Below are 115,343 nucleotides of genomic sequence, written 5' to 3' on the forward strand. Positions count from 1 at the left end.
TTAATGCTAGTGCTCAGTGTTAGTGCTTAATGCTAGTGCTCAGTGTTAGTGCTTAATGCTAGTGCTCAGTGTTAGTGCTTAATGCTAGTGCTCAGTGTTAGTGTTAGTGCTTAATGCTAGTGCTCAGTGTTAGTGCTTAATGCTAGTGATCAGTGTTAGTGATCAGTGCTATGGCTCAACGTTATTACTTCGCTCAACTTTTGCACTCTATCGCTCAATGAAGATTGTGCTGTAATCAAATGAATGATTGCCCTTGTCAAAGCTCACACCACTTAATCTTCTGGCTCTCTGGTTGTTACTCTAATTCCGCCATGGGGCAAACTAATGAGTTTCACTCCATCATCGCTTTCTAACACTGTCACAGCGCTCGCCTGACGACTCATATCGTTATTCTTAACAAGCTCAGTGTTTAGCGCCCTGTTAACGTCTTGCTGTATTGCAAGCGGCTTATCACTTGTCTCTGCTTTATGTTTTAACGTCTTATTTACTGAACGAGTCTCATCAAGATGACTTGTTGGCTGAGCTGGTGTCTCTGGCTTAACTCTTGTTGCTTGCGTAAGTTGCTTAACTTGTGTTGCTTGCGTAACTCCTGGCCCTATGGGTAAAACCGTTGACTCACCTTGCAGTGCCTTATCGACAAAAGACTGTACAAAATGTGGATTTTCAGCCATCCAGTTAGCCATCACTTCAGCCTGTTCATTGGGGACCATCAATAAGATTTGGCTGCTTTGCAGCTTCTGTACTTCATTGGTTAACAGTTTGTTTTTATGCTGAGATTCAAAGTAGAGTGAACCAAACGTAAAAGAGGCAATACTTAGCAAAAACATCAATAGCAATGACAGCGTATTCACTTCGCCCCGTTGCGCTATGATGCTTTTTCTTACGGCACTTTTTCTTTCGGCACTTTTTCTTACGGCACGTTGCCTCAAAGCCGCTTTAGCCATTAATGGTCTCTTTAATAATCGATTCAGCTATATGCTCTAACGCAATAGACTTAGTGGCGATGCCTGCCGCAGTTACTGCTTGCGGCATACCATAAACCACACAGCTAGCCTCATCCTGAGCCCACACTGTAGCGCCAATACCTTTAAGCATTCTGGCCCCTTCGCGACCATCTGCACCCATACCGGTTAAGACAACAGCAAGCACATCGCCGCCAATTACTTTAGACGCTGATGCGAAGGTAATATCGACACAAGGCTTATAATTCATATCGGCTTTACCCGCTATCACCTTAATTCTGCCGTAAGCCCCACCACGCTCTAGCATCATTTGCATGCCGCCAGGCGCTAAGTATGCGCAGCCAGGCTTTAGCTGATCGCCACTTTCAGCTTCTTTAACTTCAATCTTACACAAGCTATTAAGTCTGGTTGCGAACGTTGGCGTAAAAGCCGCTGGCATATGCTGAATAAGCAAAATGGGGTGCGGATAATTCGCAGGTAATTGAGTTAACACCTTTTGCAGTGCAACTGGCCCCCCTGTAGAGGTACCGATAAGTAATGCTTTATATTTTTTGCCACTACCACGAGTGATAACACTTGCTCGACTGGCGGGCCTTTCAAGTGTGCTTGCAGCGGTTGTAGTTGTAACGGCTGAGCGAGAAAGGCTCGATGAACTACGGTTCCTATCCGCGGCTCTCTCATTACTAATACTACTAGTAGCACTAACACCGCTAGGCTGAACTCTGTCATTGCCAGACAATGGACGAGCAATCGGCCTAAATAAACGTCGACGACCTAACGCACGAATTCGTTGCTGCAATAACGCTATCGCGTCATCTTTATTACTGGCGATATCTTCAAAGCGTTTTGGTAAAAAGTCTAAAGCACCCGCGTCTAATGCTTCCAATGTGGCTTTAGCGCCATCATGGGTCAGTGATGAAAACATTAAGATAGGAATTGGCTTGCTCGCCATGATCTGCTTTACCGCAGTGATCCCATCCATAACAGGCATTTCGATGTCCATGGTGATCACATTCGGATTCAACTCTGCAGCCATCTTCACGGCCTCAGCACCATTACACGCGGTACCCACCACCTCAAGCTCAGAGTCTTGACTCACTATTTCGCTAACACGTCGTCTGAAAAAACTCGAATCATCAACGACTAAAACTTTAATGCCCATTTAAATCCCTATACCGCACCACTGGCTCGCTCAATGCTGTATGTAAAAAAGGGAATAACAAGGCAATGCCTGTTATTCCCTATGCTAACCCGTGTTAGCTCCTGTTACGTGCGTAATGCTTTAGTAGGCCCGGTACATCTAAGATCAGCGCTATACCACCATCAGAGGTAATGGTCGCACCAGCCATGCCCGGCGTACCATGCAGCAATGTGCCTAGTGGCTTTATCACCACTTCTTCTTGGCCAATGAGTGAATCAACCACAAAACCAATTTGCATCGTACCTAGTTGGACAATAACCACATGGCCATGCTGTTTGTCACCGTGCCTAAAGCTCAATGCCTTGCGAGATAACCATTGCTCAAGGTAAAACAGCGGTACAGCTTTATCACGAACAATCACCGTCAACTGACCGTCAACCACATTGGTCTTAGTCAAATCTAAGTGGAATATTTCATTCACGCTCGACAAAGGTAAAGCAAAGACTTGCTTGGCGACTTCAACCATCAGGGTCGGCATAATCGCTAACGTCAATGGCACCTTGATTTCAAGACGTGTGCCTTTACCCAGTTGTGAACCAATATAAATCGAACCGTTCAGCTGGGTAATACGGGTCTTAACCACGTCCATTCCCACGCCACGACCCGAAATATCAGAGATCTCAACTTTAGTTGAAAATCCTGGGGCAAAAATAAGGTTATAAGCTTCTTCATCGCTCATGCGTGCAGCGGTATCTTCATCGAGTACGCCGCGGCTAATAGCAATGCCTTTGAGCTTTTCTGGATCCATACCTGCACCATCATCCTCAATTTTAAGCAGGATGTGATCGCCTTCTTGGCTAGCAGATAATGTAATTGTACCTGTGCGTGCCTTGCCATTCGCCTCACGAGCATCAGGCATTTCAATACCATGATCGACCGAGTTTCTGACTAAATGGACTAAGGGGTCGGCTAACGCTTCAACAAGGTTTTTATCCAGATCGGTATCTTCACCGATCATAACAAGATCAATCTCTTTATTTAGGCTTCGAGCTAAGTCACGAACCACTCGAGGAAAACGCCCAAAGACTTTCTTAATCGGCTGCATGCGAGTTTTCATCACCGCGCCTTGTAGATCGGCAGTGACCAGGTCAAGGTTAGCTAAGGCCTTTGACATCTCTTCATCTTCACGTGCCACGCCAAGGCTCAATAATCGATTACGGACTAATACCAGCTCTCCGACCATATTCATGATCTGATCAAGCCTTGAGGTATCAACTCGTACTGTTGTTTCGGCTTGGGGCGCATTATTGCCAGCTGGCTTTGGGGCGACTTTAGCTGCAGGTTTAGGCTCTTGTTTAAGCTCTTGTTTAAGCTCTTGTCTAGCTTCGGGCTTAACAGCTGATACCTGCTGCGAGGTCGTTATTGCCTGTACAACTGGCTCAGATTGACTCGCTTTATGCTGCTGTGACGCGCCATGGCCAATTTCAGCAACACTATTTTTAACAACACTATTTTCAGCAATATTGGTCCCTTTACCTGGACCTGTACCAGAGCCATGCAGCTCATCAAGTAAGCGTTCAAATTCGTCATCAGTAATTTCATCTGAATCGACATTAGAGCCGCTTGTCTCAATAACCGCAGGCGCTGCCGACTGAACTTTAAACTGACCAGAGCCATGTAACTCATCAAGTAAAGATTCAAATTCATCATCAGAAATGTCATCAGATGATGATAAGGATGGTGCAGCAGTAGATTCAGCTGACTGACCAGGACCGTTACCCGAACCATGGAGTGCATCAAGCAAGGCTTCAAATTCGATATCATCAATATCATCGATACTGCCGCCTGTTGCCGACACTTGTGCAATCGTTTCAGATCCTGGAGCTTGTGCAACGAAATCTACACCTTCAACCACAGAAACTGAGTCTGCAACAGCGGTGATAGTAGGCTCTAGGGCTGCTGAGGCTTGAGCCGCTGTCTCGGCCATTTCAGATGCTAGCAATTCACCCGCGCTTAACGTTTTAAGCTGAGCTAATAGCGCTGGTTCTGCTGGGGATTGAGTTTGCCCTGCTTGAGTTTCAGCAAACATTGAGTTGATTGAGTCTACAGCCTGTAAAATGACATCCATCAAATTAGCAGAGACTTCACGTTTTCCTGTGCGCAGTAAATCGAAGGTATTTTCTGCTTCGTGGCAGACATCGACCATAGGTGCTAAACCTAGGAACCCTGCGCCACCTTTCACCGTATGAAAACCGCGGAAAATAGCATTCAATAAATCGGTATCATCAGGATTATTTTCTAACGCAACTAATTGCTCTTGTAGAAGCTCTAATATTTCACCAGCTTCGATCAAAAAGTCCTGCAGTATCTCTTCATCAACATCAAAGGACATTCTCTGACTCCCTTAAAAACCTAAACTCGAAAGCAGATCGTCAACTTCATCTTGACCTGTCACCACGTCCTGGCGGTGCTCTGCATTCATAATAGGACCTTCAGCTTCAACATTTAGCTTTGGCTTGTCGTCAACCGCGTTTGCAGGTTGCTCACCAAATACTGTCAACATCGACACTAAGCTATTCTCAACTTCTCTAACGAGTTCAATCACTCGACGGATCATCTGTCCGGTTAAGTCTTGAAAATCTTGTGCCAATAAAATTTGATTAAGAAGTTCTTTTACTCGGCTTGCATCCGACTCGCTTCTTTCTACAAATTGTTGGATATCGTGGCAGAGTGTTTTAAATTCATTTAGCGGCAACTCGCGACGCATTAGCTTGTCCCAAGCGGGCTTAACAGCTTGAATATTTTCACTTAATGCACTTGCAAGAGGTAAGCACTCTTCCACAGCATCCATGGTTTTATTTGCCGCTTGCTCTGTCATATCGATGACATAAGTCAAACGCTCTTTTGCATCTGGGATCTCAGTATTGGCTAATTCAATTAAACGACTATCAAATTGAAAGTCAGAAATAGCACTGTGAAGTTGACGGGTTAAGCGCCCGACTTCATCAAAAAGATCTTTTTGAATGGGCGCAGAAATTTCTCTAACCAATTCATCCGCTTTTTCCTGCTCTCCCTGACTAAGAAGTGCAACTAGACTCTCTGCTTGTTCAAGAGTAATCAGCCCTGACAATTGTTGCTGCATTGCTCATCCCTGCTTAGCCGAGGCGTTCAAAAATTTTATCGAGCTTTTCTTTTAGTGTGGCTGCGGTAAATGGCTTAACGACATAGCCGTTAACGCCTGCTTGAGCGGCAGCAATAATCTGCTCACGCTTAGCTTCAGCGGTCACCATTAATACAGGAAGGTGTTTCAAATTATCATCGGCACGAATGGCCTTTAATAGGTCAATACCTTGCATGCCAGGCATGTTCCAGTCAGTTACAACGAAATCAAAATCGCCTTTTTGTAACATAGGTAAAGCTGTAGAACCGTCATCTGCTTCTTGAGTATTGTTAAATCCCAAGTCACGTAACAAGTTCTTAATGATACGTCTCATTGTTGAAAAATCATCAACAACAAGAATCTTCATATTCTTGTCCAAAGTTTCCTCCGCGGAGCGCGCCTAAAATGCGCAAGTAATGTGGTATCAATTATTATGATTTTATTCTTGTGTCCAATGCTTGAGTTTACCCTTGAGCCTGAGCATCGCCTGACTATGGATCTGGCTAACTCTAGACTCACTGACCTCAAGAATGGCCCCAATCTCTTTTAAATTCAATGCTTCATCGTAATATAGCGACAACACCAGCGCATCTCTTTCTGGTAGTAATTTAATCGCTGCAACGAGCGCAGAATGAAACTGTATTTCCGCGAGCGACTCGTAAGCATCATCTTCGTGGTCGTCAGCTTGATTCAAACCTTCAACGGCCACGCCTAAATCTTCTATACCAACAACTTTGCCCACTGATACGTCGTTTAAAATGCTGTAATACTCATCGAGTGGCATCTCTAACCGCTCGGCGATTTCGCTATCTTGAGCATCACGTCCTAACTCTTGTTCAAGTTCATCAATCACTTGAGCCACGCGGCGCTGATTGCGGTGTACCGAACGTGGTACCCAATCGCCGCGTCTAATTTCATCTAACATTGAGCCACGAATTCGAATTCCGGCAAAGGTTTCGAACTTGGCGCCTTTACTACCATCAAAGTTTGATGACGCTTCGAGTAGCCCCATCATGCCGGCCTGCAACAGATCATCTAGCTGAACTGATGCTGGCAAACGAGCCAAAAGATGATGGGCTATTCTTTTTACAAGCGGTGCATACTGTTCAACGATAGACGTCTTATTATCAAAACGAGTATACGCAGCCGCTTTATTCACCCGATTTATCCTCTTGATAATCAGGACGTTGAACTAAACGCTCAACGAAAAACTCTAAGTGACCACCAGGTTGAGACGGTACTGGCCAGCTCATAATTTTATTTGCCAGCCCTTGATAAGCAATGGCTGCTGGTGACTTAGGAAAAGCCTCAACAATCAATTTTTGCTTACGTACCGACTTACGTAAATTTTCATCAAACGGTACCGTGGCGACCAGCTCTAACGCGACATCAAGGAACCTGTCGGTTACCTTGCTTAGCTTGGCGAAAAGCTCCATGCCTTCTCGTAAGCTACGCACCATATTCGCTACAATCTTAAAGCGGAACACACCGTGCTCACGACTTAAGATTTTGATCAGCGCATAGGCATCGGTAATTGAGGTCGGTTCATCACAAACCACAATTAATACGTCTTGTGACGCTCGAGAAAAGCTCAATACCATATCTGAAATACCGGCAGCGGTATCAACAATCAAGATATCAAACTGAGTTCTCATTTCGCTAAAAGCGCGAATAAGGCCAGCATGCTGTGCTTGAGTCAGTTCCACCATTGCCTGAGTACCTGAGGTGGCTGGAATAATTCCAATCCCTTTCGGTCCTCGAAGGATCACATCATCTAATTCGGCCTCTCCCGACAAAACATGAGATAAATTTCGCTCAGCACGCAAACCTAACATCACATCGACGTTCGCTAGACCTAAATCCGCGTCCAATACCAGTACACGTTTGCCCTTTTCGGCTAACGCAACCGCGGTGTTAATAGAGACGCTGGTTTTGCCCACGCCACCTTTACCACCTGATACGGCGATTACTTTTACTTTTTCATTATTTGGCTGATTCATCATACGTAAACCGCTTGCTTGATCCGGAGTCATGGCTTCACTCAAATGCATAGGTCATTTCTTGCGACCCTTCAATATTATGTAATGGTTCTATAGGTTTGTTATCTAATGCAGCTAATGCGCGATTGGCTAACGATAATGTATCAGCCACCTGCATATCTTCAGGAACTCTTTGTCCGTCCGTTACATAACTTAAAGGCAACCCACTTTGAATCAAGACGCTTAACGCAGGCGCTAACGATATTGATTCATCTAATTTTGTTAGTACTGCACCCGAAAGTGGAATACGTGTAAACTGTTTTACTGCATCTTCTAATACTCGACGCTGTCCCGTGGCAGACATTACCAGATAACTGCGTATTGGTAATCTGCTATTTGCGGCTAAACTGTCGAGTTGCTGGAATAAACGCTGATCTCTTTGTCCCATCCCCGCTGTATCAATCAAAACGAGCTTACGATTTCTAAATTGATAGAGTATTTGTTCTAACTCATTAAAATCATGAGCCTGTTTTACAGGGCACCCCATTATTTTGCCATAAGTTGCCAATTGCTCAAAGGCTCCAATGCGATAATGGTCAGTAGTAATGAGCGCAACTTGATCTGAGCCGTGATAAGCCGCAAAACGCGCCGCTAATTTAGCCACTGTCGTTGTCTTACCCACACCCGTTGGGCCAACAAATGCAACCACGCCACCTTGGCGTACAATATCATCGCCTTGGTTATCGAGTAAGTTGGCTAAGCTACGCGGCAAAGAGGCCACTAACTCTGCTGGAGAGTAATGTTCACTAAGGCTCGATAGCTTCTTTGCTATCGCGGGAGAGAACTCAGCCTCTAGCAGCTTGCTCTCAAGCATTGCTCCTACAGGATCGACCCGCTTTTTCTGTTCGACCATCAAGCTACTCACTTGATGCGTCAATAAATTACGAATTGACGCTAACTCTTCTTTCATCGCGTCAAATTCGGCACTGTTGTTCTGTTTGCTGCCATTAAAACTGTCTGGCGCTCGATGAGGCGTAAACTCTGCTTTCGCAGGTTCAGACGGCTTCACTTGTGCTTGCAGTCCTTTAGCCCATTCAGGCATATCAAGATTGTCACTGCGCGTTGACGGCGTTTGTTGGCTAATACGACTTTGCTGACGCTCTAATAATGCCTGCAAAGAATCTGGCGCTGGCGTTGATTGAGCGCGACTTTCAGCTTTTACGTTGGCCGCTCTCATATTCGGCTGCGCGCCACCTAAGGTCACCCTCTCTTCCGCAAGATCGGTAAACATAGCAGCAGAAGGTTTAGCCTCTGCAATTTTTGGCTTAGGCTCGTCATAATCGACTGCCGCAACAATCTCAATGCCACCGGTCACTTTCTTGTTTGACATGATGACAGCATCTGACCCCAAGGTTTCTTTAACTTGGGCTAGGGCCGAGCGCATATCTTTTGCTAAAAACCTTTTAATCTTCAATTATTCGACCTCTACTGACCCACTGCCGAGACGATGCGTATTTGCTTCTCGTCGGGGACTTCTTGATATGAAATCACCCGTAAATTAGGGATCGTATGCTTAACAAATCGCGATAACGTTGAACGTAGCATGCCTGACGTCAATAAAATTGCAGGCTGACCAACCATTTCTTGACGCTGCGTGGCGTCCACTAACGACTTCTGCATACGCTCTGCAAGGCTTGGCTCGATATTCGGACCATCGCCTCCCGTTGCCTGCATAGACTGATGCAACATTTGTTCCAACTCTGGCGCCAAAGTAATGACAGGGATTTCAAGCTCAGGTCCGCTGATCTCTTGCACTATCATACGTTTTAGGGCTATTCGAACCGCAGCAGTTAATACTTCGGTGTCGCTGCTCTTTGGTCCATATTCAAGTAACGTCTGTACGATGGTCTTCATGTCACGAATAGACACACCTTCATTGAGCAAGTTCTGCATCACTTTAACGACGCTGCCCAGTGGCATCACATCTGGAATAAAGCCATCAACCAACTTAGGCGAATGCTTACCAAGCATTTCAAGTAGTTGCTGAACTTCTTCATAGCCAAGCAGTTTGGCGGCGTTATTCGATAATAGTTGGCTGATGTGAGTGGCCACTACCGTTGAGGCGTCGACTACCGTGTAACCTAAGGTTTGTGCGTGCTCACGCATTTCGGGAGCGATCCACACCGCATCCAGACCAAAAGCGGGGTCTTTCGTTTCGATACCATCTAGCTTGCCATATACTTGCCCAGGATTAATCGCTAGCTCACAGTCATGACGAATTTCAGCTTCACCCGATGCCACGCCCATTAATGAGATCCGGTAAGCATTGGGGGATAAATCGAGGTTATCGCGAATGTGAACGGCTGGCACCAGGAAGCCTAGCTCTTGTGAGAGCTTCTTACGCACGCCTTTAATGCGTCCAAGCAGCTCGCCGCCCTGACCTTTATCCACTAATGGAATTAAGCGGTAACCCACTTCTAGGCCAATGGTGTCAACATGCTGTACATCATCCCAACTCAGCTCTTTTGGCTGCGAGTCGCGAGGCTCAACAGGACCTGTTTTTGCCAGCTCCAGTGCGCGCTCTCGGTCTGTTTGTTGTTTTTTCTTAATGAAGTAAGCGCCCGCGCCAGCTGCCGCTGCACATGATAAGAACACCAAATGTGGCATACCTGGCACAATGCCCATCACGAACATCACGCCTGAAGCGATGGCTAGCGCCTTGGGACTGTCAAACATCTGCCCCATAACCATTTCGCCCATATCACCGGATTCATTTTGACGCGTTACCATCAAAGCCGCGGCAATAGATAAGAGTAGACCGGGGATCTGCGCCACTAGGCCATCACCAATCGTTAATAGGGTATAAATTTCAACTGCCGCAGAGAAAGATAAATCATGCTGAGCGATACCAATAATAAAACCGCCCACAATGTTAATCACAAGAATTAATATACCGGCGACCGCATCACCTTTTACAAATTTTGACGCACCGTCCATGGCACCGTAAAAGTCGGCTTCACGGGTCACTTCAGCGCGGCGAGAACGCGCTTCTTCTTGCGTTAATAAGCCAGCGTTTAAGTCGGCATCAATCGCCATCTGCTTACCTGGCATGGCGTCTAGGGTAAAGCGAGCACTTACCTCAGATATTCGCCCCGCGCCTTTTGTCACAACGGCAAAGTTGATAATAATAAGGATTAAAAACACGACTAGACCAACGGCATAGTTGCCACCAATCACCACAGAGCCAAAGGCCTCAATCACCTTACCTGCCGCGTCACCACCATTATGGCCTTCAAGCAGGACCACACGCGTTGAGGCAACGTTCAGTGCAAGCCTGAGTAGGGTTGCCACCAGCAAAACGGTAGGGAATGCAGCAAAATCTAGCGGTCTGTCGCTGTAAATGGCAACGAGGAGTACCACGAGTGCCAGTGCGATATTGAAGGTAAAAAGGATATCGAGCAGGAACGCGGGCATAGGTAAAATGATCATAGCCAGAGCGGCTAAAACCAATAACGGCGTACCAATACCTTTTAAATGCGCAGGCTTTATCTGTTTTAATTGGCCTAGACTTGCTTTAAGTTCCATTCACCCTGAGTCCGATCTTTGACGTCTAACGCCAATACAGCAAATACTGTACCAATTATTTTTATAAGAATTGTCGCGACTATAACCTGAAAGCGACTAGCAAAGAATATCTGACGTTGCGAGTGGTTGATTTTTGGGCATAAAAAGGACTTTAATGTTTTAATTCATCTGGGATCGGCTGTTTAATTGGAACAGGATTAGGACGCCTGCCCTTGCCCTTTTGGTATTGTCGTAATTGGAATACATAAGCAAGCACCTGAGCCACTGCAGTGAATAACCCTTCAGGGATCTCTTGGTCAATTTTAGTAGTATGAAAAATAGCACGTGCCAGTGGCGGAGCTGAGACTATTGCCACGTCGTGCTCTCTAGCAATTTCTCTGATTTTAAACGCCACTTCATCCACGCCTTTTGCCACCACAAAGGGGGCCGTAGAACGTGTCGCATCGTATTTAACCGCCACGGCGTAATGCTCAGGGTTAACAACAATAACGTCGGCATTGGGCACTTCCCCCATCATCCGCCTTTGAGACATCTCGTGTTGTAACTGACGAATGCGTCCTTTCACCTCTGGCTTTCCTTCGGTGTCCTTGTATTCGTCTTTCACTTCTTGCTTGGTCATCTTTAACTGTTTGGCATGATTCCAAATCTGAAATGGCACATCAATAATGACGATCAGGAAAGTGGATGCGCAAAGTAAAATAAATATCCATACCACTATGTCCAGAGCATGGTAAATATTGCCTGGCAAGTGATCTTGCGACAGCATCAAAATATCATCTAAATAGAGGGTCAATAATAGATAGGCAGTAATGGCGACCACAGAGAACTTAGCAATACCTTTAGTAAGTTCAACCAAGGCTTGCACGCCAAACATCCGCTTAAACCCAGCCATAGGGCTCATTTTGCTGGCCTTGGGCATAAAAGCTTTAACCGAAAATGACATGCCACCAAGGGCGACATTACCTGCAAATGCGATTAAGGCTAAAAACGCAATAAAACCCATCAACGGGACTGCAAGTTCAGTGCCTACCATCCCCCAAACATTCATCATCTGATTGGTATCAAAAATCTCGTCACGACTCTGCGTAAATAACTTCGTCATGATGTTATGCATCGCCTGTGCGATATCGGGGCCAGTCATTAACAAGCCTACCGAAGCCGCGATCAGTACGGCAGAAGTTCCTAGATCTTTTGAGCGTGCAACCTGCCCTTTGTCTTTGGCCTGTTGCAACTTTCTGGAGGTGGCTTCCTCTGTTTTTTCTTGGCTACTATCGTTTTCAGCCATTTATAGCCGCCCTCCACCTTGTAACGTGAACACTATTGCTGATAGCCATTCGCCATAAAGCATGATTACAGCCCACCATCGGCGCGGCATTGCAGCTCAAGTACATTACAAAGTAGTAGCTGAACTTCACGCCACACTTCATCAAAATGCGTCATGATGGGTGACAAAGTTAACCAAAGAATAAACAAGCCTGCAATCATGGTGACAGGAAAGCCGATAGAGAAGATATTTAACTGTGGTGAGGCGCGCGTCATTACACCAAATGACAAGTTAATGGTGAGCAGCGCCACAATAGCGGATAGCGACATCGTCAAGGCTGCACCAAACATATAGCCCACAAATTCGGTAAATAGACGGTAACTCGCCAGACTTAACCCTTGCATAGACACCGGGATAGAATCAAAGCTGGCGATCACCATTTTTATCAATAACAGGTGACCATCTACCGCTAAGAAAATCATGGTGGTGAGCAGTAAGAAGAAGTTACTAATAACTGGGGTTTGTTGTCCCGAGCTGGGATCGACCATAGAGGCGAAACCTAGACTGGTCTGCATACCGATGATCTGACCGGTAAGGACAAAGGTCTGCATTAGCAATTGTGTGGCAAACCCCATCGCGACGCCAATAACAATTTGCTGTGCGGTGATAAAGGCTGCACTCAATGAAAATAGATCGATTGTGGGCATAGTAGGCAGTACTGGAGCGACAGCAACCGTAACGGCAACAGAGAGTAATAACCTTACTCTAGTGGGAGTCGTCGTTGCACCAAAGACGACCATCACCATAAACATGCTGGAAATTCGCGTTAAAGGCCACATGTAACCTGCGATGCCGTTCATGATGGTATCGAGCAAGATCTCCATAATTAATTCCGCGTATTCATTAAGAACTTGCTATACAGATTAATCATTACCTGTGAGCCGCTCTTTTTCACCATCGGGAAATAACAATCGATGTTCATAAGCACCTGTAAATAGTTAACCTATGACTTGGGGGATCATATCCACCATCTGGAAAAAGAAATCCATCATCATCTGAACCAGCATATGCCCCATTAACATGAGTGCTAATAACGTGGTCAGTAAACGAGGTAGAAAACTTAAGGTTTGCTCGTTAATGGACGTTGCCGCCTGAAAGACAGCCACGACTAAACCTATGATAAGACCAGGCACAATAATCATCGACACGATAATCACAATCACGGCCAGTGCTTCTCGAAAGATATCAATTAGTGACTCTGGACTCATGGCTTACCTACAATCCAAAACTGTTGGCTAAGGTGCCCATCACTAGGCTCCAACCGTCAACGAGTACGAATAACATGATCTTAAATGGCAATGATACAATCATAGGTGACAACATCATCATACCCATGGCCATTAAGATACTGGCTACCACCAAATCGAGCACCAAAAACGGCACAAACAACATGAAGCCGATCTGGAAGGCCGTCTTTAGCTCACTGGTAATAAATGCCGGAATAATGACGGTCATTGGAGCATCTTCTGGCTCAACAATGCCTTGATAACCCGAGATTTCAATAAATGTGTTTAGATCCGAGTTTCGAGTCTGGGCCAACATAAAATCTTTAAGTGGCCCTTGCCCGGTTGTAAAGGCATCTTGCAGCGGCATACCTTGCTCGATATAAGGCTTAACCGCTTGAACGTATATCTTGTCGAATACTGGCGACATAATAAAGAATGTCATGAACATACTGATGCCAATCAACACCTGATTAGACGGGGTCTGTTGTAAACCAATCGCTTGACGTAAAATCGACAGCACCACAATAATACGGGTAAACGAAGTCAACATGATGACCATCGCAGGAATGAAACTTAGCGCGGTCATTAATAGCAAAATCTGCATGGTCACAGAGTATTGCGTTGAACCATCGGCCCCCGTTGAGACCGTCACGGCTGGCAATATACCGTTTTCAGCAAGTGCAGTGGGTGCTATAAGAGTCAGCGCTAATCCGGCCAGAAGTAAAATCCACTTCATCATGATGACTTAGCTTGACGAAGTCGGCTGGCAAATGACTCGCCAGATATTTCAACAGGCTGCGCTAATTTATCAATGAGACTCACTTGCTGTTGTGTGACTCCAAGTAGATATTGTTGACCTGCAACCTCAACCAATACCAGTTTCTCTTTTTGCCCTAGAGGCGTCACAGCGATTGTTTTTAACACCCCTTGGCTACTGGGGACTAAGTTAAAACGTCTGACCAAATAAGCTAAGAAGAAAATTAATAGCAATACAAGGATCAAACCACCTACCATGCTTGAAAGCGTAGCGATGCTCGTTGGTGAAGCAGGTGTTTCAGCTTGAGCTGCCGCACTACTCACTCCGGCTAATACCAGTTGAAAGCTCATTAAACGTCCCTTTTACTTCAGCTTTTTAATTCGCTCTGTTTGGCTAATGACATCCGTTAGACGAATACCGAACTTATCGTTGACGACAACCACCTCACCATGGGCAATCAAGGTACCGTTAACCATCACATCAAGAGGCTCACCCGCGACCCTGTCGAGCTCGACGACTGAACCCTGATTTAACTGCAGTAAATTACGAATATTGATAAAACTACGACCGACTTCCATCGAAATAGTGACCGGGATATCCATAATCGCGTCGAGCTTAGATGCTTCTTCTTCACTTAACGGCGCACTATCGTTGTTAAACTCATCGAATTCAACAGCTTTAGCTTCTTCAATCGCTTGCTCAGCCATTGCTGAAGCCCAATCATCTGTATCTGTACTCATTTACCCTTCACCTTATATATCTGAACGTTCGCGCCCACGGCCTTTGTGGGTCACTAGCTGTAATTCTGTCTTAACCGTTTCTGGTCTTGGAATTTTTTCGCAAATCTTTAATGCTAAATTTTCTTTTGTTCTTCCCATCTTACAACGATAAGTCGGTAAATCTTCGACTTTCAAGATGATGTGCTCGGGCAGTTCAACCGGGATAACGTCACCCGCTTTAAACGCCAGAACTTCTCTTAGAGTGAGTTTATGCTCAACAATGGTCGCATCGATCCCCACATCAACATCCATGATTTCATCACGCAGTGCCTGTGACCAACGCATATCGGTATCTTGCGTATCACTTTGCACACCCGCATCGAGCAGTTCTCGAATAGGCTCAATCATCGAGTACGGCATTGTGATATGAAAATCACCGCCGCCACCGTCAACCTCGATATGAAATGAACTCACCACAACCACTTCAGTAGGGCTCACAATATTGGCCATTGCCGGATTGACTTCAGAGTCAAGATAATCAAACTGCACATCCATGACTGGCGCCCAGGCGTCTTTATAATCTTCAAAGATAATCTTTAGCAGCAGTTGTACGATACGACGCTCGGTAGGGGTAAATTCGCGGCCTTCAATCTTGGCATGAAAACGGCCATCACCACCAAAGAAGTTGTCTACCAGAATAAAAACGAGACGGGCTTCCATGGTGATTAACGCGGTACCTTTTAAAGGGCTAAAACGCACCATATTTAAACTGGTTGGCACGAACAGGGTATGGACATACTCACCAAACTTAAGCATTTGCACGCCGTTAATCGACACTTCTGCCGCACGACGCATCATATTAAACATGCTGATCCGCAAGTGCCGAGCAAAACGCTCATTGACGATCTCGAGCGTTGGCATACGACCACGTACAATTCTGTCTTGCGACGAGAAATCATATGAACGTGCATCGAGCTCATTGTCGTCAATAATATCGTCATCGACATCATCGACTCCGTGGAGCAGTGCATCAATTTCGTCTTGGCTTAATAAATCACTCACGATATCGCCTTTGCTTATATAAAATAATTACTTTTTTCACACAACTTATTGCATGACAAAACCGGTAAATAGGACTTTTTCTACCACTGTGCGGCCAGTTACGGGCTGCAGGGTATTTTGTACATTTCGCAGCGCTAACAGACGTAATTCATCCTTACCAGCAGGAGAGCTGAGCTTCTGGATATCAGCACCACTAAATGTGGTAAGCAGTGCATCTTCAATTAACGGAATATGCTTTTTAATCAAAGTGTCATCGTCATTACCACGAACCATTAATTGCACTTTAATTTCGACTAAGCGGGTTCGGCCATTATCTGGTAAATTGAACAAAAATGGTCTGGGCATAGCCGCATAAAACGCTTCTCCGCTTCTTGAGGCAGATTCAACAGCGGTATCGCCCGTACCTGCAACCTCTGCAACATCATCTGAGCGCAATAACATCCATGCTGTAATAGCGATAATGGTCATTAGCACCATAGCAATTGCGCCGAATAAAATGAGCTTCTTTTTACTGCGAGGCTCAGCGCTATCTTCTAGTTCTAATGTTGCTTCTTCTGCCATTTTTCTTCCCTAACTGGAGTGCAGAGCGACGTCATCACTCTTATCAATATTCTTAAGCCGCTATAGATTACCTGCTTATGCGTAATAATCTATACCTGATGCCGAACTTGTTGATAGATTTGACCTTGCGAGCAACTCTTCTGCTGAAATTTCATCCGTTTCGGCCATACCACTGTCATTTTTGCGGCCGTTTCCTTGTTCACCGTCGGTATTTCCACCGCCCCCTTGAGACACTTGGCCATCGGTTAACTGCATCCCTTGCTCTGCCAGCATCTCACGCAGCCTTGGCATTGCTTGCTCAACCAGATCACGAGTTTGATGCTGACTTACTTGAAATTGAACTTGAGTGGTATCACCTTGGACTTGAATGCGCACCATCATATGGCCAAGCTCTGGTGGATCTAGGCGAATTTCAGCATGTTGTACCCCGTTGCTAACCATGGTGATCAGCTGCTGATTCATCATCGGTGAGAAACGCTGGATCATCTGTTGCATTGGCGGTGTTTGTTCAGCACCTTGTTTCAATGACAATTGCAGCTGTGGTATTTCTTGACGCTGCGCTCCTGCTTGCTGCTGTAATGATTGCCCCTGCAAACCCGTTAACGCTTTAAGATCCTGAGCTGCGTCAGCACCGGTTAAACTTGCCTCTTGTCCCGTTTGCGATGACATCATTCGCACCGACAATTCAGCCGTTTTAAGTTGTTCGGTTGCAGCCAACTGATTAGTCATCGTTTGGCTGCTGGCATCGGCATTTTTTAGCTGCTCACCACTGGCTTTCTGTAATTGGGATTGAGACTGAGACTGTAATTGAGATAACCCGGCAAGCTCTTTACCGAAAATGTCGCGAGGCTCATTTTTCGTAATCGCGTCAGCGCTTTTTAGAGCAGAGTGAAGCGCCTCAGGGTCCGTTGCAATATTGGCAAGACCGGCTTTATCAGTCACTCCCGCTTGACCGGCTAGCCCAACCTCTTGCTGTTTTGGCTGCGAATTACCCCCCAAGTCGAGATTAACATTAGCCGTAACAGCAAACTCCGCTGTTAATTCGCCATTAGCATCTAAAATTTGGCTTTGCTGCAACAGCTTGTGTAACTCTGCGGCAGAAAGCTGAGTTAGCTCTTGCTCTGACAAGCCTGACTCTTGACTCAACGCCGTTAAGATATCGCCTGCAAGTTCGCTCGCTTCAAGCTCACTTGCTAATGTCTCTTCTGAAGTCGCTTCTGATGCCACTTGTAGCGGCAAGCTTTCGCCGTTGGCGGCAAGCTGAGCTTCACTACCAAAATTATTTGCAAGATTGATCTGGGCAAACACCTGGCTGACATCATCAGCAGCACTCTCAGCCTTGGCTTGTGCCTGAATGTTGCTTTCTGCTGTAATTTCTAAACTTGAACTCGCACTTGATGATTGCTTATCAACTGCTGAAGAAGCTGACTCTGCCTTAGTGTCAGTCTGTTTACCCGCTTTTTCCAGCGCAGCCGAAAAGCTACCAACTTCAGAATCACCTTCAGAGTTAGCCCTAGGTTTAAGAGATGGCTCCAAAGATTTATTGTTATTTTCAGTGGCCTTTTTACTATGTTCTGAGCCACTGAGTAAAATGTTGTTCATCTGCTGCATTACGTCTCCGTTAGGGTTAACTCATCAAACCGACCTACGAGGGAATATGTCAAAATATCGGCTGAATTGGGGCAGTCAACACAATAGAAAGCAATAATAGTGCCAAAAGCAAACGCAGCCTTTAATCGCTCGTTATTGCAGGGATACAGATCAATGAAGGGATAACCTAAAAGAGCCAATATTGCTCTATCAACAGTGAAATGAATGCTGTCAAAAAATGAATACTGAGCTCTCTAATTAGGAGCTCTTAATTACGAGCGCTTTAACACGAGCTCTGTATCAGGGATAAATGGGATTATTTAGGTGGGTAACTGCTGAGAATTAACGCTGCCGCTTACGGTAAAACTGCTGCGATGCAAATTCATCTACCATTTTTTGTTCGCTGCGTAATTCAGCAAGCTTGGCTTTTTCTGCTTTATTGGCGAGTAACAACTCCACCGCTTTACGCTTTTGTTGTTTCTCTTGCCAATATGCTTGGCGGTGTTGCCTTTGAGTATCGGCATCTTTCACCGTATTGACCTGCTGCACGATTGCCGCATCAATTTGACGTACGAATTGATGAAATTGGTGATAATGGCTGGCGCTAATGCTTTGCCCCTGTTGCTGCTCCATCTGTTTCATATAGTCGAGACGATAATTTTGCAGCGCTTCAAGCTGACTTTGACGTCTTTGCAGCTCAAGTTGCGCCGAGCGAAGCTGCAGTGAAGCCTGCTCTTCGGCATCTTGCGTCAGCTTAAGCACCATGTGCAGTGGATCGGGTTTAGTCATGATAGTCTACTCTGTTATTGCCTGAGCACTGATGAGCTAACGTCTGAGTGGCTAACACCTGAATGGCTAAGGTCTGAATGATTGAGGTCTGCTTAAAAGTTAAGCCTGACATTGCGCCCCCAATTGGCTCAGCATTAAGGTGCTACTATCAAACGTTATCGAGTCTTTCATGGTTTGCCTTAAAAACGCGTTCATCGCGGGTTGTAAGCGAATCGCATTATCGATGCGTGGATCGCTACCTTGGCTATAGGCACCAATGGAGATCAAATCTTTGTTTTGCTGATACAGAGAGTAAACCTGTTTAACTTTTCGCATCGCCTCTAAGTGCTCTGGACTGATAACCATAGGTGCGACACGGCTAATTGATGCTTCGATATCGATAGCCGGATAATGTCCTGAGTCGGCTAGGCTGCGTGACAATACGATATGACCATCGAGAATGGCTCTTGACGCATCGGCAATAGGATCTTGCAAATCATCGCCTTCAGTTAATACGGTATAAAACGCAGTAATTGAGCCTTGTTGACCGCCACCATTACCGGCTCGCTCAACCAATTTAGGCAGTTTGGCAAATACCGATGGCGGATAGCCTTTGGTTGCCGGCGGCTCACCCACAGCAAGGGCGATTTCACGTTGTGCTTGCGCATAGCGAGTTAAGCTATCCATTAGTAACAATACGTTATAGCCCAAATCGCGAAAATACTCGGCGATGCGAGTAGAGGTTTCACAAGCGCGAAGACGCATAAGCGGTGACGTATCGGCAGGTGCTGCCACGACAACAGATCGTGCACGTCCCTCTGGGCCTAAAATCTCTTCAATAAACTCTTTTACTTCGCGGCCACGTTCGCCCACTAACCCCACGATGATAATGTCTGCCGTTGTCCCGCGGGTCATCATTCCAAGCAGCACACTTTTACCGACCCCTGAGCCCGCAAACAAGCCCATACGCTGGCCTTTACCCACGGTCAACATGGCGTTAATGGCTCTTACGCCAACATCGAGTGGCTCACTAATGGCACGCCTTGTAAGTGGGTTAATTGCGGCAACATGGCTAGAGGCTCTTTGATCTGTTTTCAAGTTACCTAAGCCGTCGATGGGCTGACCGCTGCCATCGAGTACCCGCCCGAGAAGAGATAGGCCGACGTTTAATCCCGATTGCTCACCAAGTGGAGTCACTTTGGCTCCCGGCAGCACGCCACGCAACTCTTCGATGGGCATGAGGTACAGTAATTGATCGTCAAAACCTATGACCTCGGCAATGAGGCTACCCGCCATGGTTTCGATAGCGCATAGGCTGCCAACTGCAGCGCGGCACCCAGTGGCTTCTAAGGTTAAACCAACCACTCGCACCAGCTGGCCACTCGCTTCAACCACAAATGGATGGATTTTTTGCTGGTGTTGAGCCAGCTTATTGCGTAATTGGTGCTGACGGGTCGGCATGTTCACCTTAATTGCTTCAGTTACTTTAGTTGCTTCAGTTACTTTAGTGGCTTCCAGCAGGCACTTGCTCGCTGTGTTCTGTTATTTGGCTTTGAAGTTCTGCAGCTTGAGTCTGATTGTCTAGCACCGCGGCCTGATTATCAATCACTGCAGCCTGCTCACCTAAGGCTTGTTCCTGTGACGCATCAAGTACTTGCTCGTGAGTCGCGCGGTTAAGCTCTGACGTCATTGAGGCATGATAGTCGGCGTGTTGCTCAGCTTTATGTTGCCTTGCTTTAAGTAACGCTTCTTCTTGCTGCTCTTTCATCTGTAAAAGATCTTGTTGGTGCTTATCAAGGTCAGCAAAAACATGGCCAATACGGGTTTCTACCGTCATATCAATATGACTTCGAACACTGTCAATAATACAGTCACCAGGGCTTAGACTTGGATCGGCTTCTATTCCCCAGCGGTTTCGTTCTAACTGGGCTTGAGTGTATAACTCGCCAATTAAGGCTTCATCGCTTGGAGTGACACGAATATTGACTCTTTGCTCTTTTATCGGCAAAGAATCAACACCTTGGCGTAGTGCCGATAAAATATGCTCAGGGTAAGTCTTAAGCTCATGGCCTATTACGGCCTTGGCGAGCGTCATCGAGGTGGCGAGCAGTTCTTTTTCAATTTCAGTATCTAATAATGCTAATGGCGCTTCGAACTGACTCACTAGACTTTCAAAACGTTGCAGTTGTTCGGCTGCCGTTTTTAGCCCTTCTTCGTAGCCTTGTTGCTGGCCTTGAGAATAGCCTTCACCATGGCCCTGCTCTAATCCTTGTAAACGCCCTTTTTCAAGGCCTTCACTAAAGCCTTTATCCATCCCCTCACTAAAGCCTTCTTGCTCTGCATGAGCACGAATATCTTCAATCTCACTTAAGGTTGGCGGCAAAATAACTTCTGACTCAATGGGATCGTCAACCTGTATTTGCAAGCTGTTACGACCAAACATATTCAGCGAGGAGGGATTAATTTCTTGCCTAACTTCAGGCAGTTCCCAATGGGAAAATTCGTCAGTCGTATTCACACTGGCGCCTTGAGGCTCTTTAGGTTCTGTCATTATAGAAACTCTTCACCGCCTCCGCCGCCAAGCATGATCTCTCCGCTATCACTCAAACGACGAGCAATAGATAAGATCTCTTTCTGAGCGACTTCAACTTCACTGATCCTGATTGGGCCCATTGCTTCTAGGTCATCTCTAAGTAGCTCGGCTGCGCGTTTAGACATATTACTGAGTAGCTTATCTTTCAGCTGTTCATCTGCACCTTTAAGTGCCTTCATCAATACGTCTTGCTGTACTTCTCGTAGCAATACTTGAATGCCGATATCATCGACATCGCTTAGGTTTTCAAACACAAACATCAAGTCTTGGATCTGCTGCGCCATCTCTTCATCAGATTCGCGCATTGTTTCCATCAAGTGACTTTCAACCCCAGTATCGAGGTAATTCATGATATTGGCTGCCGCCTTCAAGCCGCCCATCTTAGCGGCTTGCGCCCCGCCTTGACCGGCAAACTGTTTCTCCATGATGTCGTTAAGCTCTTGCAGTGCAGCCGGCTGAACCTCTTCAAGGTTAGCAATACGCATCATCAAATCTAAACGGGTATTTTCTGGGAACTGGGCGAAAATCTCAGCCGCTTGATCAGGCTCAAGATAAGATAAAACAATAGTTTGAATTTGCGGGTGCTCATTTTGGATAATGGTGGCAACTTGACGCGCGTCCATCCACTTAAGTGAATCAAGACCTTTGGCACCACTGCCCATAATAATCTGTTCGATTAGGTTACCCGCTTTGTCTTCACCTAATGCTGCTGTTAGCGCCTTACGCACAAACTCTTCGCTATTAAATCCAATCGATGAATACTTTTGAATATCATCTAAAAATAGCTTGTGAACACCAATGACCTTCTCTTGACCAAAGTCTTTCATCGCTGCCATTGCCATACCGACCTTTTGCACTTGCTTTGGCTCTAGATGCTTTAAAATCGATGCCGCATCACTTTCACTCAGGCTTAGCAGTAAAATGGCGGTCTTCTCGATACCACTTAAGTCACTGGGCTTAAAGCCAGGCGCCGTTTTCGCTTCTACACTAATATCATTTGTCATCTTCAAGTAACCAGTTTTTCACAACTTGTGTCGATAGTTCAGGCTCATTAGCCACCAGTGCGCGGATCGCTTTGATCATATCATCGTCTTTGTGCAGGTTCGGGATCATAATAGAACCGTCATCAGCATAACTGTATTCCGCTTCAGGGCGCTGCAACATGCCTAAGGTATCTGCAGCGTATTGATCTTCAATTTCTGCTAATTCACCACCTACCGATGGCTCATCCGGCATGTTGACGCTATCTGGGTATACTAATTTTTTCAGCATTGGGCGCACTACAGCAAGGATCAAGACCAAAACCACTAATGCTCCCAGTACGAGCTTTATCACACGCCAAAACCAAGGTTGCTCCCACAATTGAGGCGCTGGAGCGGCCTCGATAAGCTGATCCATAAATGGCACGGTAACCACTTCAATCACATCACCGCGCTGGGTATTAAAACCGACAGCACCTTCTAGTAAGCGGCGGATATTGGCAAGTTCTTGCTCATTCCGCGGCACCCGGTTAACACTGCCATCTTCTGCCATTGGCGCATTTTTAAAATCAACAGCCACGGAAACACTGACACGACGTAGTGTGCCAATTTGCTGACGAGTATGGCTAATAGTGGTATCGAGTTCGAAATTACGTGTCGCCTCTTTGTGGCTACTACCCGATGTTTGCTTTACCGATTCTGTTGCATTAACTTCCTGAGGAATATCTGATGCCATTGGAGGTTGATTTGATAAGGCGCCAGGGATCCCGCCACTAATGCCGCCATTGGAATTGTTCTCTACAACCATCTCGCTTCTTAATGCTGGTAAGTCTGGATTATAGCGCTTGGCAGTTTGTTCAACCGCGGTAAAATCCATGCTGACATCAACTTGAGATGTGAAGTTCTCAGGACCTAAGATTGGCATCAGAATCGACTCAACTTTATTGCGATATTCTGATTCTTTCTGCTGAACAATTTCAAGCTCACGTCGAGCAATAGCTGATACGCCGTCTTGACTGCCAGAATTAAGTAAGCGGCCGTTAGCATCGGTCACGGTGACTTTATTGGGCTCAAGGTTATGCACCGCAGAAGCCACGATATCGACAATGGAGTCGACTTCTTCTTGAGCTAAACCACTGCGCCTTGTACTCACTACAACCGTTGCACTAGGTTTTGAACGGTTTCTAGCAAATACGTTTTCTTTCGGTAAGGCTAGAATCACTTTTGCGCGGGTCACGCTTTTTAATTCTTCGATGGTACGGGCAAGATTTTGTTCTTGGCTGTGCTTTAAGCGCGCTTGCTCCATACGCTGACTGACGCCAAAGCCACTATCTTTAGATAAGAAATCATCTTTATTCGCAGCACTATCTAAGCCTTCACGACTTAAGATCATCTTTACATCTTGATACTTATCCTCGGGCACTTTAACCACGTCCCCCTGGATCTCATATTTCACCTGATTTTTGTCTAAAACATCAAGTACCTGCACCATTTCAGCGGTACTCATCTGCCCTAGGGGGCGATATTCGGGTTCTTGAGCCCAGATCATCACAAAAACAGCTAAGGCTAGACAGATAGCAAGCGCCAAAATCATCGTCACTTGGCGTAACATATCGACGCCACCTAAGGACCCCATTAAGCCAGGCTTATGTTCTTCTTGAACACCTGATGTTTGCGGGTTGGTTGCTAAACCAGAACCTGTACCTACGACCATTTCTGTACTCACTATTGCACCCTGTTTCTACGTAATAACGGCCTAAACAGGCATACTCATAATTTCTTTATAAGCTTCTACGAGCTTATTGCGCACTTGCACGGTTGCTTCAAAAGCAACGCTTGATTTTTCTCTAGCGATCACGGTATCAGATAAAGTGACTGTGGTATCTCCCATATCGAGCCGAGTGGCGAGATTAGCAGCATTTGATTGAAGTTCGCTTACATTTCCAACAGCTTGCGACAGCAGCTGACCAAAATCACTACCTGAAGTATTTTGAACCTGGCGCGCAATGCCCGTTTGAATGCTTGAAGTACCAATTTGACCATTAAGTGATTGCATCTCTTGCAGTAATGAATTCGCACCAATTTGCATACTTAGCTCCCATGTCGTTTTCTTGACGAAAATGTTGATATAGCGAGATAAAGCAAATAGCTTGCCAGTTTGTAAAAAGAAGGGGAAGTGCCAAGAAGGACGCTACGCTGCGAGGACGTGACTGCGTCACTTCGAGAGCGCCACTTCGTGACTTCTAGGGAACGAGAAAAAGCCAAGACGTTAAAAACAGAGACGGGAAAACAATAGACGAACGGCCTGCGGCCTTACAGCACGTGACTATTTGATTTAATTGAATGTCACTACGGAACGCTTCGCTTACGCAAAAGCCCTAAAAGATTAAAGCGACGGCATAAATAAACCTATGCAAGCTTTTGACTCAGCTTGTGCTTTCCTAGGACCTTTCTTAGTTTTCCTAGCACCTAGGCCCTGCTTTTCCGTCAGTAAGCCTGCGCACGTTCCGTCTTCCGTGAGCGAAGCGTTCGTCTTAGCTTTTAAGCAGGTATTTGAATTCCTGAGTCGCGCATTTTTGCCATCTTATAGCGCAGCGTTCTGGCACTGATGCCAAGTTTTTCAGCAACTAACTTTCGACTGCCATTACATTGAGTCAAGGTTTCTAAAATAATCACATGTTCTTGTGCTTTAAGCTCATCACCTAAACCTTCAAGCTCTGCGGGTTTATTAACAACTAAAGGTGTGCTTTCAGGGTTAAAATCTAATTCTACTGAATCGATAATAATGTCTGCTGCCGTTATTTCTTTTGCAGTGCATAGAATCAAGGCTCTTTGAATTACGTTATCAAGCTCTCGCACATTGCCAGGCCAGCGATGAGTCAATAAACGTCGTGATGCGCATTCGCTTAATTCGGGTAACTCACTGTAATTAGCAATCAATGCATGACGTTGCAGTAGATGCCTTGCCAAGGGCAAAATATCGGCTGGACGTTGATTAAGTGAAGGCCAGGTCAGCGGGAATACGTTGATACGATAATACAGATCTTCTCTAAACTCGCCCGATGTTGCCATGGCTTTTAAATCACGATTAGAAGTAGCAAGCACCCGAACATCAAGCTTTATCGTTTTACGCCCGCCTAAACGTTCAACTTCGCGCTCTTGTAGTACACGCAACAGTTTTGCCTGCAGCCCCACCTCCATCTCAGAGATCTCATCGAGTAATAAGGTGCCACCTTGTGCTTGCTCAAACTTACCTGGACACGCTTGATAGGCGCCAGTAAACGCTCCTTTCTCGTAGCCGAACAGGGTAGCCTCGAGCATATTTTCAGGGATTGCTGCGCAGTTAATCGCCACAAATGGCTGCTCGGCGCGTTGACTATTTTGATGAATATATCGAGCCAACACCTCTTTACCACAGCCACTTGGTCCCATAATCATCACAGATGCATCAGAGGCCGCTACGCGCTGCGCCAGAGCCAATAAGGCCAAGCTCTTTTCATCAGCCACAATCGGTGTGCCTTCAGCAGCCTTTGCCGGCATATAGCGAGAAACTTGATTAACTAATACTTCGGCAGAAAACGGCTTTGATAAATAATCCACCGCACCCAACTTCATTGCATTAACAGCATTATCGATAGTTGCATAAGCCGTCATTAACAATACTGGAACTTTAGGATGGTGCTGCTGTAAGTAATTAAGCAGACCTATCCCACCGACGCCTTCCATCTGCACGTCACTAATAACCATATCAAAGCGTTGGCTTTTTAAGGTCAAAATGGCTTCTTCGGCACTGCCAACATCGACGCAATCATAATGAGCTAGCATCAAGGTATCGAGTAACGCTTCGCGCAGTGATGCGTCATCTTCTACCAGTAACAACTTACCTTCAGACATGCTGGCTCTCTCCTAGTACTTGCTCATTTTTGATGGTTGTCAGCAATGGAAACTTCAATGAAGCTGTGCAGCCATTGCCCGGGTGGCAACTAAACTGCATCTTTCCACCATGGTTACTCACTACCGACTGCACCACGGCTAAACCTAAACCTGTACCTTGAGATTTGGTAGTAAAAAAAGGTTCTAATACCTTTTGTTGCATAGCCGCATCCAGCCCCTTGCCATTGTCGATGACATCAAGGTGTAGAGCCGTATTAGTATCAAATGCATGTAACGTGATTTGGTTTGCGCCCGCTTCGATACTGTTCATCACTAGATTATTGATTGCTGAACACAAAGCGGCATCATTGGCTCTAATTTTTTGCTTTGATTCATTATTAAAAACCAACTTACAAGCCTTTTGCTCTGCGATTGGCTGGCAATTACTCAACACGTTATCAACCACTTCTTCAAAAACAATAATATTATCAAGTTCTTGCTGACGTCCTTTTGCCATTAACAGCATATCGTTGACCTGATGTTCTAACTCATTAAGTCTATCGACAAGCTTACCTTGAAAGCGCTTTCTAGCATCATCAGATATCTTGGTGCTTGCAAGATTAGAGGCATACAGCAGTGCTGCACTTAACGGCGTTCTGACTTGGTGAGCAAGAGTTGCCACCATTTTACCTAACGCTGATAACCGTTGTAGATGGGACAGATTTTTTTGCAGCAATCGCGTTTCAGTTAGATCCGTTAACACAATTAACTGCCCAGGCTCTGGTGTTAGCGGAGTAATAGCAAGCTTAACTCTACGACCGTTTCGTAAAGAAACCTCATGGCCATCATCATCTTGGGGTGAAAAAGCGCGATTTATTATTTGTAGCCAACGTAAACCTTCAAGCGGGCTACCGAGCAGTTCTATCGCGACGGGATTTGCATCGGTGACCATACCATCGCCATTTATAATCACCACGCCTGAAGGCATCGCCTGCAGAATATGATCCAAGCGATTTGACATATTCGCGGCCTGCTGCACATCAACCAGCTGTGGACGCTTTACAGCATTGACATCAACAACATGTGCTTTGCCAACGGCATCAGTCGCATTAGCTGTATCGATTTGTGGTTTTGGAATAGCGGACATGGTGGCCCCGTCAAAAAAACTGCATTTGAATGGGGTGAAGCAGGAAGTGTGCCAGTTGTTTAAAGCTAAGAAGGACGCTGCGCTGCGAGGACGTGACTATTGACTTTAATTGAATGCCACTGCGAGAGCGTCACTTCGTGACTTCTAGGTTCTAGGTTAAAGCTGAGACGGGCATGCAGAGACGAACAGCCTCAGGCCTCACGGCACGTGGCAGCTTGATTAAATTGAATGCCACTACGGAACGCTTCGCTTACGGAAAAGATTAAAACGACGGCAATAATTGATATACAAAGCCGAAAAACCGCGATGAGCCATAAAAAAGCCAGAAGACTCATCTTCTGGCTTATTCAAGAAAGTAGGTAAATATCGAAAGTTCACTTTAATTCAAACCATCTTAGCTTGAACCATCTCAGCTTAAACAGTCTTTGCTTGTGTTTTTCCTAGAAGCGAAGCGCTCTAGCAGGAGGAAGTCCGTCCTCGAAGTGAGCCTGCGAACGTTCCGTCTTCCGTGAGCGAAGCGTTCGTCTTAGCTTGAACCGGCTTTTATCAATCTTTACCCATACCGTATTTACGCATTTTCTCAACTAGCGTAGTACGACGAATACCGAGCATTTCTGCTGCGCGGGCAACCACGTTGTCTTGCTGATCTAGCGCTTGCCTGATCATATCAATTTCAAGCTCAGCCAAAAGATCTTTCAGATTAACACCTTCCGGTGGTAATTCACTTGGAAAACGGGTTTCTGGAATGTCGATTGGCTCTTCATCATTAAAAATTGACGCTAAGGCATCGCGCTCAAGCTGCTCTTCACTGATCTCAACGCAATACTCTGGCACATCAATATGACGATACTTAATCGGTAAGTCATTTACATCGACTAATCCACCGGGATAAAGGATAGTTAATCGCTCGACTAAATTAGAGAGTTCACGAACGTTACCCGACCACGCATGTTCTTTTAATGACTCGATAGCACGTTGAGTAAAACGAACTCGACCACGCCCTTCATTATAAACACGGCTAACAAGCTCTTGTAATAACAATGGGATGTCTTCTTTTCGTTCACATAAAGCAGGCATTTCAATTGGGAATACGTTAAGTCTGTAATACAGATCCTCCCTGAATTCACCTTGCTCAATCATGCTCTCAAGATCTCTATGAGTTGCAGCAACAACTCGCACATCAGCGGCAATTGACTTACTACCACCAACACGCTCAAACATACGCTCTTGCAATACACGTAATAACTTAACTTGCATCTGCAATGGCATGTCGCCAATTTCATCAAGGAATAGCGTACCTTTTTCAGCCAGTTCAAAGCGACCTTTACGGGCACTTATCGCGCCTGTAAATGAGCCTTTTTCGTGACCAAAAAGTTCACTTTCTAATAACTCGGCAGGGATAGCACCACAGTTGACCGGAATAAACGGGCCATCACGGCGATCTGAGATGTAATGGATATTGCGAGCGACAACCTCTTTCCCCGTACCAGATTGACCTAGGATTAATACCGTCGCTTCAGAGCTTGCCACTTGATTAATCAAATGACGAACGTTGGCAATGCCTTCACTGCGACCGACCAAACTTCTAAATAATTTAGTCTGATTGGCACTTGTTGGGATCTCTGGACGTTTAACTTGTCCATAGACCTGACAGAAATGAAGTAATTCAGTTAATTGCGGATAGTTTAATGGCTCCTCGATGCTTCCAAGAATATTCGACGCTTTCACGTCGCCTCTTTCACCGAGCAATAAAATAGGCTGCCATGGAAGCGCACTAGCCAAAGACTGAGTCAGTTCTTTCGATTGATTTTCAGACGGTAAAACAATCGCACGAAAACGCGTTTGCTTAGTATGCATTTCAAGTTTATCAAAATCGATCAGCTCGACTTGCTCACCTAAAAACTCAAATACACACGACAAGCGATTAATTCGCTCAGACTGGTTACCGATAAGTAGAATTCGTTGATCTGTTTGCATCATTCCGAAGGCCGTTAGGCTTAAATATTTCAGCGCATTAATTATTAGTGTTCGTTGCTTTTCTCAAGCCAATTTTTACAAGCCATTATCTGGCCGGTAGTTATCTAAAATTCATTCTCAAATATCTACCGAATAGAATAGTGTATTATCAGCCCGTTATTAGCAAGCCCCTGATGAGTTTTATGAGGAGCTTAGTAAGTTTTAGGTTAAAATCTCTACTTTACAATCAACTGTAAGACGTATTTTTGACGGGTGACAAAAAGGAGGCGATCAAACCTCCCATTTTAGTTACTTTTACATTGCACTCGCGTGTGAATCAATGTGATGTTGCTCGGAGGGAATAGCGTCCCAGCCTTCTTTAATCGTTCTAAGAATATCACTCACATCATCTAATGCTTGAACATCATTATTGATGTTAGCTTCGGTTATACGGCGCAGCATAAAGTCGTACAAATCACCCAGATTTTTGGCGATATCTCCACCAGCCTCCATGTTCAAACTATTATTTAAACCGGTAATAATGCCAATAGCTTTACCTATAAATACACCTTTGTTAGCCAAGTCATTGTTCTCAATGGCGTAGCGACTTTGAGCTAGGCGTTGCAGCGCTCCATCAAACATCATTTGAATAATACGATGCGGTGAAGCAACTGAGATTTCACTATCTAATGAAACTTTACGATACGACTGAAGAGAGCTTCTCATTAAAAACCTACCTATTAGAATCTATAGTCTTGTACATATTTAGCTGTTGCTTACTTTTGCGTCCTGCGTGCAGCAGAGACTGCCGGTGTGCCTTAATCATATTAGCTTTGGCCTCAAATGATTGGCTCAACGTAATCTGCTTTTTCAATTCAACAGCATCGGCTGCTGTTGCATCTTTAAAAGCATTAACAAGTAAACTTTGACGCTTGCCAACTAACTCCTGCAAATATGATACCAACTCATCGGTGGTTTCATCTTCAGCAGGCACAGTATTTAACTTATCTAACAGTGTGTCCAGTTCATCATTTAATTGGTGTAAAGACGTTAGATCCACTCCAAACTCCTTAGAAACCAAAGGTAAAATTATTGCGATTATGAACCGATAACGCCCGGTAACGAATTCAGTCTATCTGCTAATCCCGCACTTTGCTGATTCAACTGGCCAACGACCAAATCCATCGCATTGAACTGTTTAAATAGACGTGCTTGTAGCATTTCCATTTTTAAGCTAAATGCTTCACGTTGATCATCAAGACGCTGTTTATCATTGGTTAACGCATTATCACGACTATCAATCAATCCACCAGATTTAACGTAGCCTTCAACTAAGTTATCTAAGCTAGCGGCAATACCTGTATCTGGGGTCGCAAATAAGCCCTCAACAGAGCCCATATCTTCGGCGATGACTTTATCGAGTTTTTCATCGTTGATAGACATTTTACCGTAGCGGTCAGTCTCAATACCGATGTCGTAGAGTGCGATAGTTTCACCGTCGACATCAACGCGATTACTGATCATATTTCGCATCTGTGATTCAATTGAACGGATCATTGAGTCACCCTGCAAAGCAGCAGCCTCTTTTTTTTCGGTGTCATATTTTGACAAATTACTAATTGACTCGACAAGAGTGTTATAGGCGTCGACAAACCCCTTTACATTCTCTTTTACGGCTTCATTATCTTGCTCAATCTTTAAGGTCGAAGTTTTAGCAAGATCTGCATCAGTCAAAGACAGGGTCACACCGGCAATGGCATTTTCCACATCATTAGTTTGTGAAGTCACTTTTTGACCGTCAATATGTAACACCGCATCTTGCGCAGCTTGTAAGGTTTCTAAACTCCCCGAGCCAAACATGTCGTTTAGACCTGAGCCTGAACCAACAGCATCTGTCGCCGTTACGCTGATTTGATTCTCTGTACCGGTTTCATCAGAGCTGAATACGATGCGACTGCCGCCATCGCTTTTAATGACGGTAGCGGTGATGCCTGAGTTATCTGCTGATTCATTGACTTTTTTGGCAATGGCATCGAGTGAATCACCCGCCTCAATAGCGACGGAAAAAGCTTTACCGTTAACTTCAAGACCTAGTGAGCCCTGCCCTACCCCCGCAGTTGCATCGGCAACATTGTTACCGGCCAGCTTATGCGCAGCAGCAAGCTGATCGACTTGGATTTGATAACTGCCAGATTGAGCATTTTTATCCGCTTTAGCGGTAAAATAATCACTGTCGCCAGTGGATACTTTACGAATATTGAGTGCTGCGGGATCGTTTAATTTTTCGAGGGCTTCCTGAAACGTAGATAAGTGGCTTTTTAGGGTACCCATTGCCGACACTTTGGCTTCAATCGTCGCCTCTGTTTTATCAAAAATCGCTTCTTTTGGTACTTTTTCGGCATCAACTAACACTTTTACAATGGTGTTGATATCTAAGCCAGAACCTATACCGGTCGCTGTTAATGCCATTTTTGCCCCCTAGACAAATAAGTTATTTTTTGACGCTCAACCTATGCTTCAGTCTTAAGCAAAGATCCCGCCACTTCTGCAAGTTTTTGTGCTAATTCGAGTGCTTCTTCATTAGGGATCTGCCTAATGACATCCCCAGAGTCGACATCTAACACTCTGACAATATTTTGCCCTGATTGCTCATCGACCTTAAAAGCCAGGCCTTTACGCATCAGCGACATCATATCATTAAGCTCATTCGCGACTTCATGTATGTCTGCGACTTTCTCTTCAGTATCCTTGGTCAGCGATGTTTCTTCAACGCTGCGAGCATCGTTAACAAGAGCCACTCTATTCACTGAGTCAACTTCAGTCGGTGTAATGCTTAGTTCCTGTTTAACAGCAATAGAACTGTTAGCACTCGTGAAATTCACATCCATTGTCATACATCACCTCGGTAACTACTCAATCTAGGACGTATACCTCTATCTATTACGTCAAGGTTTATAAACAACAAAGGGAGATTCATCACGAATCTCCCTTTAAACCAAGACTTTATCGGTAAATACTCTTAGCGAGAAACCTGATTAAAGAAGAGATAATGCAACTTGTGGCAATTGGTTAGCCTGAGCAAGCATCGCAGAACCCGTCTGTTGTAATACTTGATTCTTAGTCATTGCAGACGTTTCTTTAGCAAAATCCACGTCTACAATACGGCTCTTAGCATCAGCAACGTTTGCTTGTGTGTTGGCACTGTTGCTAATGTTGTGTGATAGGCGGTTTTGTGCCGCACCTAAAGTACCTCTCTGACCATCAATCGTCGCAATTGCTGCATCAATGGCAGTAATTGCTGTAGCTCCTCCGCCAGCAGCTGTCACATCTAATGCGTCTACAGCTAAGGTTGCAGCATCCGATTGTGTTATGTCAATTGTAACATTCTCTCCGCCTTGATGGCCTACCTGAAAGTTTTTCGCTGTAAAAGTGCCATCTAGTAAATTGGTATCACCAAATGCAGTTGTATCACCGATTGCAGTTATCTCCAAAATGAGTGCATCCATCTCTGACTTTAATGCAGTTAAATCGCTAGTGCTATTCGCGCCGTTAGTAGCTTGCACTGACAAATCACGCATACGTTGAAGCATATTTGTCTGCTCTTGCATTGCGCCTTCTGCAATTTGCGCAACAGATATAGCGTCGTTGGCGTTACGCATACCCACATCTAAACCACGAATCTGTGAATCTAGACGGTTAGAAATCGCAAGACCCGCAGCATCGTCTTTCGCACTGTTAATACGAAGACCACTTGATAGACGCTCCATTGAAGTCGCCAAACCTTGGCTAGAAGCATTCAAGTTCTTTTGCGCTTTCATAGAAGTCACGTTTGTATTTACTGTAATAGCCATAATTTGTTTCCTCTTTAATACCTGGCTTTAAAACTTGCCTGTCTATTTAGCCAGGCGGGTCTATTGGGTTACAGTAACTTTAACGGCTGCGATTTTTTAATCTTTAGTACTTTTTTCAAAAAAAATATTTTGATTAAAAGAATGCAAATAAACAATATCAATATCAGAGCATTAAGTAGACATCAAAAACTGAAAAAACCATATTCACAGGGTTAACAGTCAATATGGTTTTTTAAGTTGAGGCTAGGCTAACCCATTGTAAGTAGTCTGTTAAACTAAATCGACACTATCAATTAACCAAGTAATGACAAGGCAACCTGCGGCAACTGATTAGCCTGCGCCAGCATGGAACTACCTGTTTGTTGTAGCACTTGGTTCTTGGTCATTTGAGCCGTTTCTTTGGCGAAATCTACATCCACAATACGACTTTTTGCATCAGCAACGTTCGCCTGTGTATTAGCACTGTTACTAATATTATGAGAAAGCCTATTTTGGAATGCACCTAAAGTACTTCTCTGACTGTCGATAGTCGCAATTGCTGCATCAATGGCAGTAATTGCTGTAGCTCCTCCGCCAGCAGCTGTCACATCTAATGTGTCTACAGCTAAGGTTGCAGCATCCGATTGTGTTATGTCAATTGTAACATTCTCTCCACCTTGATGACCAACTTGGAAGTTTTTTCCAGTAAAATTGCCATCTAATAAAGGAGTGTTGCCGAAAGCAGTAGTATCACCAATAGCTGTTATCTCCAAAGCGAGTTCATCCATCTCTGACTTTAATGCAGTTAAATCGCTAGCGCTATTCGCACCGTTAGTAGCTTGCACTGACAAGTCTCGCATGCGTTGTAGCATGTTGGTTTGTTCCTGCATCGCTCCTTCAGCCACTTGTGCAACTGAAATACCGTCATTGGCATTACGCATGCCCACGTCTAAACCCCGCACCTGTGAATCTAGGCGGTTAGAAATTGCCAAACCTGCAGCATCGTCTTTTGCACTGTTAATGCGAAGACCACTGGATAAGCGCTCCATTGATGTAGCTAACCCTTGGCTTGAAGCATTTAGGTTCTTTTGCGCTTTCATTGATGTAACGTTGGTATTAACGGTAATAGCCATTGTGATTTCCCTTATCTAAAGTTACCGCCAAGACTTCAGGCTTGGCTAATTTCGGTTAATTTGAATTCTAATTATTTAGGTGGAATGCCAGGCTTAAATGTAATCAAACAATGACACGCTACCGACCTTAGTAAAAACGCTTGATGCGGCATTAAGAGCTTGTTGTTGCTGCTCCAATTGCGTTATCGCCTCGGCGTAATCTAAATCTTCCAACATAGAAAGAGCCGAGTTATTAACAATCTTTTCTTCTTCATGAGTTGCGGCGTAACTGTCTAAACTTTTTAAACTATTACCAGCAGCGCCCCGAGCAACATCCAATTGATTCATACCACTATCGATATTATTCAATACCTGTGCCAACTCTGATTTACCCGCTGGAGTATTAGCCATATTTGGGTCTTCAATGAGTGCTATTGCACTATTGATGGTATCGAGCAAACTCACCTCTGGCTTGTGTTCCAGCGTAAATGAGTCCCCTGCTGCAGGCTTTCCGTCTAATTTAACTTCCATACCGTTAAACGATACCGGATTGTTTGGGTCAAACGCCGGTACCGTAGTTACCACAGTATTTGACGAATCTCTGACTTCTAAATCGTTACCGACCATGGTAAATTTGAAGGTATCTGGCGTATGTGTCGCTGGATCTGTCACTTTCGCGCTCTCGACAGTAAACTCGCCGGTTTGTGAGGCCAAATAATTGACACTGTAATCACCCAAACCATTAGGAGAGTTCATAAAAGCTTGGTCGCCGGGAATATTGGCGCCTATTGTTGTCCCCGATGCAACCACTGTTTCTCTTACGCCACTATCACCGTTGTAAACCGCATTACCACTGGCATCAAATTCAAAAGGTTGATCCGCTGTATTAAAGCCACCAAATAAATAATTACCTGACTCATCTTTACTATTAGCAATAGCCATCAATTCATCTAAGGTACCGCGCAGTTCATCGGCAACAGTTTGCCGATCAGTGTCGGTCAATGTGCCGTTTACCGCCCTAAGAACTTGCTCTCTCGCACTACTGGCTAATGTTGACGCACTCCCCAATTTACTTTCTGTAATGGATAAGCGGTTTGTCGCGTAATCAATATTCATAATAAATTGATCGACTACAGCATTTTGTTGGTTAAGGTTACCAATGCCCGCAGCTGCGACAGGATCATCACCAGCACTATTAACTCGCTTCCCTGTAGATAACTGCTCGATAATTTGGCTAGTTTGCGACTGTTTACTAGTCACACTATTAATATTTTGATGAAACATTTGCGCTGTTGAAATTCGCATGGTGTTAGTTCCTAATCCTTGCTCTAATCATTAACTTCATTAACGTAGAGAGCTAAATAGTGTGTTAAATATCTCATTAGCTGTTGTCATAATCCGTGCCGATGCCTGATAAGACTGTTGGAAACGCATTAAATTGGCTGCTTCCTCATCTAAGTTGACCCCTGACACGCTTTGATTTCGAGTATAAGCTTGGTTGTAAATAGCTTCGGCTGATCCCATCGACATCTCGGCCGATTTTGTTTTACTGCCCACATCTAACTTTGTGTTCTCAAACACATCGTTTAGAGTAGTTTTACCACCATTCATTAACTTGGCTTCGTTCAATTTAGCCATGTTGACCATATTGGTGTTGTCGCCTTCAGCAGCGACTGCGGAACCAGCTGCAGCAATGCCTTTAGGATCTGTCATCACCACTGAGATTGATGAGGCTGCGCCAGAAGTCGGTCTTATTTCAAATGTATCGCCAGATGCCATCGCACCAGTCTCAATATTGATGCTAAAGCCATCAGCGCCCTCAAGCTTGGTGCCATTTAATATTAGCGGCGTAACATTGCCGCTAGCGGCATCTTTTAGCTCGTAAGTTGATGGTGCGGTAAACTTCAATTCATAACTACTGCCGCTTAGGTCTCCAACCTCATCAATATTAACGCTTAATGCTGCGGTACCTGTATTTGTTGATAGTGCTCCTACACGGCCTATTTGCATTGATGGGTCATTGATATCGGTAAAAATGTTACCGCCGACCTGACCATTTAAATCGAAGCCCTGAGCTTGAGCTTGGTTAAAAGCATCACTAATACCCAAAGCCAATTGACCAAGCTCCATTTGCGATGGTAATAGTGTTTCGTCACGATAATTAACTAATGCACCTAGCTGGCCGCCTAGTTTACTCGCGTCAACCACCATGCTTTTATCACCGGATTGGGCAGTGATCTGAAGCTCATTGGGATAAGGATCGCCTTGAAATGTCCCCATTTGCATCGACTTTTCACCCGACACCAGCATGACCGAACCACCCAGCATAATGCTCTTAGCGCCTGAATCTAATGGCACCACATTTACAGAAGCATATTCGCTAAGTTCCAAAATTAATGCGTCTTGCTTATCCAGCAATTGCATATCTTGGCCTTGGGATTTCATCAATTCACGGTTAATGTTACCAAGTTCATTGCTGATCTCATTGATGCGGTCAGTTACCGCAGCAATCTGATCATTGGTTTGGCTCATTTGGCCGTCAAGGTGACCTTGCATTTGGTTGACGGTATTTGCTAGATTCTTAGCATTAGTTAAAAGTGAATCTCGCATACCAATATCACCCGGTACATCAGCTAACGCATTCATACTGGCAAAAAAATCATTCAGCCCTTGCGGTACCGCTTTTCCTAACTGAGAGAAAATCTGGTCGAGTTCACTCATTTTACCAAAAGTGGTTTGCGACTCACTCACCGCAGTAGAACCTATCCGCAGCTCTCGGGTCGCATAATCGTTGTACACACGTTTAACGTCAGATACATAAGTACCTGCGCCATAAAAATCATTACCTACACGCTGGGAATCTAGAGCCGATTGCGAAACTACCTGGCGGTTGTAGCCTGCAGTATTAGCGTTAGCAATGTTATTACTGGTAATAGCTAATTGTGACTGCGAAGCCAGCACGCCCGTACGAGCAATATTCATTAAATCTAAAGACATAATTACTGACTCCCTAAATCAAGAGGATGAACAACTTGTGTTTGCACTATTTAACCCCTTGTAAAACATCTTTAAAGTCACGAGTAATCGTCTGCATTACTTGAATAACTTTATCAGCGTATTTCGGATCGGTTGCATAGCCTGCATCTTGTAAAGAACGGATAAAAGCCTGTGGATTTGCAGCTTGTTTTAACGCATCTTGGTAACGCTCACCATTCCCAACAAAAGCAACAAAGTCATTAAAGCTTTGACCAATATCCTCATAGACTCTGAAGTTGGCTCGCTGCTTAACAGCAATGCCTTGTTCATATTCCAACGTGTTAACAGATGCATGTTCGCCCTGCCAACGACTATCGGCCTTTATATTGAATAAATTGTTACTTTGCTGGCCTTGTTGACCCTTAACCATTTTTTGCCCCCAACCAGTTTCGAGAGCAGACTGAGCAATCAATATTTCAGGTGTGGTACCTAGCTCTTTTGCCGCTTTTTCAGCATGAGGATACAAACGCGAAACGAACTCTTGTTGACTAGTAAAGTTTGCCTGAGACTTGTCAGCATCGACAGCCGCTGACGGCAATACTTTGCCACTTAATACTGAATCTAAGGTGTCTGTTTGTTTGATTGAAAATAACGGATGATTGGCAACCATTGCTTGATTTGAGCCAGACGCAATTAAGCTACTAGGTTGATTAACTTGTTGCGGTGTTATTTGATTAGCCCCTGCAAATGCTCCAGCTTCTGTAGCTATGCTATTCAAGCTTGGTGTCCTTGATGACGGCATTTGCATTACATCAGGTTTGTCCATGGTTAATGCTACCGCTTTGGAACTTGCATTAATATCACCGCGTAATACAGAAGCTGGTGTCATGGGGCTGTTTGCTGGGTCGAGTTGCTGCACCATAAGGTCGGCTAAACCTAACATGCCTTCACCCGATAAATTCAATGACATCTGCTGGTCATGCATCTGCTCATAAAACTGAGTATATTGGCTGTTCATTGGACTGTCTGATTCAAAGACAGCATTGGCGTCACGCATGCTTTGCATCAGCATTTGCACAAAGATCCCTTCAAATTGCTGGGCAACTTCTTTTAACGCGCTGGTTTCATCTTTTTGCGCTCTGGATCTTAATGAGTCTAGGCCTCCAAGATCCAGAAATTGCGATGCGTTCGACAACTTCTCCATGACACCTTTCCAATAAAACTGACAATATTTAGATAATTATCAGTTCACCATGCAAAGCCCCTGCCATCTTTAACGCTTCAAGAATTGCCAGCACATCTGACGGTGCAGCGCCTACTAGGTTAACCGCCCGAACTAGCTCATCTAGCGTGGTTCCAGGGTTAAACATAAACATACGACTATCTTCTTCTGCCACATCAATAGTGCTATCTGTAGTGACTGCGGTTTGACCATTTGCAAACGGATTAGGCTGAGAAACCTGAGTTGCCTCGGCAATTGTCACCGTTAGTCCACCATGGGTTACCGCTGCTGGCAATAATTTGACGTTTTGACCCACGACAATCGTACCGGTGCGAGAGTTAACAATCACCTTGGCTGATTCTGCGGCGGGCTCAACTTCAATATTCTCAAGCGTTGCCAAAAAAGATACCCGCTGTGATACATCTCGTGGTGCACTGACTTGCACTGATGCTGCGTCAAGTGGCCTTGCCATGCCAGGGCCTAACAGATCGTTAATCGCATCGGCTAAACGTTTTGCAGTTGAGAAGTCCGCACGGCGCAAGTTAAAGGTTAAATGATCGCCGGTAGAAAATGGCGTTGCTACAGTACGCTCAATAATCGCGCCATTGGGTATACGTCCAACTGTTGGTGTGTTTTGAACAACTTTAGAGCCATCCATCCCTTCGGCGCTAAAACCACTGACAACCATGCTGCCTTGAGCAATGGCATACACATTACCGTCAACCCCTCTTAAGAAGGTTTGCAGTAACATGCCACCACGTAAACTCTTTGCCTCACCTAAACTTGAAACCGTAACATCTAGGGTTTGACCCGGCTTGATAAACGGCGGCATGTCAGCACTGACGGCAACAACCGCGATGTTTTTAATCTTGGGTCTAAAGTTATCAGGCAAGTTAATGCCAAAATTCTTCAACATGGTTTTAAAGGTTTGCTCGGTATAACGGGTCTTTTCCCCCGTACCCGGTAAACCCACCACTAAACCGTAGCCGATTAACTGGTTACTACGCACACCCTGTACGTTTGCAATGTCTTTGATACGCTGGGCATGAACGGGAGCCGTCAATACCAACATGACACATAGCAATGCTAATTTTAATTTCATCATCCTAAATCCTTAGCAATAGGCGCCAATATAGAGCCTAAAACGGCCACCAGCTGCCCATAAAGAACGAGGCTAACCACCCCACTTTTTGTACTTCGGCGAACGTACCCGTTCCGCTGTACTGAATACGAGCATTAGCCACTCTTTGTGAGTCAATCGTATTGTCAGGTCGAATATCTTGCGCGCGAACAATACCGGTAATGCGAACAAACTCGTCACCGTTATTGATGCTTATCCATTTTTCACCACGAATAACCAGGTTACCGTTATTAAGCACCTGCATCACGTTAGCTGAAATACTGCCAGATAAGCTGTTGCTTTGGTCGGCGTCAGATTCGCGCTTGGTATTCATGCTGTCTTTGTAGCGTAAATCGATGGGATTGCCGCCAATGGTCACATTGCCGCCGCCAGCATAAATGGGGTCAAGCGACAGATCTGTGCCTTTAGAGATCTCGTTATTGGCGCTCTTTTTAGCCTGAGTCTGCTCCATCAATAACACGGTAATGATGTCACCCACTTTTAACGCTTTAATATCAGAGTAAAGGCTCGATGCCTGACTATCTTGATACATAGAGCCGGTTGCAGCGATTTTGGTTGGCGGCGCTTCAGGATAAACTGGCGCGTAATAAGGATCATCAGCAATTGGCTTGCCATTGGTCGAATTACAAGCCGATAAAGCCACCATAAAGAAAACAGCCCACAAACGCTTCATAGTCAAAGCCTCTTAAAATATCTTAAAGATTCTGGTTAACGTAAGACAACATCTGGTCAACCGCAGAGATCACCTTTGAGTTCATCTCATAAATACGCTGACTTTCAATCAGGTTTACCAGCTCTTCGGTCACGTTCACGTTTGAGGTTTCAAGCGCCCCCTGACGGATTGCACCCATACCATCGAGTGAAGCCGTACCTTGAATAGGTGTGCCACTTGCCCCAGTTTCTACGTACAGGTTTTGTCCCATTGGGTCGAGTCCCGACGGATTAATAAAATCGGATATGGCTAATTGACCTACCACTTGGTTTTCGGCATTACCTGGCGTCTTAACAGAGACTTCGCCTTCTGCCGAGACGGTAATGCTAGTGGCGCCTTCTGGAATGGTGATAGCAGGCTGGATCACATAACCTGAACCCGGCGTTACGATTTGGCCGGTTTCATCTAAACTAAACTGACCATTGCGGGTATAAGCTGCGGTGCCATCTGGCATCTGCACTTCAAAAAAACCTGGGCCTTCAATCATCAAGTCGAGCGAGTTATCAGTGGTCAACATGTTGCCCTGAGTAAACATCTCTTGAGTTGCGACCACTTTAGTACCGGCGCCAATACTTAAACCATTGGGCAATTTAGTATTCGATGCGCTAATGCCGCCAGCTTGACTGACGTTTTGATACAGCAAGTCTTCAAATACAGCACGGCTCTTTTTAAACCCGACGGTACTGGCGTTAGCCACGTTATTAGAAATAACTGAAATATCGGTTTGTTGAGCGTCTAAACCAGTCTTACTTATCCATAAAGCGGGATGCATAGTGTCTCTCCTAGCTTATGCGCATTAAGGAAGAGGACGCGCGATCGTTCTCTTCTGCTGTTTTCATCATTTTCACTTGCATCTCAAACTGACGCTGTAGGTCAATCATAGATACCATCTCATGGACGGCATTAACGTTACTGCCTTCCACTGCGCCGCTTAGCAGACCGACGCTTGGATCGGCCTGCGCATTCTCACCCGACATTAAACGGAACAAGCCGTCTTCACCGCGCATTAAATTTTGATTACCCGGGTTGACCAACTTGATGCGAGCAACCTCTTCAATCACCTCGGCTGTGGCACCCGACGGACGAACAGATACAATGCCATCTTGGGAGATTTCGACCTTTTCAATGGGTAGCGGCAATACAATCGGGCCATTGTCGCCCATCACTGCCGTGCCTCTATCATTACGCAGCACACCAGAGTTATCGAAACGCAAGCTGCCTGAACGGGTATACGCTTCACCGCCATTTTCAGCTTGCACAGCAATCCAGCCATCACCTTTGACGGCAATGTCTAAATCACGCCCAGTGGTTTTTATTGGACCGCAAGAAAAATTAGCTGACGGACTTTCTGTCATCGAGAACACGCGCGTAGGTAGACCTTCGCCAAAAGCCTGCATAGAGCGAGCTTGAGCAAGAGAGGCTTTAAAGCCATCTGTATTTGCGTTTGCTAAATTGTTGGCACTGACCGCCAACGAATTCATATTCTGTTTTGCGCCGCTCATCGCGACATAGAGCAATTTGTCCACTTTACACTCCGTCAAACTTCCGTCTAACGAAATTAATAGCAAACATCGTGCCAAGATATACAAAGAAGGACGCTACGCTGCTAGGACGTGACTATTGACTTTAATTGAATGCCACTGCGAGGGCGTCGCGTTGCGACTTCTAGATCCTAGGTTAAAGCTAAGATGAACAAGCAAATACGAACGGCCTGCGGCCTGACGGCACGTGACTGTTTGATTGAATTGAAGGTCACTACGGAACGCTTCGCTTACGGAAAAGACTTAACAGATTAAACTGACGGCATAAATGCCGACCTACGAAAAAAGAAGGTTCTAGGTTCTAGGTTCTAGGAAAGCATAAAGATCAAAGCAATTGCATAAATAAAACCAATGCAAGCTTTTGACTTTTATTGCGTTTTCTCTAGGACCTAGAAGCGTCCTCGAAGTGAGCCTGCGAACGCCCTAGTAACTTCTTAGCTTATACCATTCTGTGAGTGAGCCTGCGAACGTTCCGTCTTCCGTGAGCGAAGCGTTCGGCTCTTGTGCTTTTCCTCGGTCCTAAAACCAAGAAGGGACCTCGCAGTGAGCCTGCGAGCGCCCTTCTTAGCTTTTTAAAGCTTAGCGGATTTGCAGAACTGTCTGTTGTAGCGTGTTGTTCACTTCAAGCGTTCTTGAGTTGGCCTGGAAGTTACGCTGAGCAGAGATCAAATCAACGAGTTCGGTCGTCAAGTCTACGTTTGACTGTTCAAGTGCCGATGAACGAACACTACCAAAAGTACCACTGTTTGCCTCTCCGGCAAGTGCCGGGCCTGAGTCTAAACTCGCCTTCCAAGAGGTATTACCCGCTTGCGTTAGCCCTTGCTCGTTAGCAAAGCTCACTAAGGCAACACGTGCAAGTGGTACTGTTGAACCATTGCTGTAACTGGCGTTAATTAGGCCGTCAGCGCCTACTTCAACGTTAGTTAAACGCCCTACCGTAGTACCATCTTGAGTTAACTCTGTCACCTCAAATGGCGATGCATACTGAGTTGGGTTATTAAAGTTTAGCGTTAAGGTCTGGCTACCATCAGCGCCAGCGCCTAATACATCTGCACCACCAACACCTAAGGCTTCTGTTTTAATAACTGCTGGATTGCTGCCGGTATATGCGCCAGTATCGTTAAATGAAATAGCCGCGCCTTTCCAACCCCCTGCGTTTTCAGCATTAGCAGTGCCATCAGCCGTACCGTCACCGTTGGTATCAGTCTTATACTCACCCGCGGCAGGATCTAAATCGACAGGTTTGCCGTCGACTGCATAAAACGCTACCCAGTTACTCTCACCGGTGTGAGCGGCATTAGGAGGACGTACAAAGTATGAGGTTAAAATGTGTGGCTCACCCAGTGAATCATACATGGTCACTGAGGTTGAGTTATTAAATGTATCTGGGTCATCTGGATCGAACGCTGCTGGATCGAGTGTCGCCTCGCCCGCATTTAGGTTCATCTGAATGCCGACGTTATCAGTCTTAACCGGACTACCTGCGGTATCAGGGATCTGTACCGGTTTAGTGGTGGTTAAACTCACCGACGTCGAGTTACCATCTTTATCTACAGGGAAGGTCTGTAAGAAGTTACCTGCTGAGTCAACGATATAGTTATTAGAGTCAAACTTGAAAGCGCCTGCACGGGTAAATGAATGATCTTGTGATCCCGCTTCAGATGAGGTCACAAAGAAGCCACCGCCGTTAATCGCCATATCGAGCGAGTTATTAGTGAATGCCATACTGCCCTGATGGAATTGCTGAGCAACTTGACTCGTTGTGACACCACCACCCACTGCAGTTTTACTGTTGGAAAAAATAGAGTTCGCGTAAACATCGGCAAATTCTGCGCGAGACTCCTTAAAGCCAGTGGTGTTAACGTTTGCAATATTGTTTGCCGTTGTATTTAGATCTTTTTGGGCTGACGAAATACCGCTCAGTGCAATGTTAAATGACATGATTCACCTCAATCCTTGTTTAATTCGGTTTCGAAACATTGGCGCTTTATCTTAAGCCGCAACATCTCGCAAAATGAGTTTCTAGCTATTAGGTTTCAGATACAGCTAACACATCACTGATCTTAATTCCGCCAACGCCACGTAAGTTTAAGATAGCGCCTGTCGCTGCTGTGCCAAGTGAAACGCTAGTAACATGTGCGTAAGTCGATACCGGTAGCTCTTCGCTTGTGCCGTTAACTTTACCGCTGGCTTTGAAGGTATAGTTACCATCAGCTACGGGCTGGCCGTTCTTATCTAAACCATCCCAGCTGACATCGATATTGCCACCCGCACTGCCATCGACATTGTAGGTAGTGATTAGCTGACCTTTTTCATCTTCGATACGGACGATGATTGATTCGACAGGTTCCGGCGTACTGATGATGCCTTTCATGTTCGGATCTTCAGCAGAGATATGCGCTGTATCCGACGGGATAAGTACCTTTTGGCCAACAAGGCCTGAGGCCTGTAACGCCTGACTTGAGCTGGTTAACGCATTTAGATTAACAATCTCTTCGTTCAGTTTGCTGATCCCGTCTACCGTTGAGAAAGACGCCATCTGCTGGATCATCTGATCATTTTCAACAGGCTTAAAGGGATCTTGCATCGACAGCTGTTGACTCAATAGCGAGAAGAAATCCTCTTGGGTTAACTCCTGGCTATTGGGTTCAGGAATAGCGCTTTCTTCAGGCAAACGTAAGCCATCAAGAAACGGGTTCCCCGTTGATGTCTGCTCAGTGTTAGTCGCCGATGCAGCCGTACTCTGAGTCGCAGCCTGCGCTGTTTGTGGCGAAATAGCATTAGCCTGTTGTGGCTGGCTAGCAGCCGGCTGTGTTGCGGTGAGCGGATTAATAAGGCTCAAAATTTACCTCCAGCTTTCACTGAGTTTATTTGCCCATTTTTAATGTCTGCTGAAGCATCGATTTTGCTGCTTCAGTGACTTGTACGTTCATTTGATAAGAGCGAGAGGCTGAAATCATGTTAGCCATCTCCTCCATTACATTTACATTAGGCTTGTAGATAAAGCCATCGGTGTCCGCCATAGGGTGACCTGGCGAAAACTCTTTATTCAGTGGCATATCACTTTCAACAATCCCTTTAACGGCAACTGACTGCGCTGCACTTTGATGCTGCTGCGCCTTACTCATTTCAGCTTCAAAGATAGGATGACGCGCACGGTAGGTTTCACCCACACTGCTTGATACAGAATCAGCATTGGCAATATTACTCGCCGTGGTGTTAAGTCTGACCGATTGGGCCGACATACCAGAACCTGCAACGTTAAAAATATTAAATAAGCTCATGATTAACTGCCTCTAAGTGCTTTTTTCATACCAGCGAACTTACTGTCAAGAAAACCCAGTGACATTTGATATTCCAGTGCGTTTTGCATAAAAGAAGACTGCTCTTGCTGAATATCAACCGTGTTACCGTCACCCGTATCAGGCTGATTTGGCACCCGGTAGCCCACATGTTGCTGAGTTAATGCCGCCATATCGAAGTGTTTAGTATCGCTTTTAGCCATAGCTAAACCCGATTGCTGAGATTGAGCCGCCCCCATCGCTTTAGAAAAATCGATATCACGGGCTTTATAATTTGGCGTATCAGCATTTGCAATATTTGAAGACAGGATCTCTGCACGCTGGGAGCGAACGCCCAAAGTGTATTGATGAACCCCTAATGCTTTGTCAAAACTAATCGCCATAAAATTGCCTCCTCAGCTCGATAGCTAGAACAAAGCAATAGTTGTGCCAAATTAGAGAGATACTTGAAAGATTAGCTAGGAGACACATTCAACATCGAATGCTAGAGATAAAAAACGCGTCACAAAGACGCGTTAGTAGAAGCAGAGTCGAGCAAACAAAGCATTAGCCTCGTTTTTGATAGTAGATCCCAGGGTTACAACGCACCATATCAAATTCATCAGACAGACCCGCTATAGACTCGGACGCGCCTAGAAACAGTATGCCGTTAGGATTTAACGCGGCAGCAAATTGCCGTAGGATTTTCCGCTTTGCCTCTGGTGAAAAATAGATCAACACATTACGGCAAAAAATAATATCGAACTTACCTAGTAAGGTATAACTTTCTAGCAGGTTATGGGCGCGAAAATTGACTAAGCGCTTAACGTTGTCTTTAACAACCATGTTGCCTGAGGGCAAAGCATCAAAAAACTGACGTTTGCGTTCATCAGACAAACCACGACCTAAGGCAAGATTATCGTATTGCGCATTTTTACAGCGCTCAAGCATAGAGGGTGACAAATCTGTTGCCAGAATACTTGCACTGGCGGGTAAGCTGCCAGGCTTGCGCTGTTGATGCTCTAATATTGTCATCGCTAACGAATACGGCTCTTGACCTGAAGAACAGGCTGCAGACCAGATTTTTACCGGTCGGCCTAAACGACTAAATGTGGGTAAAATCGTACTCGACAATAACTCGAAAGGATAACGGTCGCGAAACCATAAGGTTTCATTTGTCGTCATAGCATCGATAACTTCAGTGCGCAATTGGCGCTCAGTCGGTTTCATCGAATGCTTAACCACGTCTGATAAGGATGGCAAATTATATTTGCCCATAAGAGGTGCTAGTCGGCTACGCACCAGATACTGCTTATTTTCTCCCAACACAATACCGCTGTGCTGTTCTAAGAATAATCTAAATTGATTGTACTCATTCTCAGCAAGAGATTTATTCGCCACTCTAATATCCTAATTCAGTAAAACAAACCACAGTGGTCAATCAACATCGACCACGGGTAAAAACGAACGCAGGTTTATACCTTAGCATCAACACAAACACAAGCAAGCTATGGTTTATGCTGATACTAAATAACGGCAACTAATGGCAACTACAGGCTTAAATGCTTGTTTACCGCTGCGGCTAACTCATCAGGGTTAAACTTAGCGATAAAATCGTTAGCCCCCACCTTTTGCACCATCGCCTGATTAAACACACCGCTTAATGAAGTGTGTAATACCACTTTAATGTTTCTTAGCTTAGGATCATCACGAATTTCTGCGGTTAAGGTATAACCATCCATCTCTGGCATTTCAATGTCAGAAATAATCAATGGGATCTCAGTTGATACGTCATCAAGCTCTGCCGATATCGCCCGCAGTTTATTCAACGCTTCTCTACCGTCTTTGGCTGTATCTATTTGTAAATCGAGCGAAGTGAGCGCGCGAATAATTTGCTTACGAGCGACCGATGAGTCATCAATCACCATAATGTGGTAATGCTTATCACGGTCAATCGTTAAGGCATCATCCAGCTCTTTACTGGTGTTAGTGTTAACGGGTGAAATTTCATCAAGAATTCTCTCAACATCTAAAATCTCAACTAATTCGTTTTCAATTTCAGTCACCGCGGTCAGATAAGAGGATTTGCCCGCCCCTTGTGGTGGCGGCATAATGGCTTCCCAGTTCATATTAATAATTCGCTCAACTGAACTGACCAAGAAGCCCTGCACACTGCGGTTATATTCTGAGATAATAATGAAGCTGTTTTCAATATTCTCGATTGGACGACCACCGGTTGCCGCACTCAAGTCAATCACCGAAATCATCATACCGCGAACATGAGCAACGCCGCGCACCTTGGAGTTCAATTTTGGTAAGTTTGTTAAAGGTGGACACTGCAACACCTCTTTGACTTTAAAAACATTAATACCAAATCGTTGACGTCCATTTAGCTTAAATAACAATAATTCTAGGCGGTTTTGTCCAACCAATTGAGTCCGTTTATTGACTGATTCGAGAATATTCGACATACATTTTTTGCCTTGTACCTACTCATGTAGGCGATATCTATTTCAATTTAATTAGTGTGTGTAAATAGTCTTTATAATTTGGCTACACTCGGTGTATTTCACACAAGGTTTGACGCCATATTTCACACAACCATCACTTTTAGGCACATTAATTGCTTACTTGGAGCTATCCAAGCGAGTACGGCCTTTTCAGTCAAACTAATGACGCCAACCAATCCAAAAGGATAAAGATGACTGCAGTTCAGCACATAACACAATATTGTCGCATATTAGCGAATCAAGCCACTGCATTCATTATGAAAATCTACTTTTGCATCATTTTAGTTGTACTTTTGACCCCAATGGCGGCAACTGCCACTACAGCTGCCAGTATTCCATCTGTATCGACCATTTCTCAATTAGCTATAGCGGCTATTGAAGAAAAAATTGAAGCGCCTGATAAGGCAAAGATTAATATCAGCCCTCAGAGCCTAGATACGCGTGTCAACTTACCCAACTGCTACTTACCCATCACCGCCGAAATCGCCAGCGATCGTGCTATCCGCCGTAACAATACAGTTAAAATTAGCTGCAACAGTCCAGATTTAAGTTATCCCTGGCAGATGTTCTTATCGGTAAGAGTGGAGATCCTGTACCCTGTTGTAGTCGCAAAATCGACCATGGGGCCGGGTGATCTGTTATCTAGAGACGATATTGCACTCGAATATATTGAGCAAACCACTTTGCGGGGCCAACAGTTTGAAAGTATCTCCGAAGTGATAGGGGCGAGATTAAAACGACGTGTCGCACCGGGGCACCCCATTTTTGCCAACCAACTCTGTATTGTGTGTAAAGGCGATAGCGTGTCGATATATGCGCGCTCTGACAATTTTGAAATTAAAACCGTTGGTGAAGCACTGCATGATGGCAACGTGGGTGATAAAGTTCGCATAAAAAATAGCCACTCCCATAAAAAACTCGATGCTCGCGTCACTGGCGTTGGCCAAGTCGAAGTAAGAATGTAAGAATGTACGAATAGAAGAATGTAAAAAGTCCTAAAGTAACCAGTGATGCTGCCGATAGCATGGGTAAGAAACTCTTTTTTAACTGTTGGATTTCAAAATGGCTATTGATATTAAACAAGTAAACCCTCACGCCAATACGCGAATTAGTACGGGTGCGAGTACCAAAGCAACATCAGCACAAACTGCGCCAACAACACCCACTCCCGCCGCACAGAAAGGCGACTCGGTGTCGATTACCGCACAGGCTCAACAGATCCAAAATGTACAAACTAAGATGGCTGACATGCCAGAAATAGACCAAAAGAAAGTAGACGAAATTAAAGCCGCAATTGCCGAAGGGCGTTACAAAATCGATCCAGATAAGCTTGCAAGTAACATCGCAAACTTTGAAAATGATCTTAAAGATTTAAAGTAAGCGCTATGTGCTAGCTTATGTGCAAAGTAGGACATAACGGGTCAAAGCAGCGAACTCAATAGAGCGAAAATTAACAAGGCCATTATGACAAATTTATCTCAACTCCTTAGCTCACAACACCAAGTGTTGACTGAGCTAAACGCGGTTATTAGCCAAGAAAAACAAGCCTTGCATGCTCAGCAAGCCGATGTTTTGTTGTCGTTAGCCAGCACTAAGGCAAACCTATTGGCTAGCCTTAAACAAAATGATGAGATGATTGCCGTTCAGCCTGATCTAGCCTTATTAAAAACCGATCCTACATTATCTACACAAGTGACCGACACCAAAGTCTTATTAGCCGAGTGCCAACAACTCAATGCTGAAAATGAGTCACTGATTGAATTAAGTTTAGCCAGCTTAAATCGATTCTCACAAGCGCTACAGGTAAGCCGAAATGCGTCGAGCCTAACTTACGATGGCAAAGGAAAAACCTCTAGTATTTCAACGCTTGGAAATAATTTAAAAGCTTAACGGTTTTAAATAAAGGACGCTTCGCTGCGAGGACGTGACTTTGTCTCAATTGAATGTCACTTCGAGAGCGTCGCGTTGCGACTTCTAGATCCTAGGTTAAAGCTAAGACAGGAAACGCGAAGACGAACGGCCTTCGGCCTTACGGCACATGACTGTTTAATTTAATTGAAGGTCACTACAGAACGCTTAGCTTATACAAAAGCAAAGAGCCTAGACATTACAGAGCCCACCGTAACAACTAACATAACGTATCATCGCAATTGTAGCTTGAGCTGTAGCTTGGGCTTTAGCCCATCAAAGCTTACGTATCACTTCAAAACTGACGGCATAAAGGCCGACCTACTTTATAAAGAAGGTACGAGGAAAGGCAGGTACTAGGTTAAAGCTAAGACGGGAAACGCGAAGACGAACGGCCTTCGGCCTTCGGCCTTACGGCACGTGACTGTTTAATTTAATTGAAGGTCACTACGGAGCGCTTCGCTTAAGGAAAAGAAAAACGACGGCATTAATGCCGACCTACGAAAAAAGAAGATTCTAGATTCTAGGTTCTAGGTTCTAGGTTCTAGGTTCTAGGTTCTAGCAAAGCATAAAGATCAAAGCAATTGCATAAATAAAACCAATTCAAGCTTTTGACTTTTCTTGCGCTTTTCCTAGGACCTAGAAGCGAAGCGTCCTCGAAGTGAGCCTGCGAACGCCCTGCCCCTTAAAAATACGTAATTTCTTTCACTCGTTGCGAGCGGTGTTGCTGCTGATATAGTGCCCATACTTGCTCAAAATCTAACTCTAGTTCCGTCACATAATGCTCACCAGCAGGATAACTTTTTACTATTTTAGCACCACGAATAACGCCCGATACAGACGCTTGAATTTCATCACTAGATAACATCCAGTCACTCATCTGGCTACTTGCACTCAATTGTTGACCATAAACCTGCTCTGCAAGTTCACGATACGCCGCAATTTTCGAGGCTTGCATTGCCATTAATACACGCTGAGAATGTTCAGCTGCAGGTTGAGTGTCCAGCGGTGCATAACCGGTTGCGCTCAACTTGGGAAAAGAGCGTGGCGCCTCTGTTTCATACTGCACATAGCGGTCTTGTGCCGAGCATGCACAAAGGGTTAACGCGGCACATAAAAGAACGGCTTTCATCTATTTATCCCCTACTATTTTCACCGATTGCAGCCCGCCTTGGTTATTGCGATAAAGTAACCCATTTTCTGACACTACCTTTTCTGAAACGCGAATATAACCAGGCATCGCAGCGGCATTAACAAAACCTTGCGCCGCCGATACCACACGGTTATTAGTCACATTGACGATTCGGCTATTAATTGCCACCCCTTGGGTCGATAAACTCATCGTCGAAACCACCACATTCTCAACCGGTAAGTCTGAGGACAATTGCTGCCAATCACGACTCATAATAAACTCACCATCAGCAGTGACCTTAAGGGCATCACTGACATTAATATCAACTAAATTGAACTGATGATCATGTAACGCCGCAATCAAACCTTGTTGATATTGCAAAGCAAGCGCATTGGTCGATGTCATATCTGATACCAATACCGGGGTTGCCACCAGCAATGGCTGATTTGGGCGCAAGCTGTCGTTTTGCCGAACCAGTTCATTGGCCATCTGTTGAGACAAATGATTTATCGCAGCGGTATGCGGCAAACCATAACCGTTAGCCATCTGCTGCTCAGCGGGATTATCGCCCTCGGTGCTTGCACAGCCGATAGTCAGCAGTAAAGATAGAAAAATAATGGGCTTATACATGTTTAAACTTCCTATCAGACGTTAATCACTACAACGAGTTGCAGTAATCGTTCCGACCTTATCCGTACGCATAAATGCTATTAAATTCATATCGGCAAAGCAGCCCAAAACTTTATCTATTTTGGCCCTAAACTTCTCAGATCTAGCTCAGTGTCCTCTTCTACACAGCTGTTAATAAAAAATCATCGAGTACTCCTGCTAAAGGATAGCCACAAATCTGCCGATACAGGCACGTTAATTGCTTAACTCATTGCTAAAAGGCAGGTTTGTCAGTTATCCGGCACAAAGCTATGCAAAAAGCTATGTCAAACAAATATGCAGAGTAACTATGCACAATAACCATGCCATCAATTTCTCGAAAACTGGACAGGTAAGATGAAACCAGCGCTATATTCAATCACAGCACTCGTGTGCTTAATGTCATCCGTTGTCACGCTGCCAGCACAAGCCAAGTGGATCACTGCCAGTGGCCAAGCAAAAATTACCGATAACAACGTCACTCAAGCAAGAGAAAACGCCATTCACCAAGCCGTAAGTTATGCCACGTTACAGTCCGGTGCACGCTTTAGTAGCCAACAAACCGTCAGTAACGGCCAATTAATCAATGACACTTTTGCCATGGCACATCAGGCGCAAAGCCAAAATGTTGAACTTATCAGTGAGCGTATTGAAAACAATGAAATCACCGTCAATGTTCGTATCGATATCATTGAACCGCTCAACGACACTTGCCAAAGTAGCCAGCTTAAAGCGGCCATTTTAATCCCCCAGGCATTAATCAAAGACAGAACCCAGCTTAGAGTCGGCAATATTGGTCTGTTCGAGCAAAACCTGTCAGAGCGTTTAGCCTTCACGCTAGAGCAACACTCTAACAGTAGCTTTCCACTGACCCATGCCAATGAGCGTTTAGACATAGACCAAGCTTTAATTGATGTGCGTGGCTATCGCTTACCTAGCTGGTTGAGTGAGATAACAGACAGCCAATATATTCTGCTGCCAGAGATCATCGATATATCAACTGAAGATTTCACCAGTACCCTTGGGCTGTGGGACAACGACCCCATGCGTAATTTTCAAATTCGAGTATCGCTCTTTCATGGTATTAGCGGCGAGAAAGTCTGGAGTCAACAATACAGCCAAGCGGCAGAATGGGAGTTTAAGCGCCAGCAAACGGTTAACTCTAATAGCACCAGTTTCTGGAGTTCTGACTACGGCCAGGTAATTGATCAAATTTTGGCTCAAGTTAGCAATGATTTAGATAACAGCTTAAATTGCCGCCCACTACTCGGTCAGGTGGTATCTAAACAGGCCGATAGGATTATCCTCAACCTAGGCAGACGCCACGGCATTCGAGTCGGTGACACGCTTCAACTAGTATTGCAGCAAAATATGCCCGATAGACTCGATAACATGCGCGCGGTGGCAGGAAAAAGTAAAGCGACCATCACCATAGATCAAGTGACAGAAGAAAGTGCTACAGCGGTATTAGATGGCATCGCCGCATCGCTCAATATTCAAATTAATGACTTGGCGATAAAGCTATAACTGGAGCAGGCTTAAGCCTGCACTAAAATGACTGGCTAACATTACTGGCGTAAATTGCAGGTTAATCACTAAATAAATGGGATTAGCCTGCAAAATGCTCAGCCGCAGAACATTTATTAAGCAACTAAATTTAAAGACTTTTCATCAGCTCTTTTCATCTAGTGTAAAACCAGTATAATCAGCATCGTCTCCCTATAGCTCAACAGGATAGAGCAGTCGCCTCCTAAGCGATCGATCGGGGTTCGAGTCCCTGTGGGGAGACCATATACACTCCTTTGTATATGCAATTCAATAAGCACTACCGTCTTAAACGTTTCAGTATCTAAAATAAAATTTCGCTAGATTAAACAAGCTTAAGCTAAGTAGGTTGTTTACGATGGGGCTTTGAGCATGCACTTTATCTATTCACGTTCTGCTTTACGCGCAGGATCATTTTTCATTTAAGTTTGCTCAAATAATACTGCGCGGCGAATATTATCGCGATGACTAGATTTTCACACAGGCAAAAATAGCGTTGCCTGAAATGCCATCCCAAGGCGTCAGCCTGTCGTAGTCATGTTCAAGGATATGCACTTCAAAGTAAGGCTGCAGTAACTGCTGCAATTGTGCAAATCCGACCGCGACCATAGGGTGTTCATCTTGCCAAGACTGGGTGATATCACCGGTTGTTTTTTGAATGCTGAGTTTAAGCGCCTGTTTTTCACCGTCACCCGAGTAATACCAACCTGAGCTAAACACAAACTGACTGTCTTCATGAGCTGCGCTATGGCTAACCACTGAGCTGTTGTCTATTCGGGTCTTTTTTACGGCGTTAAAACAAAACATACCGCCCGTTGCTAACGCGCGATGTACGCTGCTAATACACTCTTTCAGTTTTTCAATACCATCGCTGTAGTGGATGGAATACAGAAAACAGGTGATCAAGTCTAATGGCTCATCGACCGTGAAATTGGCCATGTCATGACACACAAAATCGGCTTCAGGGCAACGTAGCTTAGCAATATCGAGCATCGGCTGATTGATATCTAGGCCGCTACTTTGAAATCCATTTTCAATAAAATATTGAACATGGGGACCTGTACCACAGGCTAAGTCGAGATGGCGGACGCCTCTATTGCCGAATAATTGATGCAGACGGCGAATGCAGTCACTTTGTGCTTGATAGTTAATATCGGCACACATCAAATCATAATAACCAGACAGGTCGGTGTATAGCGCGTTAGTTTGCGTTGTCAGCAAGGGGGTTTACCGTGAATTTTTTGGGTGGCGCATACTATACTAATTGTCGATATTTGCGAAGCAGATATAAAGGCACATTGTCGACTTGGCTTACAAAATAGTTAATTTTAGCCGAAAGCTTCAGTAATATTGAGGCTTACGTATAGCCTACAACTCACTCACTTCCCCTTTCTACTTAAATATTCATAAGCTGTAATAAAAAAACATTCATGCCGCTGCTATTGCTGTCTCTTGCAAGGTATAATGCCGCCGTTCTCACCTAAAATACCGTTTCAAGAGAGGCTCTGTGGCACATACTTATATTCCATTTGAACAATACAAACGTAAATGGATTTTTAATCATAAAGACCTTCCTGTTACCGATGAAGACAAGGCGCTTATTTTGCCGCTTGATCAGAAGTCATCAATGGAAGTTTGGAATAAGTGGATAAGCAACAAAAGTAGCCGCACAGAACAGTTCACTAAAGGTGACTGGGCAGCTAAAGACACTGCTTGGGTGTTAACCGAACACTGGCAAAGTGCTTGGGATAGTGAAGATCCTGCTTTACCTGAAGGTTTTAGCGAGCATTTTGATTGGGCTGACGACGCCCCCGTATATTTCTGTTACGACAAGTACCAAGTGATTGAAACTCGCTGGGATGTATTTGTGCGTAACTGGAAGTCTTTCCTGTTCTTTGATGATGGTCCACTGCTGATCTCTGCAAAGCAAAAGCAGACAGCACTATTTCACCAAAATGGTCAGTTCCAGTTAGGTTCTCGTGGCTAATTGCCGGCCGTTACCTACTATTTCGAGGTTATTATGAAGTTCATTTCGACCCTATTATTAGCAACCAGTATGTTGGTTTCATCGTCATTGCAGGCTAAAGAGGTTTCTGGCGTTCAGTTAGATGGCTCAATCAATATCGCCAGCCAAACATTGGTGCTCAATGGCGCAGGTGTGCGCAGTAAGTTCTTTATCGACTTGTATGTTGGTAGCTTATATGTGCCAACAGCCCTCGACTCTGCCCAAGCGGTACTTGATGCGCCAAGCGCTGCCGTTCGTCTTAATATCACTTCGGGTATGATCACCGCCGATAAGATGAAAGATGCCATCACCGAAGGTTTTTCTGATGCAACTGACGGCAATACCACGCCAATAGCCGCTCAAATCGAGCAATTTATGGGGCTGTTTAGCGCTGAAATTGTTGAAGGTGACCAATTTACCTTATTAGCCGATAAAGCTACCGGCGTCACCGCGTACAAAAATGGTCAAGCTCAAGCAACCATTGCGGGTGAAGACTTTCGTCAGGCATTGCTAAAGATCTGGTTAGGTAAAGAGCCTGCCCAGAACAGCTTGAAAGAAGCCATGCTGGGCCAATAGCAGCCACTTGTAGACGATAAATAGTTAAAACTTAAATGTGACATCCAGGGCGGCTGCGCCTTGGTTGTCGATATCCTCAACACTGTTTTGCGGATTGAGCTCTAACTCACCATTAAAGAAATACCCCGCATAGGCATTAACGCTTACAGAGCGCGAGATATCCCAGCCGACTCTTGCAAAGCTTACCCACTCGTCAATTTCTGCAGTATTTTGTTTATCGGCAATTAAGAAACGATTAGTGCGTTTAGATGCCCCAAGGCCGACGTTCCAATCAGATGCCAGCTGATAGCTAAGCTCTAAGCCTGCCGGTCCACTAAAACCTGCTGAGAATGGATTTCCGAGTTTCAAGTTTTCAGTGATCTGCCAGTTAACTGCAATAAACGGTACGGTTCTAACTTCATCAATATCATTCAGATACGCGACCCCAATACCTAATACATTTCCCGAGTCAAAACGATACATACCGGATAACACGGCACCATAACTTTGTGCATTACTCGATGATGCGCTGTCGGCATATGCATATTGCAACTTTGGCGCAAGCATGAACATCCAGTTTTTGTTGGGACGATAAGAGAGAGATAAACTCGCTTTGTAACGTTCAATCTTATCCCAGGTTTGAGTGCTATCTTTTAGACGTGCCGAGCGCCAATCATAATCTAAATTATCATAACCAACAGCCGCACCTATCGACCACTGCTTACTGAGGCGCATATTAGCTTTAAAATCAAACATCCACTGGTCACGCTGTAACTCATTACCGTCATCACCAACAGATGCTGTGCCCGTTGTTATCCTTGAAGCACTTAATGTAAAAGGGCTCGGTCGATAAGATGATGGTTTCCCGTTCTCTTTAGCTAATACTGTTGGGGACACAATCAATGTTGATAAGGCAAGTACGCTCACTGCCAGAGGCTTTTTCATATTGCTAACTCCATTAGCTAATCATTATTCAGGCAACATGTAATAACACTAGTTCATTGCAACTCTACCTTACGATAAAGCTTAGCTACAGGATCATTTTGTATCTAATTAATCGTTTATAGCATTCGTTTATAGCATTAGTTCATCACGAGCACTCATCGCAATGGCTCGGTTATTACTAAAGCGGAACGACCCTAATAACAAAGAGCTAAAGCGCCTTGTTATTTATCCTTAACTGACTTTATAAGCCCTTAAGAACATCTCTACCGTCTCGTTAATGTACTGCTCACGTTCGGCAAGTAAATCACTCACGTCTAAGCCAAGATCAAGTCTCATACGTACCTCACCAAAAATCATCAAACAAAGGCGCACCGCGCAATGCTGAGGATGATTGAACTCATACACACCAAGTGTAGAAACCCGTGTTAAATAGTCTCGCAATAAACCTAAAATATGCTTAGGCCCCGCGCTATAGAATAACTGTGAGATCTCTGGGTGCGAGTCAGCTTGTGACACGCAAGCTTTAAAAACGGTGACAGCTTCGGGGCTGGTTATCACCTCGCCAAAGTGTTTGGCAAACAAAGATAAGCTGGCCTCTGGCGTTGATGGATCTGACAACAACTCTTGATTGACCCCATGTACTAGGCACTTAGACTCAATCGATGCGACAAAGAGATCGTCTTTACAGCCAAAATGAGAGTACACCGTTTGTTTCGAGACCCCCGCTAACTTAGCCACTTCATCCATGCTGGTATTGGGAAAACCCTGCTCGCAAAAGAGATCTTTTGCAGCCTGCAAGATCTGCTCACGCTTTTGCTCACTTCGACTCAATACTGGTGAATTCATAAAGGGCTTCACTCCTGCGGTAGGCCTTGTTGGTAAATCACTCGTGCTATTTAAGCATAAGATGGACTACCCAGTCCATTTAGCACACAAATGGACTGGACAGTCTAGTTTCTAATCACTAGACTAGGCAGTCTAGTTTAACCAATTTTTAACCTAATGCACGAAATTGCGTTACCAACACAGGCTGAAAGTAATGAATATCAAAAGAGTTATAACTCGTCGTAAGCTGCTACTTAGCTTAGTTGTAGTCACTCTATTGCCAGCATGCCAGGACTCATCGGTCGAGCAAGCTGCTACGCCAAGTTATCAGTCTGTTAATGCAGAGGTGTTAAATCTCAGTGAGGGCTATGAATTTGTTCAAGAATTTTCAGGTACCATTCGTGCTGGTAACACCACTGGTATAGGTTTTGAACTGGCGGGAAAAATTAATACCTTAGCCGTTGATAGTGGTGACAGAGTCAAACAAGGCCAGCTACTGGCAAAACTCGATACTCGCCTGTTAATGGCTGAAAAAAATGAGTTAGATGCAAGTCTCTCGCAAAACAAAGCTGACGTAGACTTAGCTAAGGCCACATTAGACAGAAGCCTAGGGTTGCAACAACAAGGCTATGTATCAGAGCAGCAGCTTGATGAACTCAAAGGCCAACTGAGCAGTTTACTGGCAGCCAAAAATCGCTTACATGCGTCATTACTTGCTAACCAATTAAAAATTGAAAAGTCAGACTTACTCGCCCCCTTTGATGGCGTTATTAGCAAGCGAAGCCATAACTTAGGTGAGGTCATCGGTGTCGGCAGCCCAGTTTTCACCATCATAGAGCAAAATAATGTTCAGGCGTATGTAGGGGTGCCAGTCGAAATAGCCAATAACTTGGTGGCAGGTCAAGGTGTCGACTTAAGAGTCAGGCAGCAACACTACCCTGCAAGCATTGCTGGTATTGGTGCCGAGCTAAACCCAGTGACTCGCACCGTTGAAGTGAGGCTGACTCTGCCCGCTGACGCTAATGTTATTAACGGTGAGCTAAGTTACTTAAACTACGATAAAACCATCATCAATCAAGGCTATTGGGTGCCGATAAGTGCATTAACCGATGGTGTGCGCGGATTATGGAATATTTATGTCCTGACTCAAACTGATGAACCACTGTTTAGCATCGAACGTCGGGATGTTGAGATCATCTATACCGCTAAAGATAAAGCCTTTATCAATGGCGCGGTTAGCCCTAATGAACAATACGTCTCACAAGGGTTACATAAACTGGTCGCGGGTCAATTGGTCACTCGCCAAACTCAGCTCGTGACGAGGTAACGCAGATGGTTAAGTCATTAGTTGAAAATGGACGCCTAATCAGTCTGATCATAGCCCTGCTGATTGTCGCAGGCTTTGGCGCAATATCTAGCCTGCCACGTATGGAAGATCCTGAGATCACCAACCGCTTTGCATCGGTGATCACTCATTATCCTGGCGCCTCTGCCGAGCGAGTTGAAGCATTAGTTACCGAGGAGCTTGAAAGTGAGCTGAGACGGCTTGAAGAGTTAAAGCTGGTGCAGTCCACATCAAGACCCGGGATCTCTGTCATCCAACTTGAATTAAAAGACAGTGTGGTAGAAACCGCGCCCGTATGGTCTAGAGCACGAGATCTCATCGCAGATGCCAAAGCTCAGCTGCCAGCGTCAGCACAAAATCCCACTCTTGACGACCAACTCGGTTACGCTAATACCGCTATACTCGGTATCGTTTGGCGCGGTGGCGGCGAAGTGCGTACCGATATGCTTAACCGCTACGCTAAAGAATTGCAAAGTCAGCTACGGCTACTCAGTGGCACCGATTTTGTTAACATCTATGGCCAACCAACTGAAGAGATCTTGGTCCAGCTGGACGGTAATAAAGTTAACCAGTTAGCCCTATCAGCGCAGTCTATCGCACAAATTTTACAACTTGCCGATGCTAAGGTATCTGCAGGTGAGATCAATAACGACAACTTTCGTGCGCTCATCGAAGTCTCCGGTGAACTTGACTCGATTGCACGCATCGGCCAAGTGCCGTTAAAAGTTACCGAGAATGGGCAGATAATCCGTTTAGGTGACATTGCACACATTAGTCGTCAACCCAAAGAACCCGCCAACAGCATTGCGCTAATAGAGCAACAACAAGGCGTGATGGTCGCCGCAAGAATGCTCAGTAACACCCGTGTCGACCTTTGGCTTGAACAAGTTAGGCTGTCAGTTAATGAGTTACAAAGCAGTATTCCTGCCAATATCGAGATTGAGTGGCTATTTGACCAAGAAGGTTACACCACAGATAGACTAAGCGATTTAGTGGGCAGCTTATTATTAGGCTTTGTGATTATCTTAGTGGTGTTGATGCTGACACTCGGACTGAGAAATGCCCTTATAGTCGCATTGTCATTGCCTCTCACCGCGCTTTTCACCTTAGCCTGTATGAAATATATTGGCCTACCAATCCACCAAATGTCGGTCACAGGTCTTGTGGTCGCGCTGGGTATTATGGTCGATAACGCCATTGTGATTGTTGATGCCATCTCTCAGCGCCGCCAAAAAGGCATGGATAGTCTCAGTGCAGTGAAAGAAACCTTGCAGCACCTATGGTTACCTTTAGCTGGCTCAACCATTACCACCATGCTCGCCTTTGCGCCAATTGTGTTAATGCCTGGCGCTGCCGGTGAGTTTGTTGGCGGCATTGCTATCTCGGTCATGTTTGCCTTACTCGGCTCTTTTATTATCTCGCATACGATTATTGCAGGTCTTGCCGGCCGCTTTGGCGCTGATGGCAAAGGCACTCACTGGTATCACCACGGTATTAACTTACCCTTTATGAGCAATGCCTTTAGGCAAACATTGACGCTTGCGTTATCACGCCCTTTGCTAGCAGCTGTGGTCATCGGCGTATTACCCGTGATGGGCTTTATCGCCGCAGGCAAGATGACCGAGCAATTTTTTCCGCCATCTGACAGAGATATGTTTCAAATTGAAGTCTATCTCGCTCCGCAAGCCAGTATTAGCAATACCCGAGCGCAAGTGGCAAAAATCGATGCTAACTTACGCCAAACGGATGGCATAACTCGAATTGATTGGGTCGTCGGCGGCAATGTGCCCTCTTTCTATTACAACCTATTACAGCGCCAGCAAGGGGCGAGTAATTATGCCCAGGCTATGGTAAAAGCCCGAGATTTTGCTACCGCAAATCAGTTGATCCCTCAGCTGCAAATTTCACTCGATAAACAGTATCCAGGCGCACAAATTATTGTGCGTAAGCTCGAGCAAGGTCCACCATTTAATGCCCCTGTAGAGGTGCGTATTTTTGGCCCCAATCTTGACCAGCTTAAGCTACTTGGCGAGCAAGTTCGCAAAGCGTTATCGGATACTCAAGATGTTATCCATACCCGTGCCACCCTAAGTGCTGGGGCGCCCAAAGTCTGGTTCCAGATCAATGAAGACGCCAGCTTAATCAGCGGTCTGTCATTAACCGATATCGCTAAACAGATAGAAATGGCCACCACTGGTATTAAAGGCGGCAGTATTTTGGAGCAAACTGAATCCCTGCCGGTGCGCGTTAGATTGGGTGACAGCACCCGCGAGCAACAAACCAAACTGTCGGCTATCACGCTAGTGTCGGGTCAAGGTACTGGTATCCCGTTATCGGCGATTTCAAGCAGTCAAATTGAGGTGAGCCGCGGCGCGATCCCTAGACGTGATGGCCAGCGAGTCAACGTGATTGAAGCTTACATTACAGCTGGCGTATTACCACAAACTGTAGTGGATAATGTGAATGCTAAACTCGACGCAATTGAGCTGCCTAGTGGCTACCGCCTAGAGCTCGGTGGTGAAAGTGCTAAACGTAATGAGGCGGTAGGCAACTTAATGTCTAATCTGGTCCTTGTGATCACTCTGCTGTTGGCCACGGTAGTATTGTCGTTCAACTCGTTTAGACTCACTGGGATCATTTTATTTAGCGCCATTCAGTCTGCAGGCTTAGGCCTACTCGCGGTATATACATTTGGTTATCCGTTTGGCTTTACAGTGATTATCGGTTTATTAGGTTTAATGGGGCTTGCGATTAATGCGGCTATCGTCATTTTAGCCGAGCTTGAAGAGGTGCCAGCCACGCGAAATGGCGATACCCACTTGATTGTCGAACTTGTCTCCAGCTGTGGCCGCCATATCGGTTCAACGACCATTACAACCATTGGTGGATTCCTGCCGTTAATCATTGCAGGAGGCGGTTTTTGGCCGCCCTTTGCCATTGCGATAGCTGGCGGAACCTTACTGACGACCTTACTTTCATTAGTATGGGTGCCAACAATTTATTACTTGATTATGCGGCCTAAGAAAGTTAAACAGCTAAGCCCAAATGCCCCGCTAGCAAGTGGCGAAGTCAGTCGTTACCGGTTTGTTCCTCGGTATTGAGCATCACTCCCTTACTCACATAAGTAATGGGAGTGGTTATATTAAGAAGAGTACTGCAAGAACGACTCATTCAAGGGCATTCAGACTGATGCGATGAGTATTCAAGTGAGATTAAAAAGAGATTTCAACACTATTCAAACACGATTTAACGGCTATAACATATAGCCGTGTATAAGAAGTCGCTGTGGAAGCATAGCAGTTGAACATCAAAGCTAAGTTAATCTAATACACATCAAAGCTAATCATCAAAGCTAATCATTAGAGCTAAGTGCACAATTAAGCTAATTTGGAGTGTGCGACTAATATCTGATAGATTTGATCCTTAAGTGCCACCCGCTCCGCCTTTAACGCCATAAAGTGCGCATCACTGGTCGGCACTTCATTTTCTTCAAAACCACGAATTTGATGATCGAGTTGATGATATCGTTTCGCTAACACGCAAAATGCTTTATTGCGGCTCTTAAGCTCAATAATCGCTGACAAGTATTCTGGAAACTCGTGGGTCAGCAAGTGGTTTTCACCCAACATATTTCTCTCCTTATTATGTATTCATTATTATGCAACCAGTAGACATTATCGTCGTTAGCTTAACGCTTAGCTAGCGATCGCAGTTATTTCACATCCTGCTTACTGTAAAGATATCTTTAGCCAATTTGTTATCAATGGTTAACTTATAGACCTGCATCAATTCTTTTTAAAAAGAATTCAATTACATTGACTTAACCCTCAGCAAAAATTGAAACTGTATGAACTATAAGAATTGGCCGATTGCTAAGCAAATTGGCATGCTTGCTTTATTACTCACCGTACTCATTTTTGGCTTTCTTGGCTGCGTTTCCTATTTAACCGCATCAGATGTGTTAAGAGATAAGGGCATTAGCGCGATGCAGGCTCAAACCAAAGGCACTGCAGATTTAATCGAGCTGCAATACGAGAGTCTATTATCGCTCGCCAAGCGTAATGCTGACGTGTTTCGCGCCATGTATCCTGGTAACTTCCATAAACCAGATAAAACGGTCCGAGTCATGGGAGTTGAAACGCCAGCGCTCAGGCATGAAAGGGAACAAATTAACGCCTCTAAGAGTAAAGTCGACCGCTACTCTAACCTAACTGGCGGCAACGCAACCGTATTTGTTCGCGAAGGTGATAACTTTATCCGCATCTCGACTTCGTTAAAAAAGTCTGATGGTAAACGGGCATTAGCGACCTACCTTGATAAACAGCATCCTGCTTACAATGCCATGCTAAAGGGCAATGACTATGAAGGTTATGCTCAGCTGTTTGGTAAAGACTACATGACTATCTACCGCCCAATTAAAGATAGTAGTGGCAGCGTAATCGGCATTTTATACATAGGCTTCGATATCAGTGGTTCATTAGCACAATTACGCGGTGCGATTAATAAGCTCCAGTTAGAAGAGTCTGGCCACTATTTGTTAGTACGTAAATTAGACCACACCATAGTCGCTCATCCAAAGCACTCTGCTGGTAGCAAAGTCAACACTGACATCCTTGATGGGATAACCCTAGAGCAAGCTCTAACTCACCTTGGCTCGTGGGAATATACCAATAGTAAGGGAGAAACCGCTTATGCCTATACCATCGATATCCCAGGCTGGAACTGGTCGCTGATTGGGCAAGTGGATGGCGCAGAGCTTAACGAAGAAAGTGTTACCTTACTCAACATTAATATGGGCGTGTCGTTAATCGGCATGATGGTCATTACCTTGCTGTTGTCTTTGGTTCTGGTTCGAGCTCTCAAACCACTTGGAACATTACAAAATCAGCTTGAAAAGCTGGGTTCGGGCGATCTGTCCCAATACTTTGCTGCTAGCGAGGCTAACAGCAAAAATGAGGTAGATTTAATCACTAACAGTACCGCTAAGATGGCGACGAATCTCAGGGAACTTATATTAGCTTTGCAGCAGTCGGTCACCGCACTGCAAACACATTCTAACCACACTCAAGAGACCGCTCGTTTAAATGGTGAAGAAGCACAATCCTTAATGGCACAAACAGACCAAATCGCCACAGCCATCGAAGAGATGTCAGCCTCTGTACGCGATGTTGCTAACCATGCAAATGAAGGTGCGAGCATGAGCCAGCGAGTCGATGATGCAGCCAAAGGTGGGCAAGCCCTTCTTAATGACTTAGTTAATGGCCTACAAAGCCTAAGTAATCAACTGACTGATAGCCACAATAGTGTCGAAGTGGTCAATAAAGAGAGTCAAGCAATCAGCCAAGTTACCGAAGTCATTAACAGCATTGCCGAGCAGACCAACCTGCTTGCACTAAATGCAGCCATTGAAGCGGCGAGAGCGGGTGAGCAAGGTCGAGGTTTTGCCGTCGTCGCCGATGAAGTGCGCACCCTAGCGCAGCGAACTCAAACGTCTATAGCCGAGATTGGAAAAACCATTACTCAGCTGCAGTCTCAAGTGAAACTGACTGCTGGGCAGATGAACCAAAGTAATGAGCTTGGTGATGCCTCTGCCGCTCAAGGTAATGAAGCGATTGTACAGCTTATAGAGATCAACAGCAGCATTGCAGAACTCGCCACAACAGCCAGTAGTATTGCCAGTGCGACAGAGCAACAAAGTGCTGTAGCCGAAGAGATCACTCGCAATCTACATCAAATTACCGAACTTGCTAGAGACGGCGAACAACGCGCTGGAGACAGTGTCGATTCAGCTGAAAGCTTAGCTTCTATTGCCAATGAGATTAATACTAAGATCAGCGTGTTTAAGGCGTAATGTTTCAGCCAAGAGCACAATGACTCATCAATGAAGTCACAAAGGCAGCCGAGAGAGCTGCCTTTTTCTTTGTTCAAACAAGCCGAAGACACATGCTATAGCTCTGATTTTAAATATATTTAACTGATTAACTGCTAGATTTTTTAACTAACAGCGTTCTATAATCCGGCCACATTCATGTATAACAGTGTTGTTTCACAATACTGTTATACAACACAACGACCATTCATATTGAGTACCTATATGTTACGCAACTTTTTCATCGTTTGTTTCATCTTGATTATGGCCGGCTGTGCCAGTCCGCAAATTAATTCGGTCCAGGGTAAGAAATTACTGATCATTGCCGGTGAAGGACTCAATACCACCTATGAAGATAGCCCCGCCGCAAATGGTTTTCTTTTTGAAGTAGGTAAAACCTTTGCCACAGATCTTGGTCATAAACTGGAAGAGTTTGGCTTTGAGTCTTATCTGTTTGTCAGCAAAGACTCGGCGACCTATAAGCAGGAGTACCAACGCGCGGTTAACCGTTTGATGACTGATGAGACCATCGATGGAGTGGCCGAGATTAAAGTGTTGCACACCAAAGATGGTAAGGTAAACGAAATCGCTGTTTACGCAACTTACTTTACGACAGACCTGATGACCAAAGGCTGCGATCTACGTACTTCTAAAAACTGTTACAGCGTTAAAATACTCGATAAAGTCGGCGACCGAAAACATTTGATTGTCGATCAAGCAACTGGAAACTTTAATGAGACCCCAGTGTCTGAAATGGTGATGGATACCGCGCTGTTCATCTATCGCGCTGAGCTGTAATAATTGACTCATTGACATGTTCTGCCACTAGGCTTCGGCTGAAGCCTAGTAATCCTTTACTTTCCCTTAGCCTGTACCAGCCTTTCTTAGCACCTTCTTTTGCCGTCTCAGCTTATATTGTCTTTGCTTTACCATCTCAGCTTACCCTTAAAAGATTGATGGTCTGAGGCCCAACCTACAATAAACAAGAGTTAGGCTTTACTCCTTGCCTACCCAGCTTATACCGTTTTAGCTTGCATTATCTTAGCTCGTATCATCTTAGCTTTCCGTAAGTGAGCCAGCGAACGTTCCGTCAACCGTAAGGCCGCAGGCCGCTCCGCTTTCATCGTCTTTGCTTTCACCGTCTCAGCTTTTCCTAGCTCCTAGAACCTGCTTTCCCTAGCACCTGTTTTTACCTTCTTTAAAAACAAAAAGCCCCGCATTAACGGGGCTCTTACTTAACCATTCAACTGTTTAAAGATTAATCTTCTTTTTCAGCGTCACGGTCCATATTCTCAGTCGTTTCAAGCCATAGAGCATTGATAATACCGAAAGAACAGGCTAACAATACGCCTAAAATCCAAGCAAAATACCACATAATCTAGGCTCCTATTAGTAAAGTGAGGTCTTGTTCTTTTCGATGAAGTCGCGAGATAAACGACCAAACATCTTCAAGTAAGTCCAAACCGTGTAGCTAAGTACAATCGGTACAAAGATGATTGCAGCCCATGTCATCACGGTTAGTGACATCTCACTCGCAGTCGAATCCCACATAGTCAAACTGACGTTTGGCTCTAGTGAAGATGGCATAACGAATGGGAACATTGCTGCGCCACACGTTAGAATAACCGCTGCAATACCTACTGAGCTAAAGAAGAACGCAAAACCTGAACGGTTAATGCGGCTACATAGCAATACTAAGATAGGCATAAGTAGGCCAATCACTGGGAATGCCATAGTCAGTGGATACTTATCGTAGTTCACTAACCAAGCGCCGGCTTCAACAGCAACTGTTTTAAGGGTTGGGTCAGAAACGCCATACGTGTCGATAGCTGAAGTAATCACGTAACCGTCAATACCATTCACTAACCACACACCCGCAGCGCCGAAGAATACGAATAGTGCTACAGATAGCAACTGCGACATCTTAGCAGCGCGTTCGCGTAGCTCGCCTTCTGTCTTCATTTGTAGCCAGGTTGAGCCCTGTAGCATAAACATGCTCACGCTCACTAGGCCAGCTAGAATACCAAAGCCATTTAGTAAACCGAAGAAACCGCCGTGGTATGTCGCACGCAAGTATTCGTCAAAGTTAAACGGAACACCTTGTAGCAAGTTACCAAACGCAACACCGATGATTAGTGGCGGAACAAAACCACCCACAAACAGTGCCCAGTCCCAAGACTTACGCCATCTTGGGTCTTCAATCTTTGAACGGTAGTCAAAACCTACAGGGCGTAGGAATAATGCAAACAGTGTTAACATCATTGCCACGTAGAAACCTGAGAAAGACACGCCGTAGACCATAGGCCAAGCTGCGAACAATGCACCACCCGCGGTGATCAACCAAACTTGGTTACCATCCCAATGCGGTGCAATAGAGTTAATCATGATACGGCGATCAGTGTCGTCTTTACCGATAATCGGTAATAAGGCACCCACACCCATATCGAAGCCATCTGTGACAGCGAATCCGATGAAAAGCACACCAATCAGTGCCCACCAGATAAATCTTAACATTTCATAATCAAACATAATCAGATCTCCAGTTTAGGCATCAAGCTTTTCAAAGTGATAGCGACCCGTCTTCAAACAGCTTGGGCCAATACGCGCGAACTTAATCATTAGATAAAGCTCAATCACTAGTAAGATTGAATAAAATAGCGTGATAGAAATAATACTGAACATTAAATCGCCTACAGACAAGCTAGAGGCTGACATAAATGTCGGCAGTACTTCAGAAATCGTCCAAGGTTGACGGCCGTATTCAGCCACAAACCAACCACACTCAATCGCAATCCACGGTAGTGGTAAGCTGTAAAGTGCCGCTTTAAGAACCCATTTCTTCTCTTCGATTTGATGACGCGTGCTCTGCCAAAATGCTGCAGCAAACACCAATAACATCACCATACCCGCACCAACCATGACACGGAAAGACCAGAACATAGGTGCTACGTTTGGAATCGAGTCATTAGCCGCGGCTTTGATTTGCTCTTCTGTTGCATCTGTCACTTTGTCAGTGTAACGCTTCAGTAGTAAGCCATAACCTAGGTCAACTTTAGCGTCTTCAAATGCCGCTCTAACTTCAGGCGTTTCATTACCGTTACGCAATTGCTCAAGCAGACCGTATGCAACCATACCGTTACGAATACGCACTTCATGCTCTGCAATTAAGTCCTTGATACCCGTTACTTGCTCATCAAGTGAACGAGTGGCAATGATACCCATAGCATAAGGAATTTTGATTGCGTAATCAGTGTGCTGGGTTTCCTGATTAGGGAAACCTACTGCAGTAAAGGCTGCTGGAGCAGGCTCAGTGTGCCACTCAGCTTCAATTGCTGCTAACTTAACACGTTGTACTTCACCCACCTTGTAGCCTGACTCGTCACCAAGAACGATTACAGACAAGATAGATGCCATACCGAAACTTGCAGCAATCGCAAACGAGCGACGTGCAAATGGTAAGTCACGCTTCTTCAAGATGTAGTAAGCACTGATTGCTAGAACGAACATCGCACCGGCAACATAACCTGACGCTACAGTGTGAACAAACTTCACCTGCGCAACTGGGTTAAAGAGTACTTCGCCCCAGCTGGTCATTTCCATACGCATGGTTTCGTAGTTGAATGTGCTACCCACTGGGTTTTGCATCCAGCCGTTAGCCACTAAGATCCACAATGCTGACATGTTAGAACCTAGCGCAACTAACCAGGTTACCGCCAAATGTTGGCGTTTACTGAAACGATCCCAACCGAAGAAGAACATACCGACTAAGGTAGACTCTAGGAAGAACGCCATTAGGCCTTCGATAGCAAGTGGAGCACCAAAGATGTCACCGACGTAGTGCGAATAGTATGACCAGTTAGTTCCGAACTGGAACTCCATCGCCAAACCAGTTGCAACGCCAAGTGCAAAGTTGATACCGAATAACTTACCCCAGAACTTGGTCATATCTTTATAGATTTGCTTATTGGTCATCACATAAAGTGATTCCATAATGGCTAGCAAGAATGCTAACCCCAAGGTCAAGGGAACAAATAGGAAGTGATACATGGCTGTCATCGCAAACTGAAAACGCGACAGCTCAACAACCTCTTCTAAAATCATTTGTGACTCCTTAGGTGGTGCGTCAAATCACTTTCGTTAGATCCCCATCAACGAGAGTGACTGCCTATATAGGAATATTAATGCAGTAAAATAGTTAGGTTTTATAACAAAACCCCAACTTCAACCGCGCTTCGTTGTTTAATTCATAAATTTTGTATTTTAAAGCCAAAAACACTAGCAAGCCCACGCTTGCGATCACATTTTTAATGGCCGTTGTGACTTCCTTCTCGAAAACGCAAATAAAGAATAAACAAATTAGTTAATATCAGTCACTTGCAATACGAAATAAGGTTATCCGCAGTGTTTTTATACCATTCAAAATTGATTCAAATCAATCAAAGCATTCGGTTTCAACGGGTTTTGAGGTGAAGCACACAGTTCCACCATGAAGACCGTTGACAGCATAAAACACTCATGGTAGGAGCGATTCAAAAGTGAACAAAGTTGACAGTTTTAGCTAATAAGCAGTTATTTCACACCTAACCTTGCAAAACACCATTCCTTAACAAACCCAGCAACAGTAATCATAGTGCAAATAGGTAATGCAAAAATTGAATTTCCACAGTAAAGCCATTTAAAACAACGCTTTACAAAAAAGCCTGCGGAAATTGATTTTAAGACCTACATTTTCGGATAAGTTTTAATAATGTCAAAGTGTAATTTTTCTCGTTTGATCAAAAATTAGACCTCGCCTAAAATGAGCACCAAGTTAAGGAGACAGTCTGATTAACCCGGTGATGTAGCCCGGTAAAGACTTACTCCGCTTATTATTATCAATCTTGGTGGAGATACCATTATGACAAAATTATTCGAGCGTCTAGTTGTTAGCTATCAGCGTGTTTTCGTTGAACTTTATACTTCTAGAGAGCTATAAACACTGCTTTCTAATGCAAGATTTATCTTGAAGTTTTGTTAGCGCAAAGCGGCCCTCCTTAGTAATAAGGGGGGCTTTTTTATGCTTCACTCATTATTCTCGTACCTCATCGAAAAAAGCCCACTACTTTCAAAGACTACTAATAACCTCTGCTTATCGATAAAGCTGCTCTGACTAGGCCAAAACACATTAAATTAGTATTCCATGATTGACTAAACAACCACTAATCTCTTGTTTAGTCAATCTTGTTTACTAAAACACTTACCCATCAAAAATTTCATATAAAAAAAAGCCCCTAAATATTAGAGGCTTTCTTAGTATCAAATCAGTATTACATCAGCATTGATGCATATTACCCGACTGATTTTCTCACGTTGCGGAACATTCTCATCCAAGGGCTATCTTCGCCCCAAGACTCAGGATGCCATGAGTTAGCAACGGTTCTAAATACTCGCTCGGGATGCGGCATCATAATCGTTACTCGACCGTCAGTTGAGCTCAATGCAGTAATCGCATTTGGTGAGCCATTCGGGTTCTGTGGATACTGAGTTGCAATTTGCCCATTACCATCAACATAACGTAGTGCAATCGTACCCGACGCTTCTGCAGCCGCTAACGCTTCAGGCGATGCAAACTCAGCGCGCCCCTCACCATGTGACACAGCGATAGGCATGCGAGAGCCTTCCATACCTTGGAAGAACAAAGATGGACTCTTTTGCACTTCAACTAGGCTAAAGCGGGCTTCAAAACGCTCAGAGCGGTTACGCACAAAGTGTGGCCACAATTCAGTGCCAGGAATGATGTCTTTTAAGTTAGACAGCATCTGACAACCGTTACATACACCGAGTGAGAAACTGTCATTACGTTCAAAGAACTGGCTAAACTGCTCACGAGCACGCTCGTTAAACAGAATTGACTTAGCCCAGCCTTCCCCCGCGCCCAGTACGTCACCGTAAGAGAAACCGCCACACGCCACTAAGCCCTGGAACTCCTCTAAGCTAATGCGGCCGCTTAAGATGTCACTCATGTGAACGTCTGTCGCCTCGAAACCTGCGCGATCAAATGCCGCTGCCATTTCAATATGCGAGTTAACGCCCTGCTCACGCAAAATAGCCATCTTAGGCGCTGCGCCTTTTAGGATAAATGGCGCGGCAACGTCTTCACTTGGGTCAAAACTTAAATCAACAGTTAGACCTAAATCGCTAGCGTCTTGCTTAAGCTCGAACTCTTCTTTAGCACACTCTGGGTTGTCACGTAACGCCTGCATGCGATAAGTGGTTTCAGCCCAAATAGTGCGTATTGAAGTACGGGTTTCAGTTAGTACTTCACGCATCCCATCAAAGATTGCAATGCTGTCGCTATCGTTAAGCTCTGCAACTTTGTGGCAAGGTACGCCAGCCGCAGCAAACTTTTCAGTGATAATCGCAGCGTCTTGACGACGAACTTGAATAATCGCACCTAGCTCTTCGTTAAACAGACGTTCAACGTCAGTACCTGTTAGTGCACTCAAGTCAACATTTAGACCGGTGTGGCCGGCAAATGCCATCTCAACTAAGGTCGTGTAAAGACCGCCATCACTTCTGTCGTGGTACGCAATAATTGATTTATCGGCAATCATTGGCTGAATGGTTTCGAAGAAGCCTTTTAGGGTCGCAGAGTTATCAAGATCTGGCGCGATATCGCCCAGTTCACTGTAAACCTGAGCTAAACAAGAGCCACCTAAGCGATTCTGGCCAAGACCAAGGTCAAGCAGTAACAGGTCTGTTTCGCCTTTATCGGTGCGAAGCTCTGGCGTGACAGTGTTACGCACATCTTGCACCACACCAAATGCGGTGATAACCAGCGACATAGGAGAGGTCACGGTCTTTTGAACGCCGTTATCTTCCCATGCCGTTTTCATCGACATTGAGTCTTTACCCACTGGGATAGTCAAAGACAAATCAGGGCAAAGCTCTTCACCAATGGCTTTTACTGCTTGGTAAAGACCCGCGTCTTCACCTGGATGACCCGCTGGTGACATCCAGTTTGCAGACAGTTTAATGTGCTTAAACGAGCCAATATCAGTACCAGCAATGTTTAAGATTGATTCAGCAACTGCCATACGCGCTGATGCGCCAAAGTCCAGTAGTGCAAGCGGCGTGCGCTCACCCATAGACATCGCTTCACCTGTGTATGAGTCATAGCTTGATGCAGTAACCGCACAATCAGCCACTGGTACCTGCCAGGGGCCAACCATTTGGTCACGATTAACAAGGCCTGTTACCGTTCTATCACCGATAGTGATAAGGAAGGTTTTCTCGGCAATAGTAGGTAAACGCAGTAAACGGTGCGCCGCTTCTTGAACTTCAATCGCGCTTTGGTCAAGCGCGGCAGAGTTAGCTTTAGCACTCACCACATCGCGGCTCATTTTAGGCGCTTTGCCTAATAGCACTTCTAGTGGCAAATCGATTGGGTGGTTTTCAAAGTGCTCATCGCTAAGGACAAGTTCTTTTTCTTCCGTCGCTACGCCAACAACTGCAAATGGAGCGCGCTCACGCTGACAAATTGCGCTGAACAGCTCAATGTTTTCAGGCGCAATTGACATCACGTAACGCTCTTGTGACTCGTTACACCAAATTTCTAATGGGCTCATGCCTGGCTCATCAGAGGGCACTTTACGTAGCTCAAACTTACCGCCACGTTCACCATCATTCACAAGCTCTGGGAATGCATTTGATAGGCCGCCCGCGCCCACATCGTGGATAAACTGAATTGGATTGTCATCACCCATCTGCCAGCAGCGGTCGATAACCTCTTGGCAACGGCGTTCCATCTCTGGGTTTTCACGCTGCACGGAAGCAAAGTCTAAGTCTTCACTCGACTGACCTGAAGTCATTGATGACGCCGCGCCGCCGCCCAAACCGATGTTCATCGCAGGGCCGCCAAGCACTACTAGCTTAGCGCCAACGGTGATCTCACCTTTTTGTACATGCTCTTCACGGATATTACCTAAACCACCCGCCAGCATAATGGGCTTGTGGTAACCACGAACTTCAACACCGTTGTGGCTGTTAACTTCCTGCTCGTAAGTGCGGAAGTAACCCACTAGGGCTGGGCGACCAAATTCGTTATTAAACGCTGCGCCACCAAGTGGGCCCTCGGTCATAATATCAAGTGCGGTTACGATACGATCTGGCTTACCGTAATCAGCTTCCCATGGCTGAACAAAACCTGGGATCTTAAGGTTTGAAACACTAAAGCCTGTTAAACCGGCCTTTGGCTTAGAGCCTCGACCTGTCGCGCCTTCATCACGAATTTCACCGCCGCTGCCCGTTGCTGCACCAGGGTATGGGCTAATAGCTGTCGGGTGATTGTGGGTTTCAACTTTCATTAAGATGTGCATCGGCTCTGTGTGGTAGCCATAAACACCATCTTGTTTCGGGAAGAAGCGACCGGCTGTTGAGCCTGTCATTACCGCAGCGTTATCTTTATAAGCCGATAATACGTTTTCTGGGGTCTTCTCGAAGGTATTCTTAATCATCTTGAACAAAGACTTTGGCTGCACTTCACCATCGATTGTCCAATCTGCGTTAAAGATTTTATGACGACAATGCTCTGAGTTTGCTTGAGCAAACATCATTAGCTCGATGTCATTTGGGTTACGACCTAGGCGAGTAAAGTTCTCTACTAGATAGTCAATTTCATCATCGGCTAATGCCAAGCCTAGCTTAGTGTTAGCTTGCTCAAGTGCAACTCGACCTTCGCCAAGCACATCAACGCTGGTGAACTTTGTCGGCTCAGTGCGAGCAAACAATACGCTAGCGCTATCAAAGTTTGGCAGCATCACTTCAACCATACGGTCGTGTAATAGCGCCGTTAACGCTTTAGTTTGTTCGGTAGATAACTCGTCGGCCACAACATAATAGGCAATACCACGCTCTAGGCGCTTAACCTTATTCAGACCACAATTGTGGGCGATATCTGTTGCTTTTGATGACCAAGGAGAGATGGTACCGGGACGGGGGGTGACAAAGTGGAGATAGCCTTCTGGCGTGTGCGCTTCGATAGCGGGGCCGTAGGTTAAGATTTTTTCAAGCTGTTGACTTTCATTTTCATTTAACTGCTCGTTCAAATCAGCTAAATGGATAAACTCGGCATAGATTTGGCACACTGGCAGTGCTGCCGATTCACAAGCTTGCATCAGCTTCTGTACTCTAAACGCCGAAAGTGCAGGGGCTCCGCGGATGATCTCCATCACGTCTTTTCACCTTATATATTATAATTGCAGGGTCAGATCTGGCGCTATTATAGGGAAATGTTTGTCACAAATCATCAGCAGTCGCTATAGAAAACAGTGTTTCCTGTACAGGAAAAAGCGCCTCGATTTTATTTGCTATTGAATGCGCTGATTTCCAGCAAAAAAACAATTTAGGTTCATACTGGATCTAACAGCAACAGCAAATATGCCATTTTTTTACGGCAACCAAGAATGTGTTATAATCGACGGCTATTTCTTTATATTCCTTATAATTTAAGTTAAGCGCTAACAAAAATAACCCATGAAAAGACTGTTACTTATTCTATGCTGTATCACCTTACTGGCTGCCTGCCAGAAGGTTGTCGTGGAACAAGAAAAGCCAGTCTTTGTCCCTGAACCGACTGAGTTAAATGTGGGTACCATATATGGTCCACAGATCTTCTTTACCTCTGGCCAAGGCGATTCTGGCTACGATTATGAGATGGCAGAGCGCTTTGCTAAGTATCTTAATCTCGAATTAAAGATGCAGCCCTACGCCACGATTAGTGAGCTATACGCTGCGATGCGAAGTGGTGAAATTGATATCATCGCCGCAGGTCTTGGAGATACGCCAGCAAGGCGAGAACAATTTAGAGTTGGCCCACCGCTTTATCGTGTTAATCAGGTCTTGGTCTATCGCCAAGGTACGCCTGTGCCAAAAAACATTAATCATCTTGATGGCAAAATCACAGTGACGACTGACTCGTCTTTTGTCGACACCTTAACAGAGCTGCAAAAATCCAATCCCGATTTAGTCTGGAATCAAGAAAAAGACAAAGATTCTGAAGAGCTACTCATGATGATTGCCGCGGGTGATATTCCCTATACGATTGCCGACTCTACCAGTTTCGATATCAACAGACGTTTTATGCCAGAACTGCGTGAAGGATTAATTCTTAAGCATAAGCAACCTGTGGTTTGGCTGTTACCTGCGAACAATAGTGACAAGCTGATGAGCGAACTCCTTGCGTTTTGGCATAAAGAGAAGCGTGACGGTACCTTAGCTCACCTTGACGAAAAATACTTTGCCCATGTTGAGCGCTTTGATTATGTTGATACTCGTGCTTTTATTCGCGCGATTGATAATAAGTTACCCAAATATCAGGCGACCTTTGAAAAACATGCTGGCGATATAGACTGGCGTAAATTGGCCGCGACTGCCTATCAAGAATCGCACTGGAACCCTAATGCTCGCTCACCCACTGGTGTACGTGGTTTAATGATGCTGACCTTGCCGACAGCAAAACAGGTTGGAATTAAAAACCGACTCGACCCATACCAAAGTATTAAAGGGGGGGCGAAATACCTGACTAGCATGCTCGAGCGCCTGCCAGATTCGATTCCTGAAAGCCAAAGGATGTGGTTTGCTCTCGCCTCTTATAATATTGGCCTTGGCCATGTTGAGGATGCCAGAAAGCTTGCTCAGGCTCAGGGGTTAAACCCGAGCGCATGGAGTGATGTAAAAACCATATTACCACTGCTACAAAAACGTCAGTACTACAAGCAAACCCGCTACGGTTATGCCCGTGGTAATGAGGCGGTGCATTATGTTGATAGCATTCGTCGTTATTACGACACCTTAGTGTGGATTGATAATCAAAATAGCTTACTTGAGCTCAAGAAAAAGCCCCTCCAAACAGCCGAAACTCAAGAGCCTAAGCTTGACGTTTCACAGCCGCAGCAGCCTTGAGCCGCAGCAGGCTTGAGCCAATAGACAGCCTTGAGCGTATAAACAGCCTTGAGCCAATAAACAGCCCTGAGCGTATAAACAGCCATGAGCCAATAGACAGCCCTGAGCGTATAAACAGCCTTTTACAAATTAACAGCCCTGCTCAGTAAAACTCGTCAGCAAAAGTCAGATATCGGCTTAAACTCAATCAAACACTTCATTTAATCAAAGATTAATAACACTCACGTAGACTTTTACACTACAACTTGATAAACCTAAATTAAGATAAGCTACATTGCTTAATCTCTCTCATTTAGGGAGATTAATAATACAATTAAACAGTGAATAAAAGATTAGCCAGCATCAACAACACCCATTTAAGAAATGTCTACCGCATCAATGTAAGTGAGGCAAATATGAGAAAAAGAACAATTAACAATGTTGCAGCGCGTCGTCGTAGTCAATTGAAAACACGCCACCAAAAAGTACTGAATAGACAAAAGCAGTTTTTTGTTTTTATTAAACCCGCAGAAGATGCGTTTTTTAACCCTTAGCATCAGACTGTAAAGACTGCTGTTTGGCTAGCGCCTTGGCCACTTTGATCTCTTTTCTACGGCGCCTAAAAAAAGCACTGAGCTGCTCGCTACACTCAGTTTCAAGCACGCCTGATGTAACATCAACCTGATGATTAAACGCGCTATGACGCACAATATCGATAACCGTACCAGCAGCGCCGGTTTTTTCATCTTTAGCACCAAAGACCAATCGACCCACTCTTGAATGCACAATAGCCCCAGCGCACATGGCACAGGGTTCTAAAGTTACGTACAGGGTGGTATCGAGTAAACGGTAGTTCTGCATTATCTGCCCGGCTTGGCGCAAACACTGCATTTCGGCATGGGCGCTAGGATCATGCAAACCGATACTAAAGTTAAAGCCAGCACTGACAACGTCACCGTCTTTAACCAGTACCGCGCCGACTGGTACTTCGCCTCTCTCTTCCGCCTTTATTGCCATATCCATCGCCATCTTCATGAAATGAATATCTTGCTGCTCTTGTGACAATTTACGCCCCTAACCTTTATCTAAAACCTATAAATACTGCTAACCGTACTATTTAAAATCTTAGCTTGATTGCATGAGGCGCGATTATATCAAGCTTTAAACCCTTCGAGTTATCTATCGGTAATTTTCATCACACTCTGGTGCTAGAGACTAGGCTCTAATACTAGGATTTAAATACTAGCTCTAGATACTAGCCTCAAAATATCAGCCTCAAAATATTATGGGTGACATCAATCGCACAAATAAGCCACTAGATACTGCCTAGCCACTTTACCTCATCAACTCGCTCGCCAAAAAACATCGCCCCCGCCACAGTATGATGGCCATAGTCATAGAAGTACTTCTGGTAGTCATCATCAATAGCGTAGCAAGTTTGCTTATGTTTATTACAAACATAATCCATTCGGTCTAACAGAGTCACGCGAGGGTATTTGTCTGCAAGCGTAGTAAGAGTGTGGTTGGCTTCTTGAGTAAACAACTTAACCTCTCGGTGCGAGAACTGCTCAAAGTGCTTTTGATTAATCTTTGAGATATCTAAGCTTGAAATATTATTAGCCCCACGATCTTTTACTAAAAGATGGAACAGAAAGTCGGCATAAGTACGCTGACCAAACTCTTCAAATTCATAGATATTTTTTACTAAAATGGGTTTTTTATTATCTTTTATCAAACGCGTCACTAACGTTTCTATCTGCGGCAAATCCTGCGGTTTATACTGTGAGGCCAACATAATCGTATCGGCTAAGCGATAGTTAGGCGAACTAAAAAATGACTCATCGATATGACCGATTTCAGTGCCAAAGCGAGCTAATTGAAACTGCGCTAAACTCGCTTCACTGCTCGACAGCACGTTAAATAGATCTTTAGAGTGAGAGTTACCAACAATTAATAATCGTTGCCTGTCGTCATCAGCGTCAAACCACTGAGTTCTGTCATAGAGGTTCTTATCCACGCCGTAATCTTGGTTACCACTCAATGCGCGTAAATAGTCCCAACTATTTGCCCCCAACTCTCGGTTATCAGGCTGATAAGATTTAACCATTAGATCCAAATAAGCCTCGTTTGACCTATAGAGATGCTTACTATCCGCAATACCTGCCGCAACCACAAACAACGCAGTCAGTACGCCACCGCTGACAAAAATGAATTTGCGGCTAAAGGCCTGCTTATTTCTAAAAGGGATCTCGACAAAACGCCAGCTCAGATACGACAACACAACAACACCCAGACACAGCGATAGCATCAATTCATGAGAGGGTTCGGTAAAGCTGCGGTACTTTACCAATGCAAACACTGGTTGATGCCATAAATAAGCGCTATAGCTTATCAGGCCGACACCAACAAAAAGCTTGTAGCTTAAAAATCGCTGAACCCAAGTCCCTTGTTGAGCAAATACGATAATTAACACTGTACCAACGGTGGGAACTAAAGCATAAACGCTGGGAAAAGGGAGCCTTGAATCAAAGGTCAATACGGAAAATAAAATCAGCAGTAACCCAAATAGACTCACAAAATTATTAAGCTTTGGCGACATCCACTGGGGGAGCTCCTGCTGCTGATTTAAGAAAAAAGCCGCGAAAACGCCAATTAATAACTCCCAACCTCGGGTCGGTAACAAGTAAAAATTCGCTGTTGGTGCATTGTAAGCAGCCCACTGGGCTAACGATAAACTCAGCAGGAAAATAATCGCCAAAGCCCCAAGAATAACCCGTTTTCCTCTCCCCCATAGGAACATTAGCAGCAGCGGGAAAAAGATATAGTACTGCTCCTCAACCGCCAAACTCCATGTGTGCAGCAAAGGCTTGAGCTCAGCAGCTGTGTCAAAGTAATCACTTTCTAGCCAAAAAAGGATATTAGATGAAAACGTTGCAACGGCAATAATGCTTTGAAAGAAGTCCTTAAGATCCAGCGGCATTAACCAAAGCCAGGCAAAAGGAATACACACTAAGATCACGAAGAAGAGTACCGGTAAGATCCTTCTCGCCCGGCGTTCATAGAAATTAATAATACTAAATCGATTAGATTCAAGTTCAGTTAAAATAATGCTGGTGATCAAGTAACCACTGATCACAAAAAACACGTCTACCCCAACAAAGCCACCACTCAACGCGCTAAAGCCTGCATGAAACAAAATAACGGGGATCACCGCTAACGCTCTTAATCCATCTACTTCAGCTCTATAGCGCATAGGCAAACTCCTTTTAATACATATAAGTCCCTTTATTATTTATATTAGAAGCGTGACTAACTTTAGACAAATAATGCCCAATAAAAAAGCGCGCTCATATTGCTATGTGCGCGCCTTTCTCATAGGTATTAGTCTGAACGTTTTAGGGTTAGGCCTTAGCCTTTATTCCCATTCAATCGTTGCAGGTGGCTTACCAGAAATATCGTAAACCACACGTGAAATACCGTCGACTTCGTTAATGATGCGGTTAGATACACGACCTAGGAAATCATAAGGTAGATGTGCCCAATGCGCCGTCATAAAGTCGATAGTTTCTACCGCACGAAGCGATACAACCCAATCATACTTACGGCCATCGCCCATTACGCCAACTGAACGCACTGGTAAGAACACAGTAAATGCTTGGCTAACTTTGTTATACAGGTCAGCTTTGTGTAGCTCTTCGATGAAAATCGCATCGGCTAAACGTAGCAAGTCACAGTATTCTTTCTTCACTTCGCCTAGTACGCGCACACCAAGACCAGGTCCTGGGAACGGGTGACGATAAAGCATATTGTATGGCAGGCCTAATTCTAGACCAATCTTACGTACTTCATCTTTAAACAGTTCACGCAGTGGCTCAACCAGACCCATTTCCATATCATCTGGCAAACCGCCAACGTTATGGTGAGACTTAATGCAATGCGCTTTACCCGTTACGCTACCAGCAGACTCAATCACGTCTGGGTAGATAGTGCCTTGAGCAAGCCATTTAGCATTAACGCATTTCTTAGATTCTTCGTCGAAGATCTCAACAAATACGCGGCCAATGATCTTACGCTTAGCTTCAGGTTCCGCTTCGCCAGCCATCGCATCTAAGAAACGGTTTTCAGCGTCAACGTGAATGATGTTTAAACCAAAGTGGTCACCAAACATCTCCATCACTTGCTCAGCTTCGTTAAGACGTAGTAAGCCGTTATCAACAAACACACACGTTAACTTGTCACCAATCGCGCGGTGTAGCAGCATTGCCACCACAGATGAATCAACACCACCTGATAGACCTAGAATAACTTCGTCATCACCGATCTGTGCTTTTAAGCGCTCAATCGCATCTTCAATGATTGAAGCTGGTTTCCAGTTTGCAGCACAAGCACAAATTTCTAGCGCAAAATGTTCAAGCATGCGCTTACCTTGGCGAGTGTGAGTCACTTCAGGGTGGAACTGAACGCCGTAGAACTGCTTGTCTTCATTGGCCATAGCGGCAAACGGACACGTTTCAGTTTTAGCAACAGCAACAAAACCTTCTGGGATAGCAGACACTTTGTCGCCATGGCTCATCCACACGTCAAGTAGTGGCTTGCCCGTTTCGCTTACTGCGTCTTCAATGGCTTTGAAAAGTAAAGACTCAGTTTGCACTTCTACTTGTGCATAACCAAATTCACCTTCGCCAACGCCTTGAATTACTTTACCACCAAGCTGCTCAGACATGGTTTGCATGCCGTAACAGATCCCTAGAACAGGAACGCCAGCGTTAAACACATATTCTGGAGCGCGTGGTGAGTTCTCAGCGGTAACACTTTCTGGGCCACCGGCTAAGATAATGCCGTTTGGAGCAAATTCACGAATTTGCTCTTCAGAAACATCCCAAGCCCAAAGTTCACAATACACACCGATTTCACGAATACGACGGGCGATTAGCTGAGTGTATTGCGATCCAAAATCTAAAATGAGGATCTTATGCTCATGAATGTTGCTCATGGGGTACCTTATCTCTATTTTTTCATTGTTAACTAACCAAGCAGTGAGTGCTCTGCGGACCTTCTACTTGGCTTAATTTAAAGGCGACATCAACTGTCGCCTTTAATATCTAAAATACGAATTAAGAACGAGTGCTATAGTTAGGCGCTTCTTTGCTGATCGTTACATCGTGAACATGAGACTCGCCCATGCCAGCTGCAGTGATCTTCACAAATTCCGCTTTTTCATTTAGTTCTTTAATTGTTGCACAACCCGTTAGGCCCATACATGAACGTAAACCGCCCATGTGCTGGTGAATGATCTCTTTTAACTTACCTTTGTAAGCTACGCGACCTTCAATACCTTCAGGTACCAGCTTGTCTGCTGCGTTATCACTTTGGAAATAACGGTCAGACGAACCTTGAGTTTGTGTCATGGCGCCTAGTGAGCCCATACCGCGGTATGACTTATAAGCACGGCCGTTATATAACTCAGTTTCGCCCGGTGCTTCATCAGTACCAGCGAACATAGAGCCTGCCATGATGCACGATGCGCCCGCTGCTAATGCTTTCGCTAAGTCACCAGAGAAGCGAATACCGCCATCGGCGATAACCGGAATATCAAGGTGCTTAACAGCAGCTGCGGCGTCAGATACTGCAGTAATTTGCGGTACGCCTACACCAGTTACGATACGTGTCGTACAGATTGACCCTGGACCAATACCCACTTTAACCGCGTTAACACCGGCTTCAACCAGTGCAAGTGCACCTTCAGCTGTCGCTACGTTGCCACCAACGATTTGTAAATCTGGATATTTAGCGCGAGTATCACGAATACGTTGTAAAACGCCTTCAGAATGCCCGTGCGATGAGTCAATAAGCAACACATCAACACCTGCTAGTACAAGTGCATCAACACGCTCTTCGTTACCAGGGCCTGCGCCAACAGCAGCACCAACACGCAGGCGACCTAACTCGTCTTTACATGCATTTGGCTTACGCTCTGCTTTTTGGAAGTCTTTTACAGTGATAAGACCTTTAAGCTTGAAGTTGTCGTCAACAACCAACACTTTCTCAACGCGGTGAGAATGCATTAGCTTTTGAACTTCATCAAGTTTAGTCCCTTCTAGTACGGTGACTAGACGATCTTTAGGTGTCATCACTTGATCAACCGTACGTGACCAGTCAGTGATAAAACGTACGTCACGGCCAGTAATAATACCCACTAATTCGTGTGCATCGTTGACGACTGGGTAGCCAGCGAAACCATTTTTCTCAGTTAGCGCCTTAAGCTCGGCTAACGTCGTTGTAGGGGTCACGGTTACAGGCTGCTGAACGATGCCCGCTTCGTAAATTTTTACTTTGCGAACTTCTTCAGCTTGTTGCTCAATCGTCATGTTTTTATGAATAAAACCTAAGCCACCTTCTTGCGCAATCGCAATCGCTAAACGAGCTTCGGTAACGGTATCCATAGCAGCAGACACGATTGGAGTATTCAACTCAATCTTATTCGTCAGGCGTGTTTTTAACACAGCAGTATTTGGGAGGACGGTAGAGTGCGCTGGAACCAGCAACACATCATCAAAAGTTAACGCTTCTTTTTTCAATCTTAACATGCAACATCTCCCCAAGAGAGTAGGAATTAGAGGTGAAATATTGCGGCGAGATTATACCTTGCATATATGGGTTGGTAAATGGAAAATAGACACTAATTCGCATTTGTGTGTAAAAAAATTATGAAAAGCCCAAAAAACGATGTTTATACCGTCTCTCGCCTCAACGGCGAAGTTAGACAACTTTTAGAGGGGCAGCTTGGCCGAATTTGGCTAAATGCTGAAATTTCAAACTTTGCAGCGCCGGGCTCTGGCCACTGGTATTTAACCCTCAAAGATAATTTTTCACAAATTCGCTGCGCCATGTTTAAAGGCCGTAACCAAGCCGTGACCTTTCGCCCAGCGAACGGCCAACAAGTTTTAGTAAAAGGCAATATCAGTGTGTATGAGCCTCGCGGTGACTACCAACTGCTAATTGAATCTATGCTGCCTGCAGGTGATGGCCTGCTTGCGCAGCAATATGAAGCATTAAAGATGAAGCTCGCCGCCGAGGGCTTATTTGCCAGCGACACCAAACGCCCACTGCCTGAAAACATTCAAAAAATCGGAGTAATCACTTCGCCTACTGGCGCTGCGATTCGCGATATTTTGCATGTTTTAGCGCGCCGAGACTCATCAATTGAAGTCATCATCTACCCCACTCCTGTACAAGGCACTGACGCCGCAAAAAGTATTTGCGATGCCATTAATCTGGCTAATGCCCGCAGCGAGGTAGACGTTTTACTGGTGACTCGCGGTGGTGGCTCACTCGAGGATTTATGGAGCTTTAATGACGAAGGTTTAGCCCACACTATTTATAACAGTGGTCTTCCGGTGGTATCAGCTGTTGGCCATGAAGTGGATATGACCATCAGTGATTATGTGGCCGATCTGCGCGCGCCAACGCCTTCTGCTGGTGCCGAGCTATTATCAAAAGATGCCGACAACAAAGCGCAAAAACTGTTATCACAGCTTTCACGCCTAAAGCAGGCTTGGCAGCATTACCAGTTAAAAAAGCAAAGCCAGCTACAGTCAACCGAGCACCGCCTGCAAAAGCAAGATCCGCAGCGCCGCCTACAGATGTATGAGCAAAGCTTCGATGAAATGCAGTTACGCTTACAGCAAGCGATGCAAACCAAGTTACATGCTTATACCTTAAAGCAGCAGAACTTAAGTAATCGCTTAACGAATCAGTCACCACAACATCGACTTGACCTTGAAACCCAGCGTTTAAGTTATCTGAGCGCTAAGTTAAATAACGCCATGATTGATAAGTTAAAGATGAGTGAGCAGCGTCTCGCCCATCGAGCGCAGCAGTTAGACACTGTGAGCCCATTAGCCACATTAAGTCGTGGTTACAGCATAACCTTAACCGGTGAAGGTAAAGTGGTGCAATCACCGAGTGATACCCGTATTGGTGACACGCTAACTACGCGCCTGCGAGATGGTAGTGTGACTTCAACTGTGGTTGAGGTAGGTTAATAACCCAGGGGTTAAGCTCCGCTTGAAGGATAGCGATTCAAACTTCGTTTGAAAATTAACGTGGTGGCGCTTCGCCCACATCCGAGTAAGGAGGACTGTTCGTCCTTATCAAGAACATCATTGTTCAACGGCCAGCTCGCCGTCCTTGGCTCTCGTTCAAAGAGTCAATATTCATGGACTTCGCCCTTGCATCCACCATGACGCCCCGACGGAGTTACATGCATTAGATACGGGCACTCATCTTCGAAAATCGCTATCGCTTCAGAATCGCCATCTGTGGCTCTACTAAAGCTACCTCAGCATCCCTGCCTCGCTCACGCGATTTTCTCTATGAGTTCTGCAACTCCGATGGGGAATTGGTGTTTTCTATATTTGATGCCTAATTTGGTACAACCAGAAGTATGTCCAAAGATAAAACTAGATAATAATTACTGGGTAGAGTTAATTACTTCTTTTTATACCAAGTGAATTAGTCACTAAAGACATTGCGCTAGACGACTGCAAGATTTAGGGTAACCTAGCAACAATGGTAATAAAGTAGCTAAAAAGGAATAGGCAAACATGGATGAAATACTGACAAGAATTGCTGCAATACACCAGCAGCACGCACTGAAATGCTACCTCGCAATAAAATCATTGAAGGCTCAATATGATTGGCCAGCTAATGACTGGTTAAAAATAGAAAAGTTAATAGAGCTAGAAGAACCCGCTTTTAATTTAGCCATTATCCAATCCGATTCCATGCCCTTCAAGCCTATAGAGCAAAGACGTCACTGGGTTTTAGCTCATGCTATCTATCCCTACGCCTACTTCACCATGCAAGACTGGTTTAATCAAAGCGATGCTAGTGAAATTTTTACCTATTATTTCGAACAATGTGCACAGCAAAATGAGTATCTCAGCCACAATATTTCAGTACTGATAGCTTTTAAGCAAGCTTGGAGGTTAATCAACACTGAACAACAAAAGCTTCGATTCATTGAGCGCTTCTGTGAGTTCGTTACAGCCACATTTTACGGCAATAACCACCAATCCTATCCAGTAGCAACTGATTACACTAAACCGAAGAATATTGATGTGCAAACAGTACTAACAAGCGCACTAAAACAACCTGGTTTCTGGGGGCATAACCTTATTGCTTTAGCTTCAATACTACGTATTAAGCAAGAAATACCAAACGCTGTTTTAATACGACTGTTAGCCAATCTAGATGAGCAGTGCCACTGGATATTCGAAGACAGTGCAGACAGGCCATTAATCTATAAGAATAATGATAAACAAGCACTTCACCATACTTTTGAAGCTGCCAGCTTTAAGTTATTAACAGGATCACAAAGTAACTTACACCAAATAACGCTGGCAGAATCAAGCTGCTACTTATTTTATCTAGATGGTGTATCTTTAGAACAGAAGTCGCATCTGATAGATATCATCAACCACTTTACTGCTATGTAAAGATAATCGATATCAATCTGCACTGCGCATGTCATCTTCATCTAGTAACTCCATTAGGCCAACTAAGGCGATAAACAGCACGGCGCCTACAGGCCAAATAATCCAAGTCTCGCCCCAGTTCATCGTCCATAAGCTCCACCCTAAGTAGATGGTAATCAATAATGGCCAGTAGAATGCTGCCAGCTTTTCAGCCTTTTGGGTGCGTTTACTTTTCTCCGTTCTTATACCACTGTCTTTCAAAATATTATTGTAGGCTGTATATCTCGCGCTAACAGCTGACAGTAGGTATATGCCTGTTGTGATCATTAACATCATGACAATGAGCATCATTAGCACTATATCGGTGCCATTAAAGAACAAGCTTACCGTCATCAAAGGCACAAAGCTGAATATAAACAGGAATATGGCTACAGATAATCGTCGATTGTATTTGGGTCTGAATTGTTGCAGCTTTTCATTTATCACGCTGTGAACGCCATAGGCTAATTCAAATGGCTCCTTATCAATAACAGCAAAATCAGACTCATATTGATTGGTCTTTATAAAAAAGCTAACCGCTATCGATACCATAATTAAAATACCGATCACGCCCATCGCCGCTGCACCATCTCCCGTCATTCCCAATCGATTGGTTTCCGCCATGGCTAAAACGAAAAATAGCGGCACAACTGAGCACACACAAAGTGCGACACCTTTAGTCACGACCTCTGACTCCTCAACCTTTCTATCCACATACGCAACTGCTTGCTCAAGGGGAATTTGAGTCAGATGATGTGTCTTATCTTGAGTCTCAATAACCTCATTACCATCCTTTAATAGATAGTCAGTTGAGACCTCAAAGGTCTCCGCCAGTTTTATAATACGATTTAAGTCTGGGATGCTATTGGCGCTTTCCCACTTAGACACTGACTGCCTTGAGATATTCATCTTTTCGGCTAACTCTTCCTGTGACCAGCCAAACTGCTTCCTTAATCTGATTATTTTATCTGCTAATATCATTGTTCCGTTCCTTCGTCTGTTGTTTAGCCGTAAGCCTATAAAATCAGATAGTTGCACACTACCAAGTTCAGCTAGCATTTTGTCAACCAGCGGTTGCATCTCAGCAATGATCGAGTTGCGTTTGGTTTTTTAGCATCCAAGCTAGCGATTTTAGTGCTAAGTCGCAAGTTATAGGTAGTCTCACATTTTTGGATGTTAATAGCTTATACACCAGTATCAACTCCATTTAATTTAGCTCAACAGATCCTTATTCACCCGTAACCTTGGCCCGAATCCAGTCTCAGTTTGATTGATCCTAGCTGCAAATACCCGATCCCTCCTATAAAGCAACTCCGTAAAACACCAACCTAAAACACCAAATCCTAGATAACAAAAAAGGAACCCTAGGGTTCCTTTTAAAAGTCTTTCGACTATTTCAAACAAGAAAAAGCGTTAATCTTTATTCTTATCGCGAATATGACCCACCATACGCTTACGGCGACGCTCTTGGCTCACGGTTAGCTTCTTGGTGTTCATGCCCTCAAATGGGTTGCCACCTTCCTGGAAACGTAACTGGATTGGCGTACCAACCACTTTTAATGAACGACGGAAGTAGTTCATCATGTAACGCTTGTAAGAGTCTGGAAGCTTCTTAACCTGGTTACCGTGTACAACCACGATTGGTGGGTTGTAACCACCGGCGTGAGCGTATTTGAGCTTAACGCGGCGACCATTCACCAATGGTGGCTGGTGATCGTCTTGTGACATCTGCATGATGCGAGTCAGCATTGACGTACTGACGCGGCGCGTAGCACTGTCATAAGCTTCTTCGATTGATTCAAACAAGTGACCCACACCTGTACCGTGAAGTGCAGAGATAAAGTGAATACGAGCAAAATCGATAAAACCTAAACGGCGATCAAGTTCTTTCTTCACGTGGTCTTTAACATTCTGATCGATTCCGTCCCACTTGTTGACGGCAATCACTAATGCACGACCTGCGTTTAGAATGAAACCTAATAGACCTAAGTCTTGCTCAGCAATACCTTCACGGGCGTCAATAACCAATAACACGACGTTACTGTCTTCAACCGCTTTTAGGGTTTTAATAACTGAGAATTTCTCAACCGTTTCATGTACCTTAGCGCGACGACGAACACCTGCAGTGTCAATCAATACGTATTCACGACCTTGACGCTCCATAGGAATGTAAATACTGTCACGCGTGGTGCCAGGCTCGTCATAAACAACAACGCGCTCTTCACCCAAGATACGGTTTGTTAGCGTTGATTTACCCACGTTAGGCTTACCGATAATCGCAAGCTTGATTGGCAGGTCTTGCAGACGTTTCTGCTCTGCTTCAGCTTCTTCTTCGGTGTACTCACGCTCTTCTTCGTCATCATCACCGTCTTCTTGCTTAACGATACCCATCGCTTCAGCATAGGGTGCTAACGAGTACTCAATCATGTTGGTTACGCCACGGCCCTGAGCCGCTGCCATCTGGTAAACTTCACCCAGACCCAATGACCAAAACTCAGCACAAGCAGAATCAGCATCGATACCATCTACTTTGTTGGCAACAACAAAGGTGGTTTTTTCACGGCTACGTAAATGTTGAGCAATCGCTAGATCGGCAGCAGTTAAGCCAGCGCGCGCATCGGTCAAAAACAACACCACATCTGCTTCTTCAATCGCAGCAAGAGATTGCTCGGCCATGCGAGTTTCAATCCCTTCTTCAGTGCCATCAATACCGCCAGTATCGACCACGATGAACTCATAACCTGCAAGATGTGCTCGGCCGTATTTACGATCCCGAGTTAGCCCAGGAAAGTCAGCGACAAGCGCATCTCTGGTACGGGTAAGTCGGTTAAAAAGGGTCGACTTACCAACGTTTGGTCGCCCTACAAGGGCCACAACAGGAATCATTTTATTGCCTCTATTACTCTATTTCTAATAACTAAAAAGCCCCCAGATACACATCCAGGGGCCTTATCATCTCTAACGACTTGGCTTACGGAAGTGTTACTCGAACCACTTTTCCACCACGAGTCTGCACATATAGGTTGTCATTAACCACCAATGGCTGACTGTATAAACCAGAGCTATCAACTTCTACACGTCCAACAATTTGACCGTCAGACCTGTTTAAAAAATGAAGATAACCTTCAAAATCACCGACTACCACATAATCTTTAAACACGACTGGCGCGGTTAAACTACGGTTAGCAAGTTCTGCATTATTCCATAACTCTAGACCATTTCGTCTATCAACAGAATAAATACGGCTGTGATCGTCGACCACAAATAGGCTTGCGCCCGAGTAAGCGAGTTCATGGAAGCTTGAATAGCTACGTGACCAAACCACGCGACCCGTTCGCATTTCCATTGAAACCAAGTTGCCATTATAACTAACCGCATAAAGGTTTTCGCCCACTAATAACGGTTTCATATCTATATCGGCCATACGCGAGAATTCATTGCCTCCCGCTGGCGTATAGATAGCTTGTTCCCAAGCCGCTTGACCATTATTTTTAATGACGACGGCAATTTTACCGTCGGCGGTGCCAACAAAGAATCCACCTGCGTCATATGAAGCAGAGCCTGTACCACGTAGGGTCAAGGTCGGTAGTTGATTCTCATACACCCACTTTTGCGTACCATCATCCACGTCAAACGCTTCTAATGTGCCTGCGCCAGTGTTAACCACAACAACATCTTCGCCAACTGTCGGCGCTGATAATAGTTCGCCACCGGCGATTACATGCCAAACGGCCTCACCAGTCGCTTCATCAAATGCCGCTAGCAGGCCACTTTCTCCGCCCACAAATATCTTGTTACGTGCTGCTGTTACACCACCGGCTAGACGTGCGCCTTTGTTTTTAGCCAAGGCATTATCTCTGAACGCAGAGCTAAAGTCATTTTGCCAAATACGCTCACCGGTAACTTCGTCAAATGCTTCGACTTTACCGTAACGGTCTGCAACAAACAGTTTGTCATAACGAGCCGCCGGACGTAGACGTGAATAATAATCGCCTACCCCTGCCCCCACATTCGCACTCCAGCTAACTTCTGGAAACACGCTAGCTTCAATCTCGCTAAGTGGTGAGATCGGCTCTTCTTCTACATCACTAGATGAACAGGCAGACAACATACCTATGCTCATGCCACATGCGAGCAGTGTTTTGCACCAAGACTTCATGGGCAGATTCCTTATGCCTTGTTCAGATTATCAAGCTTCATTTGTAATGTTGGACTTGTCATTGTGCCACCATTCTCTACCGCAGTTTGATAGGCAATCTTTGCCTTTTCTGTATCACCTTGGCGTACTAAGAAATCACCTTTTAGCTCATCTCTTTGAGCCTTTGATGCTGGATCGGTAATTTGATCAAGCGTAGCAATTGCTGTCGCGTATTGACCTTGTTCAGCTTGTACACGCGCTAAACGCAGGGTTGCAATAAGCACAATGCTGTTATCAACATTGGTTGCAATCACAGTCTTTAGCGTCGTTTCTGCTTTTTCTAAATCACCAGCTTCAACGGCAGACTTGGCCACCAATAGCTCAAGCAGAGATTGATAACCTTTTTGACCGTGCGCTTTAGCAAAGTTTTCTGCAGCGACTAACATAGCAGCATCTTCGCTATTTTGAATACTTAACGCTTGGAATGACTCAGACGCTGCTTCAGCTTGAGCCAATTGGTAGTCAGAATAATAGTTCCAACCGAATAGTCCACCTAAACCGACAACGGCGCCTACAACTACTGATGTGCCGTAATCTTTCCAGAACTGTTTGATAGCATCTACTTGTTGCTCTTCTGTGCTATAGATTTCCACTTAGTCTTCCCCTTTTAAATCAGTTCTGCAATATAAGTCGCCAATGCATCACGGGCAACCAATTCTTGTGCTTTATCTTCGCGAAGGTGCTTCACTGCAACTTGGTTATTGGCAAGCTCATCTTCACCAATCACTAGCGCTACTGTTGCACCGCTCTTATCGGCTCGCTTCATTTGCTTCTTAAAGTTACCGCCACCACAGTGGCTCATCACTTTAGCATTTGGCAAGCCAGCTCTTAGCTCTTGAGCGATCTTAATCGCTTCAACGCGGCAGTTGTCACCCATTGCTGTCACGTAAACGTCGACGCTTGGACCAATGTCCTTGTCTAGTTCAAGTGTCTCTAGCAGTAAGACGATGCGCTCTAGGCCCATTGCAAAACCAACGGCTGGTGTTGGTTTACCGCCAAGCTGACCCACAAGCCCGTCGTAACGTCCACCGGCTAATACTGTGCCTTGTGAACCTAAGCTTGATGTGACCCACTCAAAAACTGTGCGATTATAATAATCTAAACCGCGCACTAGGCGAGGATTGATCGTGTATTGGATGCCGACAGCCTCTAAGAGTTCACATAAATGTGAAAAATGTGAACGAGTGTCTTCACCAAAGTAATCCATTAACACTGGTGCATCGGCTAAAAGCGCCTGTACATCAGCATTTTTAGAGTCAAGTACACGTAATGGGTTGCTGTACATGCGGCGCTGGCTATCTTCATCCAACACCTCTTTGTGTTGCTCTAAGAAAGCAATCAAAGCATCACGGTAAGCGGCGCGCTCTTCAACATCACCTAAAGTGTTTAGCTCTAAGGTCACATGTTCGGTAATACCGAGTTTTTCCCATAGCTTGGCAGATAGCATCAATACTTCAGCATCAATGTCTGCCGTTGGGATCCCGTATACTTCTACACCAAACTGGTGGAATTGACGGTAACGGCCTTTTTGTGGGCGTTCGTGGCGGAACATTGGGCCCATGTACCAAAGACGCTGCTCTTGGTTGTATAGCAAACCGTGCTCATTACCTGCGCGAACGGTTGAGGCTGTGCCTTCTGGACGCAGCGTTAAGCTGTCACCGTTTCTATCTTCAAAGGTATACATCTCTTTTTCAACGATATCAGTCACTTCACCGATAGAGCGCTTAAAGAGATCTGTACTTTCAACGATAGGAGTACGAATTTCGCTGTAACCGTATGAACCCACTGTTTCACGTAATACGGTTTCAAGTTTTTGCCATAAAGGACTTTGAGTAGGCAGAATGTCATTCATTCCGCGAATCGCTTGGATCTGTTTTGCCACTATTCGACTCGTCAAATTTGCTATATAAAATTAAAAAACGCCTCGCATTATAGGCGTTTCGAGACTAAACGTACAACAGGTGCATTCACCCATAAAAAATCACAAGCCATGATAGCGGGCTTGTGATTAATCTGTACTTACTTATTTAAATCTTGTGCTGGGATACGACCTGCAATTATTGCCGCTTTGGCGCGGATTTTTGCTTCTAGCGAATCAACAATATTATTGTTGTCAAAACGCTCTTTTTGGCGCACACCATCATCAAAATAACCACTCATGCGGTTACCACCAGTCAAACCAATATCTGACACTAGCGCTTCACCCGGTCCATTGACCACACAGCCAATAATCGATACATCCATTGGCGTGACGATGTCTTCAAGTCGTTGCTCAAGCTCATTAACCGTTGAAATCACATCAAACTCTTGGCGAGAGCATGACGGACAAGCAATAAAGTTAATCCCGCGTGAGCGAATACGCAGTGACTTTAGAATATCGAAACCGACTTTGATCTCTTCTACCGGATCGGCTGCCAGTGAAATACGTAGCGTGTCACCGATACCGTCAGCAAGCAACATACCAAGACCAACCGCAGACTTGACTGAACCCGCACGAGCGCCACCCGCTTCGGTGATACCAAGGTGCAGTGGCTGAATGATTTGTTTAGCCAACAAACGGTAAGACTCAACCGCTAAAAATACGTCTGAGGCTTTTACACTGACCTTAAACTGATCGAAGTTTAAACGGTCTAGAATATCCACATGGCGCATTGCTGATTCGAGCAGGGCTTCTGGTGTTGGCTCTTTATACTTATCCATTAGATCTTTCTCTAATGAACCACCATTGACACCAATTCGAATCGGAATATTTTTATCACGTGCGCATTCAACGACACTGCGAATACGCTCTTCGTTACCGATATTACCAGGATTGATCCGCAGGCAATCTACACCGTACTCTGCCACTTTAAGCGCGATACGGTAGTCAAAATGGATATCGGCAACCAGAGGAACTGTGGTTTGCTGTTTGATCAGCTTAAACGCTTCAGCTGCGTCCATTGTTGGTACGGAAACGCGAACAATGTCAGCACCGACATTCTCTAACGCTCGAATTTGTGCAACGGTCGCAGCAACATCAGTTGTGCGCGTATTGGTCATTGACTGCACCGCAATAGGCGCGCCATCACCAATAGGAACGTTACCAACATAGATGCGGCTTGATTTGCGTCTGATAATAGGAGATTCGTTATACATCGTCTGTGTGCTCTGTGATCTGTTATTGTCCAGCGTGTGGCAATGTCATTCTCGCCACCTTACCGCCAGGATACTGCTCCAAACTAATCGCTTTGCCATTAAGTTGGATATTGACTACTTGCGGAGCGCCTAACGTTACCGAAAATGGCTCAGCCCCTTTAAGAATAAGTTCGCTGCCCGATTTTTTAAGATCGCTAACCAAAACGTTACCATTGGCATCGGCGACTTTTATCCAGCAGTCACCGGTTAACGTTAACGTAAGTGTCGAACTTAAGGCGTTATTCTCACTTTCTGTTGACGCTTGAGCGATTGGCTCTGCCAGAGCCAACTCCGTTTCCTGCGTAGCAGATAGTGGAGCGGTTTGTATCTGAGTGTTTGGTATCGATGCTGCTTCTGGCTGGGCACTAGAGTCCGCTGTAGACGCATTTTGTTCAGCGCTTGCCGATGAATCTGCGTCCGAGAGTGCTATTTGCTCAATTCCAGTGTCGCTGTCATCGACTAACACGACATCAATAGGGCTAACAAGGTCGACTTCAGCTGAAGCGGCAACCTCTTCAGCAGTTGGCTGAGAATAATCTACTGCAGCATCCATAGAGGACTTTTGAAACCACCACAGTACCATCAGCCCAAGTAACACAAATACAATAATATAGGTGAGTGCCATCAAGCGGCCATCACGAGCCTGGCGTGTCGTCTTGCGAGAAAAGCTCTGCATAGACGGCTTTTCATCACTTTCAAGCTGCTTATCTAAGCATTGCTGTACGATAAAGGGATCGGCTTGCACGGCACGAGCGTAGTTTTTAACATAACCACGGACGTAGGTTGCTGCACCCACCTCTTGTAAATTATCAGCCTCAATCTGTTTCACGATAATAGGCCGCAAATGCAATTGTGATGCGATAGCCTCTATCGACAGCCCCTTATTTTCTCGGGCTGTTTTTAGCAAAACGCCCAGTGTGAGCGTCGGCTCATCCACTAGGCTTTCATTGTCTACATTGGGCTCTTGATTCTGTTCATTTTTCATTAATGCATACTAGCCCGATATTCTTTGGCCTGAATAGACTGCGGAAACTTTGCCAGTAATAAAATACCGAACCGTCTTACCGCACCTTCGTCATTCAAACCTTGTTCAATTTCAATCCCTAGCGCCAGACTGGTTGCAGACTCTGCCGCTACCCTATGGTAACGAGACAACTGCTCTCTAGCCTCAATTAACTGACCCTCTCCTAAATCGATCTCGGTGAGCTCGATAAGGGAAGTGCGCCGTCTAGGATCATACTTAAGTGCCATGGCAAAATATTTTTTCGCTTGGCTAATTTGACCCGCCTTGCGGCTGCAAATACCTAAATTTTCATAGGTCGATGCAGAGCGAGTATACAGAGGTTGGGCAACCGCTTCTAAGAACATTTTCTCTGACTCAGCATATTTACCCTGCTGACACAAAAATGCACCGAAGTTATTGAAAGCGTCGCCTGTTGCATCACTCGTGCGAATCGCTAGCCTGTATGCTTGCTCTGTTTTTTCGAGTTCGCCTACTGACTGATAGTAATAGGCGAAGGCAATATGAACTTCTTCTAAGTCAGGTGCAAAAGCCAACGCACGATCGAGGTTGGCTTTGGCTTGCTCACTATTGCCTTTTTGTAGATAGGTTAAGCCAAGTTGTATACGCTGACGAGCAGCGGAAACCTTATCGACTTTTCGTTCAGAGACAGGGATATCAGTCCCTGCATAGGTATCTTGGGTAATACACCCCGTTGTCATCATAGATGACAATATTAATACCAGTGGTAACACCACCTTACTCTGATTCATTGTTACGCCCATCTACCAGTAGATACAAAGAGTTAGTTCATTGTGACTGAAATCTGGCTCTCTTGCATGCGTTTTTTTGCTAAACGCTTTGTTCTATCACGAATATCACCTGCTAGCTGACCGCATGCGGCATCGATATCATCACCACGGGTCTTGCGCACAATTACTGTCAGCCCGTACTCCATCAACACTTTAGAGAATCTGTCGATGCGAGAGTTAGATGAACGACCATAGGGTGAACCTGGATATGGGTTAAACGGAATTAAGTTAACCTTACAAGGCGTGTCCTTCATCAACTTAGCTAATTCATGCGCTTGATCTGTGCTGTCATTGATATGATCTAGCATCACATACTCAACGGTCACGCGGCCGCGGTTAGCATTTGATTTAGCAATATAACGGCGAATTCCCGCTAAGAACTCTTCCAGTGGATATTTTTTGTTTACAGGAACTAACACATCACGAAGCTCATCATTCGGTGCGTGGATACTCACTGCCAATGCGACGTCTAACGCATCACCCAGTTTATCCAGTGCAGGAACAACCCCTGACGTTGATAACGTTACACGGCGCTTAGATAGGCTGAAACCAAAATCATCAAGCATGATATCCATTGCTGGGATCACGTTCTTAAGATTAAGTAATGGCTCACCCATTCCCATCATTACGACGTTAGTAATAGGACGTTCACCGGTATCTTTAACAAAACCGATAAAGTCGGCCACACGCCAAATTTGGCCAACGATTTCTGACACGGTCAGGTTACGGTTAAAGCCTTGCTGCGCGGTTGAGCAGAAAGTACATTCAAGTGCACAACCAACTTGTGACGATACGCACAAAGTTGCACGATCATCTTCAGGGATATAAACCGTTTCAACTTCTTGGCCATCACCAACATTAATTGCAAACTTAATCGTACCGTCTGCTGATTTTTGATAGCTTGAAATCTCTGGTGCCACAATCTCACACTTGGCGGCAAGCTTTGCTCGCAACACCTTGTTAATGTTTGTCATTTCTTCGAAGTCACTGACGCCAAAATGATAAATCCATTTCATCAATTGATCAGCACGGAATGGCTTTTCACCCATTTCGGTAAATAGCGCTCTTAATGCTTTACGATCAAGATCCAATAAATTGATCTTCTTTTCACTCATTTTGTCTAACCTCAAAAAACCTAAAACCTGCTTGCGGGCGGCGAATTATACAGATCTTAACAAATATTAGCCAGCAGGCTATCACCAAAGTTAAAAACCTATGCTAGAATCCGCCCAGACTACTTTTGGTCTGCCATTTGGAGGTGTAATTTCACCTTTATGATAACCCTTATCATTATAATATTTGTCGCGATTACCGTCTCTTTTCTTTGTAGTGTGTTTGAAGCTGTATTGCTTTCTGTCACGCCGAGTTACATAGCCACACTAACTAAAACCAACCCTGGTGCAGCTAGTCGGTTACGTAAACAAAAAGAGAACGTTGAATCTCCTCTTGTTTCCATCCTTACGCTAAACACTATCGCACACACCGTTGGTGCTGCTGTTGCTGGTGCGCAAGCTGCTAAGGTATTTGGCGATGAGATGCTTGGCGTATTTTCTGGTGTTCTTACCTTCTTAATTCTCTTCTTCTCAGAGATCATCCCTAAAACCTTAGGTGCAAACTACTGGCGCTCATTAGCTCCTACTGTATCTATAGCATTAGTTTGGATGGAGCGTAGTACTTTGCCTCTAATCTGGATGTCTAATCAGGTAACTAAGCTGATGGGCAAAGGCGACGAAGGTCAATATATTCGTCAAGAGATGAGTGCAATGGCTGAAATTGGTCGTGCATCAGGAGAACTTGATGAGCAAGAGTCTAAAATTTTGACTCAAATGCTATCGGTTAAAGAGATGCCAGTAACCGCTATCATGACGCCAAGAACGGTAATGTTTAGACTACCGACCGACTTGAGCCAAGATGAGTTTGCCAAGCGATTTATGGCAAAGCCTTTTACTCGAATTCCTGTGTATGAACATGAGCCTGATAATATTATCGGCTATGTTAATCGAAACGACATCTTGCTGGCTGAGCGCTCAACTCCAAAAGAGTCTATCGCTGTGCTTAAGAAGAACTTATTAGTGATCCCCGAGACGGCTAAAATTCTGCCTCTTTTTGAGCTAATGATTAAGCGCAATACCAAGATTGCAATGGTTGTTGATGAATACGGTTCTAACGAAGGTATTGTAACCTTAGAAGATATCGTTGAATCGCTACTTGGGCTTGAGATTGTTGATTCGAATGACCCTGTGGCAGACATGCAGCAATTTGCTCGTAAATTGTGGAGCCGCCGCATGAAAGATAAGGGTATCGTTTTATCCGATGATGGCGATTTCGAACAAGAACAAAAAAAATAGCTAAACTTAGCTAATTGAATGATAAAAAGGGAGTTTAGCTCCCTTTTTTAATGTCTCAATTTCGGCAGGGGATCATAAGCGTCATCACCCAACTCCAATATCAACTTCTGACTTCTTCGCTTGCTACGCGGCGAAAGAATCTCCTTGTCATTATTTATACTCATCATGCTATAATCCTCGTTTGGTCCAGAGGAATAAGATGACAACGTCCCTATCTATATCAGTAGCTACAGCGACTACACCAAAGCTGTACCAATTAAAGCTTGCTCACATCAATGATACACACTCTCATTTCGATGCAAACCGTATTCAATTTACGATTTATGAGCAACAAAAAGAGCTGACGCTTTATAGCCATACTGGTGGCTACGCCCGTATCGCCCATCAGCTCAAGCAAGCCAAGTTAGCCGCTAAAGACAATCAACAGAGCTTTCTATTTTTACACGGTGGCGACAGCTTTCAAGGCACACTTTATTTCAATGAGTTTAAGGGTAAAGCTAACTCAGATTTATTGAATATGCTGCAACCTGACGCCATGGTGCTTGGCAATCATGAAATCGATGCGGGTAATGAACCCGTACTCGACTTTCTCAATGATATCGACTTCCCGCTATTGGCTGGCAATATGGACCTTAGCCAAGAGTGTCAGCAAAAAACTGCGTGTCTTGCAAACCACCCAAACCTACTCGACTTAGATCCGCTCACTCAAGCGGCTAAAGTGCTACTAAAGCCATTGCAAGATAAGCAAGTCGCAATTATTGGTATCACCTTAGATCAGATGACCGAAATTGCGCGTCCCGATGATGATACCCACTTTGTAAGCGCTATCGAAACGACTCGTCGCAGCGTGGCTCAACTAAAAGCCAGTGGTATTGACCACATTATCGTTTTAAGCCATTTAGGGCTCGACCAAGATAGAGTGTTAGCCGCAGAGGTCGACGGCATTAGCATTATTGTTGGTGGCCACTCACATACGCTGCAAGGCGACTTTACTGCTGTTGGCTTATCTAATATGCCTTATGGCGAACGCGTCAATGATACCGCGATAGTGCATGCAGGTAAGTATGCTGAAACCATTGGCATTGCCGACATAACCTTCGATGCCAATGGTAAAGTTGTCAGTCTACTTGGCGGTAATTACTTCATGCTAGATCGGCAGTTTATTCTGCAAGCATCTACAGATGTCAGCCCACAAGATTACTTGAACGTACGACAAACATTAGCATCACACCCTCTGATATTATGGGACGATGAATGTAGCCAGGTTCAAGCTCGAATTTTGAAAAAGTATCGTCCTAGCCTTGATGCATTGAGTAATAAAATTCTGGGTTTTGTTCCTAGAAACTTAATCCATACTCGCTTACCCAGTAAGGCCCTGCCACATGGCAGTGAAATCGCGCCTTGGGTCAGTCGTAGCATGTATCAAGAAACCCGAGAGCTGAATATTAATGTCGACTTTGCACTGCACAATGCTGGCGGAGTCCGTCAATCGCTTGATAAGGGGGATGTGAGTCTAGCCGAAGTCGTTGGCCGGATCCTTCCATTTGATATCCCGCTGGTCACTTACGAGATCCAAGGCCGATACGTATTTGAAATGCTAGAGTCCGCGATTAATGCTGCAACCAATAACAGTGTGATAGGCACTGGTGCAGGCAGTTTTCCTTACACCTATGGCCTAAAATACTTTTATGATGGCAGACAGCGATTAGGGCAGCGCATTATTAAGCTTGAAGTGTTGAAAATGAAAGATGCCCAGCCATTATGGCTACCTCTTGATCCTGAATCTTATTACACTGGCGTTTCATCTTCCTATACTGCATCGGGTAAAGAGGGCTACCATCCAATATTAAAAGCTAATTGGCAAAAGGATATCGAAGGGTTAAGTCTACCAGAGGCGTTTATTCGCTTTATTAGTAAAGCGCAGTGTTTAAATGAAGCGCTTGAACCTCAGGTTCACTACACGAGCCATAATCTCGTACCGGTGTAACCGACCATTACTAGACTGCGGTATGAATTGAGTGGGCAAGGGCTGAACTTTCGGCTTTGCCCAACAAAAACTGATTAATTAGAAAGTTAACTTCATAGCCTAAGTCAATTTTTTAAGCATGTAATAACCCATAATGACCACGCCACGTTTTTCTTGATAGCTGCGGTGTCTCACTTTAAAACCCATTGACTCAAATAGCGGCCTCGACAGTTTAGAAGCATCAACCGATAACTCATCAAACTCACGTTGACTTGCCCATTGCGCTAACTCTGTATATAGCTGCCTCGCGATACCGCGCCCTTGATAGTCTGGATGCACATAAAGGCTATCGATGTAACCACGGCTGTTAAAGTGAGTTTCTAGGTTGATAAAACCACAACACAGAGCATGCCCCGACGCTTGGTTTTGCTCATCAACCATTAGCCAGGTCTTAGATCGCGACAGGCGCTTGTGCCAGTGATAACTCGAACGCGGCGCAAACGACCAAGCCATCCTTTCTTGTGCGGTGTAAACAGCATCGCTTATCTGATTGATAACGGTATGCACCAGCATAGACACATCGGCAGCATAGTCTTTTTGATAAGGGATAAGTTTTAGCATTAGGTCTTTTCTGAGAGTTTCGCGAGTAATTCGTGAGGGCTATTGTGCGGTAGTTTGACACAAAATAAAATGGCGTAGACTCAGTCTACGCCATTGGAATTTAAAACGGCAAAATAATCTATCTCAATCCGAGCCTTATTAGCTCAAAGGATAAAAGAGTAATCATTATTTTTTATCGATACGGCCAACAAACAACAGCTCATCGAAAGTACGGTTTAGCGTTTTACTGCTAAAATCGTTCATCCACATTTGCTCTTGAACAACAACGGTGTCGCCCTTTTTAACTTCAATCTGTGGACCTGCTGCCCAAAAAGTTTTGTCAGCTTCTTTAATCTGTACGTAGGTATAACCGCCGCCATTCATGGTGTCCACGACAGTTCCCTCATGCATAACACCTTGTGCCCATGCGCTTGAGATACCGAGTGCTAACGTTGCTGCCGCAGCCAATTTAACGAGTTTAGCTATCATCGGAAATTTCCTTTAAATAAGTTATCAATTCATCATTATTAAAGCATGCAATAGGTTATAAATCTCTAATTAGTCACAACTATAGAGATTGAATACTCAACTATTAGATCCAACTCTCATTACAAAGTATTTTATCCCTACCACGGAACTTTTTTAATTACAGTATATTTATCACTCAACGAGAACCCTTGCGTTTAGCTTCATCTAATATGGGTTGCAGCATACCTTCAAGCCCATTTAGTTTTACTTCATACATTAGCGCGAGTTGCTGGCCTAACTTCCCTTCAGGAAAGCCCTTAGAGTGAAACCACACTAAGTAAGGCTCTGGCAGTTCGAGTAAGCGTCTGCCAGCATATTTACCAAAAGGCATCTTTTGAGTAATGGCTTCAAGCAGAAGTTTTTCATCCATCACCGTTCTCCTCAACTCAAAGTATTATTAAATCAAAGTATTATTAAATCAAAACTTGTTATAACGCCACATTCTATCAAAATTTATGGCAAATACAGCCCTAATAAAGACGACAACTGGAACCCTGGGTAAATTTACCACAAAACAGATCGACACTTTGTTATACCCTTTCGCGATACAAAGGATTACCCATATAACCAACCGGAATAACAAAACCGTTTAATGAGCCGTTTACACTGAAAAATAGCTCGATACTTATGCACTCAAACTGACTAAACACCATCCAAAACGAGCTAAGCAACTAATTAAATTAACAAATAACCACTTACGGTAACACTTTTAACCCTGCGCCAAAAAACCAACGAAACCAACAATAACGTCAAAAAAACACCGGCGGCCAATTTCTATAAAAAACGTCAAAAAATCATACTGTTGACGAAGCAAATAGATCAACCTAGATTAAGCTTACGGTGACAGAAAGATGAGATGGATTACAGTCATTAACAAATCCGCCTCACCAGTACGCAAACTGTTACTGACCTTCATTCTCAAAATAATAACAACACATTAACCGCGTACAAGAGGAAAACAATATGATCATACTCGTCGGTGGCGAAAAAGGTGGTAGTGGTAAAAGTTGCCTAGCCCAGAATGTCGCTGTATTTCTAACAGCAGAATGCCAAGCCTCAGTAATTATGGTTGATTGCGACCCTCAGCGTACGACATCAGATTGGATCCATGCTCGCAATAACAACCCCGACTTACCCAGCATCAACTGTGTGCAGCTTTACGGAAAAATTCGTAATGATCTTCTTAGCTTAGAGCAACATTATGATTATGTAATAGTCGATTGTGGTGGTCAGGACAATTTAGCATTGCGTGCAACAATGTCGGTTGCTTCGCACGTACTGATGCCCCTTCGCCCTAAACGCCGAGATCTGAAAACGGTCAGCCACATGGATGATATTGTCGCAACGTGTATGATGATAAACCCCAAGATGCGCGCCACATTTGTTATCACTCAATGCCCAAGCTTGCCTAACCAAGCCAATCGAATCTTTGAAGCTAAAGAAGTATGTAAGACATATGACATTAATGTGTTAGATGCGATTACCTATAGCCGAAATATCTATGACGACAGCGAAGAGTCAGGTCTATCCGTGCTCGAAATTGAACCTAAAGGCAAAGCCGCAGGTGAAATTAGAGGTATTGCCTGTGAAATGCTGCAAGTCAATAATGCAACAGAAATTCGCAACCGCCTTGCTGAAAAACACATGATCAAGATGAGAGGTAATTATGGGTCTGGCAGATCTCAAGAAAAACTCTACGCCGTCTAGTTCAACCCATAGGCAGATCCAAACGAGGCAGCTAGCACTCGATGATCTAATTGATGACTTTATTAACGATGCGAGTCGTTACGCTTCTGGCCAAGAAGTACTTGCCACCAACTCAAGTCAAGTCATAGAGTTAGAACGAAAGAAGCCACGATTTCAGCCTGAGTTCAGAAGCAATTTAGTCACTAGTCAGCAAGCCGAAGCCGTTTTAACTGTAAAGAAGGGAAATAGCCCCGTAAGAAAGGCAACCTTCACTCTAACTGAGTCAGCCATTGCTCACTTAGCGACGCTGGCCGATGATTGCGATGTAGCAAAGTCAAAGTTAATTCGCTTCTTAATTGAACATCATTTTAACTTAAGCCCAGAGCAAAGAAAGCAAAAGGAAAAAAGCATTATCGTTGAATAATGCCAATCAGTATAACTCCCTTCCCTTAGCTGGCAGTAGACCGACAATTCTGAAGTATTGCGCTGCCAGCATTTTTCAATCCAAAAAATTCTTACCTTCAATCTCAAGTCTAAAATCATCGAATAAAACGAATCAGTAACACTGCTTGGTTGAATCTTACTCGTTATGGCCATATATCATCAGTAAGCAAACAAACCTCAATAGAAAGGAATTCTATGTTAGCGATTTTTCTTATCTTACTTATCAGTGGTAGTGCAATTGTATGGATTGCTAGTGCGCCATGGCGCGCTCGTCAAAGACGCAAGCGGATTAACCAACAGCCCTTTCCCCATGAGTGGCGTGAGATCTTAAAACGGCGTACTCCGTTCTTCAGAGTCTTACCCACGGATCTGCAACTACAACTTAAAAAACACATTCAGGTCTTTATCGCTGAAAAGCATTTTGTCGGATGCGACGGTCTGAAAATCAACGATGACATTCGCGTCACTGTGGCCGCACAAGCTTGCTTACTATTACTCAATAGAAAAACTGACTTTTATCCGAGGTTAAAAGAGATCCTGATTTATCCTTCGGCGTTTATTGTCGAAAACCAGCAACAACACGGTGCAGGAGTCGTTTCTGCCCAGAAACGCGTCTTAGCGGGTGAATCATGGCAACATGGTCGAGTGGTATTATCTTGGCAAACAACTAAGCACGACGCTGCGGTGCCTGATGATGGCAGTAATGTGGTGTTCCATGAGTTTGCCCATCAGTTAGATCAAGAAGATGGCCGCGCAAATGGCGCTCCTGTGTTAAAAAATATTGCAGACTACGCTTCTTGGTCTAAAGTGCTAATGCAAGAGTATCAAACCTTAGTCGATGCCTCTGTACACGGTGAACTTTCATTATTTAGCTACTATGGCGCAACGAATCCTGCAGAGTTTTTTGCCGTTGTAACGGAAGTGTTTTTCGAACAACCCCATGAGTTTATCAATCAGCATCCTGCACTGTATCAAGAGTTGAGTTCCTTTTATCAACTTGATCCCGTCAATTGGAATTAAAACCGTTATAGAGTGAAGGTCAGTAACACTCTACATAATCACAAGGATAGATATGTTCAATCTCAGTGCCTCGAAAACAATAGGTATTTTATTGTTACTCTCAAGTTCCATTTCAAGCAATGCACTCGCCATTGACACAGCACAAAGCGATAAGCAACAAGCAACCATGGTTTTAGATGCCTTAAACCAATACTCTGCGACCGCCGATTGGGATAATTACTTTGCCCTTTATGATGATAAAGGCATTTTTATCGGTACAGATGTCAATGAACATTGGGATAAGGCCGAGTTTGAACAGTATGCCAGGCCAACAAAAGGCTGGCGTTACGATTTAACCAGTAGAAAGATGACCCAGCACGGTGATGTCATCTGGTTTGACGAAATATTATCTAACCCCTCTTACGGCGTGAGTCGTGGAACCGGAACCTTAATCAAGACAACCAAAGGTTGGAAAATAGCTCAGTATCACTTAAGTTTCCCTATCCCTAACGCCATAGCAAAATCGATTACTCAACAGATAAAGACCGCAAAAAAATAGCAACAGATGACAAACCGAACACCAGCTAAAACAGAAAAAGCGCTGCAAAGCAGCGCTTTTATCAACTTGAAACCCTAATCCATAATTTGGTTTTTAAGCCTTTAATATCAATAACTTAAAAAACATACATTCCCTGTAAGAGCTCCCATATGAGTTATTTCATCTCTATTACTTAATCCCCGTTATTTAATCGAGGCAGAGAAACAGACATTCGCCATATCAACCAAATGGCTAAAACTTGTAAAATCATCTTGGGATAAACGCCGACCAGAACTGTCTCTGTCTGCATAGACCAGACCTATCGCTGTATGGTCCATTATAAGAGGAGCGAGCATAAATCCCGTTGCTGCCGTTATCGCTGAAATGTCACCATCCATAAATAAACGCCATTTAGGCGATCTTGGATTATCAATATACAGTGCCTTCTTTAAAGAAATACAATCTTGAAATACGCTTTTTGTACTGTTCAAAGCAATCGTAAATGAGGCTTTCATTTGTTCACTGCCTTCACCATAAACCATTCTAGGCACTAAATTTTTTCGGTTAGGTGTTAACAACAACACACAGCAGCGATCAACACCCACTCCGGTTAAGATCCCTTTTAATGCGATGGAAAGTACTTGATTGAAATCTTGTTTATTTAACGCGCACTGAGTCAATTCACGCAAACACTGCAACTGTCTGTTTGCATCAGCCGCATAAATTACAACTGTTGGCTCAGTATGTTCTAATTCTCCAGATAAGTAAGTTGGATCAGGTAAGTGCTCAACCAAAATCCGCGCGCCATAAGCATCAGCCATGCTTTTGGTCGCCTTATGACAGCGTATGATCCGCCCTTTAAGCTCATCAAGCTCTAGACCTAACATATCAGCAGTTTGCTTTAATCGATTCGATAGCTCAGCCATCGATGGCTGACTCTGACACAATATTTCGCTTAGCTTATTAGCAAGAAAAATACTGCGGATTTCTGGAGTTCGCTCATCGGGCTGACTCAGTGATTTTATCAGTAAACGACCTAAGCCCCAGCTCCGTGCAAGCCCTAAAGATAATTGCTCAAAAGTAGCGCCGAGCACTTCACGCGTGGCTTTATTCATCTCTTGCATAGAATCACAATGGTTAAGCTTATTATCAAGCACTAAGGTTTCTGCGCAGCCCGTACTCCAAAAAGCACTTTCTCCTAAGTGATAAAGCAAAGAGGCAATAAAAACCTCCTCTTGCAGCTCTTCATCATAGTCTTTGAGTAACATTTTGGTTAACATTGCAGCTTGAAATGCTTGTGCCATTAGCTTCAGCATTCTGTTGTAAACGCCCTCAGTAAGCCCTTCAGCCTCTAACAAACTACTGAGTAATTTAGCAGTAATACAGATGTTCTTTATCGTATCAAAACCCAGTACCACAGCGGCACGACTAACAGTGGTAACCTGGCTAATCCCTTTACTGTAGGTCACGCTATTTGCTACTCGCAAAATTCTGGAGGTCAATGCATTATCATGCATAACACTTTTACCCAGAATCGACAAAGAAGACACATCGTCTTTTGCTAGTTTTTCGAGAGTTTTCACCGTAGAGCAAAGCGCAGGCATCTCTTGGTCACTAATACGATTAGTCCAATATTCAACGCCATTAAATCGACTATTTTCTCTATGAGTTGCTTTCAAGTTACTCTCATCTTATGACGACTAGCCATCAACCATGCAAGTGATGCATTGTTCTGATTTCGTCCCTGAAACTCTACATTATCCACTGCGACTATGCGCAATATCTAATGCACAATCACTACGCTTAACACAACAGCTATAAAGCTATTGCTACATTCTATACGTTAATCACTAACAATAAACCTTTACAGTTCATTAACCAACAACACTATTACAAAACGATACTGATTTTAAATAAAAAAAAACGACTCCGAAGAGTCGCCAATCACAAGCAGAACACCAGCGAAAAGTGTGGTGTTAATAATTTAAAAACCCGCACTGCACGTAGGAATACAGTGCGGGGGACACAAGCTACAAAATGTAGCCAAACCTTTAGCGCATAAAATTTAAGCCGTCAGTAATTGGTAACCCGGTTCGGTAAGAAAATCGACAAGTTCATCTGAAGTCGTGATGGTTTCGAGCAATACAGCGGCTTGAGTATAACTTCCCTGAGTAAAGCGCTCTGGGCCAACCTCTTCTTTGACATGAGCTAACTCCTCTACCAACATTGTTTGGAATAAACCTTTGGTAACAATAACGCCAGAGCTAAGCGGCTGCTGATGCTTTATCCATTGCCAAATGGAGGTACGAGAAACCTCTGCCGTGGCAGCGTCCTCCATTAACCCATAGATAGGAACGCAGCCATTACCGTTAATCCAGGATTCTATGTATTGTAGTGCGATACGGATGTTAAGACGCATACCCGCTTCAGTCCGCTCCCCCGTTGCAGGCATAAGTAATTCACGGGCATGGATTGGCGCATCGACATCGCGTGTAATATGGAGCTGATTGACGTGATCTTCGCCTATATATTCATTAAAAATAGCCATTGCAGTATCTGCAAGTCCTGGATGTGCAACCCAAGTACCGTCATGACCATTACGTGCCTCAAGTTGCTTATCTTGCTTCACTTTTGCTAATACTTGTTGATTTAATTCAGTATCCTTGGCAGGAATATAGGCCGCCATACCGCCCATAGCTAACGCTCCACGTTTATGGCAGGTCTTTATCAACAAACGCGAATAAGCACTTAGGAATGGCTTGTCCATGGTGACCGACTGTCTATCTGGTAGTATACGATCACTATGATTATTTAAGGTTTTAATGTAGCTAAAGATATAATCCCAACGACCACAATTTAATGCGACGATATTTGAACGAAGTTCATATAGGATCTCATCCATTTCAAATACAGCAGGCAAGGTTTCAATTAAACAGGTGCACTTAATCGTGCCTGGCTGAAGGCAAAAGCGCTCTTCAACAAATGTAAACACGTTAGCCCACCATCTAGCCTCCAGATGACTTTCAAGTTTAGGAATATAAAAGTAAGGCCCACTGCCCTTTCTTAATAAAGCACGATAGTTATTGTAAAAATAAATACAAAAATCGAACAGCGCAGCAGGAATGGTGCTCCCCGCAAACTGCACGTGCTTTTCTTGCATATGTAAACCGCGTACTCGACAAATAAGCACGGCGGGATCTTCATTTAATGAGTAATGTTTACCCGTCTCAGCTGCGGTATAACTAATATCCCCGTTAACCGCATCACGCAGGTTTATTTGTCCTTGCACCACTTTTTCCCAGCTTGGAGCAAGTGAGTCTTCAAAGTCAGCCATGAATACTTTAGCGTTTGCATTAAGTGCATTAATGACCAATTTTCTTTCAACAGGGCCGGTGATCTCAACCCGCCGATCTTGTAAGTCGGCAGGAATGCCTCTGATCTGCCAATGTCCTTGACGGATCGCTCGAGTCTGCTCTAAAAAATCTGGCAGCTCGCCTAGATCGATATGCTTTTGCTTGTGCTTTCTGCGAGCAAGCAGTTCAGGGACCTCTGGTGCAAATTGCTTACATAAGGCTTTAAGTAAACACAGCGAGCCCTCTGTTAACACTGTTTCTTGCCCTGCGACAGTTCTACCGTTAATCAACAACTCCTGAGTCGACGATGTCGTTTCTGATTTCGTTTGCGCTGCTGTAAGTTGCTCTGTCATCTTTCATCTCCTAAAACTGTACTCATATTTCTGTAGCAACATCTAAACGCATTTTTAATCGCATTTTGCTTCCCGCCTTGCAGCTTCTGCTAAAGCCTGTCAGTCCAGAGCATTCAGTTCGAGGCTGTCACTCCATGGCAGTCAGTTCAGAGCAGTCAGTTCGAGGCTGTCACTCAGAGCAGTCAGTTCAGAGCAGTCAGTCCAGTCCGGCCCTGTCAGTCAAACTAAGCAGCATGCAATGCTTTAAATGCTTACGCATATGTTGATTTACCACAAAACCTACTGACTAAGCGTACAAGTTGCAAGCTGACACCCGGTCACACAAGTCCTTTACTCAAGCCAACAGCCCATAATTAAAAGACTCAAAGACGCACACCGCAAACTGATTAAATCCTTTAAAGGCAATTAGTTATGAATATTTTAAAATCAATCCCATGATAAACTGAACAAGTTGTAAGACAAATTGACCAAGGCAACAAACTAAAAGTAAATCTGTTACAAAGTTTCACTGCGTAACACTTTTTTTACACTCAAACATCAATACCTGCAGACTGCAGATTTAAGCTAGCGTTTACTCTCACACAGCGATACACAGATACAAACCTTTTTAAAACAATGACATATAAGCAGATAACCACCACCACAATTTAAACAACCGTTTAAATCTAACGTTAACGTTTACGGAAGCTGACTGGGCTGCAGCTAACGCAAATTATGACTCGATAAATATTGACTAACATTGAGAAAAACATTGGTTTAAATGCAAAAAAGTTCATTACGTGGCAAAAAACTAAGTTAATTCGTGACGTTAAGCCACGAACTAAGCACTAAATCAAAGCACTAAATCAAAGCACTAAATCAAAACACTAAATCAAAGTACTTGGACTAAGTACTCATGGGGGATTAATTACTCATGGAGCTATGTTGTCGTTATATGGTTAATTTAAATAAGCACGATAAGATTAAATTCTCGACGTTGAGCTAAACGCGACGCAGCAGTTGCCGAGACAGAGAAAACAAGCTGAAATAGAAACCCAATAGCTAAGCTCAATAACTAAACTCAATGCGAGTAACTAAGCCAGTAACTAAGCCGGTAACTAAACTCAATACTGAAGCGATACACTTAAGTCATGTTGATCTTAGATTAATCGTTGTGAGTTGAAGTGAAACCAAAGAAATAAAGTATGTTACACCCTCACTACCTAACGTAAGCTAACGTAAGCTAAGAGTTAATTAACGGTAGAGTAGAGCTAAATGTAGAGTTAAAGCTAGAGGAAGAGTCTTTGACTCTCCCTCTCCGTAAAAAGAAGCAACTTAGTTTATACCAGCCTATAAGCCAATCATAAATTCAAATTAGCTAAATACAAGAGGGTTATTAGCTTCATCCGTCAGCGCCTCACTTTCAAGTTCAGCAGTATATAATGTCACCCTATTACGACCAGAGTGCTTAGATGCATACAGGGCTATATCTGCACGTTTTAATAGAGGATCTAAGCTGAGATCTTCAACAGTATTACCCGCAACACCAAAACTGGCGCTAATGTTAAATGCATGCCCAGAGTATTTAGTATCAATCGCGGCAATAGCCTCTTTACAGCGCTCTGCTATCCCCAATGCGACAGTTTCATTTGAGTAAGGTAAAAATAGCGCAAACTCTTCTCCGCCCATGCGAGTAAAAATATCACTGTCACGGATAAGGGGTTTTACCGCCGACACCACATGTTTTAAGGTCCAGTCTCCTGTCCCGTGGCCGTAACTATCGTTAATATTTTTAAACAGATCTAAGTCAAATACCACTACGGAAAACTCTGTCTGGCGCACACTGACCTGCACGAACTCATTCTCAGCGAAGTCTTGACCCGCTCCGCGATTATAAACACCAGTCAGCCTGTCGGTTAATGCCAGTTTACGATAACGCATTTTCTGTCTGTGGCTATAAATAACGAATAGCGACAAGAAGAAAATACTGCCAATCAACATAGTTACAATCATTAAATTATTGGTTCGATCTGACTGATCTAACTCTTTCTGAGTTTGCAGCAATTCACGCTCTTGATTAAGTAACGCTATCTCACGCGCCAGCTCTCGGTGTTTAAACTTCGCCATCTGATAAGCATTAGCCTTGGCTTTAGTGTCATCGAGCATTAAATTGGTGTAGTGTTGATGGGATTCTAGATAGTCATAAGCAAGCTTATATTGCTTTGACGCAACGTAGCGTTGCGATAATACTCTTGCGGCAATCGCTTTATATTCAATATGGCTAGGGTCATCACTTAGACTCATCACCTTATTAGCAAACTCTTCCGCCTGGGAGGCATCACCTAAGCTCAAATAGGTTTGACTAAGTAACGCATTTACATGATTGATTTCAGTTTGAAAATTAAACTCTTGATAACCTTTTAATACTGGCTCTAGCAGATATTTAGCCCTGTTATAATCCTCGCTCTGGAGAGCGACTAAAGCTAAGCCCTTTTGTGACATCAAGCCAATAAGTGGGAACTTTTTTTCTTCACAATAAATTTGACTACTGAGAAATCCCTGTTGCGCTTCGCCTGACCTATTTTCTTTTAAATCAACAACAGCGAGCATCAGCAATGAAAAACAATGTTGACGGACATCATTGATTTTAGCACTTAGTTCAGCAGATTTAGCTGCGAACTCTCTCATATCTTGGTAGGCGTTTAATACCAAGGCTAAGTTAGCCAAGCGAACATAGCTGCTGAGCTTAATTTCAATATCATCGTATTTATCAATACGTTGTAAACTGTCCTCCATCAACGTTAATGCTTCAGAATACTGCTTTAAAGCGATGTAATTAGCTGATAATGATTGATGAATTTTACTTTGCAATGCATCTCGAGGGGCTAGCTTCTCAGCATTTTTTAAACTAACTACAGATGCATTATAATTTCCCTGATACGTTAGAAAGACAGCTTGATAGATGTAAACATTAATTTTTTGCTCTCTCGATAAATTGTTCCACTCTCCTATTAATTGAGCAATAAGCTTTTCGGACTTCTGCGATGGAGCACTTATGTTCTTCTCTAACTCCTCAAGAACTTGCTCATAGTCTAAACCCTCTCCATAACTCATATTAGGAAAAAACAGAATTAGTACAGAAAATAAGACTATGAATAATCTCATTTTATAATTACTTTTTATCTACATAAACAAGCAAAAATGATTGAATACCTTTACTGCCAGATAATCCCTTAAGCTTATTTTCATCACCTGAGATCACAGCCTGAATTTCATCATCAGCTAGGCCATTGGCCTTCATCACACCTTGAGGATCTTGCTTATACTCCTCCAGTAACTTAGCGTCTGAACCTAGCTTCTCGAAAAAATTGTTAAACTTAGACATGATTATTCCCTTAAATTAAATGAATATTATTGGTTTATTTTTTTGTTTAGTTACTTTCTTCGCACTTTTCACTTCAGTGACTTTTTTACTTAAGTGACTGTTTACTTTGGTGTTTATTTACCTAGCTACTTAGCAGCCGAGTTATTTCAGGTTGCTACCTAACGGCTCGTTTTACAGCTGCTAGCTTGTAATTGCTGTTTACGACATTAAGCATCTTAAGATGCTTAATCGTCTCAGTCTCAAAACTGCAAGCTCATTACCACAGGGACATTAACCTAAGTCTTCGGCGGTGATCCCAAGCTTGGCCAATACCTCATGATTAAACTCTAGCTCTCTCGAGGGTGGAATAAGCAAGGTCGTGATAGATGAAAGACGCGCAAACGGCAGTTCTTTCAAGGCTATCTTGTCGATTCTAGGAATCTGAGTGGGTAAGTTAGGGGCCTCATATAGCACGATTTCATGCTCTAGAGGGTACCACTCGTTAAGTTGCTCTACTAACACCTGTAACCTGTCTGATGAAGTATGAAACTCAGTTAAGGTATGCTCGCCAGCGATGCCAATTTGCCATAGCAGTAAGTGCGTTGTCGGATCTGGCGTATGCTTGTAAAACATAAATTGGCTGGCTTCGAAACTTTGATGACCCGAGGCGCCAGGATCAATACCCACATCGGCCCATAAACAGGCCTCGGCCGAAATACCCGGCTCCATTTGCGCTGGATAACCCTCTTCTCTTGCCTGAGTAATCGCAAAATGCGATACACAAGCGAAAACGCCCGGATGACCATATAGCGCACAAACAACTCTTTTGCCTAAGCGCACCTGCTCTAAAATGGCTGCCACCATCTGTTCATAAGTATCTCGGCGGTTTTTAACTTCACCTTCTTGAGCGTAATAAGGCTGAAGACTGCGCACGTCTTGGTTGAGAGACTCAAGCCAATGCTGTGCAAATCCGTCTGGCACCAGAGAAAACACCACATCAGCATGCTCTATGTAGCTTTTACTCAGTACGCTAATTTGTCCGGCCAAGTTCAAACCCGTGCCGACACAAACCAAAGTTCCTTTTTCTTTTGCTGTCATTTACTCAATTGCCTGTTATTACGATTATTATTGTTGTTTTGCTGCAAAAAACTAAGCTGCGCAAATAGATTACAAAACCACGTTAATTTAGCATAACAACTGCGTAACTTAAACACAAAATAGGTCAATACATTTAATCGACAATAAAATGGTTTTACCTTTCTAGTTAAACCATTTTTCAACCGCGATATAAAGTGAATAATTTGATAGTATCCAATTGAATTTCATACTGTAAGAGTCATCCTGGCATTACAATAGCAATAGCGTCATTTTTAACAAATTAGTGCGATAGATGAACTATTTGCCGTTTGTCGACTCAATATACCCACAATGCTGAGATTAATGTTAAATCCTTTAATTAAAGTAAAGAATTCCGCCCCAAGCACGCCTTGCAGTAATACTCCTTGTCATAAGGGTGACTGCTTGGGTATTATGACCGACAGATTTTGATGAAGTAGCGCATTCAATGACAATTAAAAAGAAAAGTCTTACCCTTTTGGGCGCTGCTGCGCTCTCGTTATCACTTAGTGCTTGTAGTGTTTTTGACTGGTTGATCTATAAACCTGATATCCCTCAGGGTAACTATATGGAAAAGCAGCAAGTTGAAAAGTTACGAATCGATATGACTAAAGAGCAGGTTGAATACGTGCTTGGTCGTCCCGTTTTACGAGACAGTTTCTCAGATGATACTTGGTATTATGTCTACCACTATAAGAGTGGCCGTGACGCCAGCATTATCCATAAAGAACTTATTCTTAACTTTAATGGCGATAAGCTAACTGAAGTGAAAGGTGATTATGAGCTTAGCCCTGACTTTGGTGTCCCACTTGAAGAAAGTAAGTTACCAGAGATCAACACCCCAGAAGGTGATCCTTTGATCCCAGAGCAGCGCCCTCAAGCTAAACCTCTGATCGAAGAGGAACAAACACAACCTGAGACACTCTCAGAAAAGTTTGAATAATTAGTCCTGGCATCAATACAAAAATGGCGACTCCCGTTTGGGCGTCGCCATTTTCATATCCGTCATTAATAGCCTTTATTCATTAAAGCAATTTCAGGGGCATTAAAGCTTACTACCCGTAATCTTATTAATTCGGCCATCTTCTTTCGCTTTTTCTGCACGTTTACGACGCACATCCTTAGGATCGGCAATTAATGGCCGGTAAATCTCAACGCGTTGACCAGGTTGTAGCACTTCATCATGCTTAACTAAGCGACTAAAAATCCCCAATTTTACCGTTTCAAGATCAATATCAGGAAAGTAACGCTGCATATCACTTAACTTGACCGCATCGATACAGGTCGTTCCGGCTGGAACCTGAACCTTAATCAGCTTTTGCTGCTTGGGTAGCGCATAAATAACTTCAACCAAAAATGATGTTTGTTCAGTACTCATTTGTATATCACCTTCGCGCGGCTCGTAAATGCAGTTACCATGGATCCCATCAACTCTTTAAAAACCTTGCCAAAGGCCATATCGACAATTGGGCTAGAGAATTCAAACTGCAACTCGAAATTTACCTTGCAGGCATCTTCAGTAAGCTCAGTAAACGTCCACTCACCAACGAGTTCTTTAAAAGGACCGTTTTCTAATTGTAATTGAATACTTTTACCAGCAACAACTTGATTGCGAGTAGTGAAGGTTTTACTGATCCCCGCTTTTGCCACATCAACCGACGCCAGCATCGTTTTGCCGTCAAACTCTATCACCTTACCACCGACACATCCGGGCAAGAACTCTTTATATGACTCAACATCATTGACTAAGTCATACATCTGCATCGCGCTGAAGCGAACTAATATACTGCGTGAAATTTGCGGCATTGAAGATTGCTACTCAGTAATTAAAAACCAAAGGTCGATTTTAACATGAACACAAAAAAACGCATCTTTGATACTCAAGAGTGATATTAAGCGACTAAAAAGCAAACAAACTCACCGCTGATAACAACAAAACATCGAATAAATCCACTTGCCCAATTCCATATTTGCTAAGCCTGAGTATAATGTGTCTCCTATGGCTAAGAAAAACGCAAAAAATTCAAAGAACAGTTCAGCTTCAATCGCACGTAATAAACGCGCAACCTTCGACTATAAGTTTGAAGAGAAGCTAGAAGCAGGCCTATCCCTCATGGGATGGGAAGTTAAGTCTATTCGTATGGGCAAGGTCAACTTGTCCGAAAGCTACGTCTTTTTAAGAGAAGGCGAGGCTTACCTTTTTGGTTGCACCATCGCACCACTTAATACCGCCTCTTCTCATGTAGTGTGTGATCCTTTGCGCTCACGTAAGCTACTACTTAAACGTAAAGAGCTTGATAAGCTGCAAGGGCTAGTTGACCGTAAAGGTTACTCAATTGTTCCAATCTCTATGTATTGGCAGAAAGGCGCTTGGGTTAAAATTGAGATTGGCCTAGGTAAAGGTAAGAAAGAACACGACAAGCGCGACGATACTAAAGATCGCGAATGGCAAATTGAAAAGGCTCGTACCATAAAGAAGGCGGTACAGCAGTAATTTCAACAACGTACCTAATGAATAACGTACGTATAACGAACAATCGGTTGTAAATGCGATTTTTATGCTTGGTAAAACAAGCTAGGTCGCGTTACAATCACATTGTACTTGGGGGCGATTCTGGATTCGACAAGATTCTCGAAACCCTGGGAGCATGCCGAGGGGCGGTTGGCCTCGTAAAAAGCCGCACCGTTATAGTTGCAAACGACTCTAACTACTCTCTAGCAGCTTAGGCTAGCTAGCCATCTTGCTCACGTTTATCAAATGGGCAGAGTAATAAGATGGTCACCTTTACATTTGATAGCGAGGGAACCACGTTCAGGGGTGAACCGCGAAACAGTACTGAACTCGCCAATTACAATCCTGTCTTTCGGAGTGTACTTGGTTAACCAAAAGAGAGACTAAGCATGTAGCGCCTTGGATGTAGGCTTTTTGGACGCGGGTTCGAGCCCCGCCGCCTCCACCAATACTTAAGAAAGGCCAACCTTAACCGGTTGGCCTTTTTTTCTGCCTGTTTTCAGCCACTTGCGGTATGTTTACTTGATGATTGGTGACGTCTTTTACTCAATTAACTGTTTATCAATAATGGCGACAAATAGCCAAGTGGCGACAAAGTGGCGACAGCCAAATTAAAGTGGCGACATTGGCGGCACTGATTTACCCGCTTTTTTCATTTCAGTTTTATTTTTATCTAACTTAATGTTTTTATTGTGTTTGATCACCTTTCTATTTTTTAGCCTTTCTCATTAAAACCCCACGGAATCCAGCGAAAACCCAGCATTCATGCGGCTTTCACGATTTCTTAGCCTCTCAAAGCGCCTGTATGGAACTGTAAAACAGTGAAATAAACCGCGATCATTTCAGATCTTCGATCCATTAAAAGCCCTAGGAATGGCGCTGGCTGCGCCTATGAACTGCAATAATCTAAAACTGAAATAAAAAAATTAAATAAAGCGCGCAGGAGGGGAGGAAGAGTGCGGATTTCGTGGCGCGGATTCTCTGTGGCGTTGGTTTCCGTGGGGAAAACTTGGTGATTATATCTGGGCGCGGGTTCGAGCCCCACGACAGGAACCGAACCCGCGTCGATACTTTTGGGTTGGTTGAGTGACGTCGAGCATAGATAGAGCTGGCTTTACTGCAGGCAATAGAAAGCCCAGCGGTAAGCTGGGCTTATGCGTTGAGTCGCATCTGTTATACGTTAAGTTAATGCGTGAAGCTTAACGCTATATTGCGTTGATAACGGATTGCGGCTGATGATAACGGCTATTAGCTGACTTTGTATGTGCCTGATGAACTGCCGCCTGTGACTTGCACTTGGGCGTTGCTGGTGATCTCGGCTACGACTGCGGCGGCTATGGCTTCGGCCATCTTGGCGGCAAAAGCATGTTCACCATTGGCGGTAAAGCCTCTGGCCTCTAGTTCGCTGACTATCTTGCCCTTTAGTGATGATTGACTTAGTGCCATGTGA

The 115,343-nt window shown here is 44.4% G+C and carries 102 protein-coding genes, 1 tRNA gene and 1 other RNA gene; 24 read left to right on the forward strand and 80 right to left on the reverse strand.

All coding sequences use genetic code 11. The features are described from left to right. Nucleotides 1-272: 272 nt before the first annotated feature. The 46 genes from ACVBIO_RS02825 to ACVBIO_RS03050 all read right to left on the reverse strand — a co-directional run bounded on the left by ACVBIO_RS02825 (nucleotide 273) and on the right by ACVBIO_RS03050 (nucleotide 47,669). Complete coding sequence (locus ACVBIO_RS02825) at nucleotides 273-944, reverse strand: hypothetical protein (RefSeq protein ID WP_447171910.1); 672 nt, start codon at nucleotides 942-944, stop codon at nucleotides 273-275. Beyond that, complete coding sequence (locus ACVBIO_RS02830; protein ID WP_447171911.1) at nucleotides 937-2,124, reverse strand: protein-glutamate methylesterase/protein-glutamine glutaminase; 1,188 nt, start codon at nucleotides 2,122-2,124, stop codon at nucleotides 937-939. The genes ACVBIO_RS02825 and ACVBIO_RS02830 overlap by 8 nt, the downstream gene beginning before the upstream one ends. Nucleotides 2,125-2,218: 94 nt before the next feature. Continuing rightward, nucleotides 2,219-4,495, reverse strand: a complete 2,277-nt coding sequence (locus ACVBIO_RS02835) for a chemotaxis protein CheA (RefSeq protein WP_447171912.1) — start codon at nucleotides 4,493-4,495, stop codon at nucleotides 2,219-2,221. 12 nt (nucleotides 4,496-4,507) lie between these two features. After that, complete coding sequence (locus tag ACVBIO_RS02840) at nucleotides 4,508-5,245, reverse strand: protein phosphatase CheZ (protein ID WP_447161396.1); 738 nt, start codon at nucleotides 5,243-5,245, stop codon at nucleotides 4,508-4,510. A 13-nt stretch (nucleotides 5,246-5,258) separates the two neighbouring features. Next, nucleotides 5,259-5,642 carry a chemotaxis response regulator CheY gene (gene cheY, locus ACVBIO_RS02845; RefSeq protein WP_012276572.1) on the reverse strand — a complete coding sequence of 128 codons (384 nt, stop codon included), beginning with the start codon at nucleotides 5,640-5,642 and terminating at the stop codon, nucleotides 5,259-5,261. Between the two features lie 60 nt (nucleotides 5,643-5,702). Next, a complete protein-coding gene (locus ACVBIO_RS02850; protein ID WP_447163929.1) occupies nucleotides 5,703-6,422 on the reverse strand; it encodes an RNA polymerase sigma factor FliA in 720 nt (239 codons plus the stop codon). After that, entirely contained in the window at nucleotides 6,415-7,296 is an 882-nt protein-coding gene (locus ACVBIO_RS02855; protein ID WP_447161398.1) for a MinD/ParA family protein, read from the reverse strand. Before ACVBIO_RS02855 ends, ACVBIO_RS02850 begins: the two co-directional genes overlap by 8 nt. A 4-nt stretch (nucleotides 7,297-7,300) precedes the next feature. Further along, the gene (gene flhF, locus ACVBIO_RS02860) at nucleotides 7,301-8,716 is read right to left on the reverse strand and encodes a flagellar biosynthesis protein FlhF (RefSeq protein WP_447168941.1); all 1,416 of its coding nucleotides are present in this window, start codon (nucleotides 8,714-8,716) and stop codon (nucleotides 7,301-7,303) included. An 11-nt stretch (nucleotides 8,717-8,727) separates the two neighbouring features. Next, on the reverse strand, nucleotides 8,728-10,827 hold the full coding sequence (gene flhA / locus ACVBIO_RS02865; protein ID WP_447161400.1) for a flagellar biosynthesis protein FlhA: 2,100 nt from the start codon (nucleotides 10,825-10,827) through the stop codon (nucleotides 8,728-8,730). A 151-nt stretch (nucleotides 10,828-10,978) separates the two neighbouring features. Then, nucleotides 10,979-12,112 (reverse strand): flagellar biosynthesis protein FlhB, encoded by a 1,134-nt coding sequence (gene flhB, locus ACVBIO_RS02870; RefSeq protein WP_447161401.1) that lies wholly within the window; start codon nucleotides 12,110-12,112, stop codon nucleotides 10,979-10,981. Nucleotides 12,113-12,177: 65 nt separating this feature from the next. After that, the gene (fliR, locus tag ACVBIO_RS02875) at nucleotides 12,178-12,975 is read right to left on the reverse strand and encodes a flagellar biosynthetic protein FliR (protein WP_447161402.1); all 798 of its coding nucleotides are present in this window, start codon (nucleotides 12,973-12,975) and stop codon (nucleotides 12,178-12,180) included. A 114-nt stretch (nucleotides 12,976-13,089) separates the two neighbouring features. Next, entirely contained in the window at nucleotides 13,090-13,359 is a 270-nt protein-coding gene (gene fliQ / locus ACVBIO_RS02880; RefSeq protein WP_447161403.1) for a flagellar biosynthesis protein FliQ, read from the reverse strand. 7 nt (nucleotides 13,360-13,366) lie between these two features. Beyond that, entirely contained in the window at nucleotides 13,367-14,116 is a 750-nt protein-coding gene (gene fliP / locus ACVBIO_RS02885; protein WP_447161404.1) for a flagellar type III secretion system pore protein FliP, read from the reverse strand. Then, nucleotides 14,113-14,484, reverse strand: coding sequence for a flagellar biosynthetic protein FliO (gene fliO / locus ACVBIO_RS02890; protein ID WP_447161405.1), 372 nt, complete (start codon nucleotides 14,482-14,484; stop codon nucleotides 14,113-14,115). Before fliO ends, fliP begins: the two co-directional genes overlap by 4 nt. A 12-nt stretch (nucleotides 14,485-14,496) precedes the next feature. Then, nucleotides 14,497-14,874, reverse strand: a complete 378-nt coding sequence (fliN, locus tag ACVBIO_RS02895; RefSeq protein ID WP_447161406.1) for a flagellar motor switch protein FliN — start codon at nucleotides 14,872-14,874, stop codon at nucleotides 14,497-14,499. Between the two features lie 12 nt (nucleotides 14,875-14,886). Continuing rightward, nucleotides 14,887-15,915 (reverse strand): flagellar motor switch protein FliM, encoded by a 1,029-nt coding sequence (gene fliM, locus ACVBIO_RS02900; RefSeq protein ID WP_447161407.1) that lies wholly within the window; start codon nucleotides 15,913-15,915, stop codon nucleotides 14,887-14,889. Nucleotides 15,916-15,960: 45 nt separating this feature from the next. Then, complete coding sequence (fliL, locus tag ACVBIO_RS02905) at nucleotides 15,961-16,476, reverse strand: flagellar basal body-associated protein FliL (protein WP_447161408.1); 516 nt, start codon at nucleotides 16,474-16,476, stop codon at nucleotides 15,961-15,963. Nucleotides 16,477-16,551: 75 nt separating this feature from the next. Beyond that, nucleotides 16,552-18,087, reverse strand: a complete 1,536-nt coding sequence (locus tag ACVBIO_RS02910) for a flagellar hook-length control protein FliK (protein ID WP_447171913.1) — start codon at nucleotides 18,085-18,087, stop codon at nucleotides 16,552-16,554. 321 nt (nucleotides 18,088-18,408) lie between these two features. Then, nucleotides 18,409-18,855 (reverse strand): flagellar export protein FliJ, encoded by a 447-nt coding sequence (gene fliJ / locus ACVBIO_RS02915; protein WP_447163926.1) that lies wholly within the window; start codon nucleotides 18,853-18,855, stop codon nucleotides 18,409-18,411. Nucleotides 18,856-18,954: 99 nt separating this feature from the next. Next, entirely contained in the window at nucleotides 18,955-20,295 is a 1,341-nt protein-coding gene (fliI, locus tag ACVBIO_RS02920; RefSeq protein ID WP_447168938.1) for a flagellar protein export ATPase FliI, read from the reverse strand. Nucleotides 20,296-20,338: 43 nt separating this feature from the next. Beyond that, nucleotides 20,339-21,385, reverse strand: coding sequence for a flagellar assembly protein FliH (gene fliH / locus ACVBIO_RS02925; RefSeq protein ID WP_447171914.1), 1,047 nt, complete (start codon nucleotides 21,383-21,385; stop codon nucleotides 20,339-20,341). Next, the gene (gene fliG / locus ACVBIO_RS02930) at nucleotides 21,385-22,431 is read right to left on the reverse strand and encodes a flagellar motor switch protein FliG (protein WP_447171915.1); all 1,047 of its coding nucleotides are present in this window, start codon (nucleotides 22,429-22,431) and stop codon (nucleotides 21,385-21,387) included. The genes fliH and fliG overlap by 1 nt, the downstream gene beginning before the upstream one ends. Beyond that, complete coding sequence (gene fliF, locus ACVBIO_RS02935; protein WP_447171989.1) at nucleotides 22,421-24,121, reverse strand: flagellar basal-body MS-ring/collar protein FliF; 1,701 nt, start codon at nucleotides 24,119-24,121, stop codon at nucleotides 22,421-22,423. The genes fliG and fliF overlap by 11 nt, the downstream gene beginning before the upstream one ends. Before the next feature lie 42 nt (nucleotides 24,122-24,163). After that, on the reverse strand, nucleotides 24,164-24,496 hold the full coding sequence (gene fliE / locus ACVBIO_RS02940) for a flagellar hook-basal body complex protein FliE (protein ID WP_439267775.1): 333 nt from the start codon (nucleotides 24,494-24,496) through the stop codon (nucleotides 24,164-24,166). A gap of 452 nt (nucleotides 24,497-24,948) precedes the next feature. Further along, a complete protein-coding gene (locus tag ACVBIO_RS02945) occupies nucleotides 24,949-26,301 on the reverse strand; it encodes a sigma-54-dependent transcriptional regulator (RefSeq protein WP_447161414.1) in 1,353 nt (450 codons plus the stop codon). Beyond that, nucleotides 26,294-27,427, reverse strand: a complete 1,134-nt coding sequence (locus ACVBIO_RS02950; protein WP_447171916.1) for a sensor histidine kinase — start codon at nucleotides 27,425-27,427, stop codon at nucleotides 26,294-26,296. Before ACVBIO_RS02950 ends, ACVBIO_RS02945 begins: the two co-directional genes overlap by 8 nt. Before the next feature lie 546 nt (nucleotides 27,428-27,973). Beyond that, nucleotides 27,974-29,407 carry a sigma-54 dependent transcriptional regulator gene (locus ACVBIO_RS02955; RefSeq protein ID WP_447171917.1) on the reverse strand — a complete coding sequence of 478 codons (1,434 nt, stop codon included), beginning with the start codon at nucleotides 29,405-29,407 and terminating at the stop codon, nucleotides 27,974-27,976. A 291-nt stretch (nucleotides 29,408-29,698) separates the two neighbouring features. Further along, nucleotides 29,699-30,109 (reverse strand): flagellar export chaperone FliS, encoded by a 411-nt coding sequence (gene fliS / locus ACVBIO_RS02960; RefSeq protein WP_447171918.1) that lies wholly within the window; start codon nucleotides 30,107-30,109, stop codon nucleotides 29,699-29,701. A 7-nt stretch (nucleotides 30,110-30,116) separates the two neighbouring features. Continuing rightward, nucleotides 30,117-30,443: a hypothetical protein gene (locus ACVBIO_RS02965; protein WP_447171919.1), complete on the reverse strand. Its 327-nt coding sequence runs from the start codon at nucleotides 30,441-30,443 to the stop codon at nucleotides 30,117-30,119. Nucleotides 30,444-30,481: 38 nt separating this feature from the next. Further along, nucleotides 30,482-31,852, reverse strand: coding sequence for a flagellar filament capping protein FliD (gene fliD, locus ACVBIO_RS02970; protein WP_447171920.1), 1,371 nt, complete (start codon nucleotides 31,850-31,852; stop codon nucleotides 30,482-30,484). A 41-nt stretch (nucleotides 31,853-31,893) separates the two neighbouring features. Continuing rightward, the gene (locus ACVBIO_RS02975; RefSeq protein ID WP_447171921.1) at nucleotides 31,894-32,271 is read right to left on the reverse strand and encodes a flagellar protein FlaG; all 378 of its coding nucleotides are present in this window, start codon (nucleotides 32,269-32,271) and stop codon (nucleotides 31,894-31,896) included. 147 nt (nucleotides 32,272-32,418) lie between these two features. Continuing rightward, nucleotides 32,419-33,234, reverse strand: a complete 816-nt coding sequence (locus ACVBIO_RS02980) for a flagellin N-terminal helical domain-containing protein (protein WP_447171922.1) — start codon at nucleotides 33,232-33,234, stop codon at nucleotides 32,419-32,421. Between the two features lie 293 nt (nucleotides 33,235-33,527). Then, nucleotides 33,528-34,346: a flagellin N-terminal helical domain-containing protein gene (locus ACVBIO_RS02985; RefSeq protein WP_447171923.1), complete on the reverse strand. Its 819-nt coding sequence runs from the start codon at nucleotides 34,344-34,346 to the stop codon at nucleotides 33,528-33,530. Nucleotides 34,347-34,439: 93 nt separating this feature from the next. Further along, on the reverse strand, nucleotides 34,440-35,630 hold the full coding sequence (flgL, locus tag ACVBIO_RS02990) for a flagellar hook-associated protein FlgL (protein WP_447171924.1): 1,191 nt from the start codon (nucleotides 35,628-35,630) through the stop codon (nucleotides 34,440-34,442). Nucleotides 35,631-35,669: 39 nt separating this feature from the next. Next, nucleotides 35,670-37,322 (reverse strand): flagellar hook-associated protein FlgK, encoded by a 1,653-nt coding sequence (gene flgK / locus ACVBIO_RS02995; RefSeq protein ID WP_447171925.1) that lies wholly within the window; start codon nucleotides 37,320-37,322, stop codon nucleotides 35,670-35,672. Between the two features lie 46 nt (nucleotides 37,323-37,368). Continuing rightward, a complete protein-coding gene (gene flgJ / locus ACVBIO_RS03000; RefSeq protein WP_447171926.1) occupies nucleotides 37,369-38,505 on the reverse strand; it encodes a flagellar assembly peptidoglycan hydrolase FlgJ in 1,137 nt (378 codons plus the stop codon). A gap of 28 nt (nucleotides 38,506-38,533) precedes the next feature. Beyond that, nucleotides 38,534-39,625: a flagellar basal body P-ring protein FlgI gene (locus tag ACVBIO_RS03005; RefSeq protein WP_447171927.1), complete on the reverse strand. Its 1,092-nt coding sequence runs from the start codon at nucleotides 39,623-39,625 to the stop codon at nucleotides 38,534-38,536. A gap of 37 nt (nucleotides 39,626-39,662) precedes the next feature. Beyond that, the gene (flgH, locus tag ACVBIO_RS03010; protein ID WP_447161425.1) at nucleotides 39,663-40,337 is read right to left on the reverse strand and encodes a flagellar basal body L-ring protein FlgH; all 675 of its coding nucleotides are present in this window, start codon (nucleotides 40,335-40,337) and stop codon (nucleotides 39,663-39,665) included. A gap of 22 nt (nucleotides 40,338-40,359) precedes the next feature. After that, the gene (gene flgG, locus ACVBIO_RS03015) at nucleotides 40,360-41,148 is read right to left on the reverse strand and encodes a flagellar basal-body rod protein FlgG (protein ID WP_447161426.1); all 789 of its coding nucleotides are present in this window, start codon (nucleotides 41,146-41,148) and stop codon (nucleotides 40,360-40,362) included. 10 nt (nucleotides 41,149-41,158) lie between these two features. After that, complete coding sequence (gene flgF / locus ACVBIO_RS03020) at nucleotides 41,159-41,902, reverse strand: flagellar basal-body rod protein FlgF (protein WP_447171928.1); 744 nt, start codon at nucleotides 41,900-41,902, stop codon at nucleotides 41,159-41,161. A 594-nt stretch (nucleotides 41,903-42,496) separates the two neighbouring features. Continuing rightward, the gene (gene flgE, locus ACVBIO_RS03025; RefSeq protein ID WP_447161428.1) at nucleotides 42,497-43,858 is read right to left on the reverse strand and encodes a flagellar hook protein FlgE; all 1,362 of its coding nucleotides are present in this window, start codon (nucleotides 43,856-43,858) and stop codon (nucleotides 42,497-42,499) included. A gap of 88 nt (nucleotides 43,859-43,946) precedes the next feature. Next, nucleotides 43,947-44,759 (reverse strand): flagellar hook assembly protein FlgD, encoded by an 813-nt coding sequence (gene flgD / locus ACVBIO_RS03030; protein WP_447168927.1) that lies wholly within the window; start codon nucleotides 44,757-44,759, stop codon nucleotides 43,947-43,949. A gap of 25 nt (nucleotides 44,760-44,784) precedes the next feature. Further along, nucleotides 44,785-45,201, reverse strand: coding sequence for a flagellar basal body rod protein FlgC (gene flgC / locus ACVBIO_RS03035; protein ID WP_447161430.1), 417 nt, complete (start codon nucleotides 45,199-45,201; stop codon nucleotides 44,785-44,787). A gap of 2 nt (nucleotides 45,202-45,203) precedes the next feature. Then, entirely contained in the window at nucleotides 45,204-45,602 is a 399-nt protein-coding gene (flgB, locus tag ACVBIO_RS03040) for a flagellar basal body rod protein FlgB (protein WP_447161431.1), read from the reverse strand. A 163-nt stretch (nucleotides 45,603-45,765) separates the two neighbouring features. Next, nucleotides 45,766-46,605: a CheR family methyltransferase gene (locus ACVBIO_RS03045; RefSeq protein WP_447161467.1), complete on the reverse strand. Its 840-nt coding sequence runs from the start codon at nucleotides 46,603-46,605 to the stop codon at nucleotides 45,766-45,768. Between the two features lie 143 nt (nucleotides 46,606-46,748). Continuing rightward, a complete protein-coding gene (locus tag ACVBIO_RS03050) occupies nucleotides 46,749-47,669 on the reverse strand; it encodes a chemotaxis protein CheV (RefSeq protein WP_447161432.1) in 921 nt (306 codons plus the stop codon). A 296-nt stretch (nucleotides 47,670-47,965) separates the two neighbouring features. Here ACVBIO_RS03050 and flgA point away from each other — a divergent pair, with 296 nt between their 5' ends. From flgA to ACVBIO_RS03065, 3 genes are all read left to right on the forward strand, one after another. Beyond that, nucleotides 47,966-48,673 (forward strand): flagellar basal body P-ring formation chaperone FlgA, encoded by a 708-nt coding sequence (flgA, locus tag ACVBIO_RS03055; protein ID WP_447161433.1) that lies wholly within the window; start codon nucleotides 47,966-47,968, stop codon nucleotides 48,671-48,673. Nucleotides 48,674-48,770: 97 nt separating this feature from the next. Beyond that, entirely contained in the window at nucleotides 48,771-49,088 is a 318-nt protein-coding gene (flgM, locus tag ACVBIO_RS03060) for a flagellar biosynthesis anti-sigma factor FlgM (protein ID WP_447161434.1), read from the forward strand. An 84-nt stretch (nucleotides 49,089-49,172) separates the two neighbouring features. Then, nucleotides 49,173-49,598, forward strand: coding sequence for a flagella synthesis protein FlgN (locus ACVBIO_RS03065; protein WP_447161435.1), 426 nt, complete (start codon nucleotides 49,173-49,175; stop codon nucleotides 49,596-49,598). 703 nt (nucleotides 49,599-50,301) lie between these two features. On the opposite strand, the gene ACVBIO_RS03070 is transcribed toward ACVBIO_RS03065, so the two are convergent. Then, entirely contained in the window at nucleotides 50,302-50,748 is a 447-nt protein-coding gene (locus ACVBIO_RS03070) for an LPP20 family lipoprotein (protein ID WP_447171929.1), read from the reverse strand. After that, complete coding sequence (locus ACVBIO_RS03075) at nucleotides 50,749-51,378, reverse strand: FlgO family outer membrane protein (RefSeq protein ID WP_447163917.1); 630 nt, start codon at nucleotides 51,376-51,378, stop codon at nucleotides 50,749-50,751. It abuts the gene before it with no gap. A gap of 375 nt (nucleotides 51,379-51,753) precedes the next feature. On the opposite strand from ACVBIO_RS03075, the gene ACVBIO_RS03080 reads away from it, so the two are divergent. Continuing rightward, entirely contained in the window at nucleotides 51,754-52,923 is a 1,170-nt protein-coding gene (locus ACVBIO_RS03080) for a flagellar assembly protein FlgT (RefSeq protein WP_447163916.1), read from the forward strand. A 188-nt stretch (nucleotides 52,924-53,111) separates the two neighbouring features. Next, nucleotides 53,112-53,187: transfer RNA gene (locus ACVBIO_RS03085), tRNA-Arg, on the forward strand. A gap of 222 nt (nucleotides 53,188-53,409) precedes the next feature. Here ACVBIO_RS03085 and ACVBIO_RS03090 read toward each other — a convergent pair. Then, a complete protein-coding gene (locus tag ACVBIO_RS03090; protein ID WP_447168917.1) occupies nucleotides 53,410-54,162 on the reverse strand; it encodes a class I SAM-dependent DNA methyltransferase in 753 nt (250 codons plus the stop codon). 286 nt (nucleotides 54,163-54,448) lie between these two features. Between ACVBIO_RS03090 and ACVBIO_RS03095 the strand changes: the two genes are divergently transcribed. Then, nucleotides 54,449-54,928, forward strand: coding sequence for a DUF2947 domain-containing protein (locus tag ACVBIO_RS03095; RefSeq protein WP_447163907.1), 480 nt, complete (start codon nucleotides 54,449-54,451; stop codon nucleotides 54,926-54,928). Between the two features lie 33 nt (nucleotides 54,929-54,961). Then, nucleotides 54,962-55,522, forward strand: a complete 561-nt coding sequence (locus ACVBIO_RS03100; protein WP_447171930.1) for a chalcone isomerase family protein — start codon at nucleotides 54,962-54,964, stop codon at nucleotides 55,520-55,522. 24 nt (nucleotides 55,523-55,546) lie between these two features. On the opposite strand, the gene ACVBIO_RS03105 is transcribed toward ACVBIO_RS03100, so the two are convergent. Then, nucleotides 55,547-56,446: an autotransporter outer membrane beta-barrel domain-containing protein gene (locus tag ACVBIO_RS03105; RefSeq protein WP_447171931.1), complete on the reverse strand. Its 900-nt coding sequence runs from the start codon at nucleotides 56,444-56,446 to the stop codon at nucleotides 55,547-55,549. A 231-nt stretch (nucleotides 56,447-56,677) separates the two neighbouring features. Next, nucleotides 56,678-57,292 carry a TetR/AcrR family transcriptional regulator gene (locus tag ACVBIO_RS03110; RefSeq protein WP_447161454.1) on the reverse strand — a complete coding sequence of 205 codons (615 nt, stop codon included), beginning with the start codon at nucleotides 57,290-57,292 and terminating at the stop codon, nucleotides 56,678-56,680. Nucleotides 57,293-57,485: 193 nt separating this feature from the next. Here ACVBIO_RS03110 and ACVBIO_RS03115 point away from each other — a divergent pair, with 193 nt between their 5' ends. Together ACVBIO_RS03115 and ACVBIO_RS03120 are read left to right on the forward strand one after the other, a co-directional pair. Beyond that, nucleotides 57,486-58,598 carry an efflux RND transporter periplasmic adaptor subunit gene (locus ACVBIO_RS03115; RefSeq protein ID WP_447161455.1) on the forward strand — a complete coding sequence of 371 codons (1,113 nt, stop codon included), beginning with the start codon at nucleotides 57,486-57,488 and terminating at the stop codon, nucleotides 58,596-58,598. Between the two features lie 5 nt (nucleotides 58,599-58,603). Next, the gene (locus ACVBIO_RS03120; RefSeq protein ID WP_447171932.1) at nucleotides 58,604-61,717 is read left to right on the forward strand and encodes an efflux RND transporter permease subunit; all 3,114 of its coding nucleotides are present in this window, start codon (nucleotides 58,604-58,606) and stop codon (nucleotides 61,715-61,717) included. Between the two features lie 276 nt (nucleotides 61,718-61,993). On the opposite strand, the gene ACVBIO_RS03125 is transcribed toward ACVBIO_RS03120, so the two are convergent. Next, complete coding sequence (locus ACVBIO_RS03125) at nucleotides 61,994-62,245, reverse strand: YdcH family protein (protein WP_447161457.1); 252 nt, start codon at nucleotides 62,243-62,245, stop codon at nucleotides 61,994-61,996. Nucleotides 62,246-62,463: 218 nt separating this feature from the next. Between ACVBIO_RS03125 and ACVBIO_RS03130 the strand changes: the two genes are divergently transcribed. Next, the gene (locus tag ACVBIO_RS03130) at nucleotides 62,464-64,467 is read left to right on the forward strand and encodes a methyl-accepting chemotaxis protein (RefSeq protein WP_447171933.1); all 2,004 of its coding nucleotides are present in this window, start codon (nucleotides 62,464-62,466) and stop codon (nucleotides 64,465-64,467) included. Between the two features lie 243 nt (nucleotides 64,468-64,710). Next, nucleotides 64,711-65,283 (forward strand): hypothetical protein, encoded by a 573-nt coding sequence (locus ACVBIO_RS03135; protein ID WP_447171934.1) that lies wholly within the window; start codon nucleotides 64,711-64,713, stop codon nucleotides 65,281-65,283. 460 nt (nucleotides 65,284-65,743) lie between these two features. Here the strand turns inward: ACVBIO_RS03135 and cydX are convergent, their stop codons facing one another. The 4 genes from cydX to purL all read right to left on the reverse strand — a co-directional run bounded on the left by cydX (nucleotide 65,744) and on the right by purL (nucleotide 73,694). Further along, a complete protein-coding gene (gene cydX / locus ACVBIO_RS03140; RefSeq protein WP_447161460.1) occupies nucleotides 65,744-65,860 on the reverse strand; it encodes a cytochrome bd-I oxidase subunit CydX in 117 nt (38 codons plus the stop codon). A 14-nt stretch (nucleotides 65,861-65,874) separates the two neighbouring features. Next, complete coding sequence (gene cydB, locus ACVBIO_RS03145) at nucleotides 65,875-67,014, reverse strand: cytochrome d ubiquinol oxidase subunit II (RefSeq protein WP_447161461.1); 1,140 nt, start codon at nucleotides 67,012-67,014, stop codon at nucleotides 65,875-65,877. Between the two features lie 15 nt (nucleotides 67,015-67,029). Next, nucleotides 67,030-68,586: a cytochrome ubiquinol oxidase subunit I gene (locus ACVBIO_RS03150; protein ID WP_447161462.1), complete on the reverse strand. Its 1,557-nt coding sequence runs from the start codon at nucleotides 68,584-68,586 to the stop codon at nucleotides 67,030-67,032. A 1,226-nt stretch (nucleotides 68,587-69,812) separates the two neighbouring features. Beyond that, the gene (purL, locus tag ACVBIO_RS03155; RefSeq protein WP_447171990.1) at nucleotides 69,813-73,694 is read right to left on the reverse strand and encodes a phosphoribosylformylglycinamidine synthase; all 3,882 of its coding nucleotides are present in this window, start codon (nucleotides 73,692-73,694) and stop codon (nucleotides 69,813-69,815) included. A 304-nt stretch (nucleotides 73,695-73,998) separates the two neighbouring features. On the opposite strand from purL, the gene mltF reads away from it, so the two are divergent. Together mltF and ACVBIO_RS03165 are read left to right on the forward strand one after the other, a co-directional pair. Further along, nucleotides 73,999-75,426 carry a membrane-bound lytic murein transglycosylase MltF gene (mltF, locus tag ACVBIO_RS03160; protein ID WP_447171935.1) on the forward strand — a complete coding sequence of 476 codons (1,428 nt, stop codon included), beginning with the start codon at nucleotides 73,999-74,001 and terminating at the stop codon, nucleotides 75,424-75,426. Between the two features lie 395 nt (nucleotides 75,427-75,821). Next, nucleotides 75,822-75,959 carry a hypothetical protein gene (locus ACVBIO_RS03165; protein ID WP_447161200.1) on the forward strand — a complete coding sequence of 46 codons (138 nt, stop codon included), beginning with the start codon at nucleotides 75,822-75,824 and terminating at the stop codon, nucleotides 75,957-75,959. Here the strand turns inward: ACVBIO_RS03165 and tadA are convergent. From tadA to guaB, 4 genes are all read right to left on the reverse strand, one after another. Then, nucleotides 75,949-76,470 (reverse strand): tRNA adenosine(34) deaminase TadA, encoded by a 522-nt coding sequence (gene tadA, locus ACVBIO_RS03170; RefSeq protein ID WP_447171936.1) that lies wholly within the window; start codon nucleotides 76,468-76,470, stop codon nucleotides 75,949-75,951. The genes ACVBIO_RS03165 and tadA overlap by 11 nt on opposite strands. A gap of 250 nt (nucleotides 76,471-76,720) precedes the next feature. Continuing rightward, nucleotides 76,721-78,658, reverse strand: a complete 1,938-nt coding sequence (locus ACVBIO_RS03175) for an acyltransferase family protein (RefSeq protein ID WP_447163902.1) — start codon at nucleotides 78,656-78,658, stop codon at nucleotides 76,721-76,723. Between the two features lie 162 nt (nucleotides 78,659-78,820). Beyond that, nucleotides 78,821-80,398 (reverse strand): glutamine-hydrolyzing GMP synthase, encoded by a 1,578-nt coding sequence (gene guaA, locus ACVBIO_RS03180; RefSeq protein ID WP_447163901.1) that lies wholly within the window; start codon nucleotides 80,396-80,398, stop codon nucleotides 78,821-78,823. Between the two features lie 121 nt (nucleotides 80,399-80,519). Next, nucleotides 80,520-81,992 carry an IMP dehydrogenase gene (guaB, locus tag ACVBIO_RS03185; protein ID WP_447163900.1) on the reverse strand — a complete coding sequence of 491 codons (1,473 nt, stop codon included), beginning with the start codon at nucleotides 81,990-81,992 and terminating at the stop codon, nucleotides 80,520-80,522. Nucleotides 81,993-82,112: 120 nt separating this feature from the next. Here guaB and xseA point away from each other — a divergent pair, with 120 nt between their 5' ends. Beyond that, nucleotides 82,113-83,450: an exodeoxyribonuclease VII large subunit gene (gene xseA / locus ACVBIO_RS03190; protein WP_447171937.1), complete on the forward strand. Its 1,338-nt coding sequence runs from the start codon at nucleotides 82,113-82,115 to the stop codon at nucleotides 83,448-83,450. A gap of 561 nt (nucleotides 83,451-84,011) precedes the next feature. Beyond that, complete coding sequence (locus tag ACVBIO_RS03195; RefSeq protein WP_447161194.1) at nucleotides 84,012-84,905, forward strand: hypothetical protein; 894 nt, start codon at nucleotides 84,012-84,014, stop codon at nucleotides 84,903-84,905. A 12-nt stretch (nucleotides 84,906-84,917) separates the two neighbouring features. On the opposite strand, the gene ACVBIO_RS03200 is transcribed toward ACVBIO_RS03195, so the two are convergent. From ACVBIO_RS03200 to ACVBIO_RS03240, 9 genes are all read right to left on the reverse strand, one after another. Next, complete coding sequence (locus ACVBIO_RS03200) at nucleotides 84,918-85,904, reverse strand: helix-turn-helix domain-containing protein (RefSeq protein WP_447171938.1); 987 nt, start codon at nucleotides 85,902-85,904, stop codon at nucleotides 84,918-84,920. Between the two features lie 432 nt (nucleotides 85,905-86,336). Beyond that, nucleotides 86,337-87,809 carry a ribosome biogenesis GTPase Der gene (gene der, locus ACVBIO_RS03205; RefSeq protein ID WP_447161192.1) on the reverse strand — a complete coding sequence of 491 codons (1,473 nt, stop codon included), beginning with the start codon at nucleotides 87,807-87,809 and terminating at the stop codon, nucleotides 86,337-86,339. Nucleotides 87,810-87,894: 85 nt separating this feature from the next. Further along, complete coding sequence (gene bamB / locus ACVBIO_RS03210) at nucleotides 87,895-89,082, reverse strand: outer membrane protein assembly factor BamB (protein WP_447161191.1); 1,188 nt, start codon at nucleotides 89,080-89,082, stop codon at nucleotides 87,895-87,897. A gap of 11 nt (nucleotides 89,083-89,093) precedes the next feature. After that, entirely contained in the window at nucleotides 89,094-89,714 is a 621-nt protein-coding gene (locus ACVBIO_RS03215) for a YfgM family protein (RefSeq protein ID WP_447161190.1), read from the reverse strand. 14 nt (nucleotides 89,715-89,728) lie between these two features. Beyond that, nucleotides 89,729-91,003 (reverse strand): histidine--tRNA ligase, encoded by a 1,275-nt coding sequence (gene hisS / locus ACVBIO_RS03220; RefSeq protein WP_447161189.1) that lies wholly within the window; start codon nucleotides 91,001-91,003, stop codon nucleotides 89,729-89,731. Nucleotides 91,004-91,140: 137 nt separating this feature from the next. Further along, the gene (gene ispG / locus ACVBIO_RS03225) at nucleotides 91,141-92,256 is read right to left on the reverse strand and encodes a flavodoxin-dependent (E)-4-hydroxy-3-methylbut-2-enyl-diphosphate synthase (RefSeq protein ID WP_447163832.1); all 1,116 of its coding nucleotides are present in this window, start codon (nucleotides 92,254-92,256) and stop codon (nucleotides 91,141-91,143) included. A 22-nt stretch (nucleotides 92,257-92,278) separates the two neighbouring features. After that, a complete protein-coding gene (locus tag ACVBIO_RS03230; RefSeq protein WP_447171939.1) occupies nucleotides 92,279-93,280 on the reverse strand; it encodes a RodZ domain-containing protein in 1,002 nt (333 codons plus the stop codon). Beyond that, nucleotides 93,280-94,068: a type IV pilus biogenesis/stability protein PilW gene (pilW, locus tag ACVBIO_RS03235; protein WP_447163831.1), complete on the reverse strand. Its 789-nt coding sequence runs from the start codon at nucleotides 94,066-94,068 to the stop codon at nucleotides 93,280-93,282. Before pilW ends, ACVBIO_RS03230 begins: the two co-directional genes overlap by 1 nt. A 32-nt stretch (nucleotides 94,069-94,100) precedes the next feature. Next, on the reverse strand, nucleotides 94,101-95,222 hold the full coding sequence (locus ACVBIO_RS03240; protein ID WP_447161185.1) for a bifunctional tRNA (adenosine(37)-C2)-methyltransferase TrmG/ribosomal RNA large subunit methyltransferase RlmN: 1,122 nt from the start codon (nucleotides 95,220-95,222) through the stop codon (nucleotides 94,101-94,103). A gap of 159 nt (nucleotides 95,223-95,381) precedes the next feature. Between ACVBIO_RS03240 and ACVBIO_RS03245 the strand changes: the two genes are divergently transcribed. Together ACVBIO_RS03245 and ACVBIO_RS03250 are read left to right on the forward strand one after the other, a co-directional pair. Beyond that, nucleotides 95,382-96,455 (forward strand): CNNM domain-containing protein, encoded by a 1,074-nt coding sequence (locus tag ACVBIO_RS03245; RefSeq protein ID WP_447163830.1) that lies wholly within the window; start codon nucleotides 95,382-95,384, stop codon nucleotides 96,453-96,455. A 199-nt stretch (nucleotides 96,456-96,654) separates the two neighbouring features. Beyond that, complete coding sequence (locus tag ACVBIO_RS03250) at nucleotides 96,655-98,442, forward strand: bifunctional metallophosphatase/5'-nucleotidase (protein WP_447161183.1); 1,788 nt, start codon at nucleotides 96,655-96,657, stop codon at nucleotides 98,440-98,442. A 99-nt stretch (nucleotides 98,443-98,541) separates the two neighbouring features. Here ACVBIO_RS03250 and ACVBIO_RS03255 read toward each other — a convergent pair whose 3' ends face one another. The 3 genes from ACVBIO_RS03255 to ACVBIO_RS03265 all read right to left on the reverse strand — a co-directional run bounded on the left by ACVBIO_RS03255 (nucleotide 98,542) and on the right by ACVBIO_RS03265 (nucleotide 99,919). Next, nucleotides 98,542-99,042, reverse strand: coding sequence for a GNAT family N-acetyltransferase (locus ACVBIO_RS03255; RefSeq protein ID WP_447161182.1), 501 nt, complete (start codon nucleotides 99,040-99,042; stop codon nucleotides 98,542-98,544). Between the two features lie 165 nt (nucleotides 99,043-99,207). Then, the gene (locus ACVBIO_RS03260) at nucleotides 99,208-99,510 is read right to left on the reverse strand and encodes an NrfJ (RefSeq protein ID WP_447161181.1); all 303 of its coding nucleotides are present in this window, start codon (nucleotides 99,508-99,510) and stop codon (nucleotides 99,208-99,210) included. A 175-nt stretch (nucleotides 99,511-99,685) separates the two neighbouring features. Beyond that, on the reverse strand, nucleotides 99,686-99,919 hold the full coding sequence (locus tag ACVBIO_RS03265; protein ID WP_447161180.1) for a DUF3820 family protein: 234 nt from the start codon (nucleotides 99,917-99,919) through the stop codon (nucleotides 99,686-99,688). 593 nt (nucleotides 99,920-100,512) lie between these two features. Between ACVBIO_RS03265 and ACVBIO_RS03270 the strand changes: the two genes are divergently transcribed. The 4 genes from ACVBIO_RS03270 to ACVBIO_RS03285 all read left to right on the forward strand — a co-directional run bounded on the left by ACVBIO_RS03270 (nucleotide 100,513) and on the right by ACVBIO_RS03285 (nucleotide 103,237). After that, nucleotides 100,513-101,256, forward strand: coding sequence for an AAA family ATPase (locus ACVBIO_RS03270; protein ID WP_447161179.1), 744 nt, complete (start codon nucleotides 100,513-100,515; stop codon nucleotides 101,254-101,256). Beyond that, nucleotides 101,216-101,659, forward strand: coding sequence for a CopG family transcriptional regulator (locus tag ACVBIO_RS03275; RefSeq protein WP_447161178.1), 444 nt, complete (start codon nucleotides 101,216-101,218; stop codon nucleotides 101,657-101,659). The genes ACVBIO_RS03270 and ACVBIO_RS03275 overlap by 41 nt, the downstream gene beginning before the upstream one ends. Nucleotides 101,660-101,874: 215 nt before the next feature. Beyond that, the gene (locus tag ACVBIO_RS03280; protein ID WP_447161177.1) at nucleotides 101,875-102,699 is read left to right on the forward strand and encodes a M90 family metallopeptidase; all 825 of its coding nucleotides are present in this window, start codon (nucleotides 101,875-101,877) and stop codon (nucleotides 102,697-102,699) included. Nucleotides 102,700-102,751: 52 nt separating this feature from the next. Further along, complete coding sequence (locus ACVBIO_RS03285; RefSeq protein ID WP_447161176.1) at nucleotides 102,752-103,237, forward strand: nuclear transport factor 2 family protein; 486 nt, start codon at nucleotides 102,752-102,754, stop codon at nucleotides 103,235-103,237. 182 nt (nucleotides 103,238-103,419) lie between these two features. On the opposite strand, the gene ACVBIO_RS03290 is transcribed toward ACVBIO_RS03285, so the two are convergent. The 5 genes from ACVBIO_RS03290 to ACVBIO_RS03310 form a co-directional block, all read right to left on the reverse strand. Then, on the reverse strand, nucleotides 103,420-104,895 hold the full coding sequence (locus ACVBIO_RS03290) for an HDOD domain-containing protein (protein ID WP_447168900.1): 1,476 nt from the start codon (nucleotides 104,893-104,895) through the stop codon (nucleotides 103,420-103,422). A 386-nt stretch (nucleotides 104,896-105,281) separates the two neighbouring features. After that, complete coding sequence (aceB, locus tag ACVBIO_RS03295; protein WP_447171940.1) at nucleotides 105,282-106,922, reverse strand: malate synthase A; 1,641 nt, start codon at nucleotides 106,920-106,922, stop codon at nucleotides 105,282-105,284. A gap of 1,353 nt (nucleotides 106,923-108,275) precedes the next feature. Beyond that, on the reverse strand, nucleotides 108,276-110,066 hold the full coding sequence (locus ACVBIO_RS03300; protein WP_447163825.1) for a tetratricopeptide repeat-containing diguanylate cyclase: 1,791 nt from the start codon (nucleotides 110,064-110,066) through the stop codon (nucleotides 108,276-108,278). A gap of 7 nt (nucleotides 110,067-110,073) precedes the next feature. After that, a complete protein-coding gene (locus tag ACVBIO_RS03305; RefSeq protein ID WP_447161173.1) occupies nucleotides 110,074-110,286 on the reverse strand; it encodes a hypothetical protein in 213 nt (70 codons plus the stop codon). A gap of 270 nt (nucleotides 110,287-110,556) precedes the next feature. Further along, a complete protein-coding gene (locus ACVBIO_RS03310; RefSeq protein ID WP_447171941.1) occupies nucleotides 110,557-111,363 on the reverse strand; it encodes an SAM-dependent methyltransferase in 807 nt (268 codons plus the stop codon). Nucleotides 111,364-111,829: 466 nt separating this feature from the next. Between ACVBIO_RS03310 and ACVBIO_RS03315 the strand changes: the two genes are divergently transcribed. Then, nucleotides 111,830-112,324 (forward strand): outer membrane protein assembly factor BamE, encoded by a 495-nt coding sequence (locus tag ACVBIO_RS03315; RefSeq protein ID WP_447161171.1) that lies wholly within the window; start codon nucleotides 111,830-111,832, stop codon nucleotides 112,322-112,324. A 102-nt stretch (nucleotides 112,325-112,426) separates the two neighbouring features. On the opposite strand, the gene ACVBIO_RS03320 is transcribed toward ACVBIO_RS03315, so the two are convergent. Beyond that, a complete protein-coding gene (locus ACVBIO_RS03320) occupies nucleotides 112,427-112,759 on the reverse strand; it encodes an RnfH family protein (RefSeq protein WP_447161170.1) in 333 nt (110 codons plus the stop codon). After that, on the reverse strand, nucleotides 112,756-113,187 hold the full coding sequence (locus ACVBIO_RS03325) for an SRPBCC family protein (protein WP_447171942.1): 432 nt from the start codon (nucleotides 113,185-113,187) through the stop codon (nucleotides 112,756-112,758). The genes ACVBIO_RS03320 and ACVBIO_RS03325 overlap by 4 nt, the downstream gene beginning before the upstream one ends. Before the next feature lie 193 nt (nucleotides 113,188-113,380). Here ACVBIO_RS03325 and smpB point away from each other — a divergent pair, with 193 nt between their 5' ends. Continuing rightward, nucleotides 113,381-113,875 carry an SsrA-binding protein SmpB gene (gene smpB, locus ACVBIO_RS03330; protein WP_012154535.1) on the forward strand — a complete coding sequence of 165 codons (495 nt, stop codon included), beginning with the start codon at nucleotides 113,381-113,383 and terminating at the stop codon, nucleotides 113,873-113,875. A 110-nt stretch (nucleotides 113,876-113,985) separates the two neighbouring features. Then, nucleotides 113,986-114,341, forward strand: a transfer-messenger RNA (tmRNA) gene (gene ssrA / locus ACVBIO_RS03335). Nucleotides 114,342-115,141: 800 nt separating this feature from the next. Here the strand turns inward: ssrA and ACVBIO_RS03340 are convergent. Then, a complete protein-coding gene (locus ACVBIO_RS03340) occupies nucleotides 115,142-115,339 on the reverse strand; it encodes a hypothetical protein (RefSeq protein WP_447171943.1) in 198 nt (65 codons plus the stop codon). Nucleotides 115,340-115,343: the final 4 nt, after the last annotated feature.

This window comes from Shewanella sp. 0m-8 (assembly GCF_052977265.1).

What these genes read in the sequence shown, in the direction of transcription:
- ACVBIO_RS02825 (WP_447171910.1), bottom strand. Translation starts at nt 944, where the DNA reads ATGGCTAAAGCGGCTTTGAGGCAACGTGCCGTAAGAAAAAGTGCCGAA.
- ACVBIO_RS02830 (WP_447171911.1), bottom strand. Translation starts at nt 2,124, where the DNA reads ATGGGCATTAAAGTTTTAGTCGTTGATGATTCGAGTTTTTTCAGACGA.
- ACVBIO_RS02835 (WP_447171912.1), bottom strand. Translation starts at nt 4,495, where the DNA reads ATGTCCTTTGATGTTGATGAAGAGATACTGCAGGACTTTTTGATCGAA.
- ACVBIO_RS02840 (WP_447161396.1), bottom strand. Translation starts at nt 5,245, where the DNA reads ATGCAGCAACAATTGTCAGGGCTGATTACTCTTGAACAAGCAGAGAGT.
- ACVBIO_RS02855 (WP_447161398.1), bottom strand. Translation starts at nt 7,296, where the DNA reads ATGACTCCGGATCAAGCAAGCGGTTTACGTATGATGAATCAGCCAAAT.
- flhA (WP_447161400.1), bottom strand. Translation starts at nt 10,827, where the DNA reads ATGGAACTTAAAGCAAGTCTAGGCCAATTAAAACAGATAAAGCCTGCG.
- flhB (WP_447161401.1), bottom strand. Translation starts at nt 12,112, where the DNA reads ATGGCTGAAAACGATAGTAGCCAAGAAAAAACAGAGGAAGCCACCTCC.
- fliR (WP_447161402.1), bottom strand. Translation starts at nt 12,975, where the DNA reads ATGGAGATCTTGCTCGATACCATCATGAACGGCATCGCAGGTTACATG.
- fliQ (WP_447161403.1), bottom strand. Translation starts at nt 13,359, where the DNA reads ATGAGTCCAGAGTCACTAATTGATATCTTTCGAGAAGCACTGGCCGTG.
- fliP (WP_447161404.1), bottom strand. Translation starts at nt 14,116, where the DNA reads ATGATGAAGTGGATTTTACTTCTGGCCGGATTAGCGCTGACTCTTATA.
- fliO (WP_447161405.1), bottom strand. Translation starts at nt 14,484, where the DNA reads ATGAGCTTTCAACTGGTATTAGCCGGAGTGAGTAGTGCGGCAGCTCAA.
- fliN (WP_447161406.1), bottom strand. Translation starts at nt 14,874, where the DNA reads ATGAGTACAGATACAGATGATTGGGCTTCAGCAATGGCTGAGCAAGCG.
- fliL (WP_447161408.1), bottom strand. Translation starts at nt 16,476, where the DNA reads ATGGCAGAAGAAGCAACATTAGAACTAGAAGATAGCGCTGAGCCTCGC.
- ACVBIO_RS02910 (WP_447171913.1), bottom strand. Translation starts at nt 18,087, where the DNA reads ATGCAGCAGATGAACAACATTTTACTCAGTGGCTCAGAACATAGTAAA.
- fliJ (WP_447163926.1), bottom strand. Translation starts at nt 18,855, where the DNA reads ATGACTAAACCCGATCCACTGCACATGGTGCTTAAGCTGACGCAAGAT.
- fliI (WP_447168938.1), bottom strand. Translation starts at nt 20,295, where the DNA reads ATGCCGACCCGTCAGCACCAATTACGCAATAAGCTGGCTCAACACCAG.
- fliH (WP_447171914.1), bottom strand. Translation starts at nt 21,385, where the DNA reads ATGACAGAACCTAAAGAGCCTCAAGGCGCCAGTGTGAATACGACTGAC.
- fliG (WP_447171915.1), bottom strand. Translation starts at nt 22,431, where the DNA reads ATGACAAATGATATTAGTGTAGAAGCGAAAACGGCGCCTGGCTTTAAG.
- fliF (WP_447171989.1), bottom strand. Translation starts at nt 24,121, where the DNA reads ATGGTCGTAGGTACAGGTTCTGGTTTAGCAACCAACCCGCAAACATCA.
- fliE (WP_439267775.1), bottom strand. Translation starts at nt 24,496, where the DNA reads ATGCAAATTGGTGCGAATTCATTACTGCAAGAGATGCAATCACTTAAT.
- ACVBIO_RS02945 (WP_447161414.1), bottom strand. Translation starts at nt 26,301, where the DNA reads ATGTCTGAAGGTAAGTTGTTACTGGTAGAAGATGACGCATCACTGCGC.
- ACVBIO_RS02950 (WP_447171916.1), bottom strand. Translation starts at nt 27,427, where the DNA reads ATGTCCGCTATTCCAAAACCACAAATCGATACAGCTAATGCGACTGAT.
- ACVBIO_RS02955 (WP_447171917.1), bottom strand. Translation starts at nt 29,407, where the DNA reads ATGATGCAAACAGATCAACGAATTCTACTTATCGGTAACCAGTCTGAG.
- fliS (WP_447171918.1), bottom strand. Translation starts at nt 30,109, where the DNA reads ATGAGAAGCTCTCTTCAGTCGTATCGTAAAGTTTCATTAGATAGTGAA.
- fliD (WP_447171920.1), bottom strand. Translation starts at nt 31,852, where the DNA reads ATGGCATTAACAGCGACCGGTATAGGTTCTGGCTTAGATATCAACACC.
- ACVBIO_RS02975 (WP_447171921.1), bottom strand. Translation starts at nt 32,271, where the DNA reads ATGGATGTGAATTTCACGAGTGCTAACAGTTCTATTGCTGTTAAACAG.
- ACVBIO_RS02980 (WP_447171922.1), bottom strand. Translation starts at nt 33,234, where the DNA reads ATGGCTATTACAGTAAATACAAACGTGACTTCTATGAAAGCGCAAAAG.
- ACVBIO_RS02985 (WP_447171923.1), bottom strand. Translation starts at nt 34,346, where the DNA reads ATGGCTATTACCGTTAATACCAACGTTACATCAATGAAAGCGCAAAAG.
- flgL (WP_447171924.1), bottom strand. Translation starts at nt 35,630, where the DNA reads ATGCGAATTTCAACAGCGCAAATGTTTCATCAAAATATTAATAGTGTG.
- flgK (WP_447171925.1), bottom strand. Translation starts at nt 37,322, where the DNA reads ATGTCTTTAGATTTAATGAATATTGCTCGTACGGGCGTGCTGGCTTCG.
- flgJ (WP_447171926.1), bottom strand. Translation starts at nt 38,505, where the DNA reads ATGGAGAAGTTGTCGAACGCATCGCAATTTCTGGATCTTGGAGGCCTA.
- ACVBIO_RS03005 (WP_447171927.1), bottom strand. Translation starts at nt 39,625, where the DNA reads ATGAAATTAAAATTAGCATTGCTATGTGTCATGTTGGTATTGACGGCT.
- flgH (WP_447161425.1), bottom strand. Translation starts at nt 40,337, where the DNA reads ATGAAGCGTTTGTGGGCTGTTTTCTTTATGGTGGCTTTATCGGCTTGT.
- flgG (WP_447161426.1), bottom strand. Translation starts at nt 41,148, where the DNA reads ATGCATCCCGCTTTATGGATAAGTAAGACTGGTTTAGACGCTCAACAA.
- flgE (WP_447161428.1), bottom strand. Translation starts at nt 43,858, where the DNA reads ATGTCATTTAACATTGCACTGAGCGGTATTTCGTCAGCCCAAAAAGAT.
- flgC (WP_447161430.1), bottom strand. Translation starts at nt 45,201, where the DNA reads ATGAGCTTATTTAATATTTTTAACGTTGCAGGTTCTGGTATGTCGGCC.
- flgB (WP_447161431.1), bottom strand. Translation starts at nt 45,602, where the DNA reads ATGGCGATTAGTTTTGACAAAGCATTAGGGGTTCATCAATACACTTTG.
- ACVBIO_RS03050 (WP_447161432.1), bottom strand. Translation starts at nt 47,669, where the DNA reads ATGTCGAATATTCTCGAATCAGTCAATAAACGGACTCAATTGGTTGGA.
- flgA (WP_447161433.1), top strand. Translation starts at nt 47,966, where the DNA reads ATGAAAATCTACTTTTGCATCATTTTAGTTGTACTTTTGACCCCAATG.
- flgM (WP_447161434.1), top strand. Translation starts at nt 48,771, where the DNA reads ATGGCTATTGATATTAAACAAGTAAACCCTCACGCCAATACGCGAATT.
- ACVBIO_RS03065 (WP_447161435.1), top strand. Translation starts at nt 49,173, where the DNA reads ATGACAAATTTATCTCAACTCCTTAGCTCACAACACCAAGTGTTGACT.
- ACVBIO_RS03070 (WP_447171929.1), bottom strand. Translation starts at nt 50,748, where the DNA reads ATGAAAGCCGTTCTTTTATGTGCCGCGTTAACCCTTTGTGCATGCTCG.
- ACVBIO_RS03075 (WP_447163917.1), bottom strand. Translation starts at nt 51,378, where the DNA reads ATGTATAAGCCCATTATTTTTCTATCTTTACTGCTGACTATCGGCTGT.
- ACVBIO_RS03080 (WP_447163916.1), top strand. Translation starts at nt 51,754, where the DNA reads ATGAAACCAGCGCTATATTCAATCACAGCACTCGTGTGCTTAATGTCA.
- ACVBIO_RS03100 (WP_447171930.1), top strand. Translation starts at nt 54,962, where the DNA reads ATGAAGTTCATTTCGACCCTATTATTAGCAACCAGTATGTTGGTTTCA.
- ACVBIO_RS03105 (WP_447171931.1), bottom strand. Translation starts at nt 56,446, where the DNA reads ATGAAAAAGCCTCTGGCAGTGAGCGTACTTGCCTTATCAACATTGATT.
- ACVBIO_RS03110 (WP_447161454.1), bottom strand. Translation starts at nt 57,292, where the DNA reads ATGAATTCACCAGTATTGAGTCGAAGTGAGCAAAAGCGTGAGCAGATC.
- ACVBIO_RS03115 (WP_447161455.1), top strand. Translation starts at nt 57,486, where the DNA reads ATGAATATCAAAAGAGTTATAACTCGTCGTAAGCTGCTACTTAGCTTA.
- ACVBIO_RS03120 (WP_447171932.1), top strand. Translation starts at nt 58,604, where the DNA reads ATGGTTAAGTCATTAGTTGAAAATGGACGCCTAATCAGTCTGATCATA.
- ACVBIO_RS03125 (WP_447161457.1), bottom strand. Translation starts at nt 62,245, where the DNA reads ATGTTGGGTGAAAACCACTTGCTGACCCACGAGTTTCCAGAATACTTG.
- ACVBIO_RS03130 (WP_447171933.1), top strand. Translation starts at nt 62,464, where the DNA reads ATGAACTATAAGAATTGGCCGATTGCTAAGCAAATTGGCATGCTTGCT.
- ACVBIO_RS03135 (WP_447171934.1), top strand. Translation starts at nt 64,711, where the DNA reads ATGTTACGCAACTTTTTCATCGTTTGTTTCATCTTGATTATGGCCGGC.
- cydX (WP_447161460.1), bottom strand. Translation starts at nt 65,860, where the DNA reads ATGTGGTATTTTGCTTGGATTTTAGGCGTATTGTTAGCCTGTTCTTTC.
- cydB (WP_447161461.1), bottom strand. Translation starts at nt 67,014, where the DNA reads ATGTTTGATTATGAAATGTTAAGATTTATCTGGTGGGCACTGATTGGT.
- ACVBIO_RS03150 (WP_447161462.1), bottom strand. Translation starts at nt 68,586, where the DNA reads ATGATTTTAGAAGAGGTTGTTGAGCTGTCGCGTTTTCAGTTTGCGATG.
- purL (WP_447171990.1), bottom strand. Translation starts at nt 73,694, where the DNA reads ATGGAGATCATCCGCGGAGCCCCTGCACTTTCGGCGTTTAGAGTACAG.
- mltF (WP_447171935.1), top strand. Translation starts at nt 73,999, where the DNA reads ATGAAAAGACTGTTACTTATTCTATGCTGTATCACCTTACTGGCTGCC.
- ACVBIO_RS03165 (WP_447161200.1), top strand. Translation starts at nt 75,822, where the DNA reads ATGAGAAAAAGAACAATTAACAATGTTGCAGCGCGTCGTCGTAGTCAA.
- ACVBIO_RS03175 (WP_447163902.1), bottom strand. Translation starts at nt 78,658, where the DNA reads ATGCGCTATAGAGCTGAAGTAGATGGATTAAGAGCGTTAGCGGTGATC.
- guaA (WP_447163901.1), bottom strand. Translation starts at nt 80,398, where the DNA reads ATGAGCAACATTCATGAGCATAAGATCCTCATTTTAGATTTTGGATCG.
- guaB (WP_447163900.1), bottom strand. Translation starts at nt 81,992, where the DNA reads ATGTTAAGATTGAAAAAAGAAGCGTTAACTTTTGATGATGTGTTGCTG.
- xseA (WP_447171937.1), top strand. Translation starts at nt 82,113, where the DNA reads ATGAAAAGCCCAAAAAACGATGTTTATACCGTCTCTCGCCTCAACGGC.
- ACVBIO_RS03195 (WP_447161194.1), top strand. Translation starts at nt 84,012, where the DNA reads ATGGATGAAATACTGACAAGAATTGCTGCAATACACCAGCAGCACGCA.
- ACVBIO_RS03200 (WP_447171938.1), bottom strand. Translation starts at nt 85,904, where the DNA reads ATGATATTAGCAGATAAAATAATCAGATTAAGGAAGCAGTTTGGCTGG.
- der (WP_447161192.1), bottom strand. Translation starts at nt 87,809, where the DNA reads ATGATTCCTGTTGTGGCCCTTGTAGGGCGACCAAACGTTGGTAAGTCG.
- bamB (WP_447161191.1), bottom strand. Translation starts at nt 89,082, where the DNA reads ATGAAGTCTTGGTGCAAAACACTGCTCGCATGTGGCATGAGCATAGGT.
- ispG (WP_447163832.1), bottom strand. Translation starts at nt 92,256, where the DNA reads ATGTATAACGAATCTCCTATTATCAGACGCAAATCAAGCCGCATCTAT.
- ACVBIO_RS03230 (WP_447171939.1), bottom strand. Translation starts at nt 93,280, where the DNA reads ATGAAAAATGAACAGAATCAAGAGCCCAATGTAGACAATGAAAGCCTA.
- pilW (WP_447163831.1), bottom strand. Translation starts at nt 94,068, where the DNA reads ATGAATCAGAGTAAGGTGGTGTTACCACTGGTATTAATATTGTCATCT.
- ACVBIO_RS03240 (WP_447161185.1), bottom strand. Translation starts at nt 95,222, where the DNA reads ATGAGTGAAAAGAAGATCAATTTATTGGATCTTGATCGTAAAGCATTA.
- ACVBIO_RS03245 (WP_447163830.1), top strand. Translation starts at nt 95,382, where the DNA reads ATGATAACCCTTATCATTATAATATTTGTCGCGATTACCGTCTCTTTT.
- ACVBIO_RS03250 (WP_447161183.1), top strand. Translation starts at nt 96,655, where the DNA reads ATGACAACGTCCCTATCTATATCAGTAGCTACAGCGACTACACCAAAG.
- ACVBIO_RS03255 (WP_447161182.1), bottom strand. Translation starts at nt 99,042, where the DNA reads ATGCTAAAACTTATCCCTTATCAAAAAGACTATGCTGCCGATGTGTCT.
- ACVBIO_RS03260 (WP_447161181.1), bottom strand. Translation starts at nt 99,510, where the DNA reads ATGATAGCTAAACTCGTTAAATTGGCTGCGGCAGCAACGTTAGCACTC.
- ACVBIO_RS03265 (WP_447161180.1), bottom strand. Translation starts at nt 99,919, where the DNA reads ATGGATGAAAAACTTCTGCTTGAAGCCATTACTCAAAAGATGCCTTTT.
- ACVBIO_RS03270 (WP_447161179.1), top strand. Translation starts at nt 100,513, where the DNA reads ATGATCATACTCGTCGGTGGCGAAAAAGGTGGTAGTGGTAAAAGTTGC.
- ACVBIO_RS03275 (WP_447161178.1), top strand. Translation starts at nt 101,216, where the DNA reads ATGGGTCTGGCAGATCTCAAGAAAAACTCTACGCCGTCTAGTTCAACC.
- ACVBIO_RS03280 (WP_447161177.1), top strand. Translation starts at nt 101,875, where the DNA reads ATGTTAGCGATTTTTCTTATCTTACTTATCAGTGGTAGTGCAATTGTA.
- ACVBIO_RS03285 (WP_447161176.1), top strand. Translation starts at nt 102,752, where the DNA reads ATGTTCAATCTCAGTGCCTCGAAAACAATAGGTATTTTATTGTTACTC.
- aceB (WP_447171940.1), bottom strand. Translation starts at nt 106,922, where the DNA reads ATGACAGAGCAACTTACAGCAGCGCAAACGAAATCAGAAACGACATCG.
- ACVBIO_RS03300 (WP_447163825.1), bottom strand. Translation starts at nt 110,066, where the DNA reads ATGAGATTATTCATAGTCTTATTTTCTGTACTAATTCTGTTTTTTCCT.
- ACVBIO_RS03305 (WP_447161173.1), bottom strand. Translation starts at nt 110,286, where the DNA reads ATGTCTAAGTTTAACAATTTTTTCGAGAAGCTAGGTTCAGACGCTAAG.
- ACVBIO_RS03310 (WP_447171941.1), bottom strand. Translation starts at nt 111,363, where the DNA reads ATGACAGCAAAAGAAAAAGGAACTTTGGTTTGTGTCGGCACGGGTTTG.
- ACVBIO_RS03315 (WP_447161171.1), top strand. Translation starts at nt 111,830, where the DNA reads ATGACAATTAAAAAGAAAAGTCTTACCCTTTTGGGCGCTGCTGCGCTC.
- ACVBIO_RS03320 (WP_447161170.1), bottom strand. Translation starts at nt 112,759, where the DNA reads ATGAGTACTGAACAAACATCATTTTTGGTTGAAGTTATTTATGCGCTA.
- ACVBIO_RS03325 (WP_447171942.1), bottom strand. Translation starts at nt 113,187, where the DNA reads ATGCCGCAAATTTCACGCAGTATATTAGTTCGCTTCAGCGCGATGCAG.
- smpB (WP_012154535.1), top strand. Translation starts at nt 113,381, where the DNA reads ATGGCTAAGAAAAACGCAAAAAATTCAAAGAACAGTTCAGCTTCAATC.
- ACVBIO_RS03340 (WP_447171943.1), bottom strand. Translation starts at nt 115,339, where the DNA reads ATGGCACTAAGTCAATCATCACTAAAGGGCAAGATAGTCAGCGAACTA.